The organism is Flavobacterium palustre, from assembly GCF_014639535.1.
Classification (GTDB): domain Bacteria; phylum Bacteroidota; class Bacteroidia; order Flavobacteriales; family Flavobacteriaceae; genus Flavobacterium; species Flavobacterium palustre.
In genome coordinates, this window is the sequence record NZ_BMGA01000005.1 from 1 (window position 1) to 115,343 (window position 115,343).

Below are 115,343 nucleotides of genomic sequence, written 5' to 3' on the forward strand. Positions count from 1 at the left end.
TGAAGCTGACAACTGCACAACTCCTACAGTAACTTTCGTTAGTCAGACTGCGAATCCTTTAGTTAATGACGGAACTATTATCAGAACATACCGCATCAATGATGGCAACGGAAATACTATTGATGTAACTCAGAATATAGTTATTGATGACACTACGCCTCCAACAGCATCAAATCCGGCAACTATAACTGTTCAATGTCTTAGCGCTGTGCCTGCTCCAGATGTTTTAGTCGTTAACGATGAAGCTGACAACTGCACAACTCCTACAGTAACTTTCGTTAGTCAGACTGCGAATCCTTTAGTTAATGATGGAACTATTATCAGAACATACCGCATCAATGATGGCAACGGAAATACTACTGATGTAACTCAGAATATAATTATTGATGACACTACGCCTCCAACAGCATCAAACCCAGCAACTATAAATGTTCAATGTCTTAGTGCTGTTCCTGTCCCAAATGTTTTAGTCGTTAACGATGAAGCTGACAACTGCACAACTCATACAGTAACTTTCGTTAGTCAGACTGTGAATCCTTTAGTTAATGACGGAACTATTATCAGAACATACCGCATCAATGATGGCAACGGAAATACTACTGATGTAACTCAGAATATAATTATTGATGACACTACGCCTCCAACGCTTACTACAATATCAAACAAAAACGAAAACATTGGTGCTTCATGTAACTTTACTATTCCAAATTATACTGGTTTAACTACTGCTACCGACAACTGTACTTCCACAGCAAGTATCATTAAAACCCAATCTCCTGCTGCTGGTACAATTATTAGCGGACACAATACTACTCAACTTATAACCATTACTGCAAATGATGGAAATGGAAATACCCAAACAACAACTTTCATAATTACTTTAAAAGATACAACTCTGCCTACAATAACTTGTCCATCAAACAAAACAGCCTTCACAAATAATGATGGCTCAGGAAATTGTAACACAGTTGTTGCTTTAGGAACGCCAACAGCAACTGATAACTGTACTACAGTAGGAAATTTTACTTTTGTTGCTAAAGTAGGAGGCGTTATTATTAATCCTGCTACTTATTTATTTGGAACCGGAAACACGACTGTCGTTTGGACAGCAACCGATCAGGCTGGAAATATTTCTGCTCCTTGCAATCAAACAGTAACAATAACCGACAATGAAGCTCCAACAATTAGCTGTCCGGGAAATATTAATGCTAATACCAGTGCCAACGGAACCGGAGACTGTTATACAACGGTAAATATTGGTACACCTGTGACAAACGACAATTGCGGAATTGCCTCGGTAATTGCCAGAGTATCCGGAACTATAATAAATACTGCCACCTATCAATTTCCGATAGGCAGCACCATCGTTACCTGGACAGTAACAGACAATGCCGGACTGACAGCTTCCTGCAATCAAACAATTACCGTAATTGACAATGAAAATCCATCTATTAGCTGTCCGGGGGATCAAAATGTAAATTATAATAACAATTGTGAATTTTCTTTACAGGATTACACCTCACTTGCTACTGCTTCAGACAACTGCGATAGCAGCTTAACTATTACTCAAAGTCCGGCTCCGGGAACATTAATTACGGCTGCAACAACAATAGTAACACTTACAGCCAGAGATGATGCTAACAGAACAAGCAGCTGTACATTTACAGTTACTGCAATTGACAATATTGCACCAACAGCAGTTTGTAAAAATTATACCGCTTATTTGAGTTCAACAGGAACCATAAATGTTGCAGCTGTAAACTTAGATAACGGTTCTAATGATAATTGTGGAATTGCCAACATGACGGTAACTCCAAATGCATTTACCTGCAATAATGTAGGTCCTAACAATGTAGTTTTTACAGTTTATGATAACAATGGTAACAGCAGTAGTTGTAATGCTGTAATTACTGTAGTTGACAATACAGCTCCAACAATGATTTGCAAAAATTTTGTTGTGGTAATTGACCCTATTTCGAGAGTAGCCACTATTAAAGCCTCTGACATTGACAATGGTTCTAATGATGCGTGCGGAATTGCTTCTTTGAGTGTATCCCCTAGCACTTTTGCAGACTCTCCTAATATTTATACTACCACAACTACATTAACTGCTGTAGATGTTAATGGAAATTCAAATTACTGTACAGCAACCGTTACTGTAGAACCTCCAAAAAATTTATTCACTTATTTAACAGGTGTAATTGTAAATCCTGTTCCTGATAATCCACAACCACCAAGTGCTCTTGTAGAGGTAACAGCCTGTCCCGGAGGAATAACAGTTCCTAAAGACATTCAATTTACTTTACAACCTATTGGAACTTATAACTTACTGGCTTCACATGTTTTAAACTGGGAATATTCTAATGACAATGGCGAAACATGGATAAGTATTCCTAATACAGCTGGTTTATTAACTTATACATTAACCGGATTAACAAGTGATACTTTTGTCAGACTAAGAATTACCGATGCCGACAACACTTCTCTTATTAAAACTTCTGCCGAAGCCTATGCAAGATTCTTACCTCCTGACGAACCTCCTATCATTGTTAGTCACACAGCTTTAGATATTTGCTTAGGAGATTCGGTAACCGTAAATGCAGAAAGTTTTTACGATCAGCCTGAAGGACAGTTTGGTAAAGGTGGGAAATTTAATTATGCCCAACCTGATGGATGGCGTGTGGACGGATTAGACGGATTTTTTCCCGCCAGTGGAAATAACAATACTGAACCTACCTGGAAAGAAACCAATTCTACCAGTAATCCTAATACAACTTTTAGCGGAATAAATTACGACACTTCAGACAATACTAAATTTGCAATTGCACATGCCGCTGAAGCCAACAGAATTACCACTTTAGAAACCCCTGTATTCAGCACCATAGGAATGACTTCCAGCGAAGCCATATTAACTTTCTATACTGCTTACTATTTCTGTAATGGTGGGTTCGGAAAAATCGAATTGTCTTTTGATGCCGGAAATACTTATACAGTAACATTGAACACCATGCAAAATGATGTTCTTACAGCTGGTAATACAACTGGTGTTAAAGCTTATAAAGGTTCAGGAGGCTCAGCCTGTAATAAACAATATCTCGTAGCCGATGCGTTTCGTTATACCTCAATTAATTTAGGACCTTATGCGGGTCTAGCAGGATTGCGTGTTCGATTTACATTCAATTCAGGACCAAGCGGAGGCAATTGTAACAATGCAACTTTTCCAAAACATTCCTCTAACAATTGTACCAATACTCAAACTTTTAATGTAGGAAGTGCTTGGGCCATTGACGATGTTGGTTTTACTTTTGGTACTGTTGATGATGAGTTAGAATGGACCGATGAAGATGGAAATGTAATTGCAACAGGAACAACAGCAACAGTTACTCCTGTTACTCCGGGAATTAGAGAATACGGGGTAACCACATTAGTAAATGGTTGCAGAACTGATAATGATGCCGGAACTAATTATGTTAACATCAACACTAGTTTAGCCTACGCAGGAGAAGACTACATTCCGCTTGCGAGCAATTGCGGTGAAAACACACTGCAATTAAATGCTTACGACAATATGGTTTCTGCTGTAACCAATTACAATAAAGGAGCCTGGAAAAACAATCTCTATGTAGTTCCTGACACAGCTTCGGGAGACACTGATTATCCCGGCACCGGAATTACAGGAACCTGGACTGTCACTAGCGCCAGTACTTCTTCGTGCGGTAATTCGGCTGTTTTTTCCAGCGCAACAGATCCAAATGCCATTTTCACTGCCGACCCGGGTAGTTATACTCTAAGATGGACACTTACTAATGGTTGTTTTGATGAAATAAACATCACTATTATCGATTGCAAATCGGTGGATTTTGATGGTACTAATGACTATGTATCCTTTAGAGATAATTACAATCTTAACTCTGCCTTTAGTATCGAAGCCTGGGTTAAACCAAATGCAACTAATGGAACAAAAACTGTTTTCTCCAGAAAAGATAATGGAAACAACAGTAGTGGTTATGACTTAAGCATTGTAAGCGGTCAGGTACAATTCAATTGGTACACTAACTCAGGAGCAAATAATGTAAATACTGGAAGTTATTCTATTGGTACTGACAGATGGTATCATTTAGCTGTTACTTTTGATGGTGCAACATACAAACTTTATGTTGATGGTATCGAATTAGCTTCAAAAAATGGAACTGCTCCTGCTGTTACAGCCAATACTATTGAAGCACTTTTAGGCGCTATGGATCAATCAACAACAAACAGTCCTGTGAATTATTTCCATGGTTGGATAGATGAATTCAAAATATGGAATAAAGCATTAGGAGTGGAACAAATTAGACAAATGATGAATCAGGAAATTGACATTTCGGGTTCTGATGTTGGCGGTGTGGTTATTCCAATGAAAATTTACGGTTCTGATAATGATCAAAATGGCGTGGAAGACAATCCGTTATTATGGAATGATCTTTTAGGTTATTATCGAATGAATACCAATTGTGGCGATTTAACAGCATACAAAGGAATTAGCGGCCGATTATACAATATCAACTCCAGCCAACAACAAACAGCTCCTATTCCTTATACTTCCAGAGTTTCTAACCAAACCTGGAATACTGATACTACCTGGACAAATTTTGATGTATGGAATGTTCCTAATAGTCCGGGGATAAACAACCAGCCTATCGATTGGAATATTGTAAAACTCAATCATCAGGTTACTTCAAACACTCAGGATCTTACATTATTAGGACTTATTGTACTGTCTAACGAATTGATAATAACAAATTCAGGAACTCAAAATGAAACCAATCCGGGACATGGATTATGGATAACTCATTATTTAAAATTAGACGGAAAAATTGATTTGATTGGTGAATCTCAATTGGTTCAAAAACGTTATAACAATACCCAATTTAGTGAAAGTATTTTTGAAGAAAGCAGTACAGGCTTTATAGAAATAGACCAACAAGGTAAGAAAAACAGCTTCAATTATAACTATTGGTCTTCGCCGGTAAGCAATCGCGGAGCTGCCAATAATTCTACTTATGCTATGTTTAATATCCTAAGAGACGGTACTGATTCTGCAAATCCAAAAGCAATTACTTTTGGTGATGGTCCTTATTTTGCCGATGGACCGCTTTCGAGCCCTATAAAAATTAGTAACCGATGGATTTGGACTTATAGTTCACTTACTCCTGCCTCAAATTCAAATTGGGATAACTACTGGCAATGGCAATATAAAGCAAGTACAGGACTCATAGCTGCCGCTGATGGATTTACTATGAAAGGAACCGGAGGAACTGCTGCTATAACCGCAACGCAAAACTATGTGTTTACCGGAAAACCAAATTCAGGCACCATAAACAAATTTATAGCTATAAATCAAACCTATTTAGTAGGAAATCCTTATCCAAGTGCATTAGATGCTGACGAGTTTATAAAAGACAATTTAAAAGATTGCACAGGCTGTAGAGGAACCGTTAATACTTTTGGAGGTGCGCTTTATTTTTGGGATCATTTTGGTTTATCAAATAATCATGTTCTTGCACAATACGAAGGTGGTTATGCAACCTACACTTTAACCGGTGGAGTTGCTGCAATTGCCAATGATCCGCTGAATGTAAACAACGGAGCAACAGGTTCTAAAATTCCACAACGCTATATCCCTGTAGGACAAGCTTTCTATATAGGTGCTGTCTCAAATGGTATTGTTCAAGGAGGAACTTTTACATTTAAAAACAGCCAACGTGCCTTTGTTAGAGAAAGTTCTGGAAATTCCATTTTTATGAAAGTGACTAACGATAAAAATTCTTTTGCTGCTAAAGAAACTGTTGATAAACGAATGAAAATAAGATTAGGATTTGATTCACCAATTGCAACTCACAGACAAATACTTGTTGGTACTGATCCTAACACAACCAATCAATTTGATTTTGGTTACGATGCCAGAATGATTGAAGTTAACGACAATGATATGTACTGGGAATTAGATAACACTCCTTTTATAATTCAGGGAATTCCAAACTTTGGTGCTGAACAAATTATACCATTAGGAATCAAAATTGCCAATGAAGGACAATCAAGCATAAAAATTGACGCTTTAGAGAATGTTCCTAACAATATTGATATATACCTTTATGACAATGTTACAAAAGTATATCATGATTTAAGAAAAACAGACTTCGATATTTCATTAGCTGTTGGCGAATACAGCAATCGTTTCTCTTTACAATTTGCAAACAGATTGACAAGCATTGACGAAACTACCATCGAAAATGGAATTATAGCTTACTATACTAACGAAAATCAGCTACTAAATATCAGAAACTATTTTTCTGATGTTACTATTACATCTGTTTCTTTATTCAATATCCTGAAACAAAATATAGATAATTGGAAAATTACCGATAGCAAACAAAACCATATCAAACTGCCGGTTAAAACTCTGAGTTCAGCCATGTATCTTGTTCATATAAAAACTGATAAAGGAGAATTTATGCAAAAAATAATTATCAAATAAGCAAACCCTAATTTCCTAAAAAACACTTTCAGCAATGGAAGTGTTTTTTTTATTTATTTCAGCTTAATAGTCCATTCAAAATCCATTTCAGAAACGGTTTCTCCATTTTCATTGGTTCCAACAGATTGTAGCCAAAAAGTTTGTCCTTCTCCGGTTTCAATTGTGTTTTGAATGGCCTTTTTTATTGGATTTACATTTTGGCAAATAAAAGTAATTCTGCCTGTCGCTTTTTTAGTAAACTTACTTTTATTACTGGCAACCAGCATAGCAATATTTCGATTGCTGTTTTGAATGTGCAACATTACTAAAGCTCCCGTAGATAATTCAGCAGCCATAGCCTGAACTGCAAAATACATCGATTGAAAAGGATTTTGATTAATCCAACGATGTTTTACGGATACCACACATTTTTCTAATGTTATTTCGTTTACTCTTACTCCACAAATAAAAGCTGATGGTAATTTGAAAAATAAAAATCGGTTAAGATTAGTTGCCGTAAGTTTCATAGCCTTGGTTTTCTACCAATATACAAAATATTTAACTCGTTCTGAAAAATTCATAATTGTTAATTTTATGTTAATTATAAGTACTTTGTTATACATAATACCTGTTTTAAGACATATATTTGTATAAGAAATTACTAAAACCTATACATATGGAAACAAAAAACGACAAAGTTATAGCAGCCTTAACCCACTTAAGTGCTCTTTTGCAGTACTTTATTCCGTTTGGAAATTTTATTTTCCCAATCATCATTTGGAGCAGTAAAAAAGAAAAATCGGAATTAATCGACCATAATGGAAAGCAAATAATCAACTTTCAACTTAGTTTATTCATCTATTCATTAGTCCTTGTTCTGATTGCTATACCCGCATTTTCAACAGTTATTTTTAGTAGTATGGACTGGAATGAACTACTAAACAATCATGACTTCTTTTGGAATAAAATAAATTATGCCGACAATATTAGTATCATTACCATAGGAATTATTAGTGTATTACTATTCTTTATTTTAAAAATAGTAGAATTTTTCCTTATTATCATTGCCGCAATTAACGCTTCAAACGGAGAGAAATACAATTATCCATTAACGATAAACTTTATTAAGTAAAAAAATCTAAATCATGAACATTGAAAACACAAAAGCACAGATGCGTAAAGGTGTTCTCGAGTTTTGCATCTTATCTGTACTCAAAAAGCAAGATGCCTATACATCCGAAATATTAGAAACATTAAAAAACGCAAAATTATTAGTGGTAGAAGGAACTGTTTATCCTTTGCTCACACGATTAAAAAATGATGGATTACTCACCTATCGATGGGAAGAATCTACTTCGGGACCACCAAGAAAGTATTACAAATTAACCGAAACCGGACAAACTTTCTTAGACGAACTAAATGGCACTTGGACTGAATTGTCAAATGCAGTAAATTTAATAACAAATCAAAAAACAGAGTCATGAACAAAACTGTAAACATAAATCTGGGTGGTGTGTTTTTTCATATAGACGAAGACGCATACCAAAAACTTTCCCGCTATTTTGATGCAATTAAACGCTCACTTAACAACTCTTCAGGTCAGGAGGAAGTAATCAAAGATATTGAGATGAGAATTGCTGAATTATTTGGTGAAAAACAAAAAAGCGACAAACATGTTGTAGGCTTAAAAGAAGTCGATGAAGTAATTGCCATCATGGGACAACCTGAAGACTATATCATTGAAGACGAACCAAAAAACTTTGAAAACCAACAACAAGGCAGCACTATCAATTACAGAACAAAAAAACTCTATCGTGATAGTGATAAAGGAATGATTGGTGGCGTGGCATCAGGTCTTGGACATTATTTTGGAATTGATGTTGTTTGGATTAGAATCGTATTGGTTCTTTTAATTTTTGCAGGTTTTGGAACCGGAATAATTGCATATATCATTCTTTGGATTGTAACTCCCGAAGCTCGTACCACTTCTGAAAAACTGGAAATGACAGGAGAACCGGTCAATATTTCGAACATCGAAAAAAAAGTAAGAGAAGAATTTGAATCTGTTTCAGATAAAATAAAAAATGCGGATTATGACAAATATGGAAATCAAATAAAAAAAGGAGCCAACAAAGTTGGCAATTCATTAGGGAATTTTATACTGAGTGTTTTAGGAATCTTAGCTAAATTTCTTGGAGTACTGCTAATAATTGCCGGTCTGGCTACTTTAACTATTTTGTTAATTGGAGTTTTCACCTTGGGAACAAACACCTTTGTTGATTTTCCCTGGGAAGGTTTTATAGAAACAGGGAATTTTACCGATTATCCCTTTTGGGTTCTCGGTTTACTGATGTTTTTTGCCATTGGAATCCCTTTCTTTTTCTTAACATTATTAGGTTTTAAACTATTGGCACCCAATACAAATTCTATTGGTTCAATAGCCAAATATACTTTGATAGCACTTTGGATTATGGCTATCGCCCTAGTAACAGCTTTGGGAATAAAACAAGCCTCAGCCTTTGCAATGGACGGTCGCGTGGTTCAAAAAGAAACCTTAAATATTCCATTAAAAGACACTTTACTCATTAAATTCAAGCATAACGATTATTTTGCAAAAGATATTTATGACCGTGCCGAATTTAAAATCACAACTGACTCAACCAATAATGATATCATTTATTCTAATGATGTACGTTTTGAAATAAAGAAATCGAACGAAAACTACAGTTACATTCAAATCGAAAAAGAAGCCAAAGGAAAATCATTTTCGGAAGCCAGAAAAAATGCTGAAAAAATTCGCTACAAATATAAAATCATTGGCAACCAGCTTGTTTTTGACAACTATTTATTATCTGATTTAAAAAACAAATTCAGAAACCAGAGAATAGAAATCACCTTATTTTTAATCGAAGGAAGCATTTTTAAAGTAGATGAATCTGTCCAAGATTACGACCATTCAGATGATGACTTTTTTGATTTGAATTATGAAGTTTTTGAACCTGTTTACAAAATAGAACAATCAGAAGCCAATTGTTTAAATTGTCCCGGTGAAGAAAACTCATCCGAGAATCAAACTACAGACACTATTGTAAATGCACAAACACATGTTCAGGAATTAAAAATAAACAAAGACGGTATCATTATTAAAACCAATTAATTATGTTAGTCACTTTAAAAAACAGCTTAGTTATTTTTGCAGCGATAACTTTGGTTTCCTGCAATAACTACCAGCATCATTCCATTAAAGGAAATGGTAATATTATTACCCAAAAAAGAAACATTGATGGTAATTTTAAAAGCATCGAAGCCAGCAATGGTATCGAAGTAATTATTGAACAGGCTGACAGAACCCGAATTACAGTAGAAGCCGATGACAATCTTCAAAACAGTATTATTACCGAAGTTAAAAATGGTGTTCTGATTATTAGCCGAAAAAACGGAAATTACAGCAGTAAACATGGACAAAAAGTTTATATTACTGTACCCGTAATTGAAGGACTTACCGCTAATAGCGCTTCATCAATAAAGACCAAAAACACTTTAAAAGGAGAAAATATTAACTTAAACACTTCGAGTGCCGCAAAAATCGAAGCTGAATTATCTATTGACAACATCAAAGCCAATAGTAGCAGTGCCAGTAAAATTGACATCAAAGGAATGGCGCTTCATTTAGATGCCGAATCCTCCAGCGGCAGCAATATAGATGCTGAGAATTTATTAGCCAATAACATTACAGCGCAAACTTCCAGCGGATCAAAAGTTAGCGTTCATCCTATTCTAAGTCTAAAAGCTGATGCCAGCAGCGGAAGCCGGATCGAATACCACAATAATCCGAAACAGATTGAAAAAACAGCAAGTTCCGGAGCAAGTATCGAATCAGAATAGACATAAATTCTTGTAAAAAATCGAAATCGCTTACTGTTGGGTAAGCGATTTCTTTATATTTGTAAAGAACCTAAATGAATCTTTATATGAAAAAAATAAGCATCCTACTTTTAGTCTTTTTATCAACTTCAATTGTTTTAGCGCAGAAAAAAGAAAAAATAAGCGGTTCCAAAACAATAACCAGTAAACAAAAAAACATCAAAAATTTTAGCGCAATTGAAGTCGAAGATAATCTGGAAATCTCCTTAGAAAGAGGCGAATTTCCCGAGATAAAAATTGAAGCCGATGACAATCTGATCGACATCATAGACATTGATGTTACTGATCATGTTTTACATCTTTCAACATCTAAGAAAGTGGTGAAACACAAATCTTTAAAAATAAAAATAACCTACACCGCTGAATTAAACACAGTTGTAGCTAAAAATGATGCGGTAATTAGTGCCATTCAGGAAATTCTGGGCGACAATCTAAATGTAAAAACATTTGACAATTCAAAAATTTTCATGAATGCCAACACAAAGAATTTTCTGCTGCAAGCTGACGGTAATTCAAAAATTGAGCTGAATTTAAAAGGCGAAAAAACAAAAATCGAGTTAATTAAAGATGCCGAATTAAAATCCCTGATAATCACCGATGATTTAGCCTTAGATATGTACCAAAAAGCAAAAGCTAAAATTGAAGGAACCGCTAATACAAGCATCATCCGATTAGAAAACAATTCGGATCTGGAAGCCTCTAAATTAGATATCAAAAGTATCGAATTAATTACCGAAGGACAAAGTAAAGCTGTCGTTAACCCTAAAAAAGACATTATTATTAATGCCAGCGAAAAATCGGAAATAGAGCTCTATGGCGAGGCTAAAATAGAGATGAATTCCTTTTTAGACAAAGCCAAATTGTCTAAAAAGTAAGCTTTCAAAAATATAACTATCCGCTTTACAGTCGAAGCTCCATTTTCAGCCACGAATTCACGAATTGCTCTTTTATAAATTATTCTTAGATTACACTAATATTGACAAATTCAATTAGAATTTGTGAAATTTCAGAACATTTAATTCAGCCACAATTANCTAGCACAAATAGCGGACAGTCATATTCAAAAAAATGGTTGACAAAAAAAAGCCTGTTCCTCTCAAAATGAAACAGGCTATTTTTTTTTTCGATCAAAAAAATTATTCTTTAGCAGCCAAATATCTTTCGGCATCAAGAGCAGCCATACAACCAGTACCCGCTGCAGTAATTGCCTGACGGTACACATGATCAGCAGCATCTCCAGCCACAAAAACACCTTCAACATTCGTTTTTGAAGTTCCAGGAGTATTGATAATATATCCGGTTTCATCCAATGTTAAATAATCTTTGAAGATATCTGTATTTGGTTTATGCCCAATAGCCACGAAGAAACCTGTTGCCGGAATATCAAAAACTTCTCCAGTTGTTTTATTTTTTGCTTTGATAGCCTCAACAACATTTCCGTCACCAATAACTTCAACAGTATCATGATTCATTAAAATCTCGATATTCTCCGTTTTACGTACACGCTCTTCCATTATTTTAGAAGCTCTAAACTTATCACTTCTTACCAACATGGTTACTTTTTTACACAATTTTGATAAATAATGTGCCTCTTCACAAGCTGAATCTCCTGCTCCAACAATTACTACTTCCTGATTTCTATAGAAAAATCCATCACAAACCGCACAAGCAGAAACTCCACCACCCATTTGTAAATAATGTTGTTCTGATGGTAATCCTAAATATTTAGCAGAAGCTCCGGTAGAAATAATTACAGTTTCACAGTGTAATTCGATAGTATCATTAATCCATACTTTATGAATATCTCCTGAAAAATCTACTTTAGTAGCCCACCCATCACGAATATCAGCTCCAAAACGTTGTGCTTGTTGTTGCAACTGAATCATCATTTCCGGTCCGGTAACTCCATCAACATACCCCGGAAAATTCTCTACTTCATTAGTAGTAGTCAATTGACCACCCGGCTGCATTCCTTGGTATAATATTGGGTTCATGTTAGCTCTGGCTGCATAAATTGCCGCAGTATAACCTGCAGGACCAGAACCTATGATAAGACATTTTATTTTTTCGATTGTATCTGACATAATAATTAAAGGTTTGATTTTTAAAAACAGCACAAAAATAAGTTTTTATTATTGGAAAACTAGACTAGAATTATCAGTTTTTATTATCCTAATATAGAGTAACAAATCACTTTAAATTCAAAATGCACAATTTTAAACATAATTCCTGGAAATAAAAAAACCTTCCTGATTCACAAGAAGGTTTTCTGTCGGGGTGGCAGGATTCGAACCTGCGGCCTCCTGCTCCCAAAGCAGGCGCGATAACCGGGCTACGCTACACCCCGTAACGCGGCTGCAAATATACAACTCTTTTTAAGTTTTGCAAACGATTATTAAAAATAAAATAAAATTTATAAAATCTCAACTAAAATTCAATCCAAAAATCCTCAAAACACCCCAAATCAAGCTTTAACAAATGTTAACAAAATAGATTTTCAGAAACAATAATAAATTGTATTTTTACCGTTCAAAATTATAGAAAATAAATGGGCAAAATCATTGCGATTGCTAATCAAAAAGGAGGCGTTGGAAAGACTACATCATCTGTAAATCTTGCGGCTTCCTTAGGAGTTTTAGAAAAAAAAGTATTATTAATAGATGCTGACCCTCAGGCAAATGCCAGTTCCGGATTAGGTATCGATGTGGAAAGTGTAGAAATTGGTACTTACCAAATTCTGGAACACAGTAACACTCCAAAAGAAGCTGTAGTATCATGTACGGCTCCTAATGTGGATGTTATTCCTGCGCATATCGACCTTGTGGCTATCGAGATTGAATTGGTTGATAAAGAAAACAGAGAATACATGCTTAAAAAAGCATTAGAAAGTGTAAAAGACGATTACGATTATATCATTATCGACTGTGCACCTTCGCTTGGACTGTTAACATTAAATGCTTTAACAGCTGCCGACTCTGTAGTTATTCCTATCCAATGCGAATATTTTGCTCTCGAAGGTTTGGGTAAATTATTAAATACGATAAAAAGTATCCAAAAAATCCACAATCCTGAATTAGACATTGAAGGTTTATTATTAACCATGTATGATTCCAGATTGCGCTTATCAAATCAGGTGGTGGAAGAAGTACAAAAACATTTTAACGATATGGTTTTTGAAACGATTATCCAACGAAATGTAAAATTGAGTGAAGCACCTAGTTTTGGTGAAAGTATCATTAATTATGATGCAACCAGTAAGGGTGCAACAAATTATTTACACCTTGCTCAGGAAATTATAAAGAAAAACGACATTCAATAATTTTTTATGACAAAAGCGATAAAAAAGCAGGCTTTAGGAAGAGGTTTATCGGCATTACTAAAAGACCCGGAGAATGATATTAAATCTGTAGAAGATAAAAATGCAGACAAAGTTGTTGGAAATATTATTGAACTTGAAATTGAAGCTATTGAAATCAATCCATTTCAACCCAGAAGCAATTTCAACGAAGAATCTTTAAAAGAATTAGCAACTTCGATCAAAGAATTAGGTGTAATTCAACCTATTACTGTTCGAAAATTAGATTTCAACAAATACCAATTAATTTCGGGGGAACGTCGTTTACGTGCTTCAAAATTAGTAGGACTTAGTACCGTTCCGGCTTACATCCGAATTGCTAATGACAACGAATCTCTGGTTATGGCATTGGTTGAAAACATTCAACGTCATGACTTAGATCCTATCGAAATAGCACTTTCGTACCAACGTTTGATGGACGAAATCCAACTGACTCAGGAACAAATGAGTGAGCGTGTAGGAAAAAAACGCTCTACAATTGCCAATTATTTACGTTTGTTAAAACTGGATCCGATTATCCAAACCGGAATTCGCGACGGTTTTATCAGCATGGGACACGGTAGAGCCATCATCAATATTGAAGATTTAGATGCACAAACCGATATTTACCAAAAAATTGTAAGTCAGAATCTTTCGGTTCGTGACACCGAAGCTTTGGTAAAAAATTACCACGACAGTCTAAAACCTAAAGCCGCAGTTGTAAAACCAAAAGCAGCTTCATTTGATGTAGATGAAAGTCAAAAAAGAGCTTTTAATGCTTATTTTGGAAACTTAGTTGACATTAAAGTAGCTACTAACGGAAAGGGGAAAATCACTATTCCATTCCAGTCTGAAGCAGATTTTAATCGAATTATTGAATTAATTAAGGGATAGTGAACAAAATTATTTCCATAACACTATTTCTGATTATTTTTAGCAACTCTTCTGTATTGGCACAAAAAACAAGCAAAACAGAAACAGAAGAAGTAGTAGCCAAAGATACTGTAAAGTCAATCGACATCGATCCTTTAACTCCTGCAAAGGCTGCTTTTTATTCGGCAGTTTTACCGGGTTTGGGTCAGGCTTACAATAAAAAATACTGGAAAATTCCTTTGGTTTATGGCGCTATCGGAACCAGTCTTTACTTTTATTTAGACAGTAACAAAAAATACCATCAGTTTAGAGATGCTTACAAACGAAGATTAGAAGGATATACTGATGATGAATTTTCATTTCTGGATAACAGTCGATTGATTGCAGGACAGAAATTTTACCAGCGAAATCGTGATTTCTCTACTTTATTCATCGTAGGTTTTTATGTTTTAAATATTATTGATGCTAATGTTGATGCGGCATTAATGCAATTTAATGTGGACGACAAGCTATCGATAAAACCTACTCTTTATCAAAACAATCTCAATTTCAAACCAAATGTAGGGCTCAGCCTTAATTATAATTTTTAATCCAAATAAAAAGATTGACAACCTCAATTTTTTAACAATTTAAATATACTACAAATGAAAATCGCGCTTTTAGGATACGGAAAAATGGGTCAGGTAATTGAAAGAATTGCTCTGGAAAGAGGTCACGAAATTGTTTTGAAAAAGGACGAATTCAACACCTACGACGGACTTGAAACTGCCGATGTTGCTATTGATTTTAGTGTTCCTATGGCAGCAGTTGATAATATTTCTGCTTGTTTTAACAACAATGTTCCTGTAGTTTCAGGCACAACAGGCTGGCTAGAGCGTTATGACGAAATGATTGCTTTATGCAAAGAAAAAAATGGCGGTTTTATTTCAAGCTCTAACTTTAGTTTAGGAGTCAATTTATTTTTTGGCCTTAACGAATATTTAGCTAAAATGATGGCTAAAATTGACGGTTACAAAGTTACTATGGAAGAAATCCACCACATTCATAAACTGGATGCTCCAAGCGGAACCGCTATTTCATTGGCTCAGGGCGTTATTGAAAACAGCAATTATAATAATTGGACATTAGAACAAGCTAAAGAAAACGAAATCCACATTGAAGCGGTTCGCACAGGTGAAGTACCAGGCACGCACACCGTAACTTATGACTCAGGTATTGACAGCATCGAAATCAAACATACAGCTCACAACCGTGAAGGTTTTGCACTTGGTGCCGTAATTGCTGCCGAATGGTTAGCCGGAAAACAGGGAATTTTCAGTATGCGTGATGTGCTTAACATTCAATAATTAAACCCAAATTAACCTTTAATTCAACAGAACTATGACACTATATCAATGGTTTGTATTTTTTCTCATTATTCAAGTTGTTCATTTTTTAGGAACTTGGAAACTTTATGAAGCAGCAGGAAGAAAAAAATGGGAAGCTGCCATACCGGTATATAATGCTATTGTTCTGATGAAAATCATCAGCCGACCTACATGGTGGACTTTATTACTTTTTATTCCTATTATTAATCTGATTATGTTTCCGGTAATTTGGGTAGAAACCTTAAGAACCTTTGGAAAACGCAGTCAAATTGATACTATTTTAGGGATTATAACTTGCGGATTGTATATTCTTTACATCAATTACTCTCAAAAATTAGACTATAACAAGGAAAGAAGTTTACATCCAAAAAACAAAACAGCCGATACCGTAAGCTCATTACTATTTGCTATAATTGTAGCTACTTTTGTACATACTTATTTTGTACAACCTTACACTATTCCAACTTCTTCATTGGAAAAATCATTGTTAATTGGTGATTTCTTATTTGTAAGCAAGATGAATTATGGAGCAAGAGTTCCTATGACCACAATAGCCTTACCAATGGTTCATGACTCAATTCCAAAAACCAAAAGAAAATCTTATTTAAGTTTTCCTCAATTACCTTACTTAAGATTACCGGGAATTGAAGATAAAATTAAACGCAGTGATATTGTTGTTTTTAACTGGCCGGTTGATACCGTACATTACTTTTTTGAACCAAAAGGAAAACCCGGAGTAATCAAACCTATTGATAAAAAATCTAACTATGTAAAACGTTGTGTGGGTATTCCTGGGGATAGTTTAGCTATAAAAGGCGGCATCATCTATATCAATGGAAAAGTGCTACAACTTCCCGAACGTGCAAAACCTCAATACTCTTATTCAGTAGGAATTGACACTAAAAATCCTCCTATGGACTTAGAAAATCTATTAAGAGAGATGGATGTTACAGACGGAGTTGGTATAAATGAGACCAAAGACACTTTATATTTTAGAGCATTAACTGCCGCTGGTGCCGAAAGATTAAAGAAAACAGCCGGTATTACAACTGTAAAACGACAAATTGCAAAAAATATTGAACCAACCATTTTTCCTTATATCAACAAATGGAATCAGGATAATTTAGGTCCAATTTACATTCCTGAAGCAGGAAAAACAGTAGCACTTACACTGGAAAGTTTACCGTTTTACAAAAGAATCATTACTGAATATGAAAAAGATGAAAACGGCAATAAAAACGACTTAAAAGTTACAGGAAATGAAATTCGTCTAAATGGAAAAGTAGTTAACAGCTATACTTTTAAACAAAATTACTACTGGATGATGGGTGACAACCGCCACAATTCTGAAGACAGCCGATACTGGGGTTATGTACCGGAAGACCACATTGTAGGAAAACCGGTTTTCATCTGGATGAGTTGGGATGTTAATGGAAAAGGAATCAATAAAGTACGCTGGGACAGAGTGTTTACTACCGTTAGCGGCGAAGGACAACCGCAATCGTATTTCAAAATTTTCCTGATTTTATTAGCCGCTTTCTTAGTTGGGGATTATTTCTGGAAAAAAAGAAAAGAGAAAAACAATATCTAGTTTGATATATTTATAGCATATAAATTCTTTTATTTTGCCACAGATTAAAAAGATTAGCACAGATTAATCTGTTAAAATCCGTGTAATCTGTGGCAAAAAATAAAACACATCGATAGTTTTAACTATTTTAGAGAGCAGTAACAGAATGAAAACCTTATTACACCCTTCTTATTTCCCGTCGATTAGTCATTTTGTTGCCATGCTGCAATCAGAAAGTATCGTATTTGAGATGGAAGACAATTTTCAGAAGCAAACCAACAGAAACCGAACCTATATCTACAGTCCAAACGGAATTCAGCTTTTAAATATTCCGATAAAGCATTCTAAAACGAGCCATCAAAAAACCAAAGACATTCAAATAGAAAACGATTTTGACTGGCAAAAACAACATTTTAAATCCTTAGAAGCAGCATACAGAAGTTCGCCTTTCTTTGAATTCTTTGAAGATGATTTTGTTCCTTTTTTCGAAAAAAAACATACTTTTTTAATGGATTTGAATTTTGAAGCATTAGACATCATTTCTAAATGTATGCGAACTAAATTCAATTTTGAAACCACTACTGAATATTTCCACGAAGTAGATCCGAATGAAATTCAGGATTATCGATTTTTAGTTAATGGCAAAAAAGATCCTTCTGTTTTTGAATCCTACACCCAGGTTTTTGATGATAAATTTGGTTTCATTAACAACTTAAGTATCCTGGATTTACTTTTTAACGAAGGAAAATTTACGGTTGATTATTTAAAATCACAAAGTTTAGCTATCCGATAACTAAAAATTTTACCTCAAATTCACAAATTAATTTTTAAGCTTTGTGAACTTTGCGAAAACCCTTGTGTCCCGATAGCTATCGGGATTGCGGTTAAAAATTGGTGAATTCGTGACTAAAAAAAATTATTCCAATGACAATTTAGCCATTATTGGATAATGATCGGAATTATCAAATTCAGGGAAAGTTTCAAACTTTTTCACCTTCATCTCTCTGTCGGCAAAAATATAGTCTATACGGGCAGGATAATATTTAAAACGATAGGTTTGACCAAAACCTTTTCCTGCCTCCTCAAATCCGTCTTTTAAACTGCCTTTAATGATGCGATACACATAAGAGAAAGCACTATTATTCATATCTCCGCAAATAATTACCGGATATTTGCATTCTTTAATACTTTCCTTTAAAATTTCAGCTTGTTGTTGTTGCTGTTTAAAAGCCTTACTGATTCTAATAAACAACATCTGAGATTTTTGTTTATTAATTACATCAATATTCTCCGAAATCTCATTCACATCCGGTGAAATCTTAATCGACTGCAACTGCATATTATACACCCTGATAATATCCTTGCCTTTCTTTATATCGGCATAAACGACATTGTTATTTGAATTGGGGAAAGAAATTTTGCCTTCCTCAATAATTGGAAACTTAGAAAAAATAGCCTGTCCGGTCTTAATTTGTTTCCCTTCCATAAAAATAGCACGATGCGGATAAACTTTCAAATCAACATGACCTGAATTAGAATACTCCTGAACACATAAAATATCGGGGTTTTTATCATTTATAAATTCCAAGATAGTTTCCGGAATATCTGATTTATCCTGCCATTTGAATAAATTAAACAAACGCACATTATAACTCATGACCACAAAATCTTTGTCGGTTTCAGGGTACTCTTTAGTCGAGAATTTATAAAATTTATTGATAAAAGTAATTCCCATGAGCAACATCAGCCCCGAAAGTATCATCCTTTTTTTGAATTGAACGGCCCAATACACAAAAAAAAGAGTATTCAATATAAAAAACAAAGGCATAAACAAAGTTAGCACCGACAAAAGAGGAAAAGTCTTCGGTGCCAAAAACGGCAAAACATAAGCGATAAAAGTAAGGGCTATTAAAAGAATGTTTAAAGAAAACATTCCTTTGTTAAACCACGAAAGCTTTTTCATTATTTTTAATTTAATGCCTAAAGTTTTTATAAAAATACGGCAACTTCAAACAATTATTTCCCTGATTTGAATAAAAAATCTTTCTCTTCTTTTGTTAAACTATCATAACCCGACTGACTGATTTTGTCTAAAATCTCATCAATTTGTTGTTGTGTCTTATCTTTGGTAATAATTCTGGAAACAGTCCTTTTTTCAACAGGTCTATTATAATTTTTATGCACTTTTTTAAAAGGTGTTGATGGCGATGTTTTAAAACCATTGGCAAAAAAATCAATAATTTTAGTAACCATCACACTCATATCAGTACCTTTTTGTAAGGCCTGAATATAGACAAACCCAAAAAATGCTCCCGCCAAATGCGAAATATGTCCGCCCATATTCTCTAAACGAAGCTGCATCAAATCTAGTATGAGCAACACCGCTGTTATGTGCCACAATTTTACATTTCCTATCAACAACAAGCGTATCTGCATCAAAGGTTGGTAAGTTGTAACAGCAACCAAAATTGCCATAATTGCCGCCGAAGCTCCTACAATAGGAGCTATAATGTTCATAAAATAATAGGTCGCCACAAAAACTATTCCTGCAAAAACAGCACTCAAAATATACAAGCCTAAAAATTGTTTTTGGGTAAAAAAAGTTAAAAACAACTGACTTGAAAAATTCAATATAATCATGTTAAAAACCAAATGCCAAAATCCATCATGAAAGAAAGCATAGGTTAGAAAAGTCCATGGATTATATATAAAATCATCCGGAGATGTTGACAACAAAATCCATGAAGGATAGGAAAACGAACCTTTTTGAAACTGATAGAAAAAAATCAACGAAATCAAAAAGCAAGCTACATTCCAATAAATTAATCTGTTAGCGATTCCTCCAAGTTTGTATTGCAATTTTAAGTCGTCCAGAATATTCATATACGCGTCTTTATCAAAGTTAATTTTCTTAAAAATATTAATTCCAACGGTTGCTATTAAACTGATTTTTCTTCCAATACCACATAATCAGAAAACCAAATAAAGCTCCGCCAACGTGGGCAAAATGAGCTATTCCTGTTCCTCCAAAAATAGACTGTCCGGATACTCCTAAATACAAATCAATTAAAACCAAACCCGGCACAAAATATTTGGCTTTTACTGGTACCGGAATAAACATTAAAGCCAATTCGGCATTTGGAAACATAAAAGCAAATGCCACCACAATTCCATAAATAGCTCCGGAGGCTCCCACTACTGTGCCAACAAAGGCACTTATAAAATTTTGATATTCTGATGCCGTTAAAATCGATTGCCATTGCGTATTGATTTTCCCCTCATTTAACAGTTTTAAAATCTCTGTCTTTTGAAAACCATGCTCTCCTAAAATACCAATAGCATCATTAAAATAATAATAATTAATTCCTGTATGCAACAAAGCCGCACCTAATCCGCAGGAAATATAAAAGAAAAGAAACTTTTGACTCCCCCAAAAATGCTCTAAGGCTGAACCAAATGAATACAAAGCGAACATATTGAATAAAATATGCATAAAACTGCCGTGCATGAACATGTGTGAAATAATTTGCCAACCATGAAATCCTTGGTTTTCCGGGAAATACATTGCCAATATTTCGTATGCAGGATTACCTACTACTAATGTCCCTATAAAGAACAGAATATTTATTATCAATAATTGTTTTACCGTTTCGGTTACATTCATCATAGTGCAAATTTTTTATCTATATCTTCCACACGCATGGTGATGAAAGTTGGTTTTTGAAAAGGCGACACATTAGGGTCTTTACAGGCAAAAAGACCGTTTACCAAATTCTCCTGTTCTTTTATCGTTAAACTTGTTCCTGTTTTTACCGCCAAACTCTTTGCCATCGACTTAGCAATAGTATCATTTTGACTAAAACTATTCTCCGGAATTCCTTGCTGTAAATCACTTAATAATTGCTCTAAAAGTATCGAAACCTCACTCTCGGTCACATTTACCGGAATTCCCGAAATCACCACATGATCATTATTAGTTTCTTCAAAAACAAATCCGGTATTAATAAGCGAAAGCTTCAATTCGGCCAATAATTCCATTTCAGCTGACGAAAAATACAAATTCAACGGAAATAATAACTGCTGACTCGATGCCTGATGCACCGTCATATTCGCTAAAAATTGCTCGTACAAAACCCGCTGATGCGCGCGCTGTTGATCCACAATTACCATTCCAGACTTGATAGGAGAAACTATATATTTTTTATGAATTTGATATACATTCTGAACCGCATGCTCTACTTCTTCGTCATTAAATAACGAAGCCGTTACTTCTTCACTTTCAAAAGAAATCTCAGCACTTTCTGTCGGAAATTCAGGTTCTTGTTTTAAGCCTACATACAAACTTTCCCAACTTGCTGTCGCAGCAGGTTTTCTGTAACTGGAAGACGAACCCGAACCAGAAGAACCTGAACCGGCATAATGCTTATTGACTTTATCATCCGAAAACGGATTAAAAGTACTATCCACCTGAATAGTAGGCATTGCACCTTCTAAATCTTTATAATGATAAGGCGTGTCTAAATTAGCATCCCGGTCGAAATCCAAAACCGGAGCTACATTAAATTGTCCCAAACTGTGTTTAATGGAAGCTCTTAAAATAGCATACAAAGCGCTCTCATCATCAAACTTGATTTCAGTTTTGGTAGGATGAATATTGATATCAATAGAATTGGGCGGAACCGATAAATACAGAAAATAACTCGGCTGTGCTCCGTCTTTTAAAATTCCGTCATAAGCCGCCATTACCGCATGATGCAAATAACCACTTTTTATAAATCGGTCATTGACAAAGAAAAACTGCTCTCCCCTGTTTTTTTTAGCAAATTCAGGTTTGCTGACAAATCCCTGAACAGTTACAATTTCGGTATCTTCCTGAACAGGAACTAATTTTTCATTGGTCTTCCCCGAAAAAACATTCACCACACGTTGTCTTAACGTCGAAATGGGTAAATTATACATTTCGCTACCATTGTGGTAAAATGTAAAATGAATATTCGGATGAGCCAAAGCCACACGTTGAAATTCATCAATAATATGTCTATATTCTACGGTATCCGACTTTAGGAAATTGCGTCGGGCGGGAATATTAAAAAACAAATTTTTAACGGCAAACGAAGTCCCTTTTGGCAAGACCGCTGCTTCCTGAGAAACAAATTTACTTCCTTCGATAACAATTTGGGTACCTAACTCCTCCTGATCCTGCTTGGTTTTCATTTCCACATGGGCAATCGCCGCAATAGAAGCCAAAGCCTCTCCACGGAAACCTTTCGTATGCAAACTAAACAAATCTTCGGCATGGCGGATTTTGGAAGTAGCGTGACGCTCAAAACACAAACGGGCATCGGTAACATTCATCCCTTTACCGTTGTCAATTACCTGAACGAGCGACTTTCCGGCATCTTTTATAATCAACTTGATATCTGTTGCATTAGCATCAACAGCATTTTCAAGCAATTCTTTCACTACCGAAGCCGGTCTTTGGACCACTTCACCCGCAGCGATTTGATTAGCAACATGATCAGGAAGTAATTGAATGATACTCGACATTTTTTCAGTTTTCAGTCCCGACAGTCATCGGGATTAGTATTCAAAGGATAACTAAGCCCAGCAAATTTAATAAATTTTGGCTGGCTTTCCTCCTTTTGCAAATCATAAATAAAACAAAAAACCTATACTATTTAGTCAGAATAGTATAGGTTTCATTTTGAATTATTTAGTCTTACTCTTTTAATTCTAATGGTGTTCCTTCATCTAATTGAATTGCTCCCGAAGTCAACAAATTTTGCTGCACATAATCATGAGTCAAAGAAGCCTGTTGACGGATGTAAGCCATTTTGATAGCCGCAATCGCTGCTTCAGTTCCCTTATTTCCATGAATTCCGCCACTTCTGTCAATAGATTGCTGCATCGTATTATCGGTCAACACACAAAAAATTACCGGAATATCCGTTTGCACATTCAAATCTTTAATTCCCTGAGTTACACCTTCGCAAACAAAATCAAAATGCTTGGTTTGTCCCTGGATCACACAACCTATAGCAATTACAGCATCTACCTTTTGAGTTTGCAACATTTTTTTTGCTCCATAAATCAACTCAAAACTCCCAGGAACATTCCATCGGATGATATTTTCAGCCGGAACTTCATTGTCTAAAAAAGCTTCTTCCGCTCCTTTATACAAACCTTCTGTTATATTGTCATTCCACTCTGAAACTACAACCCCAAAACGAAAATCTTTTGCGCTTGGAAGTGTACTCTTATCGTAAACTGATAAATTTTTATTAATCGTTGCCATATCAAATTTATTTTTTTAGACTTTGAAATTATAAATAAAAATTGGTGATTACAAGTATTTAATTCCCTGCAATCACCAATTTTTAAATGTTGTTTTGTATTATTCAGATAAACCAATCAAAGCGTCAACTGAAGCTGCTTCCGGAGCATTTTCGTATTTTTCTTTGATTTCTGTAAAATATTTTAAAGCGTCTTCTTTTTGCCCTAACTCCAATGCTGTTTTTCCGGCTTTCATCAAGAAACGAGGCGTAGTGAAATCATTTTTATTAGACTCCGCTGCTTTTACATAATAATCCAAAGCTTCTTTTGGTTGATTTTTCTCAGCATAAGCATCTCCGATAGCACCTTTTGCCATAGCACTTAAAACAATATCATCCGATTTGAATTTTTCTAAATATTCAATTGCTTCAGCAAATTTACCTGTATTCAAATAAGCGATACCTGCATAATAATTCGCTAAATTCCCTGCTGAAGTTCCTGAATATTCGTCAGCTATTTTAACGAATCCAAATTTCCCTTCTGAACCGTTTAATGATAATTTATACAATGAATCACTGGCAACACCGCTACTGGCTTGTTGGAAATTTTGTTGTGCCACAAACATTTCGCTTGCCGCTTCTTCTTCTTTAGGCCCACTTATAAATTTTTCATAAGCTACATACCCTACAGTTAGTAAAGCAATAGCTCCTACTACACCAATAATGATTTTTTGGTTTTTAGCTACCCAGTCTTCCGTTTTTGATGCAGTTTCGTCTAATTTAGAAAAAACCTCAGCAGTAGTACTGTTTTTTTCGTCAATTACTACTTCTTCTACCGCCTCTTTTACTTCTTTTTCTTTTGGTGCTTTATATCCTCTTTTATTGTACGTAGCCATTTAAAAATAATTTAGTGAACCGCAAAAATAAAATTTTTATTCAAACCCACGCAAAAAAACCAATTTTTTATATCTAAATCGAAAATATTTTTACTTTATTGGAATTAGAACAAATTCAGCCACATTTTTTTTGAGACAGAAACCAATTCAAAAGCCATTTATATCGATATTTTTCAATAATTTGCAGCCACTTTTAAAACCTACGCAAAAACAGCAAATACGGCAACAGCAGCAGCAACCAAAATGTATTTAAAAAAAATTTCCTTATTCAATTATAAAAATTTTTCGGAAGCCAGTTTCGAATTTGACGGTAAAATAATCTGTTTTGTGGGTAAAAACGGTATTGGAAAAACCAATGTTTTGGACGCTATTTACCATTTGTCTTATGGAAAAAGTTACTTCAATCCGCTGGCGGTTCAAAATATCAAACACGGCGAAGAGTTTTTTGTTATTGATGCCGAATTCATCAAAAATGAACGAATCGAACAACTGGTTTGCAGCTTAAAAAAAGGGCAAAAAAAAGTACTCAAACGCAACGGCAAAGCCTACGACAAATTCTCGGATCATATTGGTTTTATTCCGCTCGTAATTATTTCTCCGGCCGACAGGGATTTAATTATCGAAGGCAGCGAAACCCGCCGAAAGTTTATTGACAGCATTATTTCCCAACTCGATTCACATTATTTACAACAGTTGATTCAGTACCAAAAAGTAATGAGTCAGCGCAACGCCCTGTTGAAATATTTTGCTCTTAATCATGTTTTTGACAACGATACCTTATCTATATATAATGAGCAACTCAACGATTTTGGGAAATACATTTTCGAAAAAAGAAAAGAATTCATCGCTGAGTTTATTCCGATTTTCAACGCCCATCATCACGCCATTACAGATTCACAGGAATCAGTCCAATTAGTCTATGAAAGTCATTTATTTGAAAATGATTTATTGACACTTTTACAGCAAAATATCAACAAAGACCGAGCCTTACATTATACCAGTATGGGAATCCACAAAGACGATTTATCGTTTGAAATCGACAATCATCCCATTAAAAAATTTGGTTCACAAGGCCAACAAAAATCATTCCTGATTGCCTTGAAACTGGCTCAGTTTGAATTCCTGAAGAAACAAAGTGGCGTAAAACCGATTTTATTATTTGATGATATTTTTGACAAACTGGACGAAACCCGCGTTGCTAAAATTGTCGAAATGGTCAACTCCGATACTTTTGGGCAACTTTTTATTTCAGATACCCATCCTGAACGTACCGAAGCTATTGTAAAATTGACGCATCAGTCGTATAAAATATTTAACTTATAGTTTTTTTTTAAACCGCAATCCCGATAGCTATCGGGACACTAAGTTTTTTTAGTAAAGAAAAAAGAAAAAATCTGTGATAATCTGTGTAATCTGCGGTTAAAATTTTATTATTAAATCTATTAAAGTCTGTCGTTTTAACTATTTTTGATACTATCTAAAATTCAAATGTGATGAAATTCAAAACCTTATTCTCAATACTTTTCTTATTCACTTTATTTTCCTGCCAAGCTCAAACTTCAAAAAACATCAAAACCATTGAAGCTCCTGCTTTCGCAAAAGAAATAAAGACAAACAAAAAACCACAAATTCTGGATGTTCGTACTCCGGCAGAATTTGCCGAAGGACATATTGAGAATGCTGTAAATGTGGATTGGCAAGGAGAAAACTTTGTTAAAAATGCTGAGAAATTCGATAAAAACAAAGCTGTTTATGTGTATTGCCGAAGTGGTAAACGAAGCTTAAAAGCATCCGAAAAACTGGAAGCATTAGGATTCAAAAAAATCTATAATTTAGATGGAGGCTTCCTTAAATGGAGCGCCGAAGCCAAAACAGCAAAATAAAAACCCTACAACAATCAAAAAACACCCCTAATGCTTACAAAAGAATCATTGCAATTTTTAGACGACTTAAGAGCCAATAACAATCGTGAATGGTTTCAGGACAATAAAAAACGATACGAGATTTTCAAAAAAGACTACCATCAGTTAGTGAGTGATTTCCTCGATGCCATGAAACCAATGGATCCTGCATTAGAAATGCTCGAAATTAAAAATTGTACTTTCAGAATCAACAGGGACATTCGATTTTCTAAGGATAAATCACCTTACAAATCCCATTTGGGCGTTTGGTTGTCTTCCGGTTTAAAAGATGCTAATCGCACAGGATATTACGTTCACATCGAGAGAGGAGCCAGTTTTATAGCGGGAGGATTTTATTCGCCGGATCCGGACCAATTGAAAAAAATACGCAAAGAAATTGCGTTTTTCTACGAAGACTTAGAAGCTATTTTGAACGAACCTAATTTTAAAAGAGAATTTGGCGATTTTAGCCGAAATGAAAAAAGCGTACTCAAAAGTCCACCCAGAGATTACGAAAAAGATCATCCTGCCATTGAATTTTTAAAATTAAAAAGTTTTGAAACTGTTCAAAAAATTGATATTTCAGAAGTATTAGAAAAAGACTTTGTTGCTAAAATGAGTCAAAAATTAATCCTTCTAAAACCACTGAACGAATTCATGAATCGCGCTTTAGAAACGGACGAATTTTAGTAAGTATCCTGAACCTTTTTTTAACCGCTAAGAACACAAAGTTTGCGCAAAGTACCCTAAACTTTGTGTTCTTTGCGTTTTAAAAGACAATAAATAATCTTTCATTTAATCTTTGCGGTTAAACATTTTTGAAAACTCAAGGAAATCTTTTTAATCTGTGGCAAATAAATAATTGATGAAAAAAAGAAAAATACTTTTCCTTGGAGAATCCTATCGTGCCGATGCTATTACCTGGACGAATGGTCTAAAGGAATTTGGCGATTTTGAGCTAATTACCTGGGAACTGCAAACACCCAATACTACTTTTTTAAACAGAATAAAAAGAACACTGGAATTTGGCTTCGCTCCTATTGCTATTCGAAAAATCATTCGCCAGCAAAAACCGGATATGATTATTGCCGAGAGAACCACCAGTTACGGATTTCTGGCAGCACTTTCAGGACTAAAACCCTCAGCGATTGCCCAACAAGGCAAAACGGATCTATGGCCTGAAAATTCTATCACGATTCCGCTAAAGAAGATTTTACAAAATTACGCCTTTAAAAAAGCCACGCTTATCCATGCCTGGGGTCCTGTAATGGCGGAACACATGAAAAATTCAGGGGTTGATATGGAAAAGGTTTTAGTATTACCAAAAGGAATTGATTTAAACGTATTCGAAAATAAAAACACTGCCCTTTCAAATAAAATTTCGGCTATTGTTACTCGTTCGCTATTGCCGGAATACCGACACGAAGTTATTCTACAGGCTTTTTCCTTATTAAATCAAAGAAAAATCGACTTTACCTTAACCATTGTGGGCGATGGAAAAAAATTAGATTTTTTAAAAGATTTAGCAAAGAAAATGCAAATTGAAAACAAAGTCATTTTCACGGGCAGAATTCCAAATACCGAACTTCCTAAATTATTACAACAATCCAATATTTACATCAGCATGCCCGTAACCGAAGGCGTTTCAGCCTCTTTATTTGAAGCCATGGCTTGCGGTTGTTATCCTTTGGTAAGCGACATTCCCGGAAACCAAAGTTGGATTCGCCATCGTGACAACGGACAATTAATTACTACTGACGATGCTGAAATGCTTGCCGAGGAATTGATTTGGGCTTTTGAAAATCCGGACATTCGAAATAAGGCGGTTTTAAGCAACCGCGAATTCATAGAAAACCATATGAATTACGAAACCAACATGAAAATCATCGCCGATAAATACCACGAATTAATTGACGAACACACTTCAAAAAATTAAACCATTAAGAAATTTAAGTTTCATTAAGCAGTCCTTTTTTAAATTTTCTTAAATTTCTTAATGGTTTAAAGAAACTTTGTGACTTTGCGGTAAAATCAAAAATTATAATTCTTACTTTTGAACCGCAAATTCAATCTTAAAAAGCACTTTCTTTTATGGAAATTCTACACAATTTTTCTTTAAAAAACTACAATACTTTTGGCATTGAAGCCAAAGCCAGACAATTTGTTGCGGTTCACTCCGTAGCCGAATTGAAAACGGTTTTGAAAGAACACCAAAACGAAAAGAAATTTATTTTGGGCGGTGGCAGCAATATGCTTTTAACAAAAGATATTGAGGCTTTAGTGATTCATATTGATTTAAAAGGCAAAAAAATCATCAAAGAAGACGATGATTTCGTTTGGATTGAAGGTCAGGCTGGTGAAAACTGGCACAAATTTGTACTTTGGAATATTGATCAAAATTTTGGCGGATTGGAAAATATGTCACTGATTCCGGGGAATGTGGGGACAACTCCGGTACAAAACATTGGCGCTTATGGTGCTGAAATCAAAGATACATTTGTTTCCTGCGAAGCCATCCATATTGCCACTCAGGAAATGAAAACTTTCACCAATGCCGAATGCAATTTTGGATACAGAGAAAGTATTTTTAAACATGAAGTAAAAGACCAATACATCATTACTTCGGTAGTTTTTAAACTCACAAAACGCAATCATAAAATCAACACTTCATATGGTGATATTTTAGGAGAACTGACTCAAAAAGGCATCGAAAATCCGGGATTAAAAGACGTAAGCAATGCTGTAATTGCCATCAGACAAAGTAAATTACCCGATCCAAAAGAACTGGGAAATAGCGGTAGTTTTTTCAAAAATCCAATTGTTTTGAAAGTTGATTTTGAAAAAATCCACCAAAAATTCCCTGAGATGAAATTCTACGATGTTTCGGCAACAGAAGTCAAAGTTCCTGCGGGCTGGCTGATTGAACAGGCTGGTTTTAAAGGTAAACGCTTTGGCGATGCAGGAGTTCATAAAAACCAAGCCTTGGTTATAGTGAATTATGGCAATGCAACGGGACAGGAAATTCTGGAAGTTTCTAAAAAAGTACAACAAACTGTTTTTGAAACCTTTGGAATCCAAATTGAAGCCGAAGTAAACATCATTTAAAATCAAAAATTAGACAGAAAATTTTCTTTAAAATTCATATTGTATCATTTTCAAATCCTAATTCTATTTATACCTTTGCACTGTCCTTTCCTGAGGCTTCGGGATGGGGATTAAACAATCTTTAAACTCAGATGCTTATACCGATTCTTTACTTTTTTATTGTTATAGTTGTTATTCAAATTGTGTATTATTTAGGTGTTTTTGGGAAATTTGCTTTCGCCAAAGCACAAAAAATAACACCCAAAAGAATTCCAATTTCTGTTATCGTTTGCGCCAAAAACGAAGAAGAAAATGTAGCCAAATATGTTCCGCTATTAGCCGAGCAAAACTACCCTGATTTTGAAATCGTTTTAATCGACGATGCTTCGAGTGATAATACCTTAGAATTATTTGAAGCCTTCGAAAAACAATATTCTAACATTCGTCTCGTTAAAGTACAAAACAACGAAGCCTTTTGGGGCAATAAAAAATACGCTTTAACCTTGGGAATCAAAGCCGCTAAAAAAGAATATTTGCTATTTACCGATGCCGATTGTTACCCAACATCAAAAGACTGGATAACCGCTATGAGTTCGCAATTTACCTTACACAAAACGATTGTTTTAGGCTACGGAGGCTATGAAAAAATAGCCAATTCGTTCCTGAATAAAGTCATTCGTTTTGAAACTTTGCTAACCGCAGTGCAATATTTTTCATGGGCTAAACTGGGACATCCTTACATGGGCGTTGGTCGCAATTTGGCTTACAAAAAAGAAGAATTTTTCAGGGTAAATGGTTTTATCAATCACATTCAGGTGCGTTCCGGTGATGATGATTTGTTCATTAACGAAGCTGCAAATGGCGGTAATACCACAGTGGCTTATTCTCCGGAAAGTTTTACCTATTCTGAACCGAAGAAAACATTCAAAGATTGGTTTACCCAAAAAAGACGACATGTAGCTACTGCTAAACATTATAAAACTTTTGACAAAATGCAATTGGGACTGTTTTATGCTTCTCAATTGTTATTTATCGTTTTAGCGACTGTTTTATTAGCTTTCCAATTTCAATGGATTTTAGTTTTGAGTCTGGTTGGTTTTCGCTATTTGTGTGCCTGGGTAACCATTGGTATCGCTGCGGGAAAATTAAAAGAAAAAGACATTAAATTTTGGTTTCCATTCGTAGAATTAGCGCTTGTTTTTACTCAAATCAATGTTTTTATCACTAATATTTTTTCAAAACCGGTCAATTGGAAATAAAAACGCAAATAGAAAAAGCCAAACAAGGAGACCAAACGGCCTTTACTTTTCTATTGAATCATTATTGGAGTGAAGTTTACGGTTTCATGCTCAAACGCACCGAAAACGAAACCAATGCCGAAGATATTACCATTGAAACTTTTTCAAAAGCTTTTGACAAAATTGCCACTTACAATCCTGAATTTCAGTTCAACACCTGGTTAATTTCGATTGCTAAAAATGTGTATATCGATATGCTTCGCAAAAGAAAATCCAGCCTTTTTGTGGAAATTACCGAACAGGAAGACCAGAAAGCTTACAACATTGCCGATACCACTCCGTCTAAAGAAGACGAACTGATTACCGAGCAAAACCTCTCGCAATTACTGCAATACATCAAAGAACTGAAACCGCATTATCAGGAAGTAATCCAGCTGCGTTATTTTCAGGAAATGAGCTATCAGGAAATAGCCAACAAAATTGACGAACCTCTCAACAACGTCAAAGTAAAACTCCTAAGAGCTAAGAAATTACTGGCTGAGATTATCAATAATCGTAGGTAATATTTTTTTAAACCATTAAGACATTAAGATTTAGTATGACTTTCTTTTACAAGTAAGAAAAGTTTTTATATTTGTGTTTGTAATTAGAAATAATACGCAGCAATAATTAAAAAAATATGCGCATTACATACCGATAAAAGATATAACTAGTTTGGTTTATGCGTGTATAAACTAGTTAGATGCCATTTTAAAGAAATACACATGAGAAAAGCATTAATCGGTTTTAGTAGCCCAACTGCATATTTTTATGACCATGACCGTCAATATTTTAATGAGCCTTGGAGATGGAATCCAATACTGGAATCTCCACAAGGACTATTGACACTATATGATGAACTCTGGTTTATAACTCGGGCGCTATGCCCAGTTAATCTTCGGAACGAAAATTATGTAAAATTTCTTGATGATGATTCAACTTATCAAACGATTGTACAACAAATTTTATCAGATTTCACAAATAAAAAATTCGAAGAGTTCGTACTACATTATCCTTATTTGAACGAGATAATGGATACATCTAAATCATTCATAACTAGTGCCGAAATTTCTAACTATGGAAATATTGTTAGACAAGTATATGGCAAAAAAACAGGATCTGGATTACCCTTAGATAATCATAGTCACAATATCGAAATATTTGGAAACGACATTTCAGGAAATTCATTTAGAATTGATTTGTTAGCTTTGGATAACGTAATTTGTGATTATTTATATGTTCCTAATTTAGAACTAATTACAAATAGATTTAATAGTAGTTATATTAATCCAAAATATAATACATTAAATCAAATTATTACATCTCAAGCCATAACTGTGAAAAGAATTCCTGTCTCGCAAACGCCAGTCGGCCCCGTATTACAAAACATCGAACAGATTAGAGAAAACAATTATTTGGTAGACTTTCGGAACAAAATAATATCCAATTCGAAAATTGAAGATGCGCAAGAATTGGTTCCGAAAATAGAAACTGAATTTAATAATTATCGAAATCAACTACTCATTGACAAACATAAGGATGCAACTTTAGCAACGAGTTTATCAAATACTATACTTACTGTAGTCAAAGACTCTATGTTTTCAGGTTTGAATGCAATTCAAGAAATTGGAGAAAAAAGAAATACTAGAAAAATGGATTGGACAGCCTTCGTATCAAAAATCGATAAAAACGGCATCTAAACCCGACCGCTAAGATATACCTAAACGTTAGCGCAGAATTGCATTCTGTGCCCACAACAATGAGCAAATCCTATACATAAAATACTTTTTGGAATAACCAAATAAGATTGCTTCGCCAGTTCCTCGCTACCGACCACTAATATCTATACAGTAAAATACAACTACTATTTCCAGCCTCATTGAATAAATGGGGCTTTTTTATCCCTAAAACGAACCAAAAAGGTTCTATACACAAACCAAAAAAGTATCTAATAGTCTTTTTTAAGTATGCTATAGGACTCTTTTTAGTACTATAACGTCTTTTTTAACTCCGCTAATGGACGTTTTAAGTACCTTAAGGTACTTTTTAAGTACGCTACAGGATGTTTTTAGTACCATTGCGCCTTTTTTTGGTTCTATAATAGTATGATAATGACCCAACCGCCCGGTTAGCCCCACGCTGCCGCAAGAATCCCGACCGCTCGGATATACACACAAACGTTAGCAGAATTGCATTCTGTGCCCGCAACAATGAGCCAATAACACAAGCAAATACTTTGTGGAATTACTGGATGAGATTGCTTCGTTCCGATAGCAATCGGAACTCGCAATGACAAGATTGCGGTAAAATGAATTGGAACGGGCTTTAGCCCGTTTAGAAAATAGAAATCTAAATTGGCTTTAGCCTAAATATATTGATTTTGGCTAAAGCCAACTATTGTATCAATTCCATCATCTGGCTAAAGCCAGACGCTATTGAACTATCCCCTCTTATTCTCGTTTGCAACAAGAACAAAAACCTTAATTTTTCTTATCCTCTTAATGGTTAAACAGTTATAAAAAAGTTTTTTTCGCACAAATACCAAAAAAAATTAAAAAATATTCTCAGTACTTAGAAAATTTTCTAATCATCTCCAATTTTCTCATCCACAGCCTTACACCCCTTGTAAACTGTGGATTTTTTTATACTTACGAAGTCTTCCAAAATCTACTTAGACGAAATACTTACGTAGAAATACTTAATTATTTTTTTAAAACTGCGTTTTCGCAACTTTTAATCAAAATAATGCAATTAATTTTGCCTTGTAAATAAGTAAAAAAGCTTAGACGTAAGCTTACTACTTAAAAAAAGAAACAAAACGAGACGAAATAAAAAACAATTAAATTCTTTAAAAATGAGTTCAATTTCAACAAATCAACCGCTTTCAAGTTTAAACATTTTTAGTGGTAAAGGAGTTCAAATGCGTACCTTCCACATTACCTGGTTAACTTTTTTCTTTTCCTTTTTTGCATGGTTCGGTATGGCATCACTTATGCCATTGGCTAAAGAACAATTGCACCTAACAAAAGACCAATTGGGTAACATTCAAATTGCAGCTGTATCTGCAACTATCATTGCCCGTTTATTAATTGGTCGATTAGTCGATAAATTTGGTCCAAGATTAACTTATACCTGGTTATTAATCATTTGTTCGGTACCGGTCTTATTAATTGGTACTTCACAATCTTATGAAAGTTTCCTTCTTTTCAGATTGGCTATCGGTGTTATTGGTGCTTCTTTTGTAATTACACAATTTCATACTTCGGTAATGTTTGCTCCGTCTATTAAAGGAACAGCCAATGCTACAGCAGGTGGTTTTGGAAATGCAGGTGCCGGTTTAGCTAATATTATGATGCCTCTTATTGCAGCAGGATTCGTAGGTTTAGGAGTATGTACTCCCGAAGACAGCTGGAGATATGCTATGATTATTCCCGGAATATTGTTATTGGTTTTTGCTTTTATTTATTTCAAATACACGAAAGATTTACCAAATGGTAATTACAAAGAACTTGGAATCGAAAATGAGACTAAAGAAAACACCTTTATGCTGGCTGTTAAAGATTACCGTACCTGGGTTTTGACTATTGCTTATGCTGCTTGTTTTGGTGTTGAAATCACTATTGATAATTTTGCTCCGATATATTTTACAGATACTTTTGGTGCCAGTTTAGCAACAGCAGGACTTTGTGCTGGTCTTTTTGGATTAATCAATCTTTTTGCCAGACCATTAGGAGGTATCGTTGCTGACAAAGTAGGTAAAAGTTATGGTTTTTCAGGTAAAAATTTATTACTTGCCTTGCTGCTTGTTATTGAAGGTATCGGAATTATTTTCTTTGGTATGACTGATCACTTAGGAGTTGCTATCTTTTTAATGTTCCTATTTGGAATGAGCTTAAAAATGGCTAACGGTGCTACTTATAGTTTAGTTCCTTTCGTAAATCCAAAAGCAGTAGGAAGTGTTGCCGGAATTGTAGGTGCAGGAGGAAACATTGGAGCCATGTTGATTGCTTTCTTATTCAAAGCTAAAGCCGTTAAATTTTCTAAAGATGTAATTGATGAAAGCGGCGTATCTCAAACTAAAGATTTAATTGATTACACCAATGCTTTTTACATATTAGGAATCATCATTCTAATTACAGGAGTTATTGTTTTAGCTGTAAAATTTGCAGTTTCAAATAAAGAAGAAGAAACAGAAGAAATCGAACTAAACGGCAAAGAACCTGCTGTAGTTTTTGTAAAATCAAAATAATATCATTTGAAATCCTCAAAGGATATAGAAATAAATTAAATGTTTCGATTATTGTATAAAAAAGAAAGGCTGTCTTCACGGATAGCCTTTTCGTTTTTTATAAAATAGAGCGTTTACAACGCAATTCATCAAAGAACAAATCTCATATTCAAAACCACCAAATAACTATTTTATAATTATTCAAAATTATTTTCAAAAAGACTACAGAAATTACATATAATTTCACTATCTTAATCCTTTCTAAATAAAAATACCACATACGCATACGATTTAACAGAACCTTTAACCATTAAATCTATACATTATGTCAAGACTAAGCCTTTATGAAAACAACTGGATCAACCTTGTTTTCGAAAACAGAAACAAAGAGTATGGCGCTTTTCAATTGCGTCAGGAAACAACCAAAACTTCTTTTCATGCCCTTTGTATCGGGATTTTGCTGTGTACCGCACTGGCAATTCTGCCCAAAATAGTAAACCTTATTGATCCAAATGAAGTTACTGATTCGACAATTCCGATAAATACTGAAACCGTAATTGAATTAACGGATATTTATTCGGAACAAAACAGAGAAAAAGCAGCAGCGGCACCGCTTCCTGAACTACAACAGCAAGCAGATGTTGACAAAACAGATGTTAAACAACTTATAAACCCAACCGTTGTAAGTGCAACACTGGCTACGAATACTGAATTCTCTTTAGAAAGAAACAATCCTGTTGACACTCCTACTCAGGGAACAGCCATTACAGGCTCTGGTACTGCTATAGGAACCGGTGTTGAAAACGGAACAGGAATCGGCAACGGAACTGAAACCTTAAACACTAATGGAAACGAGGTTCTCAGCACCGAAATCTTAGACAGCAAACCACAATTTCCGGGAGGAATAGAAAAATTTTACCGTTATATTGTCAATCATTTCAACAGCCCAACTGTGGATACAGACGGAAACATCCGCATTTTTGTTTCTTTTGTAGTGGAAAAAGACGGAAGCATGAGTAACATTAAAGTAATCAACAAACCGGGAGCTCTTTTAGAAAAAGAAACCATTAGAGTTTTACAATCGATGAAAACCAAATGGACTCCGGGAATGCTGCATTCTAAACCCGTAAGAACCGCTTACAACTTACCCATCACAATCAAAATTGATTAAAACGAATCTTCGATAAGAGTAAAACTTTTCAAGTTGCCACCGATTTAAAAGACTGACACAGATGCTATTCAGTGATAATCCTTTTCAATCGGTGGCAATTTTCTTTAGCTATTTTAATTTAAGACCATATTTAAGACTAAAATTTACATAATCAGTTTTTAATAAAATCTGTTTCGCTTTTAATAACTGAATCCGCTTAGCGGACAGACCTATTATTTTATAACAAATCCATCCAAAAGCTTCACCATTTAAAACAGCTCTTTTTAAATCAACATTCCGTATATTTGTAGCCTTAAAATTGATTTATGGAAACTGCTTTAGATACTACTGCACCAGTTGCAACCCAAGGCGTAGCCGAACAGAGCGTAGCTAAACCAAAATGGCTGAAAGTAAAATTACCTATTGGTAAAAAATATACGGAACTTCGTGGCTTAGTTGACAAATACAGCTTGAATACCATTTGTACTTCGGGAAGTTGTCCTAATATGGGCGAATGCTGGGGCGAAGGTACTGCAACCTTTATGATTTTAGGGAACACCTGTACGCGTTCCTGTGGTTTTTGTGGTGTAAAAACAGGTCGTCCGGAAACAGTGGACTGGGATGAACCTGAAAAAGTAGCCCGTTCTATTAAAATCATGAACATTAAACATGCGGTAATTACCAGTGTGGATCGTGACGATTTAAAAGACGGTGGCTCTATCATTTGGATGGAAACCGTAAGAGCTATTCGCCGAATGAACCCAAATACCACTCTTGAAACCCTAATTCCGGACTTTCAGGGAATCGAAAGAAACATTGACCGAATTGTGGAAGCCAATCCTGAAGTGGTATCACACAACATGGAAACTGTTCGCCGTTTAACGCGTGAAGTACGTATTCAGGCTAAATACGACCGTAGTTTAGAAGTATTGCGTTACTTAAAAGAAAAAGGAATCAACAGAACCAAATCAGGAATCATGTTGGGTCTTGGTGAAGAAGAAGAAGAAGTTTTCCAAACCATGAGAGACTTACGTGCTGCCAATGTGGATGTAGTTACTATAGGTCAATATTTGCAACCTACTAAAAAACACTTACCCGTTAAAGAATTCATCACGCCGGAACAATTTGCCCGATACGAACAATTTGGTTTGGAATTAGGTTTCCGCCATGTTGAAAGCGGCCCATTAGTTCGTTCCTCTTACAAAGCACAAAAACACATTCTATAATTCCCTAAGGTTTACATAAAATTTGAAAACAAGAATTGCCATCAATGGTTTTGGTCGAATTGGCCGAAATCTGTTTCGACTACTTTTAAATCATCCTGAAATAGAAGTGGTTGCCATCAATGATATTGCCGATACTCAAACCATGGCACATTTGATAAAATACGATAGCATTCACGGTGTTTTGCCTCAAACAGTCATTGCTGACGAAAAAGGCTTTTCTATTGAAGGAACGCATTTTTTATTTTTCCACGAAAAAAACATTTCAAATCTAAACTGGAAAGATCTAAACATTGATTTTGTTATTGAATCCACAGGGAAATACAAAACACACGAAGATTTAAACAAACACATTATTGCGGGTGCAAAAAAAGTAATTCTTTCGGCACCTTCAGAAGTTGACACTATCAAAACAGTGGTTTTGGGTGTTAACCAACATATTTTGGACGGTACTGAAAAAATTATTTCAAATGCGAGTTGTACGACTAACAATGCCGCTCCAATGATTAAAATAATCGATGAACTTTGCGGAATTGAGCAGGCATACATCACTACCATTCACTCTTTTACAACCGATCAAAGTTTGCACGACCAGCCACACAAGGACTTAAGAAGAGCCCGTGGAGCCAGTCAATCCATTGTCCCTACAACAACCGGAGCTGCTAAAGCATTGACAAAAATTTTCCCTATCTTAGAGGGCAAAATTGGCGGATGTGGTATTCGTGTTCCTGTTCCGGACGGCTCATTGACTGATATTACTTTTAATGTAAAAAAAGCGGTATCAATACAAGAAATCAACGAAGCATTTAAACAGGCTTCGCTAAATGAACTAAAAGGAATTCTGGATTACACAGAAGATCCAATTGTATCAGTAGATATTTTAGGAAATAAAAACTCCTGTTTATTTGATGCGCAACTTACTTCGGTTATTGATAAAATGGTAAAAGTAGTAGGCTGGTATGACAATGAAATTGGATATTCATCGCGTTTGATCGATTTAATACTTTTGACAAAAAACTAATGTACTGAATGAAATTACAAATCAAATTCTACCTGATTTTCGTTATTTTATTTAATTCACTTCTGTATTCTCAAAATGGAGAAACAGACAGTATTAGCTATTACAATAGTTTAGCCTATACCAATATTAAAACAAACAACTACAAGGACGTTTTTTTATACACTCAAAAAGCAATTAATTACGCTCAGGAACATTCAAAAACTAAAGAGGAAGCCATACAACTTGCCAAATTAGGTCATCTGTACTACAGTTTGGAAAAATATGTCGATGCTATTGATAAACTCACTGAAAGTATTCAGCTTTTTAAAACCCTAAGCCCATCGCCCGAATATGCTCAGGCTAATTATTATCTGGCACTGGCTTACATTAAAAACAATAATTTTAAAGCAGCTAAAACCTATAACGAGAAGACCATTGCGTTATCAAAAGCTTTACAAATTAAAGACAATGATCATTTAATCAATCTTCAAAAGGCGATTATATACAGAGCTACCCAAAAACAGGTCATTGCCGCCGCTATACTCAATAGTATTATTTCCAAGCCGGATAAACCCGAAATTTTAGACACTAAGGCCGAAGCTTTGTACCAAATGGGATTAATTGAAGCCGAAAACAATCGAAATAATCTGGCTTTAAATTATTTCAACAAAGCCTTAGACTTAAATGCTAAAAATCAAAACTTAACACAAAAATCAAACATTCTTCTTGCCATAAGTCTTGTTTATGATAAAATGCTGGACAAAAGCAATGCTTATTCTTTTTTAAAATTACATCTGAATTTAAAAGAAAGTATCGCCATTTCTAATAATGAAAAATTAGGAATTAACGACTACGAAACTTTCAAAGAAAACCAAAGAAAACACCATTTGGCACTTATTGCCAAAAAGAAAAAAGAACAGGAAAAAACCGAAAGATTCTCCCGATTAATCAATTATCTCTCTATTGCATTAATCGCTATTTTATCCATGCTAAGTTTTTCTTTATATCGAAATAATATCATTCGAAAAAAATCAAATCTTTTATTAAAAGAAAAAAACAACGAACTGATAAAAGCCAAAGAAAAAGCCGAAAAAGCATCCAATGCAAGAGCCGATTTCTTATCGACAGTAAGTCATGAATTAAGAACACCGCTCAATGCAATTAACGGAATTACGCATCTTTTATTAGAAGAAAAACCTAAAAAATCACAGTTACACTACCTGAATTCCTTACAGTATTCCGGGAATTACCTCACTGCTTTTATTAATGATATTTTAGAAATCAATAAAATAGATTCGAATAAAGTCGAATTAGAACACATCAATTTTAATTTGAAACAATTACTGGAAGACATTAAAAACTCTTTAATAGAAGTTGCTACAAAAAATAAAAATGCCTTCATACTGGACATCGACCCTAAGATTCCTAATCATTTAATGGGAGACCCTATCAAACTGTCTCAAATTTTTATGAATTTAATCAATAACGCACTTAAATTCACTAAAAACGGAAAAGTATCTATTGTGGCCAAATTACAGGAATTACAAGAACAAACCGCCATGGTCCATTTTGAAATAATTGATACCGGAATTGGGATTCCTCCTGAAAAACTGGACAGTGTTTTTGAAAGTTTTTCTCAAGGTTCAATTGAAATTAACCGAAAATACGGCGGAACAGGTCTGGGTTTAACTATTGTGAAAAAACTTTTAAACTTATTAGGCAGTGACATTCAACTGGAAAGCCAGCTGGGAGAAGGTTCTTGTTTTTCATTCGAATTAGCCTTAGCTGTAAACAATAATTTCACGGCAATTGAGCCCAAAAAAGAAATCAGTTTTGATTTATCCAAAATAAAAGGCAAGAACATTTTAGTGGTGGAAGACAATGCCATCAACCAAATGATTACCAAAAAAATGCTCGAAAACAAGGAAATTCTTTGCGAAGTAATTGACAATGGCGAAGACGCAATTAAAGCTCTAAAAAGCAACAACTACGATTTAGTTCTTATGGACGTGCATTTACCCGGAATAAACGGAACTATTGCTACTCAGGAAATCAGAAAATTCAATTCGGCAACACCTATTATTGCCATGACGGCTATTTCGTTGAATGAAAACAGAGAAATGCTGCTTTCTTTTGGAATGAACGACGTGATAACCAAACCTTTTATTCCTAAAGACTTTTACAATCTCTTGTCTAAATACCTCGAAAACTAATACGCTAAAATCAGTTCTTTAATTAATTTTCGAACTTTCGGTTCGGCATTTCGGGCAGCTTCCAAAACCTCATCGTGCGAAATTGTTTCAATGCTGTTTTCATCACCCATATCAGTAATAACTGAAATCCCAAAAGTCTCTAAATCCATGTGTCGCGCCACAATAACTTCAGGAACTGTTGACATACCAACGCAATCAGCGCCCAGAATTTTCACCATTTTATATTCAGCCAAAGTTTCAAATGTAGGTCCCTGCAAGCCCAAATAAATACCGTCTTTGACTTCAATACTATTCCTTATCGCTATTTCTTTTACCCGAGCAATCATCTTTTTCGAATAAGGCTCACTCATATTGACAAATCTTGGACCAAAACGTTCATCATTTTTTCCGCGCAAAGGATGTTCGGGAACCAAATTAATATGATCGTTGATTAATACAATATCACCTACTTTATAGTTTGGATTCACTCCTCCGGAAGCATTAGAAACAATCAATTTCTGAACACCTAAATATTTCATTACACGCACCGGAAAAGTCACTTCCTGCATCGAATAACCTTCATAATAATGAAAACGTCCTTGCATAGCCACTATTTTTTTACCTCCAATAGTACCAAAAACCAAAGCACCTTCATGTCCCTGAACTGTGGAAACCGGAAAATTAGGAATTTCGGCATAAGGCAAAGAATATTCTATTTGAATATCAGCGGTAAAATTTCCTAATCCTGAACCTAAAATCACGCCGTATTCCGGAGTAAAATTGGTTTTCGCTTTTATAAAACTAACTGTTTCCTGTACTAGCTCCCACATATTTTTTTATTGTTTTATCAAATTGATTTGCTCCTGAAAGAAATGAACTCTGTATGGGTAAGTAAAAAAGTTGCTCTTCCGGCAAACTTCCTTTCAATCTTACATAATCTTTTTCGGTAGTAATAATAATGGATTCCTGGGCTTTGATAATAATTTCCTGAATATCATTTTCTGAAAAATGATGATGATCCGGAAAAGTTAAACAAACATCATTTGTATTTTTCAAATAAGAAAAGAAAGGTTCCGGCTTAGCTATTCCTGCTAAAAGCAGTTTTTGTTCTTCCTTGATTTCGCTTAACTCAATTTTGTTATTTTCTGAATAAATACAGTCATCATAAGCTATATAACTAAAATACAACTGCTGATTTTCGGCTAATTTTAATTTATTTTTTATCAAAAGTTGCTCAGCTCCTGAAAGACCTGGCGGACATTTAGTAACCACCACCACATCAGCTCTTTGAGCTCCGCTTCTGCTTTCTCTCAAATTTCCCGTTGGCAACATAAAATCATCGGCATAGATATCGCCATAAGCGGTCAGTAAAATATAAAATCCCGCTTTTACTTTTCGATGCTGGTACGCATCATCCAGCAAAATCACTTCTGGTTTTGGATTTTTAGAAAGCAATTGTTCGATTCCATTCTTTCTATTGGCATCAACGGCAACCTGAATATTTGGGAATTTTTGAAAAAACTGAAAAGGTTCATCGCCTAAAATTTCGGCATTCACATTGGCATCAGCCAAAACAAAACCTTCTGATTTTCTTTTATAACCACGACTTAGAGTAGCTACTCTGTATTTTGTAGAAAGCAAACGAATTAAATATTCAATCTGAGGGGTTTTTCCTGTTCCTCCTACCGATAAATTTCCAACCGCAATTATTGGTAAATCAAAAGCATAGGATTTTAAAATTCCTTTATCAAAAAGAAAATTCCGGATGGCAGTTACCAATCCATATAAAATAGCAAAAGGAAAAAGTATTTTTCGAAGTAAATTCATAAAACAAATATAAAAAGATAAGCCACCAATACACTAATTAAATTCTCTGATTTTTTTTAAAACCCTACTTTATCCCTATATTTGGATGTATTAATCTTAAAAACACCCATTGAATATAATTCGTTTTTGATAATTATATCTCAATTATTCTGCTTAACATTTGTCTATTAGCGGCTAAAAATAAAAATCATGAAAATAAAAGAAATTCTTTCTGTCCTCGAAGAAATGGCTCCACTGGCTTATGCTGAGGATTTTGACAATGTCGGTTTATTAGTTGGCGACCAAAACACCGAAGCCACTGGCGTTTTAGTATGTCATGATGCTTTAGAAAATGTTATTGAAGAAGCCATTGACAAGAATTGCAATTTGGTAGTTTGCTTCCATCCTATTTTATTTTCGGGTTTAAAGAAAATAACAGGCAAAAATTATGTGGAACGTTCGATACTCAAAGCTATCAAAAACGACATTGCCATTTATGCCGTGCACACTGCCCTGGACAATCATAAAGAAGGAGTGAACAAAATATTTTGTGATGCACTGGGACTAACAAAAACCAGAGTATTGATTCCGAAACCGAATTTCATTCGAAAATTAGTTACCTATACCATTCCTGAAAATGCCGAAAAACTACGCAACGCCTTATTTGATGCAGGAGCAGGAAAAATAGGTAATTATGAAGATTGCAGTTTCAATTCTAAAGGAATCGGAACTTATATGGGTAACGAAGACAGTAATCCCGAAATAGGAGAACGCTTTGAATTTGTTGAGAATGAAGAAATCAAAATCGAAGTTACTTTCGAAAAATATTTGGAATCCAAAATCCTAAAAGCCCTTTTCAAAAATCATGTATATGAAGAAGTGGCTTATGAAATTTACGATTTGCAAAATACACATCAAAATATTGGTTTAGGAATGATTGGCGAATTGGAAAATCCGATGGATGAAAAAAACTTTTTAGCAATGGTAAAAGATAAAATGCAGGCCGACGGCATTCGTCATTCTGCTTTTTTAGGGAAATCCATCAAAAAAGTTGCTGTATTGGGAGGTTCAGGCAGTTTTGCTATAAAAAATGCCATTCAGGCCGGAGCTGACGCTTTTTTGACTGCCGATTTAAAGTATCATCAGTTTTATGAAGCCGAAAACAGCTTACTTTTAGCCGATATTGGACATTTTGAGAGTGAACGCTATACAAAAAATTATATTGTTGATTTTCTTAGGAAAAAAATCCTTAATTTTGCCATCATTTTATCAGAAGAAAATACAAATCCAGTTAAGTACTTATAGAATATGACTAATACGAAAGAACTAAGTGTTGAGGACAAGTTAAGAGCCATCTACGATTTACAATTAATTGACTCTAGAATTGACGAAATTAGAAACGTGAGAGGGGAACTTCCTCTTGAAGTGGAAGATTTAGAAGATGAAGTTGCTGGTTTAAGCACACGTTCTGAAAAACTGAAAGCTGAGCTTGAAGTAATCGAAGAGCAAATTAAAGCAAAAAAGAATAGTATTGATGAGCACAAAGAGACCATCAAAAAATATACTAAACAACAAGAAAGCGTTCGTAATAACCGTGAATTCAACTCTTTAACTAAAGAAATTGAATTCCAGGAACTTGAAATTCAATTAGCCGAAAAACAGGTGAAAGAAATGAAGGCTTCTATCGAACACAAGAAAGAGATTATTGCTCAATCTAAAGAAAAATTAGAGTTAAAATCAAATCACTTAAAGCATAAAAAATTAGAGTTAAACGACATCATGGCAGAAACTGCTAAGGAAGAAGAATTTTTAACTCAAAAATCGGCTGAATTTCAAGATCAAATTGAAGAAAGATTATTAGCCGCTTACCACCGAATTCGTTCTAGTGTACGCAATGGTTTAGCTGTTGTTTCTATTGAAAGAGGTGCTTCTGCCGGATCATTCTTTACAATTCCACCTCAAACTCAGGTTGAAATTGCTTCCAGAAAAAAAATCATTATTGATGAGCATTCAGGAAGAATTTTGGTTGACAGCAGCTTAGCTGAAGAAGAAAAAGAAAAAATGGAAAACTTGTTTGCAAGTATCTAAATAACAAAAATCCCGTCTCAATAAAGTGACGGGATTTTTTTTGCATTCAAAAAATTGATATTAATTAATTCAAAACAACAGTATGTAACTTTTGCATACGTTCTTTTGAATTTGCCTTTTTAGCTGTAAATTCAGTACTGTTGTATTGTTCAACACTACCATTATATTCCATAGAAAAATCAACATTCTCCTGAGTTGATGTTAACTTACCATTAGCATAATTACTTGCTGTACCTTTACCCGAGAAATTCACTTTGTACGTTTTAGCATTTTCAGTTACAGTAAAAACCCCTGCTGTGGGCTGAATACTAATACCATTGGCAACCATTAAACCTTTATCGGTAGAAGTAATGTTTACTCCCAATAAAGATTCTCCCCATTGGGTAAAAGTATTAGCAGTTGAAGCAGAATAATCCCCGAGGCTGTAATCTCCTTTGGCCAATTTCTTCTCTTGGGAAGAAAACAATTCAAAATAAACTACAGCAGCAGCATTGCTGTTTCCTGAAAGCGTTTCGGAACGGGCTGAAAAATCGATATTATAGGAATTCCCTTTTTTGCCATAATTTTCTAAATAAGCCTGAGACAAAGTAACGGTTTGATCTCCTATTTTAAGAAAACCCTGATTACCGGTGTTTTGATTATTAACTTCTTCATTAGAACATGAAATGAATAAACTAACAAAAACCAGCGAAAATAATTTGATTATAGTTTTCATATATGTAAATTTTATTTTTTAGCGGTCATATATGGTATCGCCTTTTTATTTATCTGTGTTTGCTTACGCAAACTTGTTGTTAATGGCGATTTCATAATTATTATGTTTTTTATACTGTTTAGTTTGTAAATAGCAGGAGGCAAAGCCTATGAGTTTTACCTCCCTTACTTACAACTTATTTAATAATAATTTTGGTAGTCAAACCGGATTTTGCACTTTGAATCATATAATATCCAGCAGGTAAATCACTTACCGAAATCTCTGTCTCCAGACTGCTGGTATTAACTTGTTTCACGACAACTCCTGTTACCGAGACAATATTCACCGTATCATTTTCAACCGATGATTTTAAAGTCACACTATGTTTAGCAACCGATGGATAAGCATAAAACGCCTCTAATTTTTTCCAACGTGCATAAACCGAAGTATTTTGCGATTGCGCAGTACTAAATCCGGTAATTTCATCTGAATATGCCGCATCCGAATACCATCCCATAAATCGATAACCTCTGCATTGTGGTTCCAATAACTGATAAGCTGTACCAATAGTTACTGTTTTTGCATTAGGATTGATTACTAATTTAGGTAAGTTGAGATATGAAATGGTGTAGGTTGTAGGTGAAGTTACAATTGGATTATTTGGATTCAAACTATTAGAAGTTTCCCAACTATCAGGCATTCCATCACCGTCAGTATCAACAGGAGCATCAGCTGTAGGCAAAACTGGCCATCCACCCGCCGCCGCCGGTGTATCAATATATCCATTAGTACTTCCGTTACCTCCATTCATAATCGTTGCACCACCAGAACGGGTATCATCAACAGCACGTTTATCAACGGCATCTCTATACAAACTGGCTCCTACATAATCTAAAACCAGTTCATAGGCTTTTGTGGCACTGTGAGTAGTAATTTCTCCCGGTGCGTGCGGTGCATTAATTCGCATTGCTAATTTATCAGCATCACTCACCGGAAGCTGGCTACCATGAAACTGATTGTAAACACCATAAGTCCAGTTATCCTGAGTAGCACGAGTCGATCCGTTAACAAAATTGCCATCAACAAAGAATTTACCCCAAATTCCGCAAAGAGGATGTGTTGGATCTAAATTCCTACCCGTAGATAAAATACGTTCTTTTGTAGAATTAGAGGTTCCGGGCCCCGGTTTCCAATAATTATTTACCAAATTCACATTCATAGCATCTCCGCCGTAACAGCTGTTACCACCCCAATTATAAATAACATTATTACGAATATCCAATAAACCTTCCAATGGTACTGTACGTGCAGCATATTCACCTAATCTTGGGTTCCTGCTGTCGTGATGTGCTATTAAATTATGATGGAATGAAGCTTTCAATCCGCCCCAAATACCCCCATAACCATGAGCTCCTTTGTCGTGAACCGAATTTCTAAGACTTTCAGAAATCACACACCATTGCATAGTGAAATTTCTATTTTCATAAAAGGAAGCACATTCATCAGTTGACCAGCTCATAGAACAGTGATCAATTATAATATTTTGTTAAAAACGAGCTCCTAAGGCATCATCTTCCACATTATGTCTGTCTCCCATTCTGAAACGTAAATAACGCAGAATTACATTATTTCCTCTTATCTTAACCTGATAATCTCTTAAACAAATTCCTCCACCATCCGCGTTTTCGTCCACAAAAAGTGGAATTAGAAGCAGGAAAAAAATACAAAATAGAAGTGAAATACCAAAACTTCTATGGTGATGCCATAGCCCAGCTTTTATGGGCTGAACCACAAGAAAATATATTAGATCAAGCGGTTCAGGTAGCTAATCAGGCAGATGCTGTGGTTCTGGTATTGGGATTAAATGAACGATTAGAAGGCGAAGAAATGAAAGTAGAAGCCGATGGTTTTGATGGCGGAGACCGCACCAGTCTTGACTTACCATCCAATCAGGAAGAATTGATGAAAGCTATGGCAGCAACAGGAAAACCTGTCGTTCTGGTTTTAATCAACGGAAGTGCACTTGCTGTCAATTGGGCTAATGATAATGTTCCTGCAATTCTAACTGCCGGATATCCTGGTCAGCAAGGTGGAAACGCCATTGCCGATGTACTTTTTGGCGATTACAATCCTGCCGGTCGATTGCCGGTTACTTATTACAAATCAGTAAACCAGCTTCCTGATTTTGAAAATTATGATATGAAAGGTCGTACGTATCGTTATTTTGATAAAAAACCGCTATATCCTTTTGGTTTTGGTTTGAGTTATACCCAATTTAAATACAGCAATCTTCAAATTCCAAGTAATATTAATGCTAAAAAGGATTTTGAAATATCGGTTGATGTAACTAATACCGGTAACTATGACGGAGACGAAGTAGTTGAATTGTATTTAAAAGATGAAAAAGCCTCTACTCCACGCCCTATTCTGCAATTAGAAGGTTTTGAGCGCATTAATTTAAAAAAGGGAGAATCTAAAACTGTTCGTTTTAAAATTACGCCAAGACAGCTTTCTTTAATTAACACTAAAAAACAACGCGTAATAGAGCCTGGATGGTTCACAGTATCTGTAGGAGGTAAACAGCCTGATGGCTCTAAAGACAACCAGAGCGGTCGTTTCAATATCACTGGTAAAACACTACAACTCGAAAAATAGTTTTATTTCATGAAACCGTCTCACTAACTGAGGCGGTTTTTTCAAGCTTATTTTTTTAAAATCAAGGATAATTTATCAGCTTTCTTGGTTTTAGAATTAAATTACAAAAAACGAAATAACCTTATAATAAAACATCCAACATCTTTTATGCAACACTAAAATAGTAGCTTTAACTTAAACCTTTAATAAGACACTACCCTTTAAAATAGATTTTTTAATAATTGTATTCTTCCTCTGTAACTGGTGCTAACCATATAACACTTCCTTTTTCATTATTTGTTATGGCAAGTTGAACAAAATAACTATTAGCACTTGCTCCATGCCAATGCTCAACATTGGGTAAACATTTTATAACATCTCCCTTTTTCAATATTTTTTTAGGTTGTCCTTTTTCCTGATAATAACCAACTCCATCAGTAACTAACAATATTTGTCCTGCTGGGTGAAAATGCCATTTGGTTCTGGCTTTGGGTTCAAAAGTTACATTACCTACTGTGGTTTGATTTAGGCTATCGGTGCTAACAAGCATTTGTAAATATGCTTTACCAGTAAAATTCGTATTCGTTATTATTTCTCCTTTTGGAAAAATTCTGCCAATTGACCGACTTAATCTTTGAGTTGAGTTATTATTTGATTTACAAGAAAACAACAATATTCCAATTGAAAATATTCCGACAATGCTTTTTAAATTCATCTTTCAATTTTATAGGTTCGTTTGATAGAAATTTACCAATTTATTTACGGCTTGTGATACATATTCAGGTTTCCAATAGGTTTGTATATGAGTAGCTCCCTCAATCAAAAACAGTTCCTTGTTTTTAGCATTGGTGGCTTTAGCAAATGCTTCATCTGTCATATATTTAGTATCTGCTTTGCTTCCTGCAATCATTAGTAAGGGTTGATTAATTAGCTCAATTTGGTTTATTGCATCCCAAGTCATTAAATCCATTAGGCTACTTGTTGTGTATAGAAAAGTTGAATTTGGATGCGCATGCGTTCTGTAGTAATATTCATATCCTTCGCGATACAAATCGGTTGAAGTTTTAGCGATTTCTTCGTCTGATATACTTGCTACTCCTGAAAAAATAATTTCACCACCTGCGGCTTCTTGAGCACGAGCATCAGAAGCTGTTTTTAAACGATCTTGGATGGTTTTTAACTGGGAATTTTGAAAGCCATTTCTTCTTACTTCACCTGAATTAAACATACTCAAAGTGGCTACTGCTTTAAATCTTTTATCGGATTGAGCAGCTTTTAACGTATAGCCACCGCCACCACAAATTCCAAGAGCCCCCAAACGGTTTGCATCAACACCTGGAAATTGAGAAATAAAGTCAGCCATACCGTGAATATCTTCAGTACGGTATTTTGGTTTGTCTGTATGACGAGGTTCTCCGCCACTTGCACCTTGGTAGGATGCATCGGCAGCAATGGTTATATATCCTTGCTCTGCTAAACGTTGTGCATATAGTCCGGCTGTCTGTTCTTTTATACCTCCGTTAGGGTGTGCAATTGTTATTGTCGGATATTTTTTCGATGGATCATAATTGGCAGGTGTATAAACATTCGCAGCGATATCAATCCCGTTTAATTTGTATGTTACCGGATGTATGTTTACTTTTCCTTTTACATTTTCTGTAATTGCACCTTCGTATACTAAAGTGAAAGGATTTTGCTTTTTTACCTTTTGCGAAAATGAGTTATCTGTTGATACTATTGACATTACTAATGTTATTAATATTATTATTTTATTCATGATTTTTATAATTATTTGGGTTGGATGTTATTTAATACTTCAGTTACTGTTTTTTTTACTGATTTAGTATTTTTTCTTCCAATAAAAGGCTTAATTGTAGTTACAAATTCTTCCAACTGATTAGGTGTTATACCAACATTTAGCGAAATTGTCAAATGACTTTTTAGCATTGGTTCTGCATCGTCAATAGCACTAATTACCGATATTGTAACTAATTCTCTCTGTGCATAAGTTAAAATATCTCTTTCGAAAATATCCGCGAATAAGTGCTCTTTTAAAAAAGTATCAATTGCTGGTGCAAAGGCGGAATAGCCAGAAAGTTTTTCAGGTTGCGGCTTTCCGGTTAGTTCAGTTAATATTTGTTTGCCCCGAAGATATTTACTGCTGTTGTTTGTGATAGTTGTAGCTATAACTCCTATAGTATCATTGATACCTTTTGCCTTTCTTTCTTCAAGGACTTCCATAAATGTTTGTAAACCGCGAATACTTCTTGGGAAACCACAATACGCATAGGTATGAACCAAAATTTCTTTTATTTCATTTATTGTCAATTTTACATCTAGACCTTGGTTTAGAGCTTTTTTTAATTCAATTAAATTACCTTTAGCAGTAAGTGAAGTAATGATTATGATACTTTTCTCTTTTAAAGTTAGACCAGTTTTACCTATTTCGATTTTTTGTGCATTCGTTTGATTGAAGAACATTACTATCATTGTTAGTAAACTAATTATTTTAAACTGTTTCATGTTTTTATAGTTATTTTATTCATCTAGAACAGCTATTTTTTCTAACCACATAAGTATTTATTGAAATTTATTTTTCTAAAAACTACAACAAAATGACATCAATACAATTGGTGTTAAAATCAATATGGTATATTTTTTTAATTTCATCATGTGGTTAATTTTGCTTGTACAAAATTCTTATTAACTGACTGTCAGCCTTGTAGATAAATTACAGATTTATGTACCATAATTACTTATCCAGTCCTTTTTCTTTTAACCACTTGCTCATTAAGTTGGCAACTTCAATATTATTCAAATCAGAAAATGGAAAGTGTGTATTTCCTTTTAGACCAACTTCGGGAAGATGAACAACAGTAACATCACCACCATATTTGTTCACTACATCTCGCCATAATCTTGCCATTTCTAAGCGAACTCTCCATCCATCTATACCCGGATTATTGGAAGGTTGTTCAGGAATAAAATCACCATAATAAATAACAATTGGAATTTTGGTAAGCAACATAAAGTCTTCTTTTGGAATTCCTACAGCTTCAAGAGTTCCTGCTGAACTTGCTTTAGGTGATGGCACTTCACCATCCGGAAATAAAAATCCGCTACCCGGTTCATAAGATATTATTGCTTTTACATTTTGATTTTTTAAAGCCGTAAGCCATCCCATTCCGCCAGAATGAGAGTGAGTGACAAGTATTGCCGGACCAATTTTGTTGAAGAGTTTTGATACAGCATCTGAATTTATATTAGCATCAATTGTTCCAATACTTGGTGTCATTGAACGGAAATATTGATTTAAAGTTAAACTATCACGAGAAAACTGCACCCCTTCAAAATAGTTTGGCCAAATACCTATTCGAAAAGTATCAAACCATTGTTGCTCATCAGGAATAGGATTAATTGTAGCAGGAACGGTGCTTCTGCCCGCATTTCCACGCCTTGGTTGGTCAATAACATAAACAGGGAATTTTCGACGAAGAAAAATATTTTGAAAGCCTTCGCGACCGTCAGGTGTAGTTTCCCATGTTTTTGAAAATTGTCCAATACCATGCCACATCACTAATGGAAGTTTTTTACTTTCAGTTGGTATTTGATAAAATACATAGGCATGATCTCCATGAAATGTTTGCCCTTCCGGAGTAGGATTGTATGGATTAAATGTCCCCGGATTTGTTATTACTGTTCCACCAACTGCAAAGCTACCTTGTTCGATAATCATCAATGGCTCTTGTTTACTGTTTTTCTGTGCGTGAATTGCTATGTTTGAAAACACTACAAAACAAATCAAACTTAAATGCTTTATTGTCTTATTTCTCATAATTATTTCTTTCCTGATGTCATTGTTTTAGTGAATGAGAGTGAACCCAATTTCCAACTCCCGCCTTGTTTTACATACACTTCCGTCACAATAAAAGGATTGATTACTTCATTTCCGCCAACCACAGCCAGTAAATCCATTTTGGTCAGAATGATTGCAGTATTATCAATAATATTTACAGAAACTTCATGTATATCTGCTTTTTTATAATGAATTCCGCCACTTTTAATAACGTTGATTTCTTGGTTTTTGCCCCAGCTTCCCCCCATGTGTACATAGACCGATTTATTATGAAATAAAAGTGCTAAACTATCTACATTTTTATCCGCCATCCATTGCCATTTTTGTTTAGAAAGTTGAATGATTTCCTGTTCAGCTACTTTATAGTGTATCTCATTTGTACTTATTTTTTTCTCTTGTGCTAACGAATATTGTAGACCAGCTACAGCAATGATGCTCATAATTAATACTTTCATATAATCAATTTTAACAGTTAGAACTCAATTATGCTTTTAATTTTATTATTTCTTAAGTGGAGCTTCTACATCTGAAAAAGCCTGTACGAAAGCAGGTAATCGTTCTCCTGAAATTTGAATAGTATTTAACTGACTATTAAATTCTTGCCATTCATTTGAAGTGAATTTTAATGCATTTGCACTTATGTTTTCTTGCATGTGTGCCATTTGTGTTGTTCCAGGAATTGGTACAATCCAAGGTTTTTGAGCCAATAACCAGGCTAATGAAATTTGGGCAGGAGTAGTTTGCTTTTGTACACTCCATTTTTTTAATAGATTTACCAATTCCATATTATTTGCTATATTCTCTTGTGAAAATCGAGTTTCATTTCCACGAATGTCACCTGGAGCATATCGGGTGTTTTCATCAATTGCTCCTGTTAGGAAACCAACACCTAATGGACTCCAAGGCACAAAACCAATTCCTAGTTCTTGACAAAGTGGAATAATTGCTTTTTCTGGTCCACGCCATAAAAGTGAATATTCGTTTTGTATTGCAGTAATTGGATGTTCTTTGTGCGCTCTTCTTACTGTTTGTACTCCCGGTTCTGAAAGTCCATAATGCAAAACCTTGCCTTCTTTGATAAGGTCTTTTATTGTTCCTACAACATCTTCAATTGGCACTTGTGGATCAACACGATGTTGATATAATAAATCAATACGATCTGTTTTTAGTCGCTTTAACATTCCTTCAACCACTTTTTTAATATGTTCAGGTTGACTATTTAATCCGGGTAATCGTTTGCCTGTTGCCTGGTCAATATTCCATCCATATTTTGTTGCTATGGTTATTTTATCACGAAAAGAAGCAACTCCTTCGCCAAGAATTCGTTCTACTTCGTGAGGACCATAGGCTTCAGCCGCATCGAAAAAAGTAACACCTTTATCAAAAGCAGTTCTTATGATATTGTGCATTTCCGGTCGTGATGGAATTGTAGTTTGATAGGTCCTACTCATATTTTGAACCCCTAAACCAATTGGAGAAACTTCTAATTTGCCTAATTTTCTTTTCTTTGAAGTTAATAATGATGAATTGTCATTTAATAACTGATTTTCACTTTCACTAGATGTTTTAGCAAAAGTATCAAAAGGCATTAGCGCACTTCCTGCAATAGCTAATCCTGCTGTTTTCAAAAGGTTTCTACGATTCATAATTTATATTTTTAGGATACTATTGACTATTATAAATTTACTCTATATTCACTTAAGTTTTTAACCATTTGAGGATTTCTATGGTCAAAAAACTGACTTTGGTTAGTGTCTAATACTGCTATGGCTTGCATATCTTCATCAGAAAGTTGAAAATCAAATATGTTGAAATTTTCAATCATTCTTTCTTTTTTAACCGATTTTGGAATTACAACTACACCACGTTGCGTTAACCAACGAAGCACAACCTGAGCAACCGATTTGTTATACTTTTCTCCAATTGATAAAAGAACTTCATTTTGGAAAATATTATTTTTCCCTTCGGCAAAAGGTCCCCAAGATTGGATTTGGACATTGTTTTCTTCAAGAAATTGTTGGGCTTCTGTTTGTTGTAAAAAAGGATGTGTTTCTATTTGGTTAACAGCAGGTGCAAATCCACTATTTACAATTAAATCCATTACTCTATCCGGATGAAAGTTGGCAACACCAATGGCTCTTATTTTTCCCTGAAAATACAATTCCTGCATGGCGAGCCAAGATCCAAACACATCACCATAAGGCTGATGGATAAGGAAGAGATCCAAATAATCTAATTGTAGTTTATTTAATGATTTTTCAAAAGCAATCAATGTATTTTCATATCCGGCATCCTGAACCCAAAGTTTTGTAGTAATAAAGAATTCTTCTCTTGGAACACCGCTTTTCTTAATGGCATTACCTACAGCTGTCTCGTTCATGTAAGATGCAGCTGTATCAATAAGACGATAACCACTTTCAATAGCTTCTAAAACTGCTTTTTCACATTCTTTTTCATCAGGTATTTGGAAAACACCAAATCCTAAAATTGGCATTTCAATTCCGTTATTTAATTTAACTGTTTGCATAATTTTTTATTTTAAAATTGATTCACTATTTCAGAAATGACTAACTTACTATTTCTGTTATGCAAATTTCCGTCGGAAAACTGAAGCTGATAGTATATTGATTACGGATTGTTCTACCAATATTACTTATCACCTTAATAACGTGGTGGTTGATGCAATTAATTATCTAAATTTGTATCAGAAAAAGAGCAACCATTATGGAAAATATAGTTAAGTTTGAGACCATTAGTCAGTATAATGATTTTAATAATGCAGAAACCTTACATCCATTAATTAGTGTAATTGACTTTTCAAAAGCACATGAAAGATCATGGAATGGACAGAAAAGTGTCAAAATTTATTATGGATTTTATTGTATTTTTTTGAAAGATATTAAATGTGGTGATCTGCGTTATGGTTGTAACTATTACGATTATCAAGAAGGCACTTTGGTTTTTACTGCTCCCGGACAAGTAATGGAGATTGAAACAACAGGTGAAGTATATCAACCTAAAGGATATGCTTTAGTTTTTCATCCTGATTTAGTACATGGGACTTCACTTTTTAAAAGTCTTAATGATTATAATTTCTTTAGTTATAATACAAATGAAGCTTTGCATCTATCAGAGCGTGAACGTCAGATAATCTTAGACAGTTTTTCAAAAATTAAATCTGAATTAGAAATTGGTATTGACAAGCACAGCAAGAAACTAATTGCTTCTAATATTGAGTTGTTCTTGAACTATTGTGACCGATTTTATGACCGACAATTCATAACAAGAGAAAACGTAAATAAAGGTGTTTTAGAAAAATTTGAGGATGTTTTAAATCATTATTTCACATCTGAAAAGCCCAATACAATTGGTTTGCCATCAGTTGCTTTTTGTGCAGATGAGCTTCATTTATCAGCCAATTATTTTGGTGATTTGATAAAAAAAGAAACTGGAAAGTCAGCTCAAGAATACATTCAGAATAAAATAATTGATGTAGCCAAAAACCAAATTTTAAGTAATAATAAAACGGTAAACGAAATTGCTTACGAACTGGGTTTTAAATATCCTCAACATTTTTCCAGACTGTTTAAACAAAGAGTTGGATATACTCCTAATGAATATAGAAGTTTGAATTAACCAGATTTCTGTTTATTTAGTTTTTTTTTTACAGAAAGTCTAATAGTGATGAAGTAGTTGAGTTGTATTTAAAAGATGAAAAAGCCTCTACTCCCCGACCTATTGTACAATTAGAAGGTTTTGAACGCATTAAACTAAAACGGTGCGTTTTACAATTACACCAAGGCAACTTTCTTTAATCAATAACAAAAACCAACGTGTTGTAGAACCGGGATGGTTTACCATATCTGTAGGAGGTAAACAGCCTGATGGCTCTAAAGACAACCAGAGCGGTCGTTTCAATGTCACTGGTAAAACACTACAACTCGAAAAATAATTATCTGATAAAGGACTGCTACTTCCAGCAGTCCTTTTTTTTTATCCCAAACAATTACTTTTACCACTATTTGTATTTAAAAAATATAAATGGTTTGTCATCGTTAATATCGTAAATTTGCGACTGTAGTTACCACGAAAATTGCAGCCGCAGATACTGTATTTCTCTTTATCATTTTAACTTTTGCAAAATAAAATTGAAGTAGCTATCGTTTTTTTGATTATGAAAAAAGCCCTTTATTTTTTATTGACTAAATCCATTGGTTTGTACATCAATGTTTTGAGTTTTATTGCTCCTGAAAAAGCAACTCAAATTGCTCATGGTTATTTTAGCATACCACGAAAAGGAAAATTCAACCAAAAAAAACTTCCTAAAATTCTAGAAGAAGCCCAACAAGAAACAATTTCACATAACGGTGACTCTATTCAAACCTACATTTGGAAAGGAAACGAAACCATTATTTTACTCATTCACGGCTGGGAAAGCAATTCCTCAAGGTGGAAAAAAATGCTTCCTTATCTCAAAAAGTCCGGAAGTACTATCATTGCTATCGACGGTCCTGCTCAAGGCTTATCCAGTGGTACCGAATTTACTGTAACAAAATATGCCGAGTTTATTGACATTGCTGCCAAAAAATACCAACCTAATTATATCATTGGTCATTCCTTAGGAGGAAAAACAAGTTTGTATTACCAATACAAATATCAAAACCCGAATGTTCAAAAAATGGTAATACTGGGAGCTCCAAGTGATTTTACTATTATTTTTAACAACTTCATAAAATTGTTAAGCTTAAACAATAAAGTCATAAAAGCATTAGAAAATAAATATACCGGCATACTCGAACAGAATCTGAATCTTTTTACAGCACAGGAATTTGCTTCAAAAATCAACGTAAAAGGCTTTCTGGCACACGATATTGATGATATTGTTGTATTGTTTAATGAAGGAAAAAAAATAGCTCATTCCTGGGAAAATGTCCAATTTATAGAAACAAAAGGATTGGGACACAAACTACATGATGACGAATTGTACCAAAAAGTGTATCAGTTCTTATTTGAATAAGGTTTCAATCTCAAAAATCAATGACAATAGCAATATCAATTTTAAGATAGAACTGCATAGACTTTGCTATTGTTATTGCCATTGCTAATTGTTATTGTATTATTGTTTATTTTTGCACCATGGAAGAAAATCTAAAACGTCTCAACAAATTCATAGCCGAAACAGGTTTTTGCTCTCGTCGTGAAGCCGATAGATATATTGAAGAAGGTCGTGTAACCATCAATGATGTGGTTCCGGAACTGGGAACTAAAGTGAGTGTTAATGACGAAGTACGTATTGACGGCAAACTCATTCATGAGAAAAATGAAAAACCCGTTTATCTTGCTTTCCATAAACCTGTTGGGATTGAGTGTACCACTAACTTAGAAGTACGCAACAACATTGTCGATTATATCAATTATCCCAAACGTATTTTCCCTATTGGCCGATTAGACAAAGCCTCGGAAGGACTTATTTTTATGACCAATGACGGCGATATTGTCAATAAAATATTGCGCGCCAGAAACAATCACGAAAAAGAATATACCGTAACGGTAAACAAACCTATCACCGAACGTTTTATCCAACGTATGGGCAATGGCGTACCAATTTTAGACACCGTAACCCGAAAATGCAAGGTCGAACAAATAAGCAAATACATCTTCAAAATTATTTTGACTCAGGGTTTGAATCGTCAGATTCGCAGAATGTGTGAATATTTAGGATACGAAGTAACTGCTTTGAAACGCATCCGGATTATCAATATTTCACTGGATGTTCCTGTAGGTCGTTATCGTGAACTGACCGATGCTGAAATTAAAGAATTAAATACGCTTATCGAACCTTCGAGTAAAACGGAAGAAGCGAGCTTACCCAAAACGGAAGCACCAAAACGCCAAACGGAATTCATCAAAAAAAATGATCCGAGATTTAAAAAACGTGGGGATTATTAATCAAAAACATTATCCATACTTCATTTATAACAACAAAAAGAGGAAATTCGTTTCCTCTTTTTGCATTTAAAGCAATAAATTATTTCAATTCTTATACATTAAAAAAACAAAACAATTCCTTAACCTTTTCTTCGAAGTATAGTAAACTACATTTTAGTTGAAGCCCCTAATTTTGCGGTATAATCCAATATAATACCATTGAAATTTTCATTCCCCAACGTTCGCAATTTCAGAACCCAAATCTTTTTATCATTCTCTGTAATGATTTTTTTAATTCTGATTTGGTTTCTTATGTACCTCACCATCGATCGTAAAATCGATAATCTGAATAATTTCAGCTATCAATCCTATCGTGTTTCACAAGATTTCAGTACCAATATCAAGCGTTTTCAAACCTTTCTGCTGTACGGTTACAAGGAAAAAGATTTTTATATCAGTCACAATCAAAAAGATTTAACCCAATACCTTTCTGATTTAAACAAACAAAGAGCAGCCATTAATTCGATTTATAAAGAAGCCCGGGAACTCCATATTGAAATTGACGAAAAACAAATGCTTCAACTTTTCAATACAATTGATTTACTTATTAAAAATGTCAATCAGTACAAAAAAATTGCTTTAATCAGAGGTTTTAAAGATTATGGAATTGAGGGTAAAATGCGTAACAAAGCCCATTTTCTGGAAGAAAAAAAGTACTTGAAACCTTTTACCATCCTGCAATTTCGCCGTCACGAAAAAGACTATATGTTGCGGTCTGAAAAAACCTATCTTCAAAAATTTGAAAAATTATACAATAAAACAATTCATTCTGACGAAATCAGCCCGGTTTCTAAACCAATTCTACAAGATTACAAACGCTACTTTGATACTCTGGTAGTACTTACAAACCAGTTAGGTTATACACAAAATCTGGGTTTGAATGGCAAAATAAACCAATCCAACGAAGAAATTGAAAATTTGTTTGCCCAAATTATCTCTTATAACGAAATTAGAATCAACCAATTAAAAACAAATTTGTTCTATTTTCAATTGGGACAAACCCTTTTAATGATTGCCATTGCGTTGTTCTTATGTGTTTACATTTCAAAATATTTCACTAAAGACATCAAACTGCTTTCATTGGATATTTCTAATTTCATTTTTTCTAATTTTAAGAATACTAATCCCAAGCTGCTTCAGCAATCCTCCATTAAAGAAGTCGATTTTTTACTCAACAGTTATAAAATACTAAAAGAAAAACTACACGAAAACTTGGTTGCTCTTGAAAAAAACAACGAAGCGGCTAACAATACCGCTAAATTTAAAACACAATTTCTGGCCAATATGAGTCACGAAATTCGTTCGCCTTTAAATGGAGTTATCGGGATGCTGAACATCCTTAAAACAAGTCCGTTAAACAGTGACCAATCCGAATATATTGAAATTGCCGAACACAGTGCCAATCACCTTTTAGGGATTGTCAACATGATTTTGGATCATTCTAAAATGGAAGCCGGAAAAGTCAAACTGGAACAGCATCCAACACATCTTAAAAATGAACTTTCAAAATTAATCCGACTATTCGAATACCGTATCAAAGACAAAAACATAGACCTGCATTTTAACTTTGATGAACAAATTGAAAGCAATATTCTTTGCGATAATTTACGACTCCAACAGGTTTTAATCAACCTTTTGGACAATGCAATTAAGTTTACAACAGCAGGAGATGTCAAACTGCAAGTAAACCTTATTGAACAACAGCAAGGTATTCAAAAAGTCAATTTTCGGGTGATGGATTCAGGAATAGGTATTGATGTTAATAAAACCGAACAATTACTGCTGGCCTTTGAACAGGCCGATTTGACAACCACCCGAAAATACGGCGGAACAGGACTTGGACTCACCATTTCAAATCAGCTAATCAGTTTGATGGGAGGTTCCAAATTAAACATCATCGCTCTGGAAGAAGGAGGTTCCAGTTTTAGTTTTGATATTCCCTTTAAAATTAGCACCAACACATTGGCATTCGAAAATCAAAATGACACATCTACTGCCGCAAACAACAATACTGTCAATAAAGCTCTGATTGTAGAAGACAATATCATCAATCAAAAGGTGTTACGAAAGCTGCTGGACAAAATAAACATTCCTGCTGATATTGCAAACAACGGATTAGAAGCCGTTGCTCTTTTCGAAAAAAACGATTACGACATCATTTTTATGGACCTGCACATGCCGGAAATGGACGGTTTTGAGGCTACAAAAAAAATCCACTCGTTAGCCAAATACAAATCCAAAAACATTCCGATTATTGCCGTTACTGCCAGCGCTTTTGACGAAGACAAAATCAAAGCCATTGCTAATGGAATGGATGATTTTGTAAGCAAACCTATTGTTCTGAAAAATCTGGAAGAAACCATTGTGAAACAAATGCAACTGCATCATCATGTCTAAAAAACAACAAACCCGGGATTTTCGTCACGGGTTTGATCATTAAATTATGCCGTTTATGAATATATAACAATCCGTTTATTTTTGTCACATCGAGCGCAGTCGAGATGCTGTAAATGTTCTCGACTCCGCTCGAACTGACAATAAGACTTATTTATAATCATAAGTGGTATTATTTCAAATCAATTGATTCATAATACAAAACTTTAGATATAGAACTAGCATTTTGATATTCCAGTAAATTTTCTCTTTTGGAATTTTTCTTATCAATATTTTTAAGCTCTTCGGGATACAAATTATAATATATTTCGTCATTATAATTTAAATTTCTCAAAAACTCCTTGTCCATCCCTTTGTTCACCGAAATATTATATTTGGTAATCAAATTTCCCCAATTGAAATAACTGCACAAAAGGATTAAACCGTAGCAATACCAAACCATTTGATTAAATAAGAAAGCATTTGTTTTTTGCTTTGTTATTTTTCTCAAAGAAAAAAACAAACCAATTAAAGCTAAAATCAAAAAAGCATATACCCCTAACCTTTTATAAGTTAATCCATAGTGAAAGATATATTCGGAATTTTTAATCAGAGCGCTTACAATCAAAACCGCATTTAAGAAAATCCATATTTGAGCTAATTGTTTTAGCTTTTTTGCTTTTTCATCAAAATTAAATCCGCCTTTAAAATAAAATAAGATAACACCAACAGCCATAACGATGGAGAAAATAACAGCATTGACACGTTCGTGCGTGTCTGAACTCAGTTTTGATTTTTGGACAACTTCAAAAAACTGTTCATAATTATAAGTGACGATAAAAATCAACAACAAAACATTTAAAAGAAACAAAGTAATGGCTCCACTCTTTCTTTCAAAATCAATATCCAGAAATGAAAAGGTACTTTGATTTTGATGTTTAGCTTCCTCATCGAAATCATTAGCCAATAATTTGTTTTTTTCATAACAAACTTCCGGAATCCAATAATTCCAAAAAGTAAACGATATATAAAATCCTAAAGATGAAATCACAAAAAGTATCCACAGATTAATATCAAAATAATAATCGGTAAACAAAGACGAAAAATGATCGCTCCCAAAAGAATACACTATAAAAAACAAGGCTAAAAAAACAGCCGGAATAATAAAATAGGCAATTAACTTTTTGACAAAATCATTATTGATTTCTCTTTTTGGAAGATACTGGCTAAACATCAATATACGACCAAAAGAAGTTATTCCGTTTAAAAAAATCAATGGAATTACCTGTATGATTTTAAGTTCCTGATTTTGTAATCTGAATTGCAAAAAAACCAAAGACAGGAATAATGCCAGAAAAGAAGCAAAATCGGCATACCAGGCAAAAGCCAGGCAGGATAAAAACGAAGTTCCAAACAGCATGAAATTCAATCGATTATTGAATTTGTTGCTATTATTATAACTCACTAATCCTAAAAGAAATAAACCAAAAAGACCCAAATTAAGACCTATCGTTTGTTTGTAAAAAAGCAGTACAAAAACCAGACTGCTCACTAAAATAAGATGGTATTTTTTCATAGCTGATAAATTTAAAAGTACTTTGTTTTTCAAAGTTTAAAGTTAAAAAAAGGATTATTTAGAATTGATTAATTTTTCAAGATAATTTAAGTGTTCCTTAAAAGCCAATCTTCCTATATTGGTAACACGATAAGAGGTTTTAGGCTTTTTGCCCACAAACTCTTTCTTGATTTCTATATATTCTGATTTCTCCAATGCCGTAGAATGACTCGCTAAATTACCATCGGTAATATTCAACAAGGCTTTCATTTCGGTAAAATCCACCCAGTCGTTTACAATCAGAATCGACATGATTCCTAATCGTACCCGACTTTCGAAATTTTTATTTAATTTATCAATAATTCCCATGAACTATTTGTATTTTTTAAAAAGAAGTAATCCGTAAAAAATATGCAAAACTCCAAATCCCAACATCCAAAAAACAAAACCACTTCCCAGAAAAAACATAGCGATACAGCCCAAAACCACTTCCGAAAATCCCAAATATTTGATATCCGAAAAAGTATAATGTCCTGCATTAATTAAAGCCAATCCATAAAAAATAAGCGTTGCAGGAGCAACTAATACAAACATTCCGTGGTAAATTAATGCTATACAAAACAATCCACCAGCCAAAAGTGGCACAAACAAGCCCAGTAACATTTTTTTAGTTGTGGCCGTCCAAATAGCCAGATTGTTTTTTCTACTTTTTCTGACGGTGAACAGAATTCCAAAGAATAAAGCCAACAACAATATTGCAACCGCAATAATGATGAGTTGTTGGATCAATTCAGCACTATATTCCGCCTTTCCGTTTAAACAATCAATACCGTTAGCCTCTAATAATTGAAAAGCAAAACCACCTCCTATTAATGCTGTGATTCCGGCAAAAACGCCTGATAATCCGCTTAAAGATATAAATCGGGAAGAACGCTCCATCATGGAACGTATGTGTAACAAATCTTCTTGATGTTTCTGAACCATAATTAAAGTACTTTGAGTTACAAAGTTATGTTTTATTTTGAAATGACAATACTGAAAATAGATTTTTTATTAATGCTTTTTAAAACACAAAATCCTCATTAAAAACAGTTATTACAATTGCTTTTAATGAGGATTTATTCTTTTTTCAGAACTATTACATCTGCTTCTCTAAAATCACTTTCAAAGATTCATTAGAGTGATGTCCTAATTTTGGATTCACCACTTCTCCATTTTTGTTGACCAAAACATAATGTGGAATTCCTGAAATATTAAACTTTTGGGTTAAATAATTCCATTCATCTTTAGAAACTCTGTAATGCTCTCCTTTAATATTGGGAATACTGTTTTCCCATGTTTTTAAAGGTGAAGTTTCTCCGGTTATATACAGAAAAACTACGTCCTTATCTTTCATATCCTCTTTTAAAGGTGCTATTTCTTTGATTCCTGACATACAAGGACCACACCAGGTTGCCCAAAAATCGACATAAATTACTTTTCCTTTAAACTTAGCAATCATGGAATCAAAAAGTTCATCTGCTGTTGTTTTTTTAACGGTATTAACAGCATAACCTGTCTTTGATTTATTAGCTTCTAATTGAGCCTTCATCTTATCGTTTTCAAAAACAATATAATTCGATAAAAATGGATGTTTTATTTTTTCCCGAATTTTTTGCAATTCACTTTCTGTATAAGGAGTAAAATTCCTTTCTAAATTTCTGGTCTTTTGTTGCAAAATCATCGCATCAATAAAAAAAGCATCCTTTAAACCGTAAACCTCTTTCATTTTATTATAAGATTTATTAGAATACAATTCCGACATGATATTCTGAATATCTTTCATGTACTTTTTACCAAATTCTTCAGGTTTCTTGCCGTACTTCTGTTCAAATGCTTTTTTGACGACAAGCTCATCTTTTGATAATTGAATTATTTCGTAATCAGCAATTAATTCTTTTTCTTCTGCAGTAAGAGAGACTTTTTTCGTGTTTAAATAAGTTGCTAAATCACCCACAGAAACATCATTCTGTCCTTTCTTATTTTGCAATACTTCGTAAGCCTCTTTGTGATTTTTACTAAATGCCTCAATTTTTACTTTATTAGTCGTATTAAAATCGAGCAACCTTAAATCTCCTTTTTCTCTTTTCCTATATGCTTCCACCATTTCTAACTCATCATTAGTCAATACGATATCGTTCTCCTGAAGTGTTTTAGCCATATCTGCCATATTTCTGAATGCAGGTAAAACAATAGGATCACTTAAAGCCTCTACATGAGCTAAATTACTGATAAAATAAGAGAAATTTTTAGACATTACTGCCACTTCATTATTCAACATTGACTTTGTAATAAAATCATAATAGGAAGCCTCTAGTTTTACATCTTCATCAAGTGTAGCTTTATCTTTTTGTGTAAACTGCCTGTATGAGTTATAGGTAAAAATCTGTGCAAAAGCTAAAAATTCAATATCCATCTTCTTAATTTGAAGCGCTTTCTGACTTATAAATTGTTTTTGAGCAATAATATTTAAAGCTTGTAGTTGTTTGTCTCTTATTTCTAAACAGGCTTTTTTAAAATCTTCCGGACTCATTTCTAAAATCCTCTTTCTTAGACTTTGATACTCTTTATAAGATTCGGCTTTTTCCAAAGCTTTAAAGTCTGTATTTATTCTGGCGCAATCACCCATAAATAATACCATGTCATTGTCGACAACTTGAAAGATTTCCTTGCCAGGTTCTACAAAAACGGCAGTCATCTTATCAAACAAATTAAGATAAACCGATTGTGGATGATTTATTGGAAATTTTACTGAGAAACTCCCATCACTGGCAATTTCTACCAAATAAGTATCCTGGCTTCCCGTAAAAGCATTATTTACATATACTTTGGCTGTTTTCATTCCTGCTCTTTTAGTATAACCTTTTACAAAACCGGAATACGTAGCTGAATCAGACTTAAAAACATTCGAAGTATATACCTCATCATTAGCTAATTTATAGTTTGGGTTATCAACTTTTTCCTTACTATAAAGAGCTAATTTTTCTTTGTCTTCGCCTAATTTTACTGCATCTTTTTTGTCTATTTGGGCATAAACTGTTTTTTGCTTTCCTTGTTTTTCAAGAACAATAGTGTAATTGTTTTTTTTCCTCTCTACTGTTTTATAATTCCAAACGGCTTTATCCATAATAGCCTGATTTGGATAAAATCCGTAATCCCATTGATTGCTTCCATTAGTTTGAAACCAAGTGCCTTGTAAAGTTTTAGGCATTAATGATACCGCTTCCTGCTCATTGATCACAATATCATAAATTGACCAATTTCCTCCTTCATTTGCCTCACCAAAATCTACTTTATTGACTCTTTTGTCCAATTTAGGAAAATACAATTGATAGTTAACTTCGCCACTCTCTGTTATAGTATATCTTTCTCCTATAGGAATTCCTTCGGTTTTTGTCGCAAAAATCTTGTCACCGCCATTAACATCTTGTATGTAAGATTCTTTAGGAATAAAAATCCATTGTCCCGGATAATATTCAATGTGAAAATGGAGTATGGTAGCTTCTTCCGTCAATTCAATTTTAGTAATACTACCCGGAATATTACTCAACCCATAATCAGGTTTGTCGATAATTTTCTGTGCAAATAAACTGCTGACAGACAACAGTGCTGCAAACAATAAAAGGATTTTTTTCATAATTTTTTAGGTTGGTTAAATGGTGGTAAATATTTGTAGGTTTTTATTTAATCGATTCCAAACTTAATTATTAATTCGAAAAAAGATTACAATAATTTGTTAAAAAGAAAGAAATTACAACAACTATACAATCTCTGTAGAAAACAAATTGAATAGTAATTATCTTTAATTTTCATTAATTTCTAAAATACATTCGGCTTGAATTATCTATTCCAAGATTAATCTTTCCATCTACAATAACACCATCTATATAGGAATCATTAGCTAAGCTACCTGACAACATTTTAGCCCCTTTTTGAGAATTTAGATATAATTTAGTTTTATCAAATTGCAAATTAATTTTTTCAATATTATCACCATCAAAATGCAAATTCGAATTTTTAGCTTCTATATTTACGAAAGCCGGTTTGTTAAAATCCCAAAAGAAATCAGACTTATTTAAGCTGATTGACAAACTATCCACTTGGTAGTTTCTTAAAGTAACATTCGTTTTTTCTTTTGCAAGAATAGACTTCACATTTTTGCAATAGACTTCAGGAATAACGAACCATTCTCCATCTTTTCTTGATTTTACTACAGACACAAATAACGTATCGTTTCTAACTTCAAAAGGAGCTAAATCAGGAGCTTCTTCTTTTTTGTAAGCCTGTGAAACACTAAATTCTTTGCCGTTTTTTAAAACCAGATAAGCACCTGGTTCAGCAACTACGACCGAAAAAGGAGCTGTTTTCTTTTCTTGAATGGCAAAATCAGCTTTATTATCAATCCCCTTATAATATTTTGAACCAATAAATAGCAAAGTAATCCCTCCGAAAAGAAAGGTTAAAAAAGAAATTAATATAATATTAGATGTTTTCATGGTCATTGTGTTTAATTACAGATAATAATTCATTTAAATCGGCACTGTTTAGTTGGAGTAATTTTACTTTAAGAAGGAAATCAGGTAAATCTTGGCTGAAAAAATTGTTTTTTTCAGTTTGTTTAATAAGTTCGAAAGCCTTTTCGGAAACAAAAAATCCAATGCCTCGTTTGTTGTCAAAAATGCCGGAATCCTGCAAATTAGCGTAAGCACGCATTACCGTGTTGTGATTCACTTCAAATTCGGCTGCCAAATCCCGCACCGAAGCCACCCGATCACCCGATTGCAATTGTCCTTCTAAAATTTGCCTACAGAGATTATCTACTATTTGCAGATAAATCCCTTTGGTTGATTTAAAATCCATATTAAGCCTCCTTTTCTTTTAATTTAAAATAAGCCATTCCTAAAAAAAATATCCAGGAAAATAACGATAAGGATAGTAAAGAAAACTCTGTACTGTCAAAATTCTGAGTAACTTGAAAAGTGTAAAATTGTATATCAAAAAATCGAGGTGAGGAATAAATAATTTTAGATAGTAACATAGAAAACAAAATACAGCTAAAGAATAAAATAACCGAAATCAATACGGATTTAACCAAAGCATAACGCTTAAATAATGTTGTTCCCGCAAAAAGATAAGTACTATACGAGAAAAAACCGAAAATAAAAAAAAGTATTTGCCAGGTATCCCACAATTTATCTTCTCTAGTTACCAAAGAACGAAATTCAAAATAAGGAACCACAGCCGGATCAAAAAACTGACTTCCATTAATCATTTCAGGAATTAAGGAAGCTTTGGCCAAACGAATGGCTATCCAAAATATTCCCAATGCAATTGGTAAAAACAAACCAATTCGTAACAAAAACTGCACAAGAAATTTTTCGAAAGTTGAAGCTGGAGAAAGTAAATAATTAGCAGTTTTAATTTTATCAGTCAAATCAGGAAATGCAGTTCCTACAACCACACCAACTGCCATCATATAAAACACAAAACAAACTACATAATGATTATTAATATTTTCAGCATAATTCATTATACTGCTTTTACTCGAACTAAGAAACCAATAACTCAATAAATAAGTCACAAGTCCTAATCCTAAAATAGTCAGTAGATACTTTGTTCTATTAATGAACAAATCCTGTTTCAACAAAAGACTAAATCTTTTAATATTAAAATGATTATTTAACAGCATGGCTTTGAGGTTTTAAGTTTACTTTATTGATAATAGCGTTAAAGAGCAATTCAATGTCTATTTCGGTTTCTTCAAATAGGTTGGATTCCGTTATAATGCGATGACCGCCTAGACACTTTTCTTGGTAAATTGGTTTTTCTAAACCTGATAAAGTAGCAACGGTTTTGAATTGTAATTGTTGACTAATTTCAAAAACCGATTCGTTATAGACTATTTTTCCTTCGTCTAAAACTATGATGGTATCAATGATAGTTTCAATATCTTTTACCTGATGGGTCGAAATCAAAACCAATTGTTCCTCGGAAACCGAACTCACTAAAATTTTTCGAAACAAACTCTTAGACGGTATATCCAAACCATTAGTTGGTTCATCTAATACTAACAAACTGCAATTGGTTGATAAAGCAAATGCAATTAAGAATTTCTTACGTTGTCCGTGCGAAAGTCCGTTGAGATTTTTTCTAGCATCCAATTCGAATTCCTGCAAAATGCGATTCATTTTTTCGTAATCAAATTTGGGATACAAAGGAGCAGTTGCTTTGATGTACAATCCAATAGTAATTGACGGAAACGAAAACTCCTCAGAAACCATATAGATATCAGCCAAAAAATCAGGCAATCGATCAAAAGGTTTAAAACCATTAATTGTCAATTCTCCTGTTTGCGGTTTAAGTAAACCCGAAATTAACTTGAGCAAAGTAGATTTACCGGCTCCGTTTTTACCCAGCAAACCAACAATACTTCCATTTTGCTGTTCAAAGGATAAATCAGTAAACAAAGCGTCCTGCTTTTTATACTGAAAAGTCAAATGTTGAATGTTTATCATAATATATTTTATTAGTGCACTAGTTTTCTAGTACACAAAAGAATAAAAAAAGTACATACAAAACAAACCTTTTGGCAAAAAATCTTACTTATTTTTTCTCAAAAGAAGAAAACCCTATAAATTACTGGAGAATTAGAGTTAAAAAAGTGAATTATTTTTTTAATATCAAAACCATCTTTTTCTTTTGAACAAAAACACACCAAAAAGAGATAATAAAGAAGAAATAGAAATCACAATCCATATTCCATAATGATTGTTTTCTAAATTATTAGGCACGTTCATTCCGTACAAACTCGCAATTAAAGTGGGAATCATCAAAATAATCGAAATCGAAGTCATTTGTTTCATAATGGTGTTCATGTTATTTGAAATCACCGAAGCATACGCATCCATTGTCCCCGTTAAGATATCGCTGTAAATATTAGTAGTTTCCTGCGCCTGACGCAATTCAATTTCTACATCTTCCAATAATTCCGGGTCAAAATGTTCTTTTTGTGATTTGATGTTTCGAATGCGATGCAATAAAATGTCATTCCCTTTCAAAGAAGTCATAAAGAAAACCAGGCATTTTTCTATTTGTAACAATGCCTGCAGCTCTTCATTTTTAATGGATTTCTCCAAATTATTTTCGGCCAGTTTAATTTTTTGATTGACCTGTTTCAAATATTTCAGGTACCAAACACTGGACGAAAGCAATAATTTTAAAACCAAATCGAAGTTGTCTTTAATATTGATACGTTTACGTTTGGTATAAGCTACAAAATCAGTCAGCATCTCCGTTTGCTGAAAACTTACAGTAACACAAATTTCTCCCTTAAATACAACACCCACAGGAATAGTTTGGAAAGGCAATTTTATATCCTGACTTTTCACAGGAATTCGCATAATGATTAATGTCCAACCATTTTCTATCTCAATACGAGGTCTTTCGTCAATATCCTCGATATCATTATAAAAGGCTTCCGGAATTTGGAGTTCCTCCAATAAATATTTTTTTTCTTGTTCAGTTGGGCACTCCACGTTGATCCAGCAGTTAGGAGTCCATGCTTCAACTTCAATTAATCCGTCATTATTTTTATAAAATGCTCTCATTATAAAATGCTATAAAAGGGTTAACAGCATTTTGAATAATGACTCAAATGCTATATTAAAATATTATTTTCGAATAATAATCGTCCATTGGAAAGATTGTTTTTTAAAAGTGCTGCAAAAGTATTCTTTAAATTCAGTTTCTATCGCATTTGTTTAAAATTTAAACATTTTTTTATGATTGCTCTCCCATAAAAAAAGCCCTAAACTTGCGTTTAAGGCTTTCTATAGAATAGTAGTTCTTATTATTTACGGCTTCTGATTTTTCTTGCCAAAAGCGTATTTTTTAATAACATGGCAATAGTCATAGGTCCTACTCCTCCCGGAACCGGAGTAATGAAAGAAGATTTTTTACTTACACCATCAAAATCAACATCTCCTTTAATCACATATCCTTTTGAATTGCTAGCATCTTCCACACGGGTAATTCCCACGTCAATAATTACTACGCCATCCTTAACCATATCAGCTTTTAAAAATTCAGGGACTCCTAAAGCTGTAATAATGATATCGGCATTTTTAGTATATTCTTCTAAGTTTTTAGTACGACTGTGAGTTAAAGTAACGGTTGAATCACCTGGATTTCCTTTACGGCTCATCAAAATACTCATCGGGCGACCTACAATATGGCTACGACCAATAACTACAGTATGCTTTCCAGAAGTTTCCACTTTGTAACGCTCTAACAACTCCATAATTCCAAATGGTGTTGCCGGCAAGAAAGTTTCCATTTCTAAAGCCATACGTCCAAAGTTTGTTGGGTGAAAACCATCCACGTCTTTTTGAGGATCAATGGCTAAAAGGATTTTTTCCTCATCGATATGTTTTGGCAAAGGCAACTGAACGATATAACCGTCCAAGTTGTCATCTTCGTTCAATTCTTTGATTTTAGCTAATAATTGAGCTTCTGTAGTTTCTTCAGGTAAAGCAACTAAAGTTGAATCGAAACCAATTTGCTCGCAAGAGCGCACTTTACTCCCTACATAAGTTAAACTAGCTCCATTGCTACCAACGATTATCGCTGCTAAATGAGGTACTTTTTCCCCATTGGCTTTCATTTGTTGTACTTCGGCAGCTATTTCATTTTTAATATCTTCCGAAGTTTTTTTTCCGTCTAGTATTTGCATAAGACTGTTTGTTGTTTATTATTTATGGTTTGTTGTTTTTGTTTAAGGCTTTGACTTGTTTAAAAATTCGAATCAACTCAAAACTTTAAACTATAAACCATAAACAAAAAACTAATTTATTTCATTCCCGGCATTCCACCTGGCATTCCTTTCATTCCGCCCATCATTTTCATCAGGTTTTTTCCACCTGGACCCTGCATCATTTTCATCATTTTGCTCATTTGGTCAAACTGTTTCATCAACTGATTCACCTGCTCCACCTTAGTTCCTGAACCTTTTGCAATTCTGGCTTTTCTTTTCACATCAATCAAAGCCGGTTTTTTTCTTTCTAAAGGAGTCATCGAATAGATTATAGCCTCGATATGTTTGAAAGCATCGTCTTCAATTTCTACATCTTTCATGGCTTTTGAAGCACCCGGTATCATTCCTACCAAATCCTTCATATTACCCATTTTCTTTACTTGCTGAATCTGAGTTAAGAAATCATCGAAACCAAATTCGTTCTTCGCAATTTTCTTTTGCAGTTTTCTGGCCTCTTCCTCATTGAATTGCTCTTGTGCTCTTTCAACTAACGAAACAACGTCCCCCATTCCAAGGATACGCTCCGCCATACGATCCGGATAGAAAACATCAATTGCTTCCATTTTTTCACCCGTACCTACAAACTTAATTGGTTTATTTACAACAGATTTGATTGATAATGCAGCTCCACCACGTGTATCTCCATCTAATTTAGTTAAGATAACCCCGTCAAAATTCAAAATATCGTTGAAGGCTTTTGCTGTATTTACCGCATCCTGTCCTGTCATCGAATCCACCACGAATAAAGTTTCCTGTGGTTTAATAGCCGCGTGAACACGAGCAATTTCGTCCATCATTTCCTGATCTACCGCTAAACGTCCGGCAGTATCGACAATTACCACATTAAATCCATTGGCTTTTGCATGAGCAATCGCATTTTGAGCAATTGCAACCGGATTTTTATTTTCAGGCTCTGAATATACTTCAACACCTATTTGATCTCCCACTACATGCAACTGATTAATCGCCGCAGGACGGTAAATATCACAGGCAACCAAAAGTGGTTTTTTATTTTTCTTTGTTTTTAGATAATTAGCTAATTTTCCGGAAAAAGTAGTCTTACCAGAACCTTGCAAACCTGACATCAAAATTACAGAAGGTGTTCCCTGTAAATTAACTCCGGCTACATCACCTCCCATTAACTCAGTCAGCTCATCCTTAACTAACTTCACCAATAATTGTCCTGGCTGTAAAGTAGTTAATACGTCCTGACCTATTGCCTTGTCTTTTACTCTGGCAGTAAAATCTTTCGCAATTTTAAAATTCACATCGGCATCCAGTAAGGCACGACGTACTTCTTTTAAGGTATCAGCAACGTTTACTTCGGTAATTTTACCGTGACCTTTTAATATATGAAAAGCTTTGTCTAATTTTTCGCTTAAATTATCGAACATAGTATTGATTTTTTTGAAGTTGCAAATATAAGATAAACGATTAAAGTTAAAAAGTTTAAAGTTTAAAGTTTTGCTGACTTAGCTTATTTTTTTCGCTTTAAACCAAAACTAAAAAGAGGCTGGAAAGATCCAACCTCTTTTGACAAAAAAAAATAAAAAAAACCAAGTAATTAAGTTAATGAGTATCGGCCATTAATTTAATATATCGCATTCAAATGTAACATGTCCTCTTTCACCTGCCACATTTGTCATAGTAAGAAATTTTAATTTATAATAGTTTCCAGCTGCATCTTTAACGACATAAAAACAATCCATTTTTCAGAACGAGACATTTCTTCTTAAATCTTTAAAACTTTGCAAATGTATAATTATTTTTATTTATTCTAAATAAATATATTATATTTGTCAAAATTTTTTTCGCAATAAAACAGTAATGAAAAAGGATTTGATGTTTACACTAAAGTTGCCGATTCTAAATGTGCCGCTGCGCAAAAATGGTGGTTAGAAAACCAGGCCCTTTGGAAAAATGTAAGGAGTAAATGGGATAGTGTTTTTGCTCAAAACAAAGATGTAAAACTGGAAGAAAAAGTAGATAAGAAATCTCTCTTCTCGCATTTGTTTAAATTAAAAGCAGATGCGCCAAAAACAGAAAGCGATGCTATAATTGATCGTTTTCTGAAATAAATATTAGTTGAATTTGTGTGTTAGTTTGTTTGAAAAGAGTCGGTAATCCTGAATTATCGGCTCTTTTCTTTTTATTTATAAACTTGATTCTACTGGAATAGATATTTTTATAAAACCATTAAGAGCGTTAAAAAAATTAAGTTTTGTAGCTCTTAAATTCCTTAACGCTCTTAATGGTTAAATATTTTATCTGTGATCTATTTTTTGTCCGCTAAGCGGAACAATTAAATTATCAATTACATTCTTTCCGGAACATTAATTCCTAACAAACGGAAAGCATCTGCAATAGTATCGGCCACTCTTTTGGATAACTGCACACGGAAGATTTTTACTTCCAAATCCGCTTCACCTAAAATTGGCAATGCCTGATAGAACGAATTGTATTCTTTCACCAAATCATACGTATAATTGGCAATCAAAGCCGGACTGTGATTTTGAGCCGCATTTTGAATTACTTCAGGGAATAACTCCAATTGTTTTATCAACTCCTTTTCTTTCTCGTGCAGCGTTTCAATTTTTGAAACATTCGAAAAATCAAAATCAGCTTTTCTTATAATCGATTGAACCCGGGCATAAGTATATTGAATAAATGGCCCGGTGTTTCCGGCAAAATCAACCGATTCTTCCGGATTGAACAAAATACGTTTTTTAGGATCTACTTTTAAAATATAATATTTCAAAGCACCTAGACCAATCGTTTTGTACAGTTTGGCTTTCTCTTCATCCGAATACCCTTCTAATTTTCCTAATTCTTCTGAAATTTGCTGAGCTGTATCGATCATTTCCTGCATCAAATCATCAGCATCCACTACTGTTCCTTCGCGGGATTTCATTTTTCCGGAAGGTAAATCCACCATTCCGTAAGACAAATGAAATAGATTTTCTGACCAGTCAAAGCCCAGTTTTTTCAAAATAAGGAATAATACTTTAAAGTGGTAATCCTGCTCGTTCCCCACTGTGTATACCATTCCGCCTACATCCGGATAATCTTTTACACGCTGAATTGCCGTTCCAATATCCTGTGTCATATAAACTGCTGTTCCGTCAGAACGCAATACAATTTTTCTATCCAAACCTTCAGCAGTCAAATCAATCCAAACCGAACCATCAGGATCCTTTTCGAAAATCCCTTTCTCCAATCCCATTTGAACGACATCCTTCCCTAACAAATAGGTATCACTTTCGTAATAGTAAGCGTCAAAATCAACTCCCAGGTTTTTATAAGTCGCTTCAAATCCATCATAAACCCATTGGTTCATGGTTTTCCAAAGTGCAATTACTTCTTTATCTCCGGCTTCCCATTTACGCAACATTTCCTGTGCTTCCAGAATAATAGGCGCTTGTTTTTTAGCTTCCTCTTCTGTTTTTCCTTCTGTCATTAATTGGTTAATTTCTTCTTTGTATGCTTTATCAAAAGCCACATAGAAATTTCCAACTACCTTATCACCTTTTAAACCCGTTGATTCCGGAGTTTGATCCTGACCAAATTTCTGCCAGGCCAACATTGATTTACAAATATGGATGCCACGGTCGTTGATAATTTGGGTTTTATATACTTTTTTACCAGAAGCTTTGATAATTTCAGCTACCGAATAACCCAATAAATTATTCCTAACGTGTCCTAAGTGCAAAGGTTTATTCGTATTTGGCGAAGAATATTCTACCATTACCGCTTTGTCTTCCGGTGACGGAGTAACAAAACCATATTGTACATCATCCTTAATTGAATTAAAGAAATTCAAATAATGAGTATCTGAAATAACAATATTTAAAAATCCTGAAACCACATTAAAACGGCTTACCTCAGCCACATTTTCAACTAAATAGTTTCCTATTTTATTCCCTAATTCAACCGGATTGCTTTTTATAATTTTCAACAAAGGGAAAATTACCATAGTAATATCGCCTTCAAATTCCTTACGGGTCGCTTGAAATTCAATTTTTTCTACGCTTACTTCAAAAAGATTTTGAATCGCTTTGGTTATAGATGGTGTAAGAATCTGTTGTAATGACATGTAAACTTTGTTTTTTAGGTTGGCAAAGATAATCCTAATTCATTAATTAGAAATAGTAAAACACACAATATATCGCATTCCGACAGATATTTTAGTCATTATCATAATAAAATGCTAAGCAAACCGCATTTAACTGAAAAGTTTTTACTTTTGCCTTATGTTAGCTACAATTAGAAAAAACAAAGTCCTTCGCTTGTTTTGTGCTTTTATGGCACTCTATCTGCTCAATTGTAGTGTTGACACCAGCGACATCACTCCAAAATATATTCCCGAAGATTTAAGTTTTAACGATCAGGAAACCATTATCGAAATTATTGTTGAAAAGGTTTTGGGTTTTGAAAACGCCATTCCTGAAAATGAAGATTCCGATAGTGAAAACCAGCTTGTTTTCAAAAAAACAATCTCGGTTGCTTTTTATATCCTGCCCGATTTTGATACCAAAATCAAAGAAATTCTACTTAGCTCTCATCCGGAAAACAGCCGTTTTATTGAAGCTAATATATTGAAAACCTATTTCGAAATTCACTCTCCTCCTCCCGAAGTTTGATTTGTTTTTTTGAGTCTTTATGCGATTTTGTTTTTGTTACAAAAAACAAAACGCGACTTTACGTACAACAAAATCAAACTTTAAAATGAAAAACAACACTTTAAAAACAGCTGCTTTCTCAATATTAGCTTTGCTGTTCGTTACTATAAACGCCAAAGCGCAAACAGAAAAAGAACTGGAAAACAGTATTATTGACAGCCTTTACATCCAGGAGACAGAAAACAAAAACAAACGAGCGAAAGTTTTACATGCCGAACCTCTCTACATTGATTTAATTCGGGATCTCGGTGCCCGAAAAGGAGAGAGAGAATGGAACGTAGGTCTTGGACTAACTGATAAAAACAATTACGACGAATACCAGGCCTTGATAGAATATGAATGGGCGCCTATTGACCGATTAGGACTTGAAGTAGAACTTCCTTTTACTTTATATCCGTCGGCTACTAATGCCACTACTCCGGGAAGCAAACTAAACGGACTAAAATTAGCCACTCAATATTCCTTTTTTGTATCCGAAAAATTAAAAACGTCCATGGCTATCGGCTACATTCATGAATTCGGGCTCACTTCCTTTAACAACTACGGCAATGATAAATTATTTACCGGAAACACTTACAACCCGATTTTTATTGTTGCAAAACGCTGGGGCAACAATTTTCATACTCTTTTATATACCGGTCCGGTAATAGAGCATCATTTTGAGGAAAATTCTACGCATACTTCATGGGAAATCAACAGTAATTTTCATTATATGATTCCCGGGACTAAAAATTTTATTGGAATCGAATTCAACAAAGAAATACAAACCAAAGATTTTGATATGACCATCAGACCACAAATGCGGGTGGCGGTTGCCGAAAATCTGTTGGTGGGTATTGTTACCGGAATTCCTGTTAGTAGGGAAAACGAACGATTCAGTTCCTTCCTGCGATTGATTTACGAACCCAAATATTAAACAAAACCCCAATTTTGAAAAACTCAAAATTGGGGTTTCCTTTTTTATTAAATACAAAACTCCTAACTTCCTTCCTACTCCCTACTTCCCGCTTCTTACCATTTAATAATAGCACTTGCCCAGGTAAATCCGCTGCCAAAAGCGGCTAAAACAACCGTATCGCCCGATTTTATTTTTCCCTGTTCCCAGGCTTCCGTCAATGCAATAGGAATCGAAGCTGCCGTAGTATTTCCATATTTTTGCACATTATTATGAACCTGATTATCATTCAGCTTAAATTTATTCTGAATGTATTGTGAAATCCTCAAATTAGCCTGATGCGGAATCAGCATATCAATATCAGCAACAGTTAAATTATTAGCTTCCAAAGCCTCATTAATCACTTCTGCAAAGCGGACTACCGCATTTTTAAATACAAATTGTCCGTTCATGTGCGGAAAATAACTTTCGTCATCGGGATTATTATCGGCTAAAATATCATTTACCCAACGCCCACCCATTCCCGGAGCTGTCAACACCAATTCTTCGGCATGAATTCCTTCTGAATGCAAATGGGTCGAAAGAATTCCTTTCGACAAATCTTCTTCTCTGCTCAAAATAGCAGCCCCTGCTCCATCACCAAAAATCACCGAAACGCCACGTCCTCTTGTAGTCATATCCAGTCCGGAAGATTGCACTTCGGAACCTATCACCAAAACATTCTTATACATTCCGGTTTTTATATATTGATCGGCAACCGACAGTGCATACACAAAACCCGAACACTGATTACGAACATCCAAAGCGCCTATGGTTCTCAAACCCAAATCACGCTGCACCAAAACGCCCGGTCCAGGGAAATAGTAGTCCGGACTTAAGGTGGCAAAAACAATAAAGTCAATGTCTTCTTTGGCAATTCCGGAGCGTTCAATAGCAATTTGAGCCGCTTTAACTGCCATTGTTGTGGTAGTGTCTTTTCCTTTTTCAATATGCCTGCGCTCCCGAATACCGGTTCTTTCCTGAATCCATGCGTCATTCGTATCCATTATTTTAGACAAATCGTCATTGGTAACCACATTGGAGGGCACATAAAAACCCAAGCCCGAAATCTTTGAATGGTACATATTAATAGTTTTTTACATTAGCATCAGATATAAATGTAAATAAAAAAAACCAGTCTGAACAACTGGTTTACTAATTCTATTCAATCTGTTTTTTATTATGTTGCCTGATTATCCACAACGGCATCCGGCGCATTTTTCTTTACCGATTCTATACCATTTTCGCGGGCAGCAAGCGACTCATAGATTTCGCTGTTTCCGATAATCTGGCCATTGCCGGCTTTTAAATTAAAATAAAATTTCCCGTTTGAAGATTCTTTGCGCTCATAACGGTCGTCATCGGGAGCATTTTTCCTAACCGATTCAATTCCGTTATCACAAGCAGCTTGAGTTGAATAACCTTCGCTTGCTAAAATTGTCTGACCATTGCCGGCTTTCAGGTTAAACTGAAATTCGCCGTTAACTCTTTTTGTAATTACAAATTTTCCCATTTTTAATTAAAATTTTAATTCACAATAGTTATTTCTCTAAAAATCAAAACTCTGCAAAGAATTTTCTTATTAGCTGAATTAAAAATAATAAAAAAAACGAGATCAAACTTTAATTAAATATTAAAATTCAAACAAACAACAGTATCATTAGTCAGTGCTGAATTGTGTTCGAAAAAAATAACTTTCCTGTCAAAAACGGCTTTAATAAGATAGTGGCTTCCTTTAAAATACGATTGCTTAACCAATACATTCATCACCCCATTTTCAGTTACTTTTAACTGATGTGGATACAGTAATACCAATTCGTCTTCTTCGCCTTCTAAACTGATTAATTGGGACAATCGCAACTCATTTACTTCCCCAAAAAGTGAAGCAACGTATTTATTAATTGGATTGTGATACAAATCATGCGAATTAGCTTTCACAATCATTTTTCCGTGTTGTAAAACAATGGTTTCATCGGCAAAAGAAAGCGCATCGGTACTGTCATGAGTAGCCACAAGTACTGTAATTCCCTGTCCTTTCAAGTACGCAAATAAATTACGGCGCAGTGCATTTTTTCTGAAATTATCAATATGACTAAAAGGTTCGTCAAGCAATAAAACTTCGGGTTCTAAGGCCAAAACTCTTGCCAGAGCCACACGTTGTTGCTGACCTCCGCTTAGGTATTTCGCCTTTACATCGGCAAACTCCGTCATTTCTACAATTTCCAATAACTCCTGAACACGTGCTCTTTTCTTTTCTGGAAAAATATTCGACAAATATTTACCCACATTTTCAGCCACGGTTATATAAGGCATCAGGTCAAAATCCTGCGACAAATATTTCATAAATGGCATTCCGGGAACCAGATTAAAACTCGTTCCTAAGACTTCTGTTTCATTCCAAAAAATCTGTCCTTCATCTAAATCATACAAACCGTAAATCAGTTTCAACAAAGTACTTTTGCCACAGCCACTTTCGCCAATTACAGCTATATTTTGTCCTTTTTTAACAGAGAAATTGATATTTTGAACCACTGGTTTTTCGGTATAACCAAAGGAGATATTTTGAACTTGAAGCATTAGTATTGATTGTTATTTTTTTGGATTGCAAAGATAGATTTCTTTGGTATAAAAAAAGAATATCTTTAAAAAGATAACTCAAATATTTACCGCAAATTGCGCAAATTTTCACAAATTAATCTGTGGAAATTCATCAAAAAAAATCGTCCCGAAATCCCGATAGCTATCGGGACGGGACGACCTTTGTGATTTTATTAAAACAGTAAATTACTTCGCTGCTTCTTTCTCAGCGTCAGCTTTCATTTTAGCATTGGCAACAATTGCAAATTCCACACGACGGTTTTGGCTTCTTCCTTCTACAGTACCATTATCAGCAATTGGATCAGCAATTCCCATTCCCTGAATAGTAAATCTGCTGGCTGCAATTCCTTTAGCTGCTAAATAATTTTTAACCGAAGTAGCGCGTTCTCCTGAAAGTTTCAGGTTGTAATCAGCCGGTCCTGTACTGTCAGTATATCCAAAAATAGTAATATCAGTATCCGGATATTCATTGAAAACGGTAACTAATTTATCTAAATTTGCTTTTGCAGCAGCTGTCAAAGTCGATTTGTTTGTATCAAAACGAATTGCATTTTCATTTAAAACCAATTTGATTCCTTCACCTACGCGCTCTACGTCGGCACCCGGAATAGCCTGATCAATTTGTCTGGCTTGTTTGTCCATTTTGTTACCAATAACACCTCCGGCAACCCCACCTACAACACCACCAATAACAGCTCCCATAGCTCCTTTTCCACCTTTTCCAAGGTTGTTTCCAAGGATTCCTCCAAGAATTGCTCCTCCGGCAGCTCCAATGGCCGCTCCTCGTTGTGTTTTATTTGTATTTTTAACGGCTTCGCAGCTTGTAAAAAGCGAACCTAAAACCATTACGAAAGCTAATGCTAATACGGATATATTTTTCATAGTTATCTTTTTTAAAATTTTATTTTATTATTCTTAGTTAACACGTTGAAATTGGTAAACTACAGCTGTTAATTTTCCACCCACATCAATTCTGTCAATTAATTGAAAAGAACTTTCTGTTTGATTAGCCACTTGTAAGACATAACCATCTCTTACTTTTTTAGCTTTTTCACCTGCATCTAAAATTTTCAAAACAAATTCTCCGTTAGTATTCACAAACCATGTAATAGGTGAACTAAAAACAGGACAGTCGTACTTCGTTAAAGCCATTGTTCCTTTGTTGTTATTAGAAACAAACTTCCAGGTACTTCCTTCAAAACATTTTGAATCGGCTAATTGAAAAGAATTCACTTTAATGTATTCTGATCCCGGATAAGAAACAGAACTAATTACCCAATTTCCTTTAATCCCCGTTTGAATTCCTCTGTCTAATTTAGTGGCAGTAACCGAAGATGTTTTACAGGAAAATAATGCCAGCGAAAACGCTGCAACTAAAAATATTTTTTTCATCGTTTATCATTTTTAATATTAAACTTAGGCAAAGATACAATCTAACTTACGGATTTTGTTTCAAAATGATATTATTTTATTACAAAATTTACGAGCAAGACATTTTGTCACCCCTAATTAAATTGGTACTTTATTTGAATAAGCTGTAACCGATTGTAAAACACTATTAAAAAATTTTAAATATGACAACTGGAAAAATTAATGTTTCGGTGGAAAATATCTTTCCGCTAATTAAAAAGTTCTTATACAGCGATCACGAGATCTTTTTACGTGAGTTAATTTCGAATGGAACAGATGCAACATTAAAATTAAAACACCTGACTAACATCGGTGAGGCCAAAGTAGAATATGGCAATCCAATTCTTGAGGTAAAGATTGATAAAGAAGGTAAAAAACTGCACATTATTGACCAGGGTATCGGTATGACAGCCGACGAGGTGGAAAAATACATCAACCAATTGGCTTTTTCAGGTGCCGAAGAATTCCTGGAAAAATACAAAGACACCGCTAAAGATTCGGGAATTATTGGTCATTTTGGACTTGGTTTCTACTCTGCTTTTATGGTTGCTTCTAAGGTGGAAATTATCACTAAATCTTACAAAGACGAACCGGCAGCGCACTGGATTTGCGACGGAAGTCCAGAATTCTCTCTTGAACCGGCTGACAAAACCGAGCGCGGAACAGAAATTATCCTGCATATTGCCGATGATTCTTTAGAATTTTTGGAAGATTCAAAAATCAGCGGATTATTGAACAAATACAATAAGTTCATGCCTATTCCAATTAAATTTGGAACAAGAACGGAAACTTTACCTAAACCGGAAGATGCTCCTGAAGATTATGTAAACGAAACCGTTGAAGTTGACAATATTGTAAACAATCCAAATCCGGCATGGACGAAACAACCTGCTGATTTAAACGACGAAGATTACAAAACCTTCTACCACGAATTGTATCCAATGCAATTTGAGGAGCCTTTATTCAACATCCACCTAAATGTAGATTATCCGTTTAACCTAACTGGAATCTTGTATTTCCCTAAATTAGGAGCTGATTTACAAATCCAAAAAGACAAAATCCAATTGTACCAAAATCAGGTTTTTGTTACCGATAACGTAGAAGGAATTGTTCCTGAATTCCTGATGATGCTTCGCGGAGTGGTGGATTCTCCGGATATTCCGTTGAACGTTTCCCGTTCAGGATTACAGGCTGATGGTGCGGTGAAGAAAATCTCCAACTACATTACCCGTAAGGTTGCTGATAAATTAAAATCGTTATTCAACGAAAACAGAGCCGATTTCGAATCAAAATGGAACGACATCAAAATTGTTTTAGAATACGGAATGCTTTCGGAAGATAAATTCTACGAAAAAGCAGGTGCTTTTGTATTGTACCCAACAGTAAACGACAAATACTATACACTTGAGGAGTTAAAAGAAAACCTTAAAGACAAACAAACCGACAAAGACGGAAAACTGGTTGTTTTATACGCAGGAAACAAAGAAGCGCAACATTCATACATCGAAATTGCTGAGGAAAAAGGATACGAAGTATTACTTTTAGATTCGCCAATTATCTCGCATTTAATTCAGAAATTAGAAAACGACAATCAGAATGTTACTTTCGTTCGTGTGGATTCGGATCATATCGACAACCTAATTAAGAAAGATGATACTGTTATTTCTAAATTATCTGAAGACGAACAAAACAACTTAAAAACAGCTGTTGAAGCAGTAGTTTCTAAACAAACTTACAAAGTACAGTTGGAAGCTCTAGACAGCCAGGCTGCGCCTTTCATGATTACGCAACCGGAATTCATGCGCAGAATGAAAGAAATGAGCCAAACCGGGGGTGGCGGAATGTTCGGAATGAACAACATGCCGGAAATGTACAATTTGGTTATTAACACCAACTCTCCTTTGGCATCTACCATTTTAAACACCGAAGACAAAGCCAATCAGGAACACCTGGTAAAACAGGCTTTGGATTTAGCTAAACTATCACAAAACCTGTTAAAAGGTGAAGCCTTAACTACTTTCGTAAAACGTAGTTTTGAGATGATTAAATAGTATCAAGTAAATAGAATTAAGTACTAAGACCTGCAAGTGCAAACTTGCGGGTCTTTTTTTGTTTTAGGAATAAATTAGAACTATATTTTGTAAGAATATTTTAATATATTTGACTTAACAAAAATAATCGAATGAAAAAATACTTTTTTATAATATCAATTTTTCTGATTCAAACATCTATTTACTCTCAAGATTATATCAAATCTGATTCGTTGAAAATTGATAAAAAAAATTATCAAATACGTCATTTAAGTTATGGAAAATCAAGTGGATTAAAACTATTCAAAGTTTTAACTTGTGATCTTTCTAATCTAAAAAAAATAGAAACCGAAATAAAAAACTGTTGGAATAATCATAAACTTGAATGCACAGAATTTTATATCATTTCAATTCCGAATTATCAAAATCTCCAATCGGATCAAGAAACAGATATTTTAATCAAATTTTTAGAAAAAATTGATGCCGAAAGAATGAAATTAAAATTATCAACCGCATTAGTAAAATACAAAATTTTAAAAGACTTCACTTGTGAATATTTTTTAGACAAGCCAAAAGAAAATTTAAACAATTTTAAAGATTATAAATTAAACATAAAACAATCAGAGGTTTGCCCCTTTTTACTAAAATAAAATTTAATAGCGAGTAAATATTATTCTTATTTACAACAATAAGCAACTTTGTAGAGTTACTAAATGAGATTCCTCATTCTTCGGAATGACAAGATTGCGGGTAAAACTGCTTTCAAAATGTTCTTTTACACAAAGTAAAACCGTCCAGTCTGTCATTCCGAAGAATGAGGAATCTCATCAACACTTTTCCGGTCAGATGGTATAAATAAAAATTAGAAAATACAATGAAAACAATAAAAATTCTTCTTACAGCATTTTTTACAACAATACTATTTGCTCAAGGGAAAAAACCAACTGATTTTATCCCTAAAGGTTATGTTCTTTTTGAAAAAACAAATGGTGATTTAGACAAGGATGGCATTGAAGATTGTGTACTTATCATAAAAGCTACTGATAAAAATAAAATCATTAAAGACGAAAATCGTGGAGAATTAGACCGAAACCGCAGAGGGATTATTATTTTATGGAACAAAAAAAACCGTTATGAATTGGCTGCGAAAAACTACAATTGTTTCTCTTCTGAAAATGAAGATGGAGGCGTTTATTTCCCTCCAGAATTAAGCGTTTTAATAGAAAAAGGAAAATTAATTGTACATTACGGACATGGTAGATACGGTTATTGGAAATATACTTTTCGATATAAAGACACTGATTTTGATTTAATTGGTTATGACATAAGCAATGGCGGAGCAGTTATTAGCGATGAAACCAGTATTAATTTCCTAACTAAAAAGAAACTTCAAAGAGTAAACACTAACAAAAATGACGAAGGTGGTCAGGAAGTTTTTAAAGATACTTGGAAAACTATAAAACAAAATCCACTCATCAAACTATCAGAAATTAAAGATTTTGACGAACTCTATTTAGGAGATTACGAATAAAACCAATGAACGAAAAACCAACCTTATACTTTAAAAATGATTCCGAGTGGAGAGCATGGCTGCATGAAAATCATAGCACACACAAGGCAGTGTATTTGATTTTTTACAAAGTGGCACACGAAGCCGAAAGTATGCGTTGGGAAGAAGCTGTAAAAGTCGCTATTTGCTATGGTTGGATCGATTCAACCGTTAAAAAACTGGACGAAGACCGGAGGCTGCAACTTTTTACGCCACGAAAAGACAAAAGTGTTTGGAGTAAACTCAACAAAACCTACATCGAAGAATTGATTGCATCCAACTTAATGCATGAAAGTGGTTTGAAAAAAATTGGAACAGCTAAGAATAATGGTTCCTGGGAAAGTCTGGACGCTGTTGAAAACCTGGAAATTCCAGAGGATTTGCAATTGGCTTTTAATCAAAATCCTGTTGCATTTACTCATTATGAAAATTTCGCTAAATCATATAAAAAAGGCTATTTGCATTGGCTAAACCAAGCCAAACGGTCAGCAACAAGACAGAACAGAATTGTTCAAATTATCAATTTGTGTGAGCGAAATTGTAAAGCAAGAGGATAAATACAACTGTCACACTGAGCCTGTCGAAGTGCTTTTAGCGAGGTCTTCGACTCCCGAAGCTTCGGGACAGACTGACATTACAAAATAATTACAACTATGAAAAAGAAATTAACAGCAACAGAATTAGAAGCACTATTAAAAATAATAAAATCCCGTTTTGAACAAAATAGGAATCGCCATGAAGGTTTGGAATGGAATAAAGTTCAAGCCAAACTCGAAGCCAATCCTGAAAAACTCTGGTCGCTAAACGAAATGGAAAAAACAGGCGGCGAACCGGATGTGGTAAATTATGATAAAAACACAGGAGCATATATTTTTTATGATTGTTCTGCCGAGAGTCCCAAAGAGCGCAGAAGTCTTTGTTATGACCGTCAGGCATTGGATTCCAGAAAAGAAAACAAACCTAAAAACAATGTAGAAGATGTAGCTGCTGCAATGGGAATCACACTTTTATCAGAAACAGAATATCGGGAATTGCAAAAACTGGGAAAATTCGACACTAAAACATCCAGTTGGATTCAAACTCCTGATGAAATCAGAAAACTGGGCGGTGCCATTTTTGCTGATTTCCGTTATAACAATGTGTTCATCTACCACAACGGCGCTGAATCGTACTATGCTGCCAGAGGATTTCGTGGAGCTTTAAAAGTTTAATTTTCACATATAAAAAAAAATAAAATGACATTGACATTAATTGCTATAAGCCTGATTTTTATCGCTATAGGATTTATTCTTACCGAAAATAATGCCAAATATTTGCTTTCGGGATACAATACCATGAGTGAAGAAGAGCGAAAAAAGGTTGACATCAAAAATTACATCCCTTATTGTAAAAAGTTTCACTTCTTTTTAGGCGGTTCGCTTTTCTTAATTGGAAGCCTACTGAATTATTTTGTACATGAAAACATTGCCGGAATTTTCATGGTCATCTATCCTATTCTGGGCTATATCTATTTTGTTACCACGTCGGCTAAATACTTTAATTCTAAAAAGAATCAAATTGGTGCTTATCTTCTTATGGGAATTTTAGTTGTTATGATTGTTTTTCTCGGACGTGACCTTCAGGAAAACAAACTTATTTTGAATTCCAATTCTATTGAATTTGAAGGAAGCTATGGCGAAACTGTACCTTTGAATACGATAAAAAGTATCGAATTAGTTCCCGAAAAACCAAAAATCAACCGAAGAACCAATGGTTTTTCACTGGGAACTATTAAAAAAGGCTATTTCAAAACAGATCGAGGCGAAACTGTAAAACTGATTTTGAACGGAGACAATAAGCCGTATATCCTTTTAACAAAATTAGATGGCACGAAAATTTATTATTCTGCAAAAGAAGAATCGAACGAAAAACTGTTCGAAAAAATTAAATCTGCATCCATAAAATAAAATATGCCTATCCATTACTTATACCAATTTTGAAAATGGCACACGGATGACGCAGATTTCAACCGATAAAAACGGATTTTTAAATTAATATCAGTAAAAATCCGTCTAATCAGCGTCATCTGTGTTCTTCATTAGGTTATTAGTCCGCTTAGCGGACAGTCATAAAATAAAAAGCCATCTCATTCTAAAAATGAGACGGCTTCCTGACTTTGAAATAAATTAAAGTCCTAATCGTACGCTGGGGGTACGTACACCTATTTGAGTATTTATCCTCGTACTTGTACTTGGAGTCCTTTGATAATAAGCAGGCTGATTGTATTGGTAATAATAAAATCGGGCGTGTGTGTAAAAATAATCGTCGTGATGGCAATGGGCATCGCAATGATCATAATGTTCGGTATAAACCTCTTTTTTACTGGTAATATAAGAGCGGTAGGCTTTTCTGTCTCTTTCTTTCAATTCTTTTTCATAGGCTTTCTGTTCTTTCCAAAAAGCTTTTTCTTCCGACTTGGTTTTTGCCTCAAAACGCAACTCATATTGCGCATCTTCGACACCTCTTTTATGGTAATACGAAAGTTTATCAGAACCGTTACGGCTATTTATTTCGGCTCCCGTCTGAGCTTCCTGAGCCTGAACCGTTAGCATTGTTCCTAAAAAAAAGAATCCGAATAAGCTGTTAATCCTTTTCATAATATTCATTTTTAATTATCGTTAGTAATAGTATTTCTATAATTAAGACAACCGTGAATAATTTTACCCTACCCTAATGGAAAAATAAATTGCGTATTTTAGTTTTTTTTAACTCCATTAAACCTTTTTGACACTTTAACATCTTAACTGATAACAACCTATAAAAAACCAACCCCGATACCGAAGTTACGGTACGGAACTAAACCTAATCAACTATGAATCCTAATACGCTATGGTCCCTCCGTTTAGGTTTTTCAAACCAGCAAGCTACAGCAATTGAAAAAATGGGAATCGAAAAATTCCTGGATGCTTCGTTTAAAAGTAATTTTGACAACAGCATTCCCGATTTTTTAAAAGACAGCCCGAAAACTTTGGCTGATTATCGTGAACTACGAAAAAAAGCAAAAGCTCTTACCGAAGATCAAAAAAAAGAAATCCAAAAACAGGAAGTCCTCACCTCATTAGAAATGAAAGCCTGGTGGCTGGACAAAATGATGCACAACAACTATCCTTTACAGGAAAAAATGACACTTTTTTTACACAATCATTTTGTTTCAACCTATCAAAAAGTAAAAGTCAACTATTGGATTTTCGAACACAATCAATTGCTGCGAAAACACGCTTTTGGCAATTTCAAAGAATTAACGAAAGCCATGTTAAAATCCAACGCCATGTTGCGTTACTTAGACAATGTTGATAATCGAAAAGGCAAAATCAACGAAAACCTGAGTCGGGAATTACTGGAGCTCTTCACTTTGGGCATTGGCAACTACACCGAAGAGGACATCAAAAACGGCGCTAAAGCATTGGCAGGATTAGGAATTGGTGAAAACGGAGGTGTGTATCGGGACAAATTAGCCGACGATTCAGAGATTATCTACTTTGGCAAAAAAGGACATTTTAAGGTTGATGACATTGTTGATATTATTTTTAAGCAAAAAAACAGTCCGTACCTTTTTACCCGAAAAATATTGCAATGGTTTATTTATGACAATCCCAGCGAAAAACTGGTGACTTATTATGGTGATTATTTCAGGAAACAAAATTTTGAAATAAAACCTCTGTTAGAAAAAATTTTCACCGAAGAATTTGATAAAAAAACCGCTGGTTCAAAAATTAAAAACCCTCTGGAATATAGTTTACAATTGCTTTCCGAATTGCACATTAATCCCCGAAATAACCGACCAATAGTGGTTTTTCTAAAAAGCCAGGGCATGGATTTATTCAATCAGCCCAATGTAAAAGGCTGGGAAGGCGGAAAATCCTGGCTGACTTCTCAAATCTACTTGCAACGCAACAATCTGGCGGATTTGTACTGCAGCGGAAGGGAAAATTTCAATCAGAGAACCATGGCTAACATGATGGAAGAAAATCCAAATAACAATCGTGCTGCGCTGAGAAAAACGGTCATTCAACTGGATTGGAAAAAAGGAACTAACAAGGAAATCATCAGCGAATTATCCGATCGATTATTGTTTCAGGTGGACAATGATACCCAAAAAGATTTCGAAAACATCATAAAATACGATTTTGATTTTAATGCTCAAAATGCCCATCAGGCTGTCTTAAGACTCTTCAACGCTATGGTTAAAGAACCTGAATTTCAATTAATTTAAAAGCAAACTTCTAACAATACCGATTATGAACAGAAGAAATTTTCTATCGCTTACAGGAACACTAACCGGAGGAGCCTTGTTATTACCTGATTTTTTATTTGCTTACGGTTCTCAAAAAAACTTAATTGCAGGCAACCAATGTCTGGTTTTTGTACAATTGAATGGCGGAAATGACGGACTAAATACTTTTATCCCTTTTGAAGATCCTTTGTATTATAACTTTCGCCCAAAAATTGCTATTTCTAAAAATGAGGTCATTTCCACAACCAAAGGCATGGGATTTCATCCTGCATTAAAGGGATTTGCCCAAATGCAACAAAACGGCGATTTATCGGTAATCCAAAATGTGGGTTATCCTGAGCCGAATCGTTCGCATTTTAGAAGTCAGGAAATTTGGCAAACTGCCTCGGATTCTGACAAATACATTAATGAAGGCTGGCTGGGACGCTATCTTGATTTACAATGTGTGAACCATACACCTACAGCCGGAATCAACATCGATTCGATCGATAATTTATCGCTAAAAGGAGATAGTCCTAATTCCATAACCGTAAAAGATCCTGACCGATTTAAGATTAAAAATACAAAAGAAGAAACCGGTGTATTATCCGAGAATGCTTCGTTGGATTTTGTTCGAAAAGTAGCCAATTCGGTCTTAGAGGGTTCTGAAGAAATTCAAAAAGCCCTTACCCAATCGACTACCGAAACATCTTATCCTAAAAATGCTCTGGGGAAAAATCTGGAATGGATTGCCCGATTGATTAAAGGCAATTTGAATTCAAAAGTATATTACACTTCGCAGGGTGGTTATGATACACACGACAATCAATTGGTAATCCAAAAAAACAAATTCAACGAATTAGACAGTGCTGTTTTTAGCTTTTATCAGGATTTAAAGCAGGCTAATTTACTGCAAAATGTAACCATCGTTGTATTTTCAGAATTTGGACGAAGAGTCAAAGACAACGGTAATGGAACCGACCACGGAACGGCAGCCCCAATGTTTGTCATTGGTGGACAAAACCGTGGAAAAGTGATTGGTAACAATCCTAATCTTGCCGATTTATCTCAAGGGGATTTGAAATACCAAATTGATTTCAGATCCGTTTATGCCAGTTTGTTAAAAGAGAAAATGGAATTTGATTACACTAAAATCGGAATTAAGAATCCGGCATTACAAGGTTTATTTTAACAACATTATAACCTATTTTTCGTCTTATTTATTCCTGTTATAGCCTACTTTTGCAAGTTCAAAAATCATAACATGATTCAAAATAAAACACTAAAAGGTGTCCTATTTGTAGCATTAGGGGCCAGCAGTTACGGTATGCTGGCTAGTTTTGTCAAAATGGCTTATCAGGAAGGCTACACCACTGCCGAAGTGAGTGGCGCTCAGTTTTCGATAGGTCTATTTACAGTTTTGCTCTTAAATATTTTTCGAAAAGTAAACAAGAATACCAACGAAGTAAAAATAGCCAGACACCAAATCCTGCAACTCATTTTAGCAGGAACTTCAATGGGATTTACCAGCGTATTTTACTATTTATCCGTGCGTTACATCTCGGTTTCCATTGGAATTGTCTTATTGATGCAAACGGTTTGGATGGGCGTTTTACTCGAAATGTTCTTAGACAAAAAAAGACCTTCACTGCAAAAAATAATTTCAGTTGTTATCACTTTAATAGGCACAGTACTGGCAACTAATTTACTCCATAACGAAATTACTTTAGACTGGCGTGGTTTCTTTTGGGGATTATTAGCCGCTGCGGCATTCACAACGACAATGTTTGGAGCGAATAAGGTGGCTGTTGAAATTCCTTCAATACAACGCAGTTTTTTTATGCTTATCGGAGGAACTTTAATTGTAATATTATTTGGATTTATCACACAAAATACGCCTTTTAACTATTACATTTTCCTTAAATGGGGTATTATACTGTCTTTATTTGGCACTATTATTCCTCCTTTCCTGCTCAATACCGGATTTCCGCTTACAGGAATTGGATTGGGCAGTATTGTTTCGGCTTTAGAACTTCCCGTTTCGGTGACTATGGCTTATTTTTTATTAGCCGAAGAAGTTAACTGGTTACAATGGCTGGGTATTGTACTAATTCTTACAGCAATTATTTTGATGAATATTCGTTTCAAAAAATAATTGCATTTGCTTTTTTATACGCTAAAAACAGCTAAAAAAAGAACGCAAAAACAGCTAAAAAAACAACAGGAGTCGCAGCTAAAGAGAATTTGATAAAAAGTAAACAATCACACAAAAAAAACAAACTTTTGAATTGAAGTAATTATTTTTTTTATTAATATTGAAATCTATTACTGAATCATTTTAATTTAAAAAAAAACTATTTAGAATTAATTTTCACCTGATGAAAAAGAGTAACCGTAAAGAACTGACTTGGGAACAAACTGAAAAACTTGTTACATTGGCCTTAGAGGAAAAGAATCCTTTTGAAATAATCAAAAAAGAATTTGGATTGGCTGAAAAAGAAGTTCTGGAAATTATGAAGAAAAAGATGCCTCTGGAAAAATTTGAGATGTGGAAAAAGAAAGCTACAGCTACTAAACCTAAACCTAAGCCGCTTAAAATTGATGATTTTGATGACGATTTAGATGGAAAGTATTATATCAAAAATAAATTAGATTAACCTACCGTAAAAGCACTCTCAACCTGAAGTGCTTTTTTTAATTTTCATAAGTTGTAAAGCATACAACAGTAAAAACTATTGCACCGAAACATCCCTTAAACATGAAAAAAACTTTTTTAGTCCTGGCAATTGCCGCACTGTTTTTCAACTATCAAACTATTGATGCCCAAACTCCTAAAGGGCAAATGATTCAGGTAGGCATTAATTTGAATGAGGTTACCAACGATCAGGTTTTAGTAACCGTCAATGCGCCTAAAAGCAATAGTGACGAAATTATCTATCGCATTCCTAAAACAGTTCCCGGAACTTACTCGGAAGACAATTACGGTAAATACATCGAAAACCTGAAGGCTTACGATAAAAAAGGAAACTTACTGACTGTTAAAAAAACCGACGAGAATTCCTGGTCTATCAGCAAAGCTAAATCTTTAAGTAAAATCACCTACTTAGTCAACGATACTTTTGACAGCGAAAAAGGAACCGGTTTTGGTCAGGATGATGTTTTTTCACCGGCAGGTTCTAATATCAATGCAGGGGTCAATTTTATGATTAATACGCATTGTTTTGTAGGCTATTTTGACAATTTCTTAGCCACACCTTATCAGGTTTCGATAAGTCATCCTGCTAATTTATTGGGAAGCACATCGATGGTTGACAAAGACAGCAGTACTACAAACGATGTTTTTGTTACTTCACGCTATGCCGAATTAGTAGAAAATCCCATCATGTATGCAAAACCGGATTACACTACTTTTAACGTCGATGGTATGGACATTCAAATTTGTGTGTATTCACCAACAGCAAAATATACTGCCGAAAGTATTACTGCTGAAATGAAAACCATGATGACGGCTCAGAAACATTTTTTAGGAAAAATTAACGCTACCGAAAAATACACTGTTATCCTGTATTTGTCGAGTTTAAAACCTGATGATGCCCGTGGTTTTGGTGCTCTTGAACACCCAACTGCCACTACAGTAGTATTGCCAGAAATGATGGAAAAAGACGAATTGGTTAAATCAATGATGGACGTGGTTTCTCACGAGTTTTTCCATATTGTAACGCCTTTAACCATTCATTCTAAAGAAATTCACTTTTTTGATTACAATGCCCCTAAAATGTCTCAACATTTATGGATGTATGAAGGTGTAACCGAATATTTTGCCAATTTATTTCAAATCAACCAAGGTCTGATTTCAGAAGAAGATTTCTACAACAGAATTGCCGAAAAAATCGAAGGCGCCCGGGTACTGAATGACACCATGCCTTTTACCGAAATGAGTGCTAATGTACTCAAACAACCTTACAAAGACCAATACCTGAATGTTTATCAAAAAGGAGCTCTGATAGGAATGTGCATTGATATCATCATCAGAGAAAAAAGCAACGGACAGCGTGGAATTTTGGATTTAATGCAAAAATTATCAAACGAATATGGTGTTGCAAAACCATTTAATGATCCGGAACTTTTTGATAAAATTACCGCTTTGACTTACCCTGAAGTAGGCGATTTTTTAAAGACTTATGTTGCAGGATCTACTCCTATTCCGTATGATTTTTATCTGGCAAAAGTAGGATTGGCAAAATCCATTGTACAGATGGCAGCTCCCGTTTTTATTAAAGGTCAGACACCTTATGTTATGGTAAACCCTAATAATAACGAAATTAGTGTTGTCCCAAATATGGATTTGAATGTATTTTTTACCAATTTGGGATTAAAAGGAGATGATGTTATTTTAGAAATCAACAACGTAGCTTATTCTTATGACAACATTTACGACATGATTAATCAGAGTGATAAATGGAAAGAAAACGAATCCATTACTGTAAAAATAAGACGTAACGGTAAGGAAGAATTGCTTACAGGAACCGTAAAATTACCTTATGAAGGGAAAGAAAAAATAGAAGTTACAGACGATTCTAAAAAACAATTAAAAGAAGCCTGGCTAAAAGCATAATCTAAACATCAAAACGCAAATCAAGAATTATCTATTAGTTTGTTGAACTATTTTCTTTATTTTGCACAAAATCAATTCATCAATGAAAAAATCAATTCTCGCATTAATTACGCTGGCACTTGTTGTTTCTTGCAACAAAAAAGAGCTTAAAGGAAACTTAACCATTACAGGAAATGTCAAAGGACTAAAAGAAGGAACTTTATACATTCAAAAATTTGTTGACACAGCCTTAGTTGCTATCGATACCATTAAAATTGACGGAAGCTCCCATTTTGAAAGTAACCTTGATTTAAAATCACCTGAAATGCTTTATCTGTTTTTAGATCGCGGTGTTAGCAATTCCTTAGACAACAATTTGATGTTTTTTGCCGAACCGGGAATTATCAATATCGAAACTAATTTAGACGGTTTCCTTTCCGAAGCCAAAATTACAGGTTCAAAAAATCACAATTTATACGAAGATTACAAAAAAACAACTTCGAGATACAAGGATGAAAATCTGGAACTGATTGAAAAAAAATTCAAAGCTATCAAAAGAAAAGACCTTAAGGCGATTGACAGTCTAACAAAGTTACAAGACTTAAATCTAAAACGTAAATACTTGTTTGCGGTTAATTTTGCAATGAACAATAAAGATTATGAAATTGCTCCTTACATTGCTTTAGCCGAAGTCTATGACATTAACGTTAAATATTTGGACACGATTAAAAACGCAATGTCGCCTAAAGTAGCACAATCTTTATACGGTAAAAAACTAACCGAATATGTAGCTAACATCAAAAAATCCAATTAAAAATTCTACATAATTCAAGTACTAAAAAAGCATTTCAGACCATAACTGAGATGCTTTTTTGCTTTTTTTACAAATCTGATTCTTTCCAATCATTTTAATCTCAAAAAATAAAATGTCTCCAAAAAAATAAATATCTTAGCTATCTAACCTACTTATTACTATGTGGAAAAATCTATCTTTTAAAAAACAATTAATCTTAATTCTCTTAATACCCGTTAGCGGACTACTGTATTTTACAATTACCAATATTAACACCACCTATCAAAAAAAATTAAGAATTGAAAACAGCAGCCGGCGAATTGAGAATATTGCGCTTTTCTCTGAAGGCATTATGCTGATTAATAACGATAGAACACTAAGTGAATACTCCAAATTTAATCCGGATAAAAAAGAGGAATTAGAACTCAACAAGACCAATACTCTGGAATGGTTTTCTAAAATAAATACTACTGATAGTGTTGTTCTTAAAAACATTGAAGAAGCGAAAAAAATATTTAATCGCATTCATTTTAGCACCAACAACAGCACTACAACTCTAACAAACTTTGACGAATATTCTACTTTAAACAATATCCTGAACAATTTAATTGACCGGGAAATTGTCAATTCTAACAATGCCAATCTGACCAAACTGGCTAATAATTTCAAATCTTATATTGATTCAAAATCGGCAGCAAACCTGATCAGAGCGATTGTTTTCGCTAAATTAACCGACAAAGCAGTTCAATTTCATTTAGATACTTATTTTGAAAATATAAAAAACCAAAATAGAAATGCTGATTTTAAATTAGAAAATTACAACGAACTGAACATTAATGATGCAATTATTCGATATAAAAAATCAGCAGAATTTCAATCTTTTTTGGCTACAGCCGAAGCAGTATTAAAAAACAATTCTACAATTACACCCGAAACCTGGTGGACACAATCAACTGCTGTAAACAACCGGCTCAATGACTTAAAAATTCAAAAACTCAATTTTACCATTCAGGCTACAGAACAGGAAAGAAACGCAACTGTTTTAAGCACCATAATTGCATTAATAGCCTTTTCATTACTGCTATTGATAACCGGATTTTTAATTTATAAATTAATTCGTAATACTTCTAATTCGCTCAATACAATTACTTATGCTATAGAAAAAATTGCAACAGGCAACAACCAACACAATTACCAACTCTCTGGTAATACTGAACTTAACTCCATCCGAATTTCTATGGAAAAACTAACGGATGCTACAAGAGAGCAAATTGATTTGGCTACAAAAATCAGTTCAGGAAATCTGGGCGACACCATTAAAGTTCGCAGTAAATCAGATACTTTAAACGAGTCGTTAAACGCCATGTCTTTAGAGTTAAAACGACTTAAAATTCAAGCAGAAGCCAACAGTTTATTAGAAAAAAACATTGTCGAAATTAACAACGCTATTATAACTTCTAAAGAAATCAATGATTTTGGGGCCAATATCAGTAAAATTCTAAGCCATCAAACCCATGCTTGCCAGGCTACTTTTTACACTACCGATTACATTGACAAAAAAGACAATCTGATCAAAATTGGCAGTTATGCTGATGATAACAATAGTCCGGCAAAAATTGCTTTTGGAGAAGGATTAATTGGCGAAGCAGTTAAAAACAACGAACAAAAATGCCTGAATAATCTAGACAAAGAATACTCTTTCCTTACTTCATCGTTAGGAAAAGCAGCTATTTATAATGTTTTGATTACTCCTGTTGCATACAAAAACACCATTATAGGCGTTATCGAAATTGGCTCTTTGAACAACTTTACCGATGCGGATAAAAAATTACTGGAAAGCTTAAAAAACTCCTTAGGCAATGCAACAGCTGTTTTTATCCGAAATGAAGAATTAAAAATTTCTGTTGAGGAAATCAATCGTAAAAACAATATCTTACAGGTACAGGAAGAAGAATTAAGACAAAATAACGAAGAACTCAACAAACACAGTTTATTGCTGCAACAATCGGAAGAAGAACTAAAAAATCAGGCTGCCGAATTAGAGCAAACGAATGCCTATCTTGAAGAAAAAAGCAGGGAACTGGAAACGAAGAACTACGAAATTGAGAAAAAAAACAGCGACCTTATTATTGCACAGGAAGAACTCAATATAAAATCGGAAGAAATTGCTCAGGCCAGCAAATACAAATCGGAGTTTTTAGCCAATATGTCGCACGAATTAAGAACGCCACTGAACAGTATTTTAATTCTTTCGGATATTTTAAAAGACAATACATCGGGCAATTTGACTAATGCGCAATTAGAAAACTTATCGGTAATCAACACCTCCGGAAAAGATTTATTAGACCTGATTAATGATATTTTAGATATTTCTAAAATCGAAGCCGGAAAAGTCGAAATTCATCCTGAAAACACGGTTACAGAGCGTATTTACTCAGATATGGAAGGACTTTTCAAAACGCAAATGCAGAAAAAAAACATTCGCTTTGAAACTGAAATTACCGAAAAATGTCCAAGAGAAATTTACAGCGATGTAGGCAAAATTGAACAAATTCTTAAAAACTTTTTATCTAATGCCTTAAAATTCACGCCCGACGGAGGAACCGTTTCGATGACTTTTGACTGTGCTGCCGAAAACTGGAACTACAGCAATCCACAATTGGCATTATTGAACAAAAACGAAATATTAGCCATTGCAATCAAAGACAACGGAATTGGAATATCTGAAGAAAGTAAGAAAAAATTATTCCAGAGTTTTCAGCAGGCCGATAGCTCAACCAGCAGAAAATATGGTGGAACCGGTTTAGGATTATCCATCTCTAAACAATTAGCACAATTACTCAACGGAGAAGTGTTTTTTGACAGCCAGCTCAATAACGGAAGTACTTTTGGGGTTTTGATTCCAATAAAATACGAGGAAAACAGCAACATTACTAAAACAGAACCAATTGCTGTTACAGTTCCCGAAACTGTTGTTAAAGAAACACAAATAGAATCTGAATATCCGAAAGCGAATGACGAATTTGTAGATCTTTCGGCAAATATCAACGACGATCGAAACTTAGCCGATTTTGATGATAAAACTGTTTTAATTATCGAAGACGATCCAAACTTTGCCGAGGTATTACTACAAGTAGCTCATAATAACGGATTTAAAGCCATTATTGCTCATCAGGGTGAAACCGGTTTTCAATATGCTAAAAAATACAATCCTAAAGCCATTATCCTGGACATGAAATTACCCGGAATTGACGGATGGACAGTTTTAAAATGGCTTAAAGACGCCCCTGATTTAAAACACATCCCGGTACACGTAATGTCAGGAATGAAGAGAGAAAAATTAGCTAAAGAAATGGGTGCTTTTGATTTCTTAGTCAAACCAATTACGCCCGAAAAACTTAAAAATGCTTTTCTTTCTATCGATGAAGAAATCAACAAAGTATTCAAAAAAGTACTGATTTTAGAAGATGATGAAAAATTAAACTATTCAATCAAACAATTGCTGCACGCCAATGACAAGAACACCATTTGCATTCAGGCGTATTCCCGTTCAGAAGCCGAAAACATTCTGACTAATGTTGACATCGATTGTGCCATAATAGACTTGGGCTTACCTGATTCTGACAATGTAAAAGCCATTTCTGAATTAAAAAGCATCTCTAAAAACAAAAACATAAAGATTATCATCAATACGGGGAAAAACTTATCGGATAACGAACAATTAGAACTTGAAAAAAGTGCGGACAGCATTGTAATCAAAACCAATAATGCCACCGAAAGATTAAAAGATGAAATTTTATTGTTTTTAAACAAAATAGAAACTACCGAAAATACCGAGTACAAAACAGCTCCAAACTTAACCGGAGGTGCTATTTTAAAAGACAAAAACATTCTGATTGTAGATGATGATATCCGAAATATCTATGCGTTATCGGCCGCTTTAACCAGTAAAGGTGCTGTAATAACCACTGCTTTTAACGGAATAGAAGCATTGAATGCCCTCGAAGAACATCCAAGTTTTGATATTGTACTGATGGATATTATGATGCCGGAAATGGACGGATTTGAAGCCACTAAAAAAATCAGAGAAAATCCAAAATGGAAAAACGTACCCATCATTGCCTTAACTGCTAAAGCCATGAAAGGTGATCGTGACGAAATACTAAAAGCCGGAGCGTCTGATTACCAATCAAAACCTATTGATATTCAAAAACTTATTTCTTTAATCAGCATTTGGATTTATAAATGATAACTTTAAACGAACTGGACGAATTGCTTTTTACCATAAAAAAACAATTTGATTATGATTTTAGTGATTATTCCAAAGCATCAATGCTCAGGAGAATCAATCGTTTTATGACTATTAACAACATGAAAAACGCTGTGGACTTAAAATTTGAACTCATTAACAAACCAGCCATATTTCAGGATTTTATTAATGAAATTGTGGTAAATGTGAGTGAATTTTTCAGAGACCCCAGTTTTTTTAAATCCCTACAGCAAAAAGTTTTTCCGTATTTAGAAAGTTATCCTAAAATCAATATCTGGAGTGCGGGCTGTTCATTTGGAGAAGAAACTTATTCTTTAAATATTCTTTTAAATGAAAACAATCTGTTTTCTAAAAGTAGAATTTATGCCACTGACATCAGCAGTAATGCTATCGAACGCTCCCGAAAAGGAATTTATGACAATGGTAATTTTAAAGAATACACTAAGAATTACTACGAATGTGGCGGAAAAGAATCCTTAAAAAACTATTTTATTTCCGACGAAAAACACTCCATGATACAATCGGAATTGAAGCAAAATATTTTGTTTTCCAATCATAATCTGGTTGCCGATGGCGTTTTCAAAGAATGCCAACTGATTCTTTGCAGGAATGTATTAATCTACTTTAACAATGAATTACAAAATAAAGCGTTAGAACTTTTTTACGAAAGTTTGCCAGTTCACGGTTTTTTAGCTATTGGAAAAAAAGAATCGTTACGATTTAGCAGTGTTTATGAGAATTTTAAAGAAATTGACCGGGAAGAAAAAATTTATCAAAAAATAAAATGAAACCGGAATTAATAGTAATAGGTGGCTCAGCAGGAGCTTTTGAAGCAATTTTGTCTATTTTAAATCATTTAGACAAAAATATCAATATCCCTATTGTTATTGTTTTACACCGATTGAGAAATACGGTTTCTTCTTTTGAAGCTATTTTACAAAGAAACACTCATTATTTGGTCAAAGAAATAGAAGACAAGCAAAAAATAGAGCAAGGTTGTATCTATACTGCTCCTGCCGATTATCATTTGCTCTTAGAAGAAGATCTTAGTTTTTCGCTCGATGTATCAGAGGCTGTCAATTTTAGTCGTCCTTCAATTGACGTAACATTTGAGTCATTTTCGACAATATTAAAGGAAAAATGCTGCGGAATTTTATTATCAGGCTCTAACCATGACGGTGCAAATGGTTTAAAAATCATAGCCGAGAACAATGGAACAACTATCATACAGGATTGCAACGAAGCCGAATTTGCCATGATGCCCAAAGCAGCAAAAACAATTTATAATCAACATCAAGAATTAAATACCACAAACATAATAAATACATTGAATAATGAATACCGTTAAAAAACATACCCTGTTGTTAATTGACGACAAACCCGCTAATTTAATTGCCTTAAAAAGTATTCTGGAAAGCCCTGACAGAGAAATCATAACCTGCAATTCCGGTAATGAAGGACTGCAAATATTATTAAAAGAAAAAGTTTCGCTTATTTTGGTCGATGTACAAATGCCCGAAATGGATGGCTATGAATTTGTTGAAATCACTAAACAACATCCTAATACAGCTAATATTCCAACGCTCTTTGTAACGGCAATCAGCAATGAAGACAAGTTCATCAACAAGGCGTATGAATTAGGCGCAATTGATTTTTTATTTAAACCATTAAACATTGAAATTACACGAAAGAAAGTAGCTTCCTTTCTGAAAATATGGGATTACGATCAGGAATTGAAAAGGTTGAACGAAAAATTAGTCGCTAAAAATGGTGAATTAGAGCAATTTGCCAATATTATTGCTCACGATTTAAAAACGCCTTTAAACAATATAAAATCCTTAGTTGAATTTATTGAAGAAGAACATCTTTTAGACTTAAAAGAAGAAGCAACCGACTTATTTGACATGGTAAAATCATCGGCTATGACTATGTCAAAACTAATTGACGATTTATTGTTTTATTCTAAAAATGTAGAAAACAACGAAGGAAAAGAAAACATTAATATCCTAAGCGAAATTAATGCAGTGATTAAATTAATTAATCCAGGTAATAACATTCAAATTACAAAAGAAAACCTAAATCACACTGTACGTTTTCAATCGGTGGCATTCAAACAAATTATTCAAAATTTACTATCGAATGCAATAAAATACAATGACAAAGAAATTACCGAAATTACGATTGCATACAACGACGAACTCCAACAAATAGTCCTAAGAGACAATGGCCCCGGAATTCCTGAAAGTCAGTCAGAAAAGATATTCCAAATGTTTTATACCCTTGGACAGTCCTCAAGAGGCGATTCGGGAACAGGAATTGGATTGAATTTAGTTAAAAAACTGGCCGAAAGAAATGATGCGAAAATTTATATCAACAGCCAGTTTAAAAATGGTTCAGAATTTATCCTCTCCGAATTGGAATCTGCATAAAAAAAAAGGAATTGTATCAATACTACAATTCCTTTTTTAGTTTTTATCTCTTTAATGAAAAATGAGATTTGAATTCTTTCACAATATTGTTTTCTACATAATGAATCACAAACCAATAATCATCAGCAGGCATAAAATAACCGTTATAAGTTCCGTTCCATCCTGCTCCACTCGGGCTTATTTGTTTTAAAAATTTTCCATAACGGTCAAAAATTCGAACGTAAGCATAAGGTTGCGAACTCAACTCTGTAATATTCCATAAATCATTATAACCATCATTATTAGGAGTAAAATACTTCGGATAATTGACAACCATAATATCCGTTTTAGTAATAGGCGCACTACATTGTGTTTGATCCTGAACAGTTATTGAATGTGTTCCCGAAGCGACATACTCAAAAACATTAGACACCTGAAAAGGCCCGTCATCCAGTTGATACAAATAATCTCCTCCCGGATTAATCGCAGTAACAGTAATTTTTTGATTCTCTGCAAAAGCCTCTGATACCGTCCAGGTAAAATCGACTAAGACATTACTTGGCAAAACTGTAACATCGATAGTTTGCTGAGTGGCACATTGCCCTGCATCAGGAGTGAAAATATAGGAATCACTATTAAATTCATCAACTACAGCTGGATCCCAAGTTCCTGTAACACCACTAGGTGATGTAGTAGCTAATGTCGGCGCAGCAGTTCCCGAACAAATAGAAAAATCACTGAAACCGGGATTAATTGGCTGATTAACGGTTATGTTCATTGTTTGTACAGTAGCACATTCATTAGTATTAGGAGTAAATACATAAGAAGCACTGGCAAAATTATCTACAGTAGCAGGAAACCAAGTACCGGAAACCCCGTTAGGTGATGTTGTTGTTAATATTGGAGCAGGATCACCTGCACAAAAAGGAGCTATTTGAGCAAAATTCGTTACCGTCTTCGCAATTATTGTTACACTTAAAGATTGCGGATTGGCACATTGATTCGGATTTGGAGTAAAAGTATATGTAGTTGTACCTATGGAATTGGTATTAATCATTGAAGGAGACCAAATACCTGTTACTCCAGATGGTGAAGTTGTGTTTAAAACAGGTGGTGTACTTCCAATACATATTGGAGCAATTGGTGTAAAACCGGGAGTTACAACATTGGGTATAATTGTAATTGTAGCTGTCGTAGGAGTAGCCACAACACATTGTCCGGGATTTGGTGTAAAAGTATAAGTAGCAGGTCCTAAAACAGAAGTATCAACCGTAGCAGGGCTCCAGGTTCCTGAAACAGGAGTTGTATTATTTGAGTTTAACGGCAAAACAGGAGCTGAAGCACCTTGACATACTGTTGCAGGAATAGAACTAAACGTTGGAGTCACTCTTGGAAGTACAGTAACATTCATTGTTTGAGGATTTGCACAAGGAAACGCAATGGAATTAGGAGTAAAAGTATAAGTTACAGTTCCCGGTGTATTAGTATTGATTACTGCCGGTGACCAAGTTCCAGATATACTGTTATTTGAAGTTGCCGGTAATGTTGGAGGTGAATCTCCTTGACAAATAGGCGCGATTTGTGTGAAAGTAGGAGTTGCTACAGTTGCTGAACAAGTTGTCTTACAACTTGCAGTTTCTGGTGTAACGCAAGCTTTAGCACCGACAGCAGATAATGTAAACACTACTGTTTGTCCTTCATTTAATCCAGAAACCGTAAAATTAGTTGGTGAAGTAATTGTTCCTGGCGCCTGAGTTACCCCATCAATTGTATAACTATAAGTAAAACTTGTTTGTCCTGTATTGGCAAAATCAAATTTAATTGAATTAGGAGTAACCGTTTGACAATACAAACTTAATTTCTGATTCACATATACAGTTATTGGAGTCCTAGGCGTACTCTCAACAGCTCCAATAATTTGCGTTACATAATAAACTAGTGGACTACCTCCTGTCGCTGCAACATTTGTAGGAGGCGTTGGTGCTGTTGTAGAAAAAGTTCCTCCAGTTGCAGCTGTGTACCACCTTAATGTACCTCCTCCAGATGGAGTTGCTACCAAAGGGACTGCTGTTTCATTTAAACAATAATATAAAAACGCTGGATTGGGAGTTGGTGCAGGAGTTTGTGCAAAAGCACTACTACTAAATAATATATTAGCCAGACAAACAAAGACAAATAAAAGTAGATTCTTTTTCATTGTTCTAATTTTTAGAAATAGATTTAAGATTTGGGGGAATCCTATTTTTAGGTAAATATATTAAAAAACCAAGTTTTATTAAAAGGAATTGCGAAATATAAAAGTGATTCTAAAAAAACAGCAAATCTATTCCTTTAGGTTTAACTCCTTTATGTTCTACTCGCTTTTTTCTACTAATTCACGAATGAAAAAGAAATTAGTGAATCGTGGCGATTATTTCACTAATACCTCTGGAGCTTTGCCCCGAGGTAGTTTATTCTCAAAAAAAAAGACCCAGCTAAAAAAGCTGAGTCTTAATTATTAGTATAAAAGCATCTTAAGCTGCTTCGTGTTGTTTTTCAACAGTAGTCTTCTCTTCTCTTGAAATAGTGTCCACCAATACAGGAGTCGCTATAAACAATGATGAATAAGTACCTACAATGATTCCAACAAGCATAGCAAAAATAAATCCTCTGATAGATTCACCTCCAAAAAGGAACATTGTTAGCAAAACTAAAATCATCGTTAATGATGTATTCAATGTTCTTGACAAAGTAGTATTAATAGAAGCATTTACAATATCTTCAAAACTTCCTTTACGTTTTCCAAGGATAAACTCTCTGATTCTGTCAAATACAATTACCGTATCATTCATCGAATAACCAATAACCGTAAGAATAGCGGCAATAAAGTGCTGATCCATTTCCATGTGGAAAGGCATAAATTTATAGCATAATGAATAAATACCCAATACAAAGATTACGTCATGCGCAACAGCTGCAATCGCTCCTAATGAATATTGCCATTTACGGAATGAAATCATTAAGTATAAGAAAATAACAGCTAAAGCTCCTAAAACTGCCCAATAGGAGTTCGTTTTAATATCTTCTGAGATAGAAGCTCCAACTTTAGAAGCTTGTAAAACTCCCACTTTTTTACCATCAAAAGTATTGATAAATTTATCATAAGAAGTATTTGGATAATACTTAGCTAAGGTGTTGTATAATTTTTCGTTTACTTCCTTATCTACAGCAATACCATCTTCTTTGATTTTGTATTTAGTAGTAATCTTTAATTGATCATCATCTCCTAAAACTTTAGCTTCAACAGGAGTTCCGAAAGCTGTAGATAGCTCTTCTGAGATTACTACCGCATCAACCGGTTTTTCAAATTTAACCTGGAAAGTTCTTCCTCCTACAAAGTCAACTCCCTGATCCAATCCGTTACCGAAGAAAATAGATACCAAACTCACAATTACTACAATTGAAGAGAATACATAGGTAATTTTCTTAATCTTGATAAAGTCGTAATTAAAATTAGTAAACCAATTTTTAGTTGTATTAGTACAGAAAGTCAAATTAGCTTTTCCTACAATATTTTTATCAATAAAAATTCGGGCAATAAAAATAGAAGTAAACAATGATGTAACAATACCAATAAGCAATGTCAATGCAAAACCTTTAATAGGTCCTGTTCCAAAAATAAACAAGATAGCACCAGTTAAAACGTGAGTAACGTTAGCATCAATAATAGAACGCATAGCACCATGCCATCCATAAGATGAAGTTACGGCTTCTAATAAAGATTTACCATCACGCAATTCTTCTTTTGCTCTTTCATAAATAATAATGTTAGCATCTACCGCTGTACCTAATGTTAATACAATACCTGCAATACCCGGTAATGTTAACACAAAACCAAAACTTGCCATGATACCAAATAAGAACAATAAGTTCAATAATAATGCAAGATTAGCATACCAACCTGCTCTGCCATAATAAAATATCATCCATAAACACACTAAAACAAATCCTACTATTGACGACATCATACCTGCGTCGATAGAAGCTTGTCCTAAAGATGGTCCTACAACAGTAGATTGAACGATATCTGCCGAAGCCGGTAATTTACCTGCATTCAACACATTAGCTAAATCCTGAGTTTCAGTAATATCAAATGAACCTGTAATTTCAGATCTTCCTCCGGAGATAGGTCCGCTGGAAACTCCAGGTGCCGAATACACCACATTATCTAAAACAATAGCAATATTTGTTTTTTGAGTATAAGCTCTGCCTGTTAATTCTTCCCAAGCTTTAGCTCCCTGTCCGTTCATTTGCATAGAAACTGCCGGTTTACCCATTTGGTCAAAAGTATCTTTTGCATCTGTAACCACAGCACCAAGCATAGCCGGTGTGTTGTCTCTGTTACCTCTTAAAGCATATAATTCAACAGCTTCAACTTCTTTTTCTTTAGCATCTTTAAGCTTCGTTACTTTTCCCCAAACAAATTTTGCATAACGCTGGTCTGGTGATAACAAAACTCTGATATCTGCTCTTTTCAAATAACCATTAATCACAGCAGTATCTTTAGGAGCATACAATCCTAAACCGCCTCCACTTTGAGATAACATTTTATCAAACAGTGGATTATTTCCTTTCTTAGTATCAGTAGAATCTTTAGTGTCAGTCAACAATGCACTTAATGAATCCTTAACTACTGCTTTTTTCTCAACTTTAGCAACTTCTGTTTTCTTCAATGCCTCATTAGCAGCCATTAAAAAGTTACCTATTTCTTCAACTTTATAAGTTTCCCAAAATTCAAGTTGCGCTTTTCCTCCTAATAGTTTTTTAATTCTATCTACATCTTTAGCTCCCGGAAGTTCTACAAGAATTCTTCCTGTTTCTCCTAATTTTTGGATATTAGGTTGTGTAACACCAAATTTATCAATACGCTCTCTTAATACTTTGTAAGCACTTTCTATAGATTCATCAACTTTTCTTTTGATTACTTTTTGAACCTGAGCATCTGTCATTTGAAAATCAACACCACCTTCTCCCTGCATACTTCTGTTAGCAAAAATATCAGGCGAAGCTAATTTTACAGTTCCTTTTGAATTAGCTTCAAAAGCTTCGAAGAACTTGTCTAAATACGTTTTGTTTCCTTGCGTATTTGCAGTTGCATCAGCTAATGACTTATTAAATACAGGATTTTTAGAATTATTAGATAATCCTTTTAAAACATCTTTTATAGAAATTTGAAGAATAACGTTGATTCCTCCTTCTAAGTCAAGACCTTTATTTAATTGTTTATTTTTTACTTCATCATAAGTAAATTCTGTAAAACCAAGATTCAACACACTTTCTTTCCCGATAGAATCCAAATATTTTAACTCTTTATCAGGATTGTCTCCTGCAAAAGCCTTAGCATCACTTTTGACATTATTGGCCACAAAAGTGAAAGAGAGTTGGTAAATACTTACCAATGCAAATAGAATTGCGAAAAATTTAATAAGTCCTTTATTCTGCATTATTACTAAAAATTAATTATTTTAAATTTATTATTTTGTGTTAAAACCTTATAAACAACACCTTAGCTCCTATTTATTCAAAATCAAAAAACTACAAAAGCTAACTATCTTTTTTTAAACCGAGCAAATATATAATTCTGGTTAAGATTAACCAATTTATTTATGAATTAATCTCAAAAAAAAGACTGCAAAATTGCAGTCTTCACTTTATATGTGAAAAAAACTTAAGCTAAAATCGTTTTCAAAGCATCATTCATTGCTCTAACCGCATCAGCACTTTTTGCAAATAAGGCTTTTTCATTGTCGTTTAATTGAATATCGAGAATCTCCTCAACACCATTTTTACCGATAATACAAGGCACTCCTATACAAATATCGTTCTGACCGTATTCACCTTCAACATACACAGAACAGGCAATCATTCTTTTTTGGTCATTCAAAATACTGTCAACCAAAAAAGCAACTGAAGCTCCGGGCGCATACCAGGCTGATGTTCCTAAAAGCCCTGTAAGAGTTGCACCTCCTACCATAGTATCAGCAGCAACTTTTTGTAAAACCTCCTCTGATAGAAATTGCGAAACCGGAATTCCATTATAAGAAGCCAAACGTGTTAACGGAATCATCGTAGTATCACCATGACCTCCAATTACCATTCCTGACACATCATTTGCCGGTTTATCCAAAGCTAAAGACAAATAAGTTCTGAAACGGGAACTATCTAAAATCCCCCCCATACCTATAATCCTGTTCTTCGGCAAACCTGTGGATTTTAATGCCAAATACGTCATCGTATCCATTGGATTCGAAACCATAACAATAATGGTCTCCGGAGAATATTTTAAAATATTTTCAACAACCGATTTTACTATTCCTGCATTAATTCCTATCAATTCCTCACGAGTCATTCCCGGTTTTCTGGGAATCCCTGAAGTCACCACCACCACATCACTATTGGCCGTTTTTGAATAATCATTGGTAACTCCTATCACTCGGGTATTAAATCCTGTATCGGTAGCACATTGCATAATATCCAAAGCTTTCCCTTCGGCAAAACCTTCTTTGATATCTAATAATACCACTTCACTGGCAATTCCTCTATAAGAAATAACATCTGCACAGGTTGCTCCTACGTTTCCTGCTCCTACAATAGTAACTTTCATATTTTAATGTTTATTCGGTTAAGTAAAAAATTGGTTAACTCCCGCTAATCTACAATTTATTGCTTAAAATAACCACCGAATAAACTTTTTTTACGCATCAATATTAGCGTAAACCGCATTTTTCTCGATAAATTCTCTACGAGGTGGTACTTCGTCACCCATCAACATAGAAAACACCCTGTCAGCTTCTGCTAAACTCTCAATAGTTACCTGACGTAACGTTCTGAAATTTGGATCCATTGTAGTTTCCCACAACTGCTCCGCATTCATCTCTCCAAGACCTTTATAACGTTGAATATTAGCACTTCCACCCATTCTTTCGTTAGCCTGATCACGTTGTACATCATTCCATGCATACTCTTTTTTATTTCCTTTTTTAACCAAATACAAAGGAGGAGCTGCAATATAAACGTGTCCTTCTTCGATTAATTCTTTCATAAAACGAAAGAAGAATGTCAAAATCAAAGTAGAAATGTGACTACCATCGACATCGGCATCACACATGATAATTACTTTATGGTAACGTAATTTTGATATATTCAAAGCCTTACTATCTTCCTCTGTTCCAATTGTCACCCCTAAAGCCGTGAAAATATTTCGAATCTCTTCGTTTTCAAAAACCTTGTGGTGCATCGCTTTTTCCACATTCAAAATCTTACCACGCAATGGCAAAATAGCCTGAAAATTTCTGTCACGACCTTGTTTAGCAGTTCCACCCGCCGAATCTCCCTCGACAAGATAAACCTCACATTTTGCCGGATCCTGCTCAGAACAATCTGATAATTTACCCGGTAATCCACCGCCACCCATAACAGTTTTACGCTGTACCATTTCACGGGCTTTTTTAGCCGCATGACGTGCCTGAGCTGCCAGAATTACTTTTTGAACAATGATTTTTGCATCATTTGGATTTTCTTCCAAATAATTCTCCACCATCTCACTCACCGCCTGACTTACAGGAGAAACCACCTCTCTGTTTCCAAGCTTGGTTTTTGTCTGTCCCTCAAATTGAGGTTCAGAAACTTTTACTGAAATAATAGCAGTAAGACCTTCACGGAAGTCATCTCCTGAAATATCAAATTTCAGTTTATCCAACATTCCAGAAGCATCCGCATATTTCTTAAGCGAACGGGTCAATCCCATTCTGAAACCCTGCAAATGCGTTCCTCCTTCGTGAGTATTAATATTATTTACATAAGAAAAAATATTCTCAGAATAACTTGTATTGTAAATCAAAGCTACCTCAACAGGAATTTCCGCATTTTGATTATCCATAGAAATTACATGGCCAATAATAGGCTCACGATTTCCATCTAAATAACGTATATATTCTTTTAACCCTTCGGTAGAATGAAACATTTCACCAACAGGATTTCCGTCTTTATCTAATTCTCTTTTATCACAAAAATTGATTGTAATTCCTTTGTTCAAAAAAGCCAACTCACGCATACGAGCCGACAAAGTATCATAAGAATACTCGGTAGTTTGCGTAAAAATGGTTGGATCCGGATAAAAAGTTACAATTGTACCTCTCTTGGATGTATCTCCAATTTGTTTAACAGGATACAAAGCTTTTCCTCTTTCGTATTCCTGTTGGTAAATTTTACCATCACTACTATGAACTGTAGCTGTTAAATGCGTTGACAAGGCATTCACACAGGAAACCCCAACACCGTGCAATCCTCCGGAAACTTTATACGAATCTTTATCGAATTTACCTCCGGCACCAATTTTAGTCATTACAACCTCAAGCGCAGAAACTCCTTCTTTTTTATGGATTCCAACCGGAATACCACGTCCATTATCCTCTACTGTGATAGATCCATCTTCATTTATAGAAACACTAATGGTATCACAATGCCCTCCCATTGCCTCATCAATAGAGTTATCAACCACCTCATAAACTAAATGATGAAGTCCACGAACCCCAACATCCCCTATATACATGGAAGGACGCATTCTTACGTGCTCCATTCCTTCTAATGCCTGAATACTATCTGCTGAATAATTGTTCTTGATTTCTTCGCTCATATGTTCTATTCTAAATATATTTTTTGTATAACACGCAAATATATAAAAACGCAATTTATATATAGTTAAAAACAAGCTCACCAGACCTTAAGTTATCAACAAAAAATGTCAATTTCAACAAGAAAAATCAATTTCGACAACAATATCAAAATTCAAAATACCAATAGCAATTTCAAGACTACTAAAAACTAATTTCGAAATTTTAAAATCGATATTCAGCTGAATATTTCAAACAAATTAATATTTGTCATTACTGCTAACTGTTTGTACTTTTGCCTTTATGAATGACAATTTTACAACTGAATTTTTCGGCATAGGAATACAAAACGGAAAAACCCCTGAAAACTTAGGCGTATTATGGCGATCAGCGCAAAACCTGGGCGCCAGTTTTATTTTTACTATCGGAAACCGATACGCCAAACAAGCCTGCGACACGCACAATGCCGTAAAATCGATGCCTTATTTCCATTACGAGACTTTTGAAGATTTTTTCAAAAACCTGCCTAAAGGCGCACGTTTGGTTGGCGTTGAATTAGATGACAGAGCAGAAGATTTAGAAACTTTCGAACACCCAAGACGTTGTCTTTATTTATTAGGCGCCGAAGATAATGGTCTTTCGAAAAAAGCGATTGAAAAATGCCATTATTTGGTAAAATTCAAATCCGAAAAAAGCCTGAATGTATCAGTTGCAGGAAGCATTGTTCTTTACGACAGAGGTCGCAATAAACCACGATCATAAAATTTAGCTGCAATAGCAATTTCAAAAATAAATTTCAATTTTAAACCCAAACTTTTATAAAACACAAATTTCCAAAACAAACATTTAAAAATGCTGTTTTGGAAATTTGAATTTGCAATTGAGATTGATTTTTGTTATTTAATAATCCTCACATTCATCTCCTCTACCTTTTTATCAGATAAAGCAGATGGAGCTCCGAATAATAAATCATCACTCGTTCCTGTTTTAGGGAAAGCCATTACCTCTCTGATAGAAGCTTTTTTCTCTAAAATCATCATCAAACGGTCAATTCCCCAGGCAATTCCTCCGTGCGGCGGTGCTCCGTATTGGAAAGCTTTATACATCGTTCCAACACTCTTAATCATCTCTTCTTTATTGTAACCCATATTTCTATAAGTTGCTTCCAGAATTTCCGATTTATGTGCACGAACGGATCCTCCTCCAATTTCGTAACCGTTTAAGATAATATCATATTGTTGCGCAATGATAGTTCCGATTTCCTCTTCTTTACCATCCATGTGTTTTTGCAAATCATAAACAGCAGGCATCGAGAACGGATTATGTGTAAATGTCCATCTTCCTTCATCGGTTTTTTCAAACATTGGAAAATCAACTACCCAGGCCGGACGCAATTCCTTCGGATTAATCAAATGTAACATTCTGCCCAGTTCCTGACGCACTGCATCCAAAGCCTTATTTGCCGTAGCATAATCGGCTGCTGAGAAGAACACAATATCACCTATTTGAGCATTTGCTGCCTTTATAATTCCAGCTGCAATTTTTTCTCCTAAGAATTTAATAATCGGCGATTGCAATTCATCTTCATTCACAATGATATAAGCCAAACCACCCAAACCATTTTGCTGGGCTATAGCCGTTAGAGCCTCTATTTGTCCTTTAGAAATACGCTTGTTTCCTTGTTCCTGAGCCGAAACTTTGATACATTTTACAATTCCGCCTTCTTCAATTGGCTTAGAGAAAACCTGAAAAGTAGTATCTTTTACAATTTCTGTAATATCCTGCATTTTCAAACCAAAACGCAAATCAGGTCGGTCACAACCATAATAATCCATAGCTTCTTTGTACGTCAGCACTTCAAACGGACGTAAAATCCACTTATTACCATATACTTTTTTAACTATCTCATTGAACAATTTGGTATTCAAATCAATAATTTGCTGCATGCTTGCATAAGCCATTTCCATATCCAGCTGCGTGAACTCAGGCTGACGATCCCCACGGGAATCCTCATCTCTAAAACAACGCGCTACCTGGAAATATTTCTCATAACCGCTCACCATCAACATTTGCTTGAACTGCTGTGGCGCTTGTGGCAATGTATAAAAGAAACCGGCTTGTTTACGACTAGGAACAATAAATTCACGTGCTCCCTCATCGGTTCCGGCACTTAAAATAGGTGTTTCTATTTCTAAAAACTCTTCACCATCCAAAATATCGCGGATTAATTTAATCACCTTATGACGATTAACAATCGCACGACGCACTTCGTCATTTCTATGATCTAAGAACTTGTATTGAAAACGAGTAGCTTCGTTAGTTTTTGCAGCTCTTTTAATTTCAAATGGCAAAGTTTTAGACAGGTTTAATATCTCTAATTCCGATGTTTCCAATTCGATTTTACCCGTACGCAATCCGGCATTAAAATCATCTTCGTTACGACCAACTACGATACCTTTTACCGAAATAACCGATTCCGGTTTTAACTTTACCAATTCGTCGATATTAGGGAAAGATTCCCTGCTGATACGAACCTGAAATACTTCATAACTCGAATCACGCAAATCAATAAACATCAACTCTCCGTGGTCACGCACACTGGCAACCCAACCGGAAAGCATTACCTCCTGACTAACACTTTCTTCAGATAATTGCGAAATTTTATGTGTTCTGTAGGTATCTTTTACAACAATAGGAATTTCAGGAAGCACTTCTTCCTGAGCTTCTTTTGATTCGGCAATTGCTTCTTTTGAAACTTTTTCCTGAGATTCTTTATTTTCTACAAGAGTATCAGCTCCTAATTTATCTAAAATAATCTGACGGATTACTTTTCCGTTTGCTCCTTTTCCGATAATCCCAAGAACTTTACCAACTAAAATCCCGGCTTTCCCTTGATCTCCGGCAGCAATGTCTTTAGCAACAGCTTCATTTTCGGCAATTACTTTAGAAATTACTTCCTGGATTTTGTCTTCCGAAATGGTATTTTCTTCGAAATACTTATTGTAGTCAAAATTTTGATCTTTTAAATAACCTGCAATAGCATTTTGAACTAAAACTGCCGTGATTTTTTCAGCTTTGAACAACACAAAAATGGTTACTAAATGCTCAATATTATGGATTTTAGCATAATCTTCGGCCTTAACATTATTAGCCAAAGTTTTAGCAACAAACGAAGGATCGTTAATTTCGTTATTTAAAGTAACAAATGTTCTGGAACGCAAAGCATCTGCTGTAAAGAACTTAGCATCCTGAGGCAAAACACCTCCGTTAATCAATATCGATTCAACAGCATAAGGCAAAGCGCTTGCATCCACCTTAATAGCTTCAATCTCCGCTTTAATATTTACAAAAGGTAAATCCGGCTCAGAAATGAAACGGTAATCCGCTTCAAATTCTTTTTTACGCATAGTTTTGGTCTGCTTTAATTCAGCATCCCACAACACAGTCGTTTGATCAGGACGAAACTCTTTGTGCTCAACAAAATAATTAAACTGCTTCTCTACCTCTTCTTTCAGAGCTTCCACCATAAACTTAAACGAGTTCAGGTTTTTGATTTCCGTTCTTGGATTCAAGTCGTTACTGTCTTTTTTACGCAAAGACACCGAAACATCCGATTTGAATTCTCCTTTTTCCAAATTCGCTTCAGAGATTCCTAAGTTCTGAACAATACGCTGAATATACTGCGCATAAGTCGAAGCATCTTCGATATTACGGATACAAGGCTCGGTAACAATCTCAATCAATGGTACACCGGCTTTGTTAAAATCGACTAACGAAATTTTCTTTTCGTGCATCAATTTTGCAGCGTCTTCCTCAATATGAACCTGCGTTAAATTTACGGTAAATTGTGTACCGTCGTTTCTATAACAAGAAACGTGTCCGTCAGGAATAATTGGATTATGAAATTGTGTAATCTGAATATTTTTCGGGTTATCCGGATACTCATAATGCTTTCTATCCCAGGAAATCACTTCATTACTAAATGAAGAATCCACTGCTTTTCCGAAATAAATAGCCTTAGTAACCGCTTCTTTATTTACTGCAGGCAAAACCCCCATTTGTCCGGTACAAACCGAACATATATTTTGGTTAGGTGTTTCTATTTCCTGATTTGGACAGGAACAAAACAACTTGGTTTTGGTATTCAATCGAACGTGTGTTTCCAGTCCGATAACCAATTCTAAATCGTGGGCTTTAATAGCCGCCGTTAATTGTTCCAATTCCATTATATTGTATCTTTTAAGAAGTTTGCAAATTGCAATACTAATTCATCATTATTTTTTGCTGCAGTAATCTGCAATCCTGTAGTTGTTCCCTGTGGCACAGTGATAGTTGGCAATTGCCCTAAACTAAAACCTACTGTATAAGCATCAGACAAATACATCGCCAAAGGATCTTTTAAACTGTCTCCAATTTTAGGAGGCGTACTAGGAGTAACCGGAGATAAAATTACATCCACTTCCTCGAAATCTTTACTGAAATTTTCAGAAATCTGATCTCTTAAAGCCAATCCTTTCAAATAAATCTCATCCGAGAATCCCTGAGACAAAACCTGGTTTCCACCTACAATTCTGCGTTTCGTTTCTTCTGAGAAATTTTCAGAACGCGTCACTGCATAAGTATCAATTAAATTTTCTCCTTCAATACGGTTTCCGTAATTCGTTCCGTCTAAACGGGATAAATTCGAAGCCGTTTCAGCCATTGCCAGCGTATAATAAGTAGAAACTAAAATATCCGATTTAAAGAAATCCAATTCTTTTACCTCAATTCCCTTAGCTTTTATTTTTTCGATGCTGGCTAAGAAATCTGCTTTTATCTTCGCATCAATAGCTTCGCTTTCGATAAAGTTTTTAAAATAACCAACTGTTTTCACAGCAGAAGTTGCAATTGCATCTTCACTTATTTCTGATGAAGCGATTGAAGTCTGATCTTTTGGATCTTTTCCGCTCATCACATTTAGTACAATTCGAATATCTTCAATTGATTTTGCCAATGGACCCACACAATCGGTAGAAGACGCATAAGCCATCAATCCGTATCTTGAAATTCTTCCGTATGTTGGCTTTAAACCATAAATATGATTGTATCCGGCAGGCTGACGAATAGAACCTCCTGTATCTCCACCAATAGAAAACACCGTATATTCTTTAGCCACATTCACAGCCGATCCTCCACTCGATCCTCCACCTACTAATTCCGGATTGATTGCATTTTTAACCGCACCAAAAATGGTATTCTCACTGGATGAACCATGACCAAAACTATCGCAGTTTTCTTTTGCTAACGGAATAGCACCTGCATCCAACAATTTTTGAATGGCAGTAGCCGTGTAAGGTGATTTATAATTTCTAAGCAATTCAGAACTTGCAGTGGTGTAAGTTCCCTGAACCATATACACATCTTTGATTCCGAAAGGTATTCCTTCCAGTAAACCGATGGTTTCTCCGTTTGCAATCTTAGCATCCACTTTAGCTGCTAGTTCCAAAGCCAAAGTATCCAATACAGAATTTACAGAGTTATAGGTATTTTGCTTAAGCAAGTCTAATTTTTCCTGTACTAAAGCCGTACAGCTTATTTGTTTGGACACCAATTGTTGGTGTATTTTTTTTATCTGAGATTCCATTTTATATTGTACTCATATTTTATATGAGTTTTAATTTTACAATTAATTTTCAAAAAATAAACCATTAAGAAATTAAGCTCCATTAAGCCTTAATTAACTAAACTTCTTAATGGTTTAAAATCAAAAGATATTTTTTTTAACTCTCAATAACTTTAGCAACAACTAAAAAACCATTTTTCTTGTTCGGGAAGTTTTCCAAAATAAGTTCTTTTTCAATAGCCGAACTCTCTACCACAACATCTTCTCTTAAATCACTTACTGACACACAATTACGATTGACATTATTTACAGCATTATTATTTGATGGCTGTGCATTTTTAATCACATCAAATAATTGGTTCACACTCTCGGAAGGCTGTGCTCCTTTAATACTCGACAAAACGTCGACTGTCATTATTTTACTCATAATTTTATGTAGTTTTAAAGTCAAACTTTTAAGCTCGCGAAATTACAAAAAGTTTTATTAGGGAATGGTGTTTTTTTAAATGATTTCAAATACTTAAGAGTCATAGAAAAAAAAAGAACCTATTCTATATTTTCAATCAAATACTTTATTTCAAGAATATATCCTAATTAGAAAAATTGCTTTATAAAATACTACTCAAATATTCCTCAGCCGTCATAATTGGAATTGTAGAGTTCTTAAAATCTTTTCCATTTCTAGTTATAATAATGGAACAATTAGCTTGTAAAGCGGTAAAATATTGAACAGCATCTTCAAAATCCTTGAAACTAGAATTTAGCCCTTTTTCAATAGTTTTTTCATCCACTTCACAAACTTCACAGATTATTTTAAACTTTCGAAGTTTATTCAAAACAGATTCAGAAGATTCAAATCTATTTAAAACATAATCTATTGTTGTGAAAGAAAGAGGAGAAGCAACTAAAGTAATTTTTCCCATATCTGCTAAAGTAGCAAT

Annotated in this window: 98 protein-coding genes, 1 tRNA gene and 2 pseudogenes (1 of these 101 running past the window's edge); 53 read left to right on the forward strand and 48 right to left on the reverse strand. The window is 34.5% G+C overall.

From position 1 onward, the window contains the following. The coding region (locus IEV84_RS10455) for a DUF8693 domain-containing protein (protein ID WP_188494239.1) at positions 1 to 6,517 on the forward strand (6,517 nt) is incomplete at its 5' end. A 53-nt stretch (positions 6,518 to 6,570) separates the two neighbouring features. Here IEV84_RS10455 and IEV84_RS10460 read toward each other — a convergent pair. After that, the gene (locus IEV84_RS10460; protein ID WP_188494240.1) at positions 6,571 to 7,023 is read right to left on the reverse strand and encodes a DUF4442 domain-containing protein; all 453 of its coding nucleotides are present in this window, start codon (positions 7,021 to 7,023) and stop codon (positions 6,571 to 6,573) included. A gap of 149 nt (positions 7,024 to 7,172) precedes the next feature. Between IEV84_RS10460 and IEV84_RS10465 the strand changes: the two genes are divergently transcribed. The 5 genes from IEV84_RS10465 to IEV84_RS10485 all read left to right on the forward strand — a co-directional run bounded on the left by IEV84_RS10465 (position 7,173) and on the right by IEV84_RS10485 (position 11,295). Further along, on the forward strand, positions 7,173 to 7,628 hold the full coding sequence (locus tag IEV84_RS10465; RefSeq protein WP_188494241.1) for a DUF4870 domain-containing protein: 456 nt from the start codon (positions 7,173 to 7,175) through the stop codon (positions 7,626 to 7,628). A gap of 13 nt (positions 7,629 to 7,641) precedes the next feature. Beyond that, positions 7,642 to 7,980: a PadR family transcriptional regulator gene (locus tag IEV84_RS10470; RefSeq protein WP_188494242.1), complete on the forward strand. Its 339-nt coding sequence runs from the start codon at positions 7,642 to 7,644 to the stop codon at positions 7,978 to 7,980. After that, positions 7,977 to 9,653, forward strand: coding sequence for a PspC domain-containing protein (locus IEV84_RS10475; RefSeq protein WP_188494243.1), 1,677 nt, complete (start codon positions 7,977 to 7,979; stop codon positions 9,651 to 9,653). The genes IEV84_RS10470 and IEV84_RS10475 overlap by 4 nt, the downstream gene beginning before the upstream one ends. Before the next feature lie 2 nt (positions 9,654 to 9,655). After that, the gene (locus IEV84_RS10480) at positions 9,656 to 10,381 is read left to right on the forward strand and encodes a head GIN domain-containing protein (protein WP_188494244.1); all 726 of its coding nucleotides are present in this window, start codon (positions 9,656 to 9,658) and stop codon (positions 10,379 to 10,381) included. An 86-nt stretch (positions 10,382 to 10,467) separates the two neighbouring features. Next, positions 10,468 to 11,295, forward strand: a complete 828-nt coding sequence (locus tag IEV84_RS10485; RefSeq protein ID WP_188494245.1) for a GIN domain-containing protein — start codon at positions 10,468 to 10,470, stop codon at positions 11,293 to 11,295. 261 nt (positions 11,296 to 11,556) lie between these two features. Here the strand turns inward: IEV84_RS10485 and trxB are convergent, their stop codons facing one another. Both trxB and IEV84_RS10495 read right to left on the reverse strand, forming a co-directional pair. Then, positions 11,557 to 12,504, reverse strand: a complete 948-nt coding sequence (gene trxB / locus IEV84_RS10490) for a thioredoxin-disulfide reductase (protein WP_188494246.1) — start codon at positions 12,502 to 12,504, stop codon at positions 11,557 to 11,559. A gap of 188 nt (positions 12,505 to 12,692) precedes the next feature. Beyond that, positions 12,693 to 12,767: transfer RNA gene (locus IEV84_RS10495), tRNA-Pro, on the reverse strand. 201 nt (positions 12,768 to 12,968) lie between these two features. Between IEV84_RS10495 and IEV84_RS10500 the strand changes: the two genes are divergently transcribed. The 6 genes from IEV84_RS10500 (at position 12,969) to IEV84_RS10525 (ending at position 18,357) form a co-directional block, all read left to right on the forward strand. Further along, positions 12,969 to 13,739 carry a ParA family protein gene (locus IEV84_RS10500; protein ID WP_188494247.1) on the forward strand — a complete coding sequence of 257 codons (771 nt, stop codon included), beginning with the start codon at positions 12,969 to 12,971 and terminating at the stop codon, positions 13,737 to 13,739. A 6-nt stretch (positions 13,740 to 13,745) separates the two neighbouring features. Continuing rightward, positions 13,746 to 14,648: a ParB/RepB/Spo0J family partition protein gene (locus tag IEV84_RS10505; RefSeq protein WP_188494248.1), complete on the forward strand. Its 903-nt coding sequence runs from the start codon at positions 13,746 to 13,748 to the stop codon at positions 14,646 to 14,648. Next, on the forward strand, positions 14,648 to 15,217 hold the full coding sequence (locus IEV84_RS10510) for a DUF5683 domain-containing protein (protein WP_229732656.1): 570 nt from the start codon (positions 14,648 to 14,650) through the stop codon (positions 15,215 to 15,217). The genes IEV84_RS10505 and IEV84_RS10510 overlap by 1 nt, the downstream gene beginning before the upstream one ends. A 54-nt stretch (positions 15,218 to 15,271) precedes the next feature. Then, positions 15,272 to 15,973, forward strand: coding sequence for a 4-hydroxy-tetrahydrodipicolinate reductase (dapB, locus tag IEV84_RS10515; RefSeq protein ID WP_188494249.1), 702 nt, complete (start codon positions 15,272 to 15,274; stop codon positions 15,971 to 15,973). Positions 15,974 to 16,007: 34 nt separating this feature from the next. Next, positions 16,008 to 17,585: a signal peptidase I gene (gene lepB, locus IEV84_RS10520; protein WP_188494250.1), complete on the forward strand. Its 1,578-nt coding sequence runs from the start codon at positions 16,008 to 16,010 to the stop codon at positions 17,583 to 17,585. A gap of 145 nt (positions 17,586 to 17,730) precedes the next feature. Beyond that, positions 17,731 to 18,357 carry a WbqC family protein gene (locus IEV84_RS10525; RefSeq protein ID WP_188494251.1) on the forward strand — a complete coding sequence of 209 codons (627 nt, stop codon included), beginning with the start codon at positions 17,731 to 17,733 and terminating at the stop codon, positions 18,355 to 18,357. Between the two features lie 123 nt (positions 18,358 to 18,480). Here IEV84_RS10525 and IEV84_RS10530 read toward each other — a convergent pair whose 3' ends face one another. The 6 genes from IEV84_RS10530 to IEV84_RS10555 form a co-directional block, all read right to left on the reverse strand. Continuing rightward, positions 18,481 to 19,527, reverse strand: a complete 1,047-nt coding sequence (locus IEV84_RS10530) for an endonuclease/exonuclease/phosphatase family protein (RefSeq protein WP_188494252.1) — start codon at positions 19,525 to 19,527, stop codon at positions 18,481 to 18,483. A 53-nt stretch (positions 19,528 to 19,580) separates the two neighbouring features. Further along, on the reverse strand, positions 19,581 to 20,447 hold the full coding sequence (locus IEV84_RS10535) for a rhomboid family intramembrane serine protease (protein WP_188494253.1): 867 nt from the start codon (positions 20,445 to 20,447) through the stop codon (positions 19,581 to 19,583). Between the two features lie 37 nt (positions 20,448 to 20,484). After that, positions 20,485 to 21,231 carry a rhomboid family intramembrane serine protease gene (locus IEV84_RS10540; protein ID WP_188494254.1) on the reverse strand — a complete coding sequence of 249 codons (747 nt, stop codon included), beginning with the start codon at positions 21,229 to 21,231 and terminating at the stop codon, positions 20,485 to 20,487. After that, the gene (gene mutL, locus IEV84_RS10545) at positions 21,228 to 23,111 is read right to left on the reverse strand and encodes a DNA mismatch repair endonuclease MutL (RefSeq protein WP_188494255.1); all 1,884 of its coding nucleotides are present in this window, start codon (positions 23,109 to 23,111) and stop codon (positions 21,228 to 21,230) included. Before mutL ends, IEV84_RS10540 begins: the two co-directional genes overlap by 4 nt. Before the next feature lie 172 nt (positions 23,112 to 23,283). After that, a complete protein-coding gene (gene ribH, locus IEV84_RS10550; RefSeq protein ID WP_188494256.1) occupies positions 23,284 to 23,859 on the reverse strand; it encodes a 6,7-dimethyl-8-ribityllumazine synthase in 576 nt (191 codons plus the stop codon). Positions 23,860 to 23,958: 99 nt separating this feature from the next. Further along, positions 23,959 to 24,732 (reverse strand): tetratricopeptide repeat protein, encoded by a 774-nt coding sequence (locus tag IEV84_RS10555; RefSeq protein WP_188494257.1) that lies wholly within the window; start codon positions 24,730 to 24,732, stop codon positions 23,959 to 23,961. A gap of 243 nt (positions 24,733 to 24,975) precedes the next feature. Between IEV84_RS10555 and recF the strand changes: the two genes are divergently transcribed. The 13 genes from recF (at position 24,976) to IEV84_RS10620 (ending at position 40,808) form a co-directional block, all read left to right on the forward strand. Further along, on the forward strand, positions 24,976 to 26,055 hold the full coding sequence (recF, locus tag IEV84_RS10560) for a DNA replication/repair protein RecF (RefSeq protein WP_188494258.1): 1,080 nt from the start codon (positions 24,976 to 24,978) through the stop codon (positions 26,053 to 26,055). A 170-nt stretch (positions 26,056 to 26,225) separates the two neighbouring features. Beyond that, complete coding sequence (locus IEV84_RS10565; protein WP_188494259.1) at positions 26,226 to 26,615, forward strand: rhodanese-like domain-containing protein; 390 nt, start codon at positions 26,226 to 26,228, stop codon at positions 26,613 to 26,615. Between the two features lie 30 nt (positions 26,616 to 26,645). Continuing rightward, complete coding sequence (locus IEV84_RS10570) at positions 26,646 to 27,323, forward strand: DUF2461 domain-containing protein (protein WP_188494260.1); 678 nt, start codon at positions 26,646 to 26,648, stop codon at positions 27,321 to 27,323. A 175-nt stretch (positions 27,324 to 27,498) separates the two neighbouring features. Next, complete coding sequence (locus tag IEV84_RS10575; RefSeq protein WP_188494261.1) at positions 27,499 to 28,569, forward strand: glycosyltransferase family 4 protein; 1,071 nt, start codon at positions 27,499 to 27,501, stop codon at positions 28,567 to 28,569. A gap of 155 nt (positions 28,570 to 28,724) precedes the next feature. Continuing rightward, the gene (murB, locus tag IEV84_RS10580; RefSeq protein WP_188494262.1) at positions 28,725 to 29,738 is read left to right on the forward strand and encodes a UDP-N-acetylmuramate dehydrogenase; all 1,014 of its coding nucleotides are present in this window, start codon (positions 28,725 to 28,727) and stop codon (positions 29,736 to 29,738) included. Positions 29,739 to 29,869: 131 nt separating this feature from the next. Beyond that, a complete protein-coding gene (locus IEV84_RS10585; protein WP_188494263.1) occupies positions 29,870 to 30,976 on the forward strand; it encodes a glycosyltransferase in 1,107 nt (368 codons plus the stop codon). Beyond that, positions 30,967 to 31,518 (forward strand): RNA polymerase sigma factor, encoded by a 552-nt coding sequence (locus tag IEV84_RS10590; RefSeq protein WP_188494264.1) that lies wholly within the window; start codon positions 30,967 to 30,969, stop codon positions 31,516 to 31,518. Before IEV84_RS10585 ends, IEV84_RS10590 begins: the two co-directional genes overlap by 10 nt. Positions 31,519 to 31,719: 201 nt before the next feature. After that, on the forward strand, positions 31,720 to 32,694 hold the full coding sequence (locus IEV84_RS10595) for a hypothetical protein (RefSeq protein WP_188494265.1): 975 nt from the start codon (positions 31,720 to 31,722) through the stop codon (positions 32,692 to 32,694). 1,154 nt (positions 32,695 to 33,848) lie between these two features. Then, positions 33,849 to 35,243 (forward strand): MFS transporter, encoded by a 1,395-nt coding sequence (locus IEV84_RS10600; protein WP_188494266.1) that lies wholly within the window; start codon positions 33,849 to 33,851, stop codon positions 35,241 to 35,243. 304 nt (positions 35,244 to 35,547) lie between these two features. Beyond that, positions 35,548 to 36,393 carry an energy transducer TonB gene (locus IEV84_RS10605; protein ID WP_188494267.1) on the forward strand — a complete coding sequence of 282 codons (846 nt, stop codon included), beginning with the start codon at positions 35,548 to 35,550 and terminating at the stop codon, positions 36,391 to 36,393. Between the two features lie 305 nt (positions 36,394 to 36,698). After that, positions 36,699 to 37,598 (forward strand): lipoyl synthase, encoded by a 900-nt coding sequence (lipA, locus tag IEV84_RS10610; protein ID WP_188494268.1) that lies wholly within the window; start codon positions 36,699 to 36,701, stop codon positions 37,596 to 37,598. 22 nt (positions 37,599 to 37,620) lie between these two features. Next, positions 37,621 to 38,616, forward strand: a complete 996-nt coding sequence (gene gap, locus IEV84_RS10615; protein WP_188494269.1) for a type I glyceraldehyde-3-phosphate dehydrogenase — start codon at positions 37,621 to 37,623, stop codon at positions 38,614 to 38,616. A gap of 8 nt (positions 38,617 to 38,624) precedes the next feature. Continuing rightward, positions 38,625 to 40,808: a tetratricopeptide repeat-containing hybrid sensor histidine kinase/response regulator gene (locus IEV84_RS10620; protein WP_229732657.1), complete on the forward strand. Its 2,184-nt coding sequence runs from the start codon at positions 38,625 to 38,627 to the stop codon at positions 40,806 to 40,808. Here the strand turns inward: IEV84_RS10620 and IEV84_RS10625 are convergent. After that, the gene (locus tag IEV84_RS10625) at positions 40,805 to 41,617 is read right to left on the reverse strand and encodes a purine-nucleoside phosphorylase (protein WP_188494270.1); all 813 of its coding nucleotides are present in this window, start codon (positions 41,615 to 41,617) and stop codon (positions 40,805 to 40,807) included. The genes IEV84_RS10620 and IEV84_RS10625 overlap by 4 nt on opposite strands. Next, a complete protein-coding gene (gene lpxK, locus IEV84_RS10630) occupies positions 41,589 to 42,614 on the reverse strand; it encodes a tetraacyldisaccharide 4'-kinase (RefSeq protein ID WP_188494271.1) in 1,026 nt (341 codons plus the stop codon). Before lpxK ends, IEV84_RS10625 begins: the two co-directional genes overlap by 29 nt. Before the next feature lie 189 nt (positions 42,615 to 42,803). Here lpxK and IEV84_RS10635 point away from each other — a divergent pair, with 189 nt between their 5' ends. Next, positions 42,804 to 43,898: a Nif3-like dinuclear metal center hexameric protein gene (locus IEV84_RS10635; protein WP_188494272.1), complete on the forward strand. Its 1,095-nt coding sequence runs from the start codon at positions 42,804 to 42,806 to the stop codon at positions 43,896 to 43,898. A gap of 3 nt (positions 43,899 to 43,901) precedes the next feature. Further along, positions 43,902 to 44,681: a zinc ribbon domain-containing protein gene (locus IEV84_RS10640; protein ID WP_188494273.1), complete on the forward strand. Its 780-nt coding sequence runs from the start codon at positions 43,902 to 43,904 to the stop codon at positions 44,679 to 44,681. A gap of 64 nt (positions 44,682 to 44,745) precedes the next feature. Here the strand turns inward: IEV84_RS10640 and IEV84_RS10645 are convergent, their stop codons facing one another. The 3 genes from IEV84_RS10645 to IEV84_RS10655 form a co-directional block, all read right to left on the reverse strand. Continuing rightward, positions 44,746 to 45,396, reverse strand: a complete 651-nt coding sequence (locus tag IEV84_RS10645) for a hypothetical protein (RefSeq protein WP_188494274.1) — start codon at positions 45,394 to 45,396, stop codon at positions 44,746 to 44,748. Positions 45,397 to 45,571: 175 nt separating this feature from the next. After that, the gene (locus IEV84_RS10650; protein ID WP_188494275.1) at positions 45,572 to 46,894 is read right to left on the reverse strand and encodes a T9SS type A sorting domain-containing protein; all 1,323 of its coding nucleotides are present in this window, start codon (positions 46,892 to 46,894) and stop codon (positions 45,572 to 45,574) included. A gap of 27 nt (positions 46,895 to 46,921) precedes the next feature. Next, on the reverse strand, positions 46,922 to 47,068 hold the full coding sequence (locus tag IEV84_RS10655) for a hypothetical protein (RefSeq protein ID WP_188494276.1): 147 nt from the start codon (positions 47,066 to 47,068) through the stop codon (positions 46,922 to 46,924). A 5-nt stretch (positions 47,069 to 47,073) separates the two neighbouring features. Here IEV84_RS10655 and IEV84_RS10660 point away from each other — a divergent pair, with 5 nt between their 5' ends. After that, a complete protein-coding gene (locus IEV84_RS10660) occupies positions 47,074 to 48,030 on the forward strand; it encodes a glycoside hydrolase family 3 C-terminal domain-containing protein (protein ID WP_229732658.1) in 957 nt (318 codons plus the stop codon). Positions 48,031 to 48,244: 214 nt separating this feature from the next. Here the strand turns inward: IEV84_RS10660 and IEV84_RS10665 are convergent, their stop codons facing one another. The 7 genes from IEV84_RS10665 to IEV84_RS10695 form a co-directional block, all read right to left on the reverse strand. Beyond that, entirely contained in the window at positions 48,245 to 48,724 is a 480-nt protein-coding gene (locus tag IEV84_RS10665; protein ID WP_188494277.1) for a cupin domain-containing protein, read from the reverse strand. Positions 48,725 to 48,733: 9 nt separating this feature from the next. Then, positions 48,734 to 49,753 (reverse strand): alpha/beta hydrolase, encoded by a 1,020-nt coding sequence (locus tag IEV84_RS10670; protein WP_229732659.1) that lies wholly within the window; start codon positions 49,751 to 49,753, stop codon positions 48,734 to 48,736. Between the two features lie 44 nt (positions 49,754 to 49,797). Beyond that, positions 49,798 to 50,532 carry a carboxymuconolactone decarboxylase family protein gene (locus tag IEV84_RS10675; protein ID WP_188494279.1) on the reverse strand — a complete coding sequence of 245 codons (735 nt, stop codon included), beginning with the start codon at positions 50,530 to 50,532 and terminating at the stop codon, positions 49,798 to 49,800. 229 nt (positions 50,533 to 50,761) lie between these two features. Further along, positions 50,762 to 51,844: an alpha/beta hydrolase gene (locus IEV84_RS10680; protein WP_229732660.1), complete on the reverse strand. Its 1,083-nt coding sequence runs from the start codon at positions 51,842 to 51,844 to the stop codon at positions 50,762 to 50,764. A gap of 2 nt (positions 51,845 to 51,846) precedes the next feature. Next, positions 51,847 to 52,320, reverse strand: coding sequence for a nuclear transport factor 2 family protein (locus IEV84_RS10685; protein WP_188494280.1), 474 nt, complete (start codon positions 52,318 to 52,320; stop codon positions 51,847 to 51,849). A gap of 45 nt (positions 52,321 to 52,365) precedes the next feature. After that, complete coding sequence (locus IEV84_RS10690; RefSeq protein WP_188494281.1) at positions 52,366 to 53,511, reverse strand: aldo/keto reductase; 1,146 nt, start codon at positions 53,509 to 53,511, stop codon at positions 52,366 to 52,368. 29 nt (positions 53,512 to 53,540) lie between these two features. Beyond that, positions 53,541 to 54,392 carry an aldo/keto reductase gene (locus IEV84_RS10695; RefSeq protein WP_188494282.1) on the reverse strand — a complete coding sequence of 284 codons (852 nt, stop codon included), beginning with the start codon at positions 54,390 to 54,392 and terminating at the stop codon, positions 53,541 to 53,543. 197 nt (positions 54,393 to 54,589) lie between these two features. Here IEV84_RS10695 and IEV84_RS10700 point away from each other — a divergent pair, with 197 nt between their 5' ends. The 5 genes and pseudogenes from IEV84_RS10700 (at position 54,590) to IEV84_RS10720 (ending at position 60,250) form a co-directional block, all read left to right on the forward strand. Beyond that, the gene (locus tag IEV84_RS10700) at positions 54,590 to 55,501 is read left to right on the forward strand and encodes a helix-turn-helix domain-containing protein (RefSeq protein ID WP_188494283.1); all 912 of its coding nucleotides are present in this window, start codon (positions 54,590 to 54,592) and stop codon (positions 55,499 to 55,501) included. A gap of 62 nt (positions 55,502 to 55,563) precedes the next feature. After that, positions 55,564 to 55,817: pseudogene (locus IEV84_RS10705) on the forward strand (fibronectin type III-like domain-contianing protein). Positions 55,818 to 56,039: 222 nt separating this feature from the next. Next, the gene (locus tag IEV84_RS10710) at positions 56,040 to 56,882 is read left to right on the forward strand and encodes an alpha/beta hydrolase (RefSeq protein ID WP_188494284.1); all 843 of its coding nucleotides are present in this window, start codon (positions 56,040 to 56,042) and stop codon (positions 56,880 to 56,882) included. Between the two features lie 119 nt (positions 56,883 to 57,001). Next, a complete protein-coding gene (gene rluF, locus IEV84_RS10715; protein WP_188494285.1) occupies positions 57,002 to 57,814 on the forward strand; it encodes a 23S rRNA pseudouridine(2604) synthase RluF in 813 nt (270 codons plus the stop codon). 291 nt (positions 57,815 to 58,105) lie between these two features. Then, positions 58,106 to 60,250: a response regulator gene (locus IEV84_RS10720; RefSeq protein WP_188494286.1), complete on the forward strand. Its 2,145-nt coding sequence runs from the start codon at positions 58,106 to 58,108 to the stop codon at positions 60,248 to 60,250. Between the two features lie 169 nt (positions 60,251 to 60,419). On the opposite strand, the gene IEV84_RS10725 is transcribed toward IEV84_RS10720, so the two are convergent. From IEV84_RS10725 to IEV84_RS10780, 12 genes are all read right to left on the reverse strand, one after another. Next, positions 60,420 to 61,802: a DUF4153 domain-containing protein gene (locus tag IEV84_RS10725; RefSeq protein WP_188494287.1), complete on the reverse strand. Its 1,383-nt coding sequence runs from the start codon at positions 61,800 to 61,802 to the stop codon at positions 60,420 to 60,422. A gap of 54 nt (positions 61,803 to 61,856) precedes the next feature. Further along, positions 61,857 to 62,150, reverse strand: coding sequence for a winged helix-turn-helix domain-containing protein (locus IEV84_RS10730; RefSeq protein ID WP_188494288.1), 294 nt, complete (start codon positions 62,148 to 62,150; stop codon positions 61,857 to 61,859). Between the two features lie 3 nt (positions 62,151 to 62,153). After that, complete coding sequence (locus tag IEV84_RS10735; RefSeq protein WP_188494289.1) at positions 62,154 to 62,765, reverse strand: hypothetical protein; 612 nt, start codon at positions 62,763 to 62,765, stop codon at positions 62,154 to 62,156. A gap of 154 nt (positions 62,766 to 62,919) precedes the next feature. Then, entirely contained in the window at positions 62,920 to 65,457 is a 2,538-nt protein-coding gene (locus IEV84_RS10740; protein ID WP_188494290.1) for a TlpA family protein disulfide reductase, read from the reverse strand. Between the two features lie 175 nt (positions 65,458 to 65,632). Further along, positions 65,633 to 66,316 carry a hypothetical protein gene (locus tag IEV84_RS10745; protein WP_188494291.1) on the reverse strand — a complete coding sequence of 228 codons (684 nt, stop codon included), beginning with the start codon at positions 66,314 to 66,316 and terminating at the stop codon, positions 65,633 to 65,635. Beyond that, positions 66,303 to 66,680 carry a GntR family transcriptional regulator gene (locus IEV84_RS10750; protein ID WP_188494292.1) on the reverse strand — a complete coding sequence of 126 codons (378 nt, stop codon included), beginning with the start codon at positions 66,678 to 66,680 and terminating at the stop codon, positions 66,303 to 66,305. The genes IEV84_RS10745 and IEV84_RS10750 overlap by 14 nt, the downstream gene beginning before the upstream one ends. A gap of 1 nt (position 66,681) precedes the next feature. After that, positions 66,682 to 67,509, reverse strand: coding sequence for a hypothetical protein (locus IEV84_RS10755; RefSeq protein ID WP_188494293.1), 828 nt, complete (start codon positions 67,507 to 67,509; stop codon positions 66,682 to 66,684). Continuing rightward, positions 67,496 to 68,335 (reverse strand): ABC transporter ATP-binding protein, encoded by an 840-nt coding sequence (locus IEV84_RS10760; RefSeq protein ID WP_188494294.1) that lies wholly within the window; start codon positions 68,333 to 68,335, stop codon positions 67,496 to 67,498. The genes IEV84_RS10755 and IEV84_RS10760 overlap by 14 nt, the downstream gene beginning before the upstream one ends. 165 nt (positions 68,336 to 68,500) lie before the next feature. Then, positions 68,501 to 69,427, reverse strand: a complete 927-nt coding sequence (locus IEV84_RS10765; RefSeq protein WP_188494295.1) for a magnesium transporter CorA family protein — start codon at positions 69,425 to 69,427, stop codon at positions 68,501 to 68,503. A gap of 242 nt (positions 69,428 to 69,669) precedes the next feature. Further along, positions 69,670 to 70,551, reverse strand: coding sequence for a bifunctional 5,10-methylenetetrahydrofolate dehydrogenase/5,10-methenyltetrahydrofolate cyclohydrolase (locus IEV84_RS10770; protein ID WP_188494296.1), 882 nt, complete (start codon positions 70,549 to 70,551; stop codon positions 69,670 to 69,672). 116 nt (positions 70,552 to 70,667) lie between these two features. Beyond that, positions 70,668 to 72,026, reverse strand: a complete 1,359-nt coding sequence (gene ffh / locus IEV84_RS10775) for a signal recognition particle protein (protein WP_188494297.1) — start codon at positions 72,024 to 72,026, stop codon at positions 70,668 to 70,670. A gap of 192 nt (positions 72,027 to 72,218) precedes the next feature. Beyond that, positions 72,219 to 72,341, reverse strand: a complete 123-nt coding sequence (locus IEV84_RS10780; protein ID WP_188494298.1) for an HmuY family protein — start codon at positions 72,339 to 72,341, stop codon at positions 72,219 to 72,221. Between the two features lie 129 nt (positions 72,342 to 72,470). On the opposite strand from IEV84_RS10780, the pseudogene IEV84_RS16595 reads away from it, so the two are divergent. Continuing rightward, positions 72,471 to 72,710, forward strand: a pseudogene (locus IEV84_RS16595) (DUF6607 family protein); the annotation flags it as partial. A 236-nt stretch (positions 72,711 to 72,946) separates the two neighbouring features. On the opposite strand, the gene argS reads toward IEV84_RS16595, so the two are convergent. After that, positions 72,947 to 74,725, reverse strand: coding sequence for an arginine--tRNA ligase (gene argS, locus IEV84_RS10785; protein WP_188494299.1), 1,779 nt, complete (start codon positions 74,723 to 74,725; stop codon positions 72,947 to 72,949). A 157-nt stretch (positions 74,726 to 74,882) separates the two neighbouring features. Here argS and IEV84_RS10790 point away from each other — a divergent pair, with 157 nt between their 5' ends. Together IEV84_RS10790 and IEV84_RS10795 are read left to right on the forward strand one after the other, a co-directional pair. Further along, complete coding sequence (locus IEV84_RS10790; protein WP_188494300.1) at positions 74,883 to 75,272, forward strand: hypothetical protein; 390 nt, start codon at positions 74,883 to 74,885, stop codon at positions 75,270 to 75,272. An 85-nt stretch (positions 75,273 to 75,357) separates the two neighbouring features. Continuing rightward, the gene (locus tag IEV84_RS10795) at positions 75,358 to 76,227 is read left to right on the forward strand and encodes an HAEPLYID family protein (protein WP_229732661.1); all 870 of its coding nucleotides are present in this window, start codon (positions 75,358 to 75,360) and stop codon (positions 76,225 to 76,227) included. Between the two features lie 95 nt (positions 76,228 to 76,322). Here the strand turns inward: IEV84_RS10795 and IEV84_RS10800 are convergent, their stop codons facing one another. The 5 genes from IEV84_RS10800 to IEV84_RS10820 form a co-directional block, all read right to left on the reverse strand. Further along, the gene (locus IEV84_RS10800) at positions 76,323 to 77,330 is read right to left on the reverse strand and encodes a 3-oxoacyl-ACP synthase III family protein (RefSeq protein ID WP_188494301.1); all 1,008 of its coding nucleotides are present in this window, start codon (positions 77,328 to 77,330) and stop codon (positions 76,323 to 76,325) included. Positions 77,331 to 77,425: 95 nt separating this feature from the next. Further along, the gene (locus IEV84_RS10805; protein WP_188494302.1) at positions 77,426 to 77,758 is read right to left on the reverse strand and encodes a YegP family protein; all 333 of its coding nucleotides are present in this window, start codon (positions 77,756 to 77,758) and stop codon (positions 77,426 to 77,428) included. Between the two features lie 113 nt (positions 77,759 to 77,871). Next, a complete protein-coding gene (locus tag IEV84_RS10810) occupies positions 77,872 to 78,822 on the reverse strand; it encodes an ABC transporter ATP-binding protein (RefSeq protein WP_188494303.1) in 951 nt (316 codons plus the stop codon). A gap of 207 nt (positions 78,823 to 79,029) precedes the next feature. Further along, positions 79,030 to 79,725, reverse strand: coding sequence for a YiaD family glycine zipper/OmpA-like lipoprotein (locus tag IEV84_RS10815; RefSeq protein ID WP_188494304.1), 696 nt, complete (start codon positions 79,723 to 79,725; stop codon positions 79,030 to 79,032). 33 nt (positions 79,726 to 79,758) lie between these two features. Continuing rightward, positions 79,759 to 80,235: a lipocalin family protein gene (locus tag IEV84_RS10820; protein ID WP_188494305.1), complete on the reverse strand. Its 477-nt coding sequence runs from the start codon at positions 80,233 to 80,235 to the stop codon at positions 79,759 to 79,761. A 182-nt stretch (positions 80,236 to 80,417) separates the two neighbouring features. Here IEV84_RS10820 and htpG point away from each other — a divergent pair, with 182 nt between their 5' ends. The 6 genes from htpG (at position 80,418) to IEV84_RS10850 (ending at position 85,778) form a co-directional block, all read left to right on the forward strand. Further along, entirely contained in the window at positions 80,418 to 82,304 is a 1,887-nt protein-coding gene (htpG, locus tag IEV84_RS10825) for a molecular chaperone HtpG (protein WP_188494306.1), read from the forward strand. 131 nt (positions 82,305 to 82,435) lie between these two features. Next, positions 82,436 to 82,933: a hypothetical protein gene (locus IEV84_RS10830; RefSeq protein ID WP_188494307.1), complete on the forward strand. Its 498-nt coding sequence runs from the start codon at positions 82,436 to 82,438 to the stop codon at positions 82,931 to 82,933. Positions 82,934 to 83,157: 224 nt separating this feature from the next. Next, positions 83,158 to 83,814, forward strand: a complete 657-nt coding sequence (locus tag IEV84_RS10835; RefSeq protein WP_188494308.1) for a hypothetical protein — start codon at positions 83,158 to 83,160, stop codon at positions 83,812 to 83,814. Positions 83,815 to 83,819: 5 nt separating this feature from the next. Beyond that, positions 83,820 to 84,389, forward strand: a complete 570-nt coding sequence (locus IEV84_RS10840; RefSeq protein WP_188494309.1) for a YdeI/OmpD-associated family protein — start codon at positions 83,820 to 83,822, stop codon at positions 84,387 to 84,389. Between the two features lie 96 nt (positions 84,390 to 84,485). Further along, entirely contained in the window at positions 84,486 to 85,043 is a 558-nt protein-coding gene (locus IEV84_RS10845; RefSeq protein WP_188494310.1) for a DUF4256 domain-containing protein, read from the forward strand. Between the two features lie 24 nt (positions 85,044 to 85,067). Next, the gene (locus tag IEV84_RS10850; RefSeq protein ID WP_188494311.1) at positions 85,068 to 85,778 is read left to right on the forward strand and encodes a DUF3784 domain-containing protein; all 711 of its coding nucleotides are present in this window, start codon (positions 85,068 to 85,070) and stop codon (positions 85,776 to 85,778) included. A gap of 219 nt (positions 85,779 to 85,997) precedes the next feature. On the opposite strand, the gene IEV84_RS10855 is transcribed toward IEV84_RS10850, so the two are convergent. Beyond that, a complete protein-coding gene (locus IEV84_RS10855) occupies positions 85,998 to 86,468 on the reverse strand; it encodes a hypothetical protein (protein ID WP_188494312.1) in 471 nt (156 codons plus the stop codon). Positions 86,469 to 86,683: 215 nt separating this feature from the next. Between IEV84_RS10855 and IEV84_RS10860 the strand changes: the two genes are divergently transcribed. The 10 genes from IEV84_RS10860 to IEV84_RS10905 all read left to right on the forward strand — a co-directional run bounded on the left by IEV84_RS10860 (position 86,684) and on the right by IEV84_RS10905 (position 100,170). Next, a complete protein-coding gene (locus IEV84_RS10860) occupies positions 86,684 to 88,084 on the forward strand; it encodes a DUF1800 domain-containing protein (protein WP_188494313.1) in 1,401 nt (466 codons plus the stop codon). 25 nt (positions 88,085 to 88,109) lie between these two features. Beyond that, the gene (locus IEV84_RS10865) at positions 88,110 to 89,276 is read left to right on the forward strand and encodes a DUF1501 domain-containing protein (protein ID WP_188494314.1); all 1,167 of its coding nucleotides are present in this window, start codon (positions 88,110 to 88,112) and stop codon (positions 89,274 to 89,276) included. Positions 89,277 to 89,348: 72 nt separating this feature from the next. Further along, positions 89,349 to 90,239 carry an EamA family transporter gene (locus IEV84_RS10870; RefSeq protein WP_188494315.1) on the forward strand — a complete coding sequence of 297 codons (891 nt, stop codon included), beginning with the start codon at positions 89,349 to 89,351 and terminating at the stop codon, positions 90,237 to 90,239. Between the two features lie 223 nt (positions 90,240 to 90,462). Continuing rightward, positions 90,463 to 90,741, forward strand: coding sequence for a DUF2805 domain-containing protein (locus IEV84_RS10875; protein ID WP_071185240.1), 279 nt, complete (start codon positions 90,463 to 90,465; stop codon positions 90,739 to 90,741). A 101-nt stretch (positions 90,742 to 90,842) separates the two neighbouring features. Beyond that, positions 90,843 to 92,699: a M61 family metallopeptidase gene (locus IEV84_RS10880; protein ID WP_188494316.1), complete on the forward strand. Its 1,857-nt coding sequence runs from the start codon at positions 90,843 to 90,845 to the stop codon at positions 92,697 to 92,699. A gap of 82 nt (positions 92,700 to 92,781) precedes the next feature. Further along, positions 92,782 to 93,492, forward strand: coding sequence for a DUF4369 domain-containing protein (locus IEV84_RS10885; protein WP_188494317.1), 711 nt, complete (start codon positions 92,782 to 92,784; stop codon positions 93,490 to 93,492). A gap of 160 nt (positions 93,493 to 93,652) precedes the next feature. After that, positions 93,653 to 97,720 carry a response regulator gene (locus IEV84_RS10890; protein ID WP_188494318.1) on the forward strand — a complete coding sequence of 1,356 codons (4,068 nt, stop codon included), beginning with the start codon at positions 93,653 to 93,655 and terminating at the stop codon, positions 97,718 to 97,720. Next, positions 97,717 to 98,529, forward strand: a complete 813-nt coding sequence (locus IEV84_RS10895; RefSeq protein ID WP_188494319.1) for a CheR family methyltransferase — start codon at positions 97,717 to 97,719, stop codon at positions 98,527 to 98,529. Before IEV84_RS10890 ends, IEV84_RS10895 begins: the two co-directional genes overlap by 4 nt. Then, entirely contained in the window at positions 98,526 to 99,089 is a 564-nt protein-coding gene (locus IEV84_RS10900) for a chemotaxis protein CheB (RefSeq protein WP_188494320.1), read from the forward strand. Before IEV84_RS10895 ends, IEV84_RS10900 begins: the two co-directional genes overlap by 4 nt. Then, complete coding sequence (locus IEV84_RS10905) at positions 99,076 to 100,170, forward strand: sensor histidine kinase (protein WP_188494321.1); 1,095 nt, start codon at positions 99,076 to 99,078, stop codon at positions 100,168 to 100,170. Before IEV84_RS10900 ends, IEV84_RS10905 begins: the two co-directional genes overlap by 14 nt. Positions 100,171 to 100,213: 43 nt before the next feature. On the opposite strand, the gene IEV84_RS10910 is transcribed toward IEV84_RS10905, so the two are convergent. The 4 genes from IEV84_RS10910 to gyrB form a co-directional block, all read right to left on the reverse strand. Further along, on the reverse strand, positions 100,214 to 102,346 hold the full coding sequence (locus tag IEV84_RS10910; protein WP_188494322.1) for a T9SS type B sorting domain-containing protein: 2,133 nt from the start codon (positions 102,344 to 102,346) through the stop codon (positions 100,214 to 100,216). A 316-nt stretch (positions 102,347 to 102,662) separates the two neighbouring features. Next, the gene (secDF, locus tag IEV84_RS10915) at positions 102,663 to 105,632 is read right to left on the reverse strand and encodes a protein translocase subunit SecDF (protein WP_188494323.1); all 2,970 of its coding nucleotides are present in this window, start codon (positions 105,630 to 105,632) and stop codon (positions 102,663 to 102,665) included. Between the two features lie 224 nt (positions 105,633 to 105,856). Continuing rightward, positions 105,857 to 106,792 (reverse strand): malate dehydrogenase, encoded by a 936-nt coding sequence (gene mdh / locus IEV84_RS10920; RefSeq protein WP_188494324.1) that lies wholly within the window; start codon positions 106,790 to 106,792, stop codon positions 105,857 to 105,859. A gap of 90 nt (positions 106,793 to 106,882) precedes the next feature. Next, positions 106,883 to 108,823, reverse strand: coding sequence for a DNA topoisomerase (ATP-hydrolyzing) subunit B (gene gyrB, locus IEV84_RS10925; RefSeq protein ID WP_188494325.1), 1,941 nt, complete (start codon positions 108,821 to 108,823; stop codon positions 106,883 to 106,885). A 280-nt stretch (positions 108,824 to 109,103) separates the two neighbouring features. On the opposite strand from gyrB, the gene IEV84_RS10930 reads away from it, so the two are divergent. Further along, a complete protein-coding gene (locus IEV84_RS10930) occupies positions 109,104 to 109,562 on the forward strand; it encodes an RNA methyltransferase (protein WP_188494463.1) in 459 nt (152 codons plus the stop codon). A 134-nt stretch (positions 109,563 to 109,696) separates the two neighbouring features. Here the strand turns inward: IEV84_RS10930 and gatB/aspS are convergent, their stop codons facing one another. From gatB/aspS to IEV84_RS10950, 4 genes are all read right to left on the reverse strand, one after another. Further along, the gene (gene gatB/aspS / locus IEV84_RS10935; RefSeq protein ID WP_188494326.1) at positions 109,697 to 113,026 is read right to left on the reverse strand and encodes a bifunctional amidotransferase subunit GatB/aspartate--tRNA ligase AspS; all 3,330 of its coding nucleotides are present in this window, start codon (positions 113,024 to 113,026) and stop codon (positions 109,697 to 109,699) included. Continuing rightward, on the reverse strand, positions 113,026 to 114,423 hold the full coding sequence (locus IEV84_RS10940) for an amidase family protein (protein WP_188494327.1): 1,398 nt from the start codon (positions 114,421 to 114,423) through the stop codon (positions 113,026 to 113,028). The genes gatB/aspS and IEV84_RS10940 overlap by 1 nt, the downstream gene beginning before the upstream one ends. A 136-nt stretch (positions 114,424 to 114,559) precedes the next feature. After that, complete coding sequence (locus tag IEV84_RS10945; protein ID WP_188494328.1) at positions 114,560 to 114,829, reverse strand: Asp-tRNA(Asn)/Glu-tRNA(Gln) amidotransferase subunit GatC; 270 nt, start codon at positions 114,827 to 114,829, stop codon at positions 114,560 to 114,562. Positions 114,830 to 115,010: 181 nt separating this feature from the next. Beyond that, a protein-coding gene (locus IEV84_RS10950; protein ID WP_188494329.1) for a PIN domain-containing protein crosses the window boundary here: on the reverse strand, positions 115,011 to 115,343 show its 3' portion. 81 nt of this gene lie beyond the right edge of the window; 333 of the gene's 414 nt are visible here — the last part of the coding sequence; the start codon falls outside the window, past its right edge; its stop codon occupies positions 115,011 to 115,013.

Excerpts from the sequence above, each read along its gene's own strand:
- IEV84_RS10570 (WP_188494260.1), top strand. The coding sequence starts at position 26,646 with ATGCTTACAAAAGAATCATTGCAATTTTTAGACGACTTAAGAGCCAAT.
- IEV84_RS10700 (WP_188494283.1), top strand. The coding sequence starts at position 54,590 with ATGGAAAATATAGTTAAGTTTGAGACCATTAGTCAGTATAATGATTTT.
- IEV84_RS10800 (WP_188494301.1), bottom strand. The coding sequence starts at position 77,330 with ATGTACCATTCAAAGATTTCGGGCTTGGGTTTTTATGTGCCCTCCAAT.
- IEV84_RS10725 (WP_188494287.1), bottom strand. The coding sequence starts at position 61,802 with ATGAAAAAATACCATCTTATTTTAGTGAGCAGTCTGGTTTTTGTACTG.
- IEV84_RS10730 (WP_188494288.1), bottom strand. The coding sequence starts at position 62,150 with ATGGGAATTATTGATAAATTAAATAAAAATTTCGAAAGTCGGGTACGA.
- lipA (WP_188494268.1), top strand. The coding sequence starts at position 36,699 with ATGGAAACTGCTTTAGATACTACTGCACCAGTTGCAACCCAAGGCGTA.
- IEV84_RS10595 (WP_188494265.1), top strand. The coding sequence starts at position 31,720 with ATGAGAAAAGCATTAATCGGTTTTAGTAGCCCAACTGCATATTTTTAT.
- IEV84_RS10755 (WP_188494293.1), bottom strand. The coding sequence starts at position 67,509 with ATGCTGTTAAATAATCATTTTAATATTAAAAGATTTAGTCTTTTGTTG.
- IEV84_RS10735 (WP_188494289.1), bottom strand. The coding sequence starts at position 62,765 with ATGGTTCAGAAACATCAAGAAGATTTGTTACACATACGTTCCATGATG.
- IEV84_RS10665 (WP_188494277.1), bottom strand. The coding sequence starts at position 48,724 with ATGAATTTAAAAAGCATTGTCGGAATATTTTCAATTGGAATATTGTTG.
- IEV84_RS10770 (WP_188494296.1), bottom strand. The coding sequence starts at position 70,551 with ATGCAAATACTAGACGGAAAAAAAACTTCGGAAGATATTAAAAATGAA.
- IEV84_RS10470 (WP_188494242.1), top strand. The coding sequence starts at position 7,642 with ATGAACATTGAAAACACAAAAGCACAGATGCGTAAAGGTGTTCTCGAG.
- argS (WP_188494299.1), bottom strand. The coding sequence starts at position 74,725 with ATGTCATTACAACAGATTCTTACACCATCTATAACCAAAGCGATTCAA.
- mutL (WP_188494255.1), bottom strand. The coding sequence starts at position 23,111 with ATGTCGAGTATCATTCAATTACTTCCTGATCATGTTGCTAATCAAATC.
- ffh (WP_188494297.1), bottom strand. The coding sequence starts at position 72,026 with ATGTTCGATAATTTAAGCGAAAAATTAGACAAAGCTTTTCATATATTA.
- IEV84_RS10875 (WP_071185240.1), top strand. The coding sequence starts at position 90,463 with ATGAAAAAGAGTAACCGTAAAGAACTGACTTGGGAACAAACTGAAAAA.
- IEV84_RS10645 (WP_188494274.1), bottom strand. The coding sequence starts at position 45,396 with ATGAAAACTATAATCAAATTATTTTCGCTGGTTTTTGTTAGTTTATTC.
- IEV84_RS10890 (WP_188494318.1), top strand. The coding sequence starts at position 93,653 with ATGTGGAAAAATCTATCTTTTAAAAAACAATTAATCTTAATTCTCTTA.
- gatB/aspS (WP_188494326.1), bottom strand. The coding sequence starts at position 113,026 with ATGGAATTGGAACAATTAACGGCGGCTATTAAAGCCCACGATTTAGAA.
- IEV84_RS10745 (WP_188494291.1), bottom strand. The coding sequence starts at position 66,316 with ATGAAAACATCTAATATTATATTAATTTCTTTTTTAACCTTTCTTTTC.
- IEV84_RS10855 (WP_188494312.1), bottom strand. The coding sequence starts at position 86,468 with ATGAAAAGGATTAACAGCTTATTCGGATTCTTTTTTTTAGGAACAATG.
- IEV84_RS10720 (WP_188494286.1), top strand. The coding sequence starts at position 58,106 with ATGTACCTCACCATCGATCGTAAAATCGATAATCTGAATAATTTCAGC.
- IEV84_RS10945 (WP_188494328.1), bottom strand. The coding sequence starts at position 114,829 with ATGAGTAAAATAATGACAGTCGACGTTTTGTCGAGTATTAAAGGAGCA.
- trxB (WP_188494246.1), bottom strand. The coding sequence starts at position 12,504 with ATGTCAGATACAATCGAAAAAATAAAATGTCTTATCATAGGTTCTGGT.
- IEV84_RS10460 (WP_188494240.1), bottom strand. The coding sequence starts at position 7,023 with ATGAAACTTACGGCAACTAATCTTAACCGATTTTTATTTTTCAAATTA.
- IEV84_RS10795 (WP_229732661.1), top strand. The coding sequence starts at position 75,358 with ATGAAAAACAACACTTTAAAAACAGCTGCTTTCTCAATATTAGCTTTG.
- gyrB (WP_188494325.1), bottom strand. The coding sequence starts at position 108,823 with ATGAGCGAAGAAATCAAGAACAATTATTCAGCAGATAGTATTCAGGCA.
- IEV84_RS10760 (WP_188494294.1), bottom strand. The coding sequence starts at position 68,335 with ATGATAAACATTCAACATTTGACTTTTCAGTATAAAAAGCAGGACGCT.
- IEV84_RS10820 (WP_188494305.1), bottom strand. The coding sequence starts at position 80,235 with ATGAAAAAAATATTTTTAGTTGCAGCGTTTTCGCTGGCATTATTTTCC.
- IEV84_RS10870 (WP_188494315.1), top strand. The coding sequence starts at position 89,349 with ATGATTCAAAATAAAACACTAAAAGGTGTCCTATTTGTAGCATTAGGG.
- IEV84_RS10485 (WP_188494245.1), top strand. The coding sequence starts at position 10,468 with ATGAAAAAAATAAGCATCCTACTTTTAGTCTTTTTATCAACTTCAATT.
- IEV84_RS10810 (WP_188494303.1), bottom strand. The coding sequence starts at position 78,822 with ATGCTTCAAGTTCAAAATATCTCCTTTGGTTATACCGAAAAACCAGTG.
- IEV84_RS10910 (WP_188494322.1), bottom strand. The coding sequence starts at position 102,346 with ATGAAAAAGAATCTACTTTTATTTGTCTTTGTTTGTCTGGCTAATATA.
- IEV84_RS10650 (WP_188494275.1), bottom strand. The coding sequence starts at position 46,894 with ATGAGCTGGTCAACTGATGAATGTGCTTCCTTTTATGAAAATAGAAAT.
- IEV84_RS10860 (WP_188494313.1), top strand. The coding sequence starts at position 86,684 with ATGAATCCTAATACGCTATGGTCCCTCCGTTTAGGTTTTTCAAACCAG.
- IEV84_RS10905 (WP_188494321.1), top strand. The coding sequence starts at position 99,076 with ATGAATACCGTTAAAAAACATACCCTGTTGTTAATTGACGACAAACCC.
- IEV84_RS10895 (WP_188494319.1), top strand. The coding sequence starts at position 97,717 with ATGATAACTTTAAACGAACTGGACGAATTGCTTTTTACCATAAAAAAA.
- IEV84_RS10555 (WP_188494257.1), bottom strand. The coding sequence starts at position 24,732 with ATGGCTACGTACAATAAAAGAGGATATAAAGCACCAAAAGAAAAAGAA.
- IEV84_RS10835 (WP_188494308.1), top strand. The coding sequence starts at position 83,158 with ATGAAAACAATAAAAATTCTTCTTACAGCATTTTTTACAACAATACTA.
- IEV84_RS10625 (WP_188494270.1), bottom strand. The coding sequence starts at position 41,617 with ATGTGGGAGCTAGTACAGGAAACAGTTAGTTTTATAAAAGCGAAAACC.
- IEV84_RS10575 (WP_188494261.1), top strand. The coding sequence starts at position 27,499 with ATGAAAAAAAGAAAAATACTTTTCCTTGGAGAATCCTATCGTGCCGAT.
- IEV84_RS10530 (WP_188494252.1), bottom strand. The coding sequence starts at position 19,527 with ATGAAAAAGCTTTCGTGGTTTAACAAAGGAATGTTTTCTTTAAACATT.
- mdh (WP_188494324.1), bottom strand. The coding sequence starts at position 106,792 with ATGAAAGTTACTATTGTAGGAGCAGGAAACGTAGGAGCAACCTGTGCA.
- IEV84_RS10620 (WP_229732657.1), top strand. The coding sequence starts at position 38,625 with ATGAAATTACAAATCAAATTCTACCTGATTTTCGTTATTTTATTTAAT.
- IEV84_RS10840 (WP_188494309.1), top strand. The coding sequence starts at position 83,820 with ATGAACGAAAAACCAACCTTATACTTTAAAAATGATTCCGAGTGGAGA.
- IEV84_RS10740 (WP_188494290.1), bottom strand. The coding sequence starts at position 65,457 with ATGAAAAAAATCCTTTTATTGTTTGCAGCACTGTTGTCTGTCAGCAGT.
- IEV84_RS10605 (WP_188494267.1), top strand. The coding sequence starts at position 35,548 with ATGTCAAGACTAAGCCTTTATGAAAACAACTGGATCAACCTTGTTTTC.
- dapB (WP_188494249.1), top strand. The coding sequence starts at position 15,272 with ATGAAAATCGCGCTTTTAGGATACGGAAAAATGGGTCAGGTAATTGAA.
- secDF (WP_188494323.1), bottom strand. The coding sequence starts at position 105,632 with ATGCAGAATAAAGGACTTATTAAATTTTTCGCAATTCTATTTGCATTG.
- IEV84_RS10540 (WP_188494254.1), bottom strand. The coding sequence starts at position 21,231 with ATGATGAATGTAACCGAAACGGTAAAACAATTATTGATAATAAATATT.
- IEV84_RS10765 (WP_188494295.1), bottom strand. The coding sequence starts at position 69,427 with ATGAGAGCATTTTATAAAAATAATGACGGATTAATTGAAGTTGAAGCA.
- IEV84_RS10640 (WP_188494273.1), top strand. The coding sequence starts at position 43,902 with ATGACTAATACGAAAGAACTAAGTGTTGAGGACAAGTTAAGAGCCATC.
- IEV84_RS10525 (WP_188494251.1), top strand. The coding sequence starts at position 17,731 with ATGAAAACCTTATTACACCCTTCTTATTTCCCGTCGATTAGTCATTTT.
- IEV84_RS10845 (WP_188494310.1), top strand. The coding sequence starts at position 84,486 with ATGAAAAAGAAATTAACAGCAACAGAATTAGAAGCACTATTAAAAATA.
- IEV84_RS10850 (WP_188494311.1), top strand. The coding sequence starts at position 85,068 with ATGACATTGACATTAATTGCTATAAGCCTGATTTTTATCGCTATAGGA.
- IEV84_RS10690 (WP_188494281.1), bottom strand. The coding sequence starts at position 53,511 with ATGAATCGTAGAAACCTTTTGAAAACAGCAGGATTAGCTATTGCAGGA.
- IEV84_RS10805 (WP_188494302.1), bottom strand. The coding sequence starts at position 77,758 with ATGGGAAAATTTGTAATTACAAAAAGAGTTAACGGCGAATTTCAGTTT.
- IEV84_RS10750 (WP_188494292.1), bottom strand. The coding sequence starts at position 66,680 with ATGGATTTTAAATCAACCAAAGGGATTTATCTGCAAATAGTAGATAAT.
- lepB (WP_188494250.1), top strand. The coding sequence starts at position 16,008 with ATGACACTATATCAATGGTTTGTATTTTTTCTCATTATTCAAGTTGTT.
- IEV84_RS10685 (WP_188494280.1), bottom strand. The coding sequence starts at position 52,320 with ATGAAAGTATTAATTATGAGCATCATTGCTGTAGCTGGTCTACAATAT.
- IEV84_RS10675 (WP_188494279.1), bottom strand. The coding sequence starts at position 50,532 with ATGAAACAGTTTAAAATAATTAGTTTACTAACAATGATAGTAATGTTC.
- IEV84_RS10695 (WP_188494282.1), bottom strand. The coding sequence starts at position 54,392 with ATGCAAACAGTTAAATTAAATAACGGAATTGAAATGCCAATTTTAGGA.
- IEV84_RS10900 (WP_188494320.1), top strand. The coding sequence starts at position 98,526 with ATGAAACCGGAATTAATAGTAATAGGTGGCTCAGCAGGAGCTTTTGAA.
- ribH (WP_188494256.1), bottom strand. The coding sequence starts at position 23,859 with ATGGCAACGATTAATAAAAATTTATCAGTTTACGATAAGAGTACACTT.
- IEV84_RS10565 (WP_188494259.1), top strand. The coding sequence starts at position 26,226 with ATGAAATTCAAAACCTTATTCTCAATACTTTTCTTATTCACTTTATTT.
- IEV84_RS10790 (WP_188494300.1), top strand. The coding sequence starts at position 74,883 with ATGTTAGCTACAATTAGAAAAAACAAAGTCCTTCGCTTGTTTTGTGCT.
- IEV84_RS10500 (WP_188494247.1), top strand. The coding sequence starts at position 12,969 with ATGGGCAAAATCATTGCGATTGCTAATCAAAAAGGAGGCGTTGGAAAG.
- IEV84_RS10710 (WP_188494284.1), top strand. The coding sequence starts at position 56,040 with ATGAAAAAAGCCCTTTATTTTTTATTGACTAAATCCATTGGTTTGTAC.
- recF (WP_188494258.1), top strand. The coding sequence starts at position 24,976 with ATGTATTTAAAAAAAATTTCCTTATTCAATTATAAAAATTTTTCGGAA.
- IEV84_RS10930 (WP_188494463.1), top strand. The coding sequence starts at position 109,104 with ATGAATGACAATTTTACAACTGAATTTTTCGGCATAGGAATACAAAAC.
- IEV84_RS10600 (WP_188494266.1), top strand. The coding sequence starts at position 33,849 with ATGAGTTCAATTTCAACAAATCAACCGCTTTCAAGTTTAAACATTTTT.
- htpG (WP_188494306.1), top strand. The coding sequence starts at position 80,418 with ATGACAACTGGAAAAATTAATGTTTCGGTGGAAAATATCTTTCCGCTA.
- lpxK (WP_188494271.1), bottom strand. The coding sequence starts at position 42,614 with ATGAATTTACTTCGAAAAATACTTTTTCCTTTTGCTATTTTATATGGA.
- IEV84_RS10780 (WP_188494298.1), bottom strand. The coding sequence starts at position 72,341 with ATGGATTGTTTTTATGTCGTTAAAGATGCAGCTGGAAACTATTATAAA.
- IEV84_RS10880 (WP_188494316.1), top strand. The coding sequence starts at position 90,843 with ATGAAAAAAACTTTTTTAGTCCTGGCAATTGCCGCACTGTTTTTCAAC.
- IEV84_RS10505 (WP_188494248.1), top strand. The coding sequence starts at position 13,746 with ATGACAAAAGCGATAAAAAAGCAGGCTTTAGGAAGAGGTTTATCGGCA.
- IEV84_RS10940 (WP_188494327.1), bottom strand. The coding sequence starts at position 114,423 with ATGGAATCTCAGATAAAAAAAATACACCAACAATTGGTGTCCAAACAA.
- IEV84_RS10635 (WP_188494272.1), top strand. The coding sequence starts at position 42,804 with ATGAAAATAAAAGAAATTCTTTCTGTCCTCGAAGAAATGGCTCCACTG.
- IEV84_RS10535 (WP_188494253.1), bottom strand. The coding sequence starts at position 20,447 with ATGAATATTCTGGACGACTTAAAATTGCAATACAAACTTGGAGGAATC.
- IEV84_RS10680 (WP_229732660.1), bottom strand. The coding sequence starts at position 51,844 with ATGAGAAATAAGACAATAAAGCATTTAAGTTTGATTTGTTTTGTAGTG.
- rluF (WP_188494285.1), top strand. The coding sequence starts at position 57,002 with ATGGAAGAAAATCTAAAACGTCTCAACAAATTCATAGCCGAAACAGGT.
- murB (WP_188494262.1), top strand. The coding sequence starts at position 28,725 with ATGGAAATTCTACACAATTTTTCTTTAAAAAACTACAATACTTTTGGC.
- IEV84_RS10815 (WP_188494304.1), bottom strand. The coding sequence starts at position 79,725 with ATGAAAAATATATCCGTATTAGCATTAGCTTTCGTAATGGTTTTAGGT.
- IEV84_RS10670 (WP_229732659.1), bottom strand. The coding sequence starts at position 49,753 with ATGTCAATAGTATCAACAGATAACTCATTTTCGCAAAAGGTAAAAAAG.
- IEV84_RS10865 (WP_188494314.1), top strand. The coding sequence starts at position 88,110 with ATGAACAGAAGAAATTTTCTATCGCTTACAGGAACACTAACCGGAGGA.
- IEV84_RS10475 (WP_188494243.1), top strand. The coding sequence starts at position 7,977 with ATGAACAAAACTGTAAACATAAATCTGGGTGGTGTGTTTTTTCATATA.
- IEV84_RS10830 (WP_188494307.1), top strand. The coding sequence starts at position 82,436 with ATGAAAAAATACTTTTTTATAATATCAATTTTTCTGATTCAAACATCT.
- IEV84_RS10480 (WP_188494244.1), top strand. The coding sequence starts at position 9,656 with ATGTTAGTCACTTTAAAAAACAGCTTAGTTATTTTTGCAGCGATAACT.
- IEV84_RS10885 (WP_188494317.1), top strand. The coding sequence starts at position 92,782 with ATGAAAAAATCAATTCTCGCATTAATTACGCTGGCACTTGTTGTTTCT.
- IEV84_RS10585 (WP_188494263.1), top strand. The coding sequence starts at position 29,870 with ATGCTTATACCGATTCTTTACTTTTTTATTGTTATAGTTGTTATTCAA.
- IEV84_RS10465 (WP_188494241.1), top strand. The coding sequence starts at position 7,173 with ATGGAAACAAAAAACGACAAAGTTATAGCAGCCTTAACCCACTTAAGT.